Genomic DNA, 115,343 nt, shown 5'->3' with positions numbered 1-115,343 from the left:
GGACAGGGCCCGGGTGCCGGCGGCCAGCGAGTCGGCGACCGCCTCGCGGGCGGGGCCGGGCAGACCGGACAGGTCGGGCAGACCGGCGCGGTACAGCGCGATGTGCAGTGTTCCCAGCAGGGCGATGCCCAGTGCGACGCCCAGCTCGTAGGACATCTCGGAGACCGCCGAGGCGGCTCCGGCCCGGATCGCCATGACGCCGTCGACCTCACCGTCCAGCGTGAGGCAGGTCACGTCAGCCCCCTGAGCGGCGCGACGACGCGTCGCCCGACGCATGGTCAGGCGGTCGGTCGCCCGACAGGTTGCCCGACGGGCCGCCCGACGGGTCGTCAGGCGGCGAGGGCGGCGTAGCGGCCGGCGCGCTCCAGCAGGCCGTCGTGCCGGCCGGACTCGACGATCCGCCCGTGGTCGAGCACGGCGATCTGGTCCGCGTCCCGGACGGTGGAGAGCCGGTGCGCGATGGTGATGGTGGTGCGGCCCCGGGCCACCTCGTCGAACGCCCGCTGCACCGCACGCTCGGTCTCGGTGTCCAGCGCGCTCGTGGCCTCGTCGAGGATCAGGATGCGCGGGTCGCGCAGCAGCGTACGGGCGATGGCGAGGCGCTGCTTCTCACCGCCGGAGAAGCGGTGGCCCCGCGAGCCGACGACCGTGTCGTACCCGTCGGGCAGCCCGGCGATCAGGTCGTGGATCTGGGCGGCACGGGCGGCGGCCTCGATCTCGGCGTCGGTGGCGTCCGGGCGGGCGTAACGCAGGTTCTCCCGCACCGTGGTGTGCAGCAGGTAGGTCTCCTGGCTGACCACGCCGACGATCGCCGACAGGTCGGCCAGGCGCAGGTCACGCAGGTCGACGCCGTCGATCGTGATCCGGCCGCTCGTCGGGTCGTACAGCCGGCTCACCAGCGCGGCCAGGGTGCTCTTGCCGGAGCCGGTCTCGCCGACCAGGGCCAGGCCGGTGCCGGCGGGCACGTCGAGGGTGATCCCGGCGACGGCGGCGGTGTCGCTGCCCGGGTAGTGGAAGGTGACGTCGTGCAGGCGCAGGTCGCCCCGGATCCGGCGGGGGTCGACGTCGACCGGCTCGGCGGGGTCGTCCACCTCGACCGGCAGGTCCAGGTACTCGAAGATCCGGGCGAACAGCGCCAGCGAGGCGGTCACCGAGACACCCACGTTGAGCAGGCCCATCAGCGGCCGGAACAGCCCGCCCTGCAACGCGGTGAAGGCGACCAGGGTGCCGATGCTGAGCGTGCCGGCGGTGCCGGGCAGGCCGGCGCTGAGGTAGATGACCGCCGGGATGGCGGCGAACACGACGCTCATCGTGGCCATCCGCCAGCGTCCGGCGAGTTCGGAGCGCAGCTCCAGGTCGACCAGTCGGGCCGACGAGGCGGCGAAGCGCGCGGCCAGGGTGGGGCCGGTGCCGAGGGTCTTGGCCAGGTGTACGCCGCTGACCGACAGCCCCTCCTCGACGGTGACGTTCAGGTCGGCGAGTTCGCGCTGGCGGCGCGCGGTGATCTCGCGGCGCAGGTGGGCGACGCGGCGGGTCAGCCAGATGGCCGGCGGCAGCACGACGAGGGAGACCAGGGAGAGCCGCCAGGAGAGCGCGACCATGGCCGCACCGGTGGCGACCACGGTGGTCAGGTTGGACGCGATCGAGGTGGCGGTCGAGGTGACCACGCTCTGCATGCCGCCGATGTCGTTGGTGATGCGGGACTGCACCTCGCCGGTACGGGTGCGGGTGAAGAACGCCAGCGACTGCCGTTGCAGGTGGGTGAAGACGTCGGTGCGCAGACGGTGCATGACCTGCTGCCCGACGCGGGTGGAGACCCAGGTCTGCGCCACGCCCAGCACGGAGGTCACGGCGGCGACCACGACCATGCCGGCCACCAGCCAGGCCAGCAGCGGCAGGTCCCGCTCGGGCAGGGCCCGGTCGATCACGGCGCGAAGCAGGAAGGGCGAGGCCATGGCGAGCACCGAGGACACCACGATGATCGCGGTGACCGTGGCGAGCGCGCCCCGGTGCCGGGCGAACAGCCCGCCGATGCGCCGCAGCGACACCTGGCGGGCCTGGGTCTTCTCGTCGGCGCTCACCGTGCGGGGGCCGCGGTCGCGGCCGGAGGGGTGGGGTTCCAAGGGGTACGTCCTTTCCGCGGACAATGCTGAGGTTACCTCATCATGAGGGAACAACAGCTCCTGCTGCTACCGTATTCCGGTGACCGGAGACACGGACGGGCCCGAGGACAGCCTCGCCGAGGCGTTCTGGGCGGTGACCCGGCGACTGCGCCACCGCACCCGGGAGGCGCTCGCGCCCTGGGACGTCACGCCCGCCCAGTCCCGGGCACTCGGCGTGCTGACCCGCCACGGCGCGCTGCGGCTCAGCACGCTCGCCGAACACCTGCGCATCGCCCCGCGCTCGGCCACCGAGGTGGTGGACGACCTGGAGGCACGCGGGCTGGCACAGCGCCGACCCGACCCGTCGGACCGGCGCGCCACCCTGGTCGCGCCGACCGAGGAGGGTACGCGCGTCGGCGCCGCCATCCACGCCGCCCGCCACGCCGCCGCCGAGGACCTTTTCGGGCTCCTCCCACCGGCCGACCGGGAGCACCTCACCCGCATCCTGCGTACGCTGCGCGACTGATCGGCCCCGGAAGCCGCACGCCACCCGACGCCCCGAACAGGATCGATGCATAGACGTATTTACATGTGTTAGGTACCTCAGGTATGAAGGCGAGAAGCACGTCTCGGTGCTGGTTCCTGAGGAGGAGCGACGATGAAACCCACTCTGCGCCGCCTACGAACGGCGACGGTCGCGCTCGCCGCCTGCACGCTCGGGCTGAGCCTGATGTCGGCACCCGCCGGGGCGTACTCGGGGCAGCCCGTCACGCCGCACTCCGAGCGGGCCCCCGAATCGGACCAGTTCTCGGCCGAGGGCGTCACCACCGTCGGTGAACTCCGCACCGTCGACGGCGCGCTCTCCTACGCCCGCGACGGCCGGTCCCAGATCATCCGGCACCCCGGCGCGTCGTACGTCAAGGTGCACTTCAGCTCGCTGCGACTGGCTGACGGCGACTACGTGACCGTGGCGAGCCCGGACGGCCGGGAGAGCTACCGGTACGACCGCCACCTGAACCGGGCGACCGGCTCGGACTACACCACCGAGGGTCAGCCGGGCTTCTGGGCGATGTCGGTGGAGGGCGACACCGCCGTGGTGACGCTGCACAGCAGCCGCGCCGCCCGGGGCAGCGCCGCGACCATCGACCGGTTCTGGCGCGGCTACGACCACGCGGAGATCAAGCAGTACAACCTCTCCACGCAGTCCGTGTGCAGCACCGACGCCCGCCGCGACGTGGTCTGCTACCAGAGCAGCCACCCCACCGAGTACGCCCGGGGCCGGGCGGTGGCCCGTCTGCTGATCAGCGGCGGCGGGATGTGCACCACGTGGCGGGTCGGCAACACCAACCGCATGCTGACCAACAAGCACTGCTTCTCGACGCAGGCCGCCGTCAGCGGCAGTGAGATGCAGTTCAACTACCAGTGCGCCACCTGCGGTGGCAACAACCCCGGCGCTGGCACCAAGGTCAGCGGCGCAACCCTCTACAAGGTGAGCCGTGGCGGCTCCGGCGAGCTGGACTACGCCCTCTACTCGGTGAACAACTTCACCAGCATCCAGACGTTCGGCACGCTGTACCTGGCGACGACCGCCACCACGACCGGCACCCGGATGTACATCCCCGGGCACGGTGACGGCAGCCCCAAGCGGCTGTCCATCTTCGAGGACACCCAGAACGGCGCGACCTGCACCGTCAAGAACGCCAACTACAACACCTGGAACATCAGCTACAGCTGTGACACCTCCGGCGGCAACTCCGGCTCGCCGGTGCTGAACGGCAGCCACCGGGTGGTCGCCCTGCACCACCTCGGCGGCTGCCCGTCGAACCAGGGTGCGAAGGCGCACCTGATCTACAACGAGATCGCCAGCCTGATCGACAACAACGGCTGACGACGTCCGTCGACAAAGGCCGTCGGGGCGTCCATGGCGCCCCGACGGCCCGTCGGCACCGCAGCAGGACTACCGGGCGTCCGGATCGACCGGGCCGACTATCTCCGCAGTGCGCTGGCGCGGCACTGCTCCAAGGAGCAGATCCGCGTCGCGATCGACGAGAGCCCGGCGGCAGCGGGCATCCCCCTCGACCTGCTCGACCGGTTGGCAGACGATTCCATCAGGTACGAAGCCGCCAAGGCGAGCGCGCTCTCCGCAGCCGCCGGGATACCCGGCTTCATGTTCATGCCCGCCACCGTGCCCGCCGACCTGGCCCAGTATCTCGGCCACATGCTGCGCATCGCGCAAAAGCTCGCCTACCTCTACAGCTGGCCGGATCTGCTCTCCGGCGACGCCGACGATCTCGACGATGCGACCAAGGGGGTGCTCACCCTCTTCGTCGGCGTGATGTTCGGTGCCCAATCGGCGAACACCGCCGTGGGACAGATCGCCGGCATGCTCTCGAAGCAAGCTCTCAAAAAGCTACCGCGACAGGCACTCACCAAGGGCGTCATCTACCCCGTGGTGAAGAAGGTCGCCGGCTACCTCGGCACCAAGATGACCACGCAGACCTTCGCGAAGGCGGTCTCCAAGGTCATCCCCGTGGTCGGGGCCGTGGTGTCGGGCGGGATCACCCTCGCCACCTTCCTGCCCATGGCCAAGACGCTGAAGAATCACCTCTCCGGCCTGGAACTGACCAGTTCCCAGGATCGAGTCGTCGACACACAGGTCGTAGATGTCGATTCTCCTGATTCCCCGCCGCCGACGACATCGAGCAGCAGCAGGGATTGAACGGGCTTCAGCAGTCCCGGTTCGTCGACCCTCTCCAGGGTGCTCGACACGACATATTTCAGGAAATAGCCAGCAGGCAGGTCGTCCGACCTGGCTCACGTCCTGCTCGTGCTGTCGCCCGCAGCTTGCGACCGTCGCGCGGGACGGGGCCGCGGTGCTCGCGCACCGCGACCCCGTCGGACGAGTCGGAACGTAACCGGTCAGGGTCAGAGGAGCAGGTAACCGATCACGTGCTCGTAGATCTGGCCCTCGCAGTTGCTGGCGGGCGAGTCGAAGTGGTCGCCGGTGCTCATCCGGCACCGGTGGACCGCCCGGTGCGGCTCCGCCGGCGGCGACGCGTACACGTAGCCGATGATGCCGGCGTTGGCCTGGCCCTCGCAGTTCGAGGCACCGGAGGTCATGTGGTCCCAGCCGCTGACGACGCACTGGTAGATCGGCTTCGTACCGGCGACGGGGGTGGTGTGCAGCTTTCCGATGGCGTTTTCGTTGACGTAGCCGCTGATCGAGACGCTGGTGCTGCTGACATGGTCACGGCCGTTCCAGTGCCGGTAGAGGGTGGCCGTACCGGGCGTGACGGTGCCGGAGGGGACGTGGAGCAGCAGGTTCGGCGAGCCCGTACCCGGGTTGGTGATCTTGTTCGGGGTGCCGTTGCTGGTGAGGGTGCCGGCGACCTGGGCCGGGCTCAGGCCCGGGTTGGCACCGAGCACCAGGGCGGCGGCGCCGGCCACGTGCGGGGCGGCCATCGAGGTGCCGCTGATGGTGTTGGTCGCGGTGTCGCCGGTGTGCCAGGCCGAGGTGATGTCCTGGCCGGGGGCGAAGATGTCGGTGCATGTGCCCCAGTTGGAGAACGACGCGCGCGCGTCGGTGCTGGTGCTGGCGTTGACCGTGATCGCCTCGGGCACCCGGGCCGGGGTGAAGTTGCAGGCGTCGCTGTTGTTGTTGCCCGAGGCGAGCGCGTAGACGACCCCGTCGGCGATCGAGTTGCGGACCGCGTTCTCCAGGGTGGCGTTGCTACCGGAGCCGCCGAGACTCATGTTCGCCACCGCCGGTACCCCGGTGGTGTGGTGGGCGGTCACCCAGTCCACCCCGGCGGTCACCCCCGCCCAACTGCCCGAACCCGTGCAGCCGAGCACCTTGACCGCGATCAGTGACACTTCCTTGGCGACACCGTACGCCGCGCCGCCGATGGTGCCCGCCACGTGCGTACCGTGGCCGTTGCAGTCGGAGTTGTTGCCGTCGCCGGTGGTGTTGGTGCCCCAGGACGCCCGGACACCGAAGTCCGTGTGCGAGGTCCGGATGCCCGTGTCGATCACGTACGCCCGCACGTTGCCCGCCGTGTTCGGGTACGTGTAGCTGCTGTTCAGCGGCAGGTTCGGCTGGTCGATCCGGTCGAGCCCCCACGACGGCGGGCTCGGCTGGGTCGCGGTGATCCGCGCCTCGGCGTTCTGCTCGACGTACGCCACCTCGGGCTGGGCCGCGAGCCGGCGGGCGTCGGTCGGGCTCATCGTGCCGGCGAACCCGCGCACCGCGTGCGAGTAGGTGTACTCCACCCGCACGTCGAACTGTGCAGCCATCTGACGTGTCATGGCCTGCGTGTCGGCCGCCCTGCTCTCCTTGAGTACCACGATGTAGCTGTTCGGGATGGCGTCCGGGTTGCCGGCACCGAGAATCGGCCCCTCCGCCGCCGCCACCGGGGACGCGGTCGCCGAGAGGAACAGGGCGGCCATACCGGCTGTCGCGACCGAACCGACCAAACGCCGTCGCCAAGCTGCGCCGACATCCTTCATGGTGATCCCTTCCGTGCTGACGCTGCGTGTGGGAGACCGTGGAGAACGCAGATCATGATCTGCCGCGCCAGGATATCGACGCCCCCAACCGCCGGTCAATTGACAACCTTCGCTGAATCTTGCCCATCTCGACAACCACCCGATCAAGCGCCCCACCCGCCCCGGAGCAACGAGCGACCACCCTTCCAGCCTGACCACTCCCCTACACATACGCCCCTAGGCCGCATTCGCCCCATCACCGGCAGACTTGTCATACTGCCGCCTCGCCGCCGGGTCCACCACCACCGACCGGCGACACGTACGCCCCACGGGCGAACGCACAGCGATTACATTCGATACGCGCAAATAATGCGCGTGGGAATTGCACCCTAATAGCGATTATCGAACGCTTCCGGTAGGGTCCACTGCGTAAACGCTATTGGGTGGACGCGGCCTGACAACTCTTTCCAGGGGCGACAGAACCACGTTTCACCGATGGCGGCGCGATGTAACAGAAAGCAACACGGAAAGGGGTGGCGGATGGCCGACGACATGGGATCGACCGTCCCTAGACGGCAGCTCGGGCGGGCTCTGAAGGAGCTACGCGTCGAAGCCCAGATGACCTTGGACGCGGTAGCGGAAGCGCTGCACTGTAGCCGGCAGAAGATGTGGCGTATCGAGTCCGGCCTCGGTTCGGTCCGCCCACTCGACGTCCGCTTCATGTGCGAGCTGTACGGGGCCACCCGCGAACTCTCCGACGCCCTCACCAACCTCGCCGCCGAAACCAAGGCCAAAGGCTGGTGGCACTCCTACGGCAACGCCATCCCCGACTGGTTCGAGCTGTACGTCAGCCTCGAACAGGCCGCCTCCCGCCTACGCGGCTACGACGAGTCTTTGATCAACGGGCTGCTACAGACACCTGCCTACGTACGAGGCGTGTTCCAACATCGCGACGATGTGACCGAGGAGAAGTTGGAGCAGTACATCCAGGTGCGACTGCAACGACAGGGGATCCTGACGCGGCGGCTCCCCAAAGCGCCGGAGGTAGAACTCTTCCTCGCAGAGTCTGTCCTGCTCAAGCGCATCGGCGACGCCGCCACGATGGCCGAGCAGTTGTCGCACCTCCTGGAGGTCGCCGAGATACCGAAGCTCTCGATCCGCGTGCTACCCCTCATGGCAGGCGCGCACTATGGCGCACTGGCAGGAACGTTCATGATGCTCGACTTCCCGCCAGGTAACCGATCCACACCGCAACCGCCGGTGATCTACTGCGAGTCCTTGACGGGAGCCCTATACCTCGATCGTCCCGAAGAGGTAGGCGCGTACGAGCGGGTTTGGTCGAGCCTCGACGCGTTAGCACTCGGCGCGGGAGAATCCAAGCATCTGATCAACAAAACCCTTGGGGAGGTTCACGGTGCCTGATCTGACGATGGCCCGCTGGCGCAAGAGCAGCTACAGCGGCGACAACGGTGGAGCATGCGTGGAGGTAGCAACCAACCTGCCCGGCGTTGTCGCCGTACGCGATAGCAAAGACCGGGCCAGCGGGGTCCTCATGTTCTCCACCCGCACGTGGTCAGTCTTCACTCGGACACTTCGGTAGTTCTTTGTGGCGCGGCCCCCAGCCCAGTTGGCCCTGGGGGCCGATGTCTACAGGCATTCATTTTCGGGGCTCGTCGTCCCGCGGCGCAGCGGCTAGCCGGCGTTCTCGAAGGGGTCACGCCCGATCAGGTCCAGGCATGCCGCAGCCACGTCGACCCTCCCGTCCCTCGCCACGCCCTCCGTGGCGTGCGCGAACAGGGGAACCAACGCCGCCAGTTCCGTCAACGTCAACACCGCCACCTGGACCCGGCCGTCGGGGGCGGTGAACTCCAGCCCGGCGAGCTGCGCGGACGGCACAAGTCCCACCCTGAACGGCCCGACCTCCCAGGAAGGCCCGACCACCGGCGGGTCCACTTTCGGAGGTGGTACGTCCGACCGGATGGGTTCCCGACCGGTGATCCCCCGGATCACGTCGCCGAGGGGGACCTGCTCCCCGGGGTGGGCGGCTTCGTACTCCTGCAAGGCACGAACGACCCGGCCCACCTCGTCCGCGCCGAGCCGAAACGACCAGCCCTGTCCTCCGGCTGTCGGCCTGTTGTCAGCCATGGCGGCACGGTATGGAGACCACGGGTCGACACTATCGCCGATCTGACCGCACGTACCCGTATCCGCACTGTTGGTACCCGCCAACCGCTGGCCGGGTGCTCGTGATCGGTAACTCCTCCGCGCGTCGCCCCGCCCTGCGACCGTCGCCGCCGGTCTGGTCACGGGCTTCTGGCGACCGGGAGCCGCGCACGCGAGGGTCCCGAAGGTCCGCGGCTAGATGCCGGTCCCTCCCTGGTGTCACGCCGACGAGCGCCGGACAAGTCGAGCGCCAGCCACTCTCCGTCACGGTCGGTGACGCCTCGGGATGCAGGGGCGCGGCGGAAACACCCTTGCCTCTGGCGCCCATCAGCACTGCGGGCCGGACATGAGCCTCCCGGTCCGACCCGGACGATGCCAAGAGGACCGAAGCAGGGTTTCGGGTCGATGAACTCCCTGCACAAACGCGGATTAGCGACCGCCCGTCACCGCCGCCGTCGAGGCGCGCGCCGCCATCCCGCCACCGGGGAGGCTGCGGCGGCAACCCCTTGACAGGGCACCCGCCGCCCCAGCAAGATTCGAGAAACATAATCGTTAATACGTATTAGCAAGCCAGTCCGAGTCGTCCGCGGGCACCACGTGCCCGGCAGGTAACTCACGGAGTGTCACGCTTAGCTCTGCCAGTCATCGGCATCGCGGCAGCCGTGGTCCGACGACGAATCATGTCCGTGTCTCCCTCGTCGACGCCCGCCCCCGTGCCGCCCGTCCCGGTACCGCCCGGCGTCCGATCCCACCCCCGAAAGGAAGACTGATGACGAGAACATTCCTCGTACCGCGCCGCCGCGCCGCCGCCGCGGCGGCCGGCGCCGGGCTACTGGTCACCGCTCTCACCGCCGCCCCGCCGGCCGCCGCCGACCCCGCCTTCGCCTTCGCCTTCCCGCAGTTCAGCTACGTCGGCAACGCCTTCGACAAGAGCACCCTCGACTACAACCCGACCAACGAGTTCATCTTCCCGAGCATCATCCGGGCCGCCGACTACTTCCCGAACCCCCTCGGCACCTACTACCTGTACTACGCCCCCCACGAGCGCCCGGGCGGAATCGCCCTGGCCTACGCCGACTCGATCAACGGCCCCTGGACCGAGTACGCCGCCAACCCGCTGATCAGCAACACCTGGCTACCGCACTACTCGACGGTCAGCCACGTCTCCTCGCCGCACGCGATCTGGATCGAGGGCGAGCGGAAGCTCTTCCTCTACTTCCACGGCGAGAACTCCATCACCCGGTACGCCACCTCCGACGACGGCATCCACTTCAGCTACGGCGGCACCGCGATCAGCCGGGACGCCACCACCGGTGGCGAGACGTCCTACGCCCGGGTCTTCGAACAGTCGGTGCCCCGACTGGGCACGCGCTACCTGATGCTGTTCATGGACAACCCCACGGCGGCGCTGCCCGGACCCACCGGACCCGTGTCACGCCGGATCCGCTGGGCGGTGTCCCAGGACGCGAGGACGTGGACGATCCAGCCGGATCCGATCGTGACACCCCGGGGCATCCAGGGCCCCAACGCCTCGGGCCCGTTCTTCCTGCGCTGGGAGAACCGCAACCTGGTGATCTTCCACGCGGCCGACGGCAACATGCACGCCGTCGACGTCGGTGAGAACTTCGACCAGGAGACGCACCTCGGCCTGGTGCACGACTCGATGACCGGTGCGCCGGACCTGGGCCGCTCGGCCGCACCCACCTTCTACTTCGACGGTCAGACCATGCACATGTACTACGAGGCGGGCGGGCGGCTCACCGCGACGATCGGCCACGCGGTGGCCAACCTGGCCGAACCGCCGCCCACCCGTACGGTGGACTGCGTGGTGGACCGACCGGTGCTCTGGCCCCCGAACCACCGCATGGTCGATGTCACCGTGACGGCGGATCTGCCCGACGGCGTGCTCGGCCCGAACGCGCTCACCCTGACCGGGGTCACCGGCGGTGCAACCGAGGACGTCGAGGGCTTCGTCGACGGAACGCCGGACTTCAGCGGGCGCTTCCGCGCAAGTCGCCCCGGCGACGGCGGCGACCGGGTCTACCGCCTGACCTACGCCGGCCACGACGAGATCGGTCGTCCGCTCGGCTGCACCGTCACGGTCACCGTTCCCCACGACCAGAGCGCCGGCTGACCCGGCGGTCGCACCACAGGGCCCGGTCCTGGCACCTCCGTCCACGGGGTACCAGGGCGGGGCCTGCCCCTCCCGCGACGTGATGGTCAGGCGCGGAGCCGCCGGCCGGGTCCACAGTGGGACTACGATGCGAATGTGGCTCACGTTGTTCGGGTCCGGAGGCCATAATCACCTTCTCGTCACCGTGGCCGTGCTGCTGGCACTTGGCGGGGGCGTGGCCTGGGGCGTCGGCGACACGCTCGGGTTGAGTCACACCCCTGCCGCCGTGCCGCGCGAGGACGCCACCGCCGCGCCGCCACTGGTGGCCGCCCCGCCACCTCCGTTGACGTCCCTCGTCGTGCCCGACGCGCCGCGCACCAGGAAGGCCGCGACCGCCGTCGCCGACGCGCTCGTCTCCCGTGGCCGGCCCCGCCCGGTCGTCACCCCGGCCGCGCGCCCCGTCACGACGGCGACTGCCGTGGGTGCGCCACCCGACGCCGGACCGGCCACGGGCCGACGGCAGGCCGGCGCGGCTGGCACCCCGGGCTCGGCCCTGTCGGGGGTGACCACCCTCCGGGCGGGCGTGCTCGCCACTCTCGGCGGGACGGCGGAGTCGTACCGGCTCGGCGTGCGCGGGACCGAACTGGCCGTCGAGGGCAGCGACGTCGTGGGCACCGCCGCCGGGTTGTACCGGCTCGCCGACCGGATCCGCTCCGGTGCCGAGGTGCTCCCCGCCGCCGACGCGGGCCGGCTGGTCACGCCCCGGCTCGGCCTGCGGCTGACCGACGCGGGCTCGGTGGGCCGCGAGCCCGACCCGGCCGCCTTCGCCGCGGGCGACGACTACAACCTGAACACCGACGTGGTCGGGCCGGCGCTGCTGCCCAGGGCTCCGTGGGTGGACGCCGGGGCGGTGGCCCGCATCGACGCGCAGTTCCGGCAGTTCGTCGACCACTCGGTGGCGCAGGGCTACAACGGGATCGTCGTGCCCGGCTTCCTGGAGTACGTCACCTTCGCCGACGTCGGCGACGGGCACGCGGTCTACCCGCCCGGTGACCCGCACGTCGACCGCGCGGCGGCGATGGTGGCCGCGTTCGGCCCGGTCCTCCGGTACGCCGAGGAGATGGGTGTGCGGGTCTTCCTGCTCACCGACATGCTCGCGGTGTCGCCTCCGCTGGAGGCGTACCTGACCAGGACCGTCGGTGGTCTCGACGTGACCGACCCCCGGCTGTGGGCGGTCTACCAGGCCGGGCTGGCCGAGCTGTTCGGGAAGATGCCGTTCGTCGACGGCCTCATGGTCCGCGTCGGCGAGGGCGGCGAGGTGTACGCCGCCGACGGCTGGGACTACTCGTCGCGGCTCGCGGTCACCACGGAGGCGTCCGTACGCGCGATGCTGCGGGCGCTGTTGGACACCGCCGGCCGGGCCGGCAAGGAGGTCGTCTTCCGCACCTGGACGGTCGGCGTCGGCGCCGTCGGTGACCTGCACACCAACCCCGAGTCGTACGAGCGTGTGCTGGGCGGGTTCCACGACCCGCACCTGATCGTCTCCACCAAGTACACCCTCGGCGACTTCTACAGTCACCTGCCGCTGAACACCACGCTGCGCTCCGGTGGGCACCGCCGCATCGTGGAGTTCCAGGCCCGGCGCGAGTTCGAGGGGTTCGGCTCGCTGCCCAACGACCTCGGCCCGCTGCACCGGCAGGCGCTACGCGAGTTCCTCGCCGCCAACCCGAGGGTCGAGGGTGTCTGGAACTGGACCCAGGACGGCGGCCCGCTGCGCGCCGGGCCCATGTCGCTGCACCTGCGTGCCGGGTTCTGGCAGCTGTACGACCTGAACACGTACGCCGTCGCCCGGTTGGCCTGGGACCCGGACGCCGACCCGGCGCAGGTCACCGCGGACTGGGCGTACCGCACGTTCTCCGCCGACCCGGCCACCGTCGCCGCGATCGGGCAGGCCATGGCGCTGTCCCGGCAGGCGGTCACCAGTGGCCTCTACATCGGGCCGTACGCCGACAGGTCGGTGCGGGCGCTCGGGCTGGAGCCACCGCCGATGATGTGGATCTTCGAGTGGGACATCCCGACCGGCGACTCCGCCGCGCTCGGCAGCGTCTACGCGGTGACCGGTGGTCGCGTCGACGTGGCGATCGACGAGGGTGGGCAGGCCGTCGCACTGGCCCGACGCATGCGCGACCTGGTCACCGCGACCGACCCGGCGACGTGGCGGGACGCCGGGTTACGCGAGCACTTCACCAGGACGCTCGACTATCAGGTCAACCTGTTCGAGACCCTGGGCGCCTACCGGACCATGGTGCTGCGGCACACGCAGTGGCTGGACACCGGCTCCCCGGCCGCCTACCACGGTTGGCGGCTGGCCGGGGCGGCGTACGCCGACGCACGCGACGTGCACCGGCAGCGCTACGGCGCCGACCTGGACCTGCCCGCGTACAACTTCACCGCCGCCGACCTCGGGGCGCGGCGCGCGGACCGGGACCCGGCGATGGCCTGGGCGGCCCGGGTGCTGCTCGGGTCGATCCTGCTGGTGGTCCTGCTCGGCCTGCGCGGGCACGGGTTCGGCGGTGCCGCCGCGCGGGGGCTGCTGCTCGGCGCGGTCCGCCCGTGGCGGGTCGCCGCACTGCCGGTGCCCGAGTCCCGGGTGGACCGGTTGCTGGTGTGGTTGGTCCCGGCTGCGGTGCTGGTGGGGAGCCGCCTCGTCTTCACCTGGTTCGCCGCCCCGGCGCACCTGCTGGTCACCCTCGGCGGGTGGGCGCTGTTCGCCCTCGTCGTACGCCTCGTGGTCGGCCGGCGGGACCCGTTCCACCTGTGGGCCGTGGTCGGCGGTGTCGCGCTGCTGCGCAGCGTGCTGCTGCTGGTGGCGCTCGCCGGGCGCGGACCGGGACGGTACTGGTTCGCCTTCTGGACCGAGCCGACCCCGCGCGCGGTGTACGTCACCGTCGCGTTCGCGGCGTTCTGCTGGCTGTTCGTGGCCACCGCCCTGGTCCTGCGGGACCGGTACGGTCTGCGACGCCGAGGCGCTGTCGGACTGACCCTGACCGCGGCGGGCGTCCCGCTCGTCGTGCTGTCCGGCCTGGTCGCGGTGGTCGGCCTGGAGCGCGCGCTGACGGTCTGGAACGACCAGCTGGCGCTGCTGCCCTGGGGCCTGTCCCGCATCCTCGGCATCACCGTCCACCTGGGCATCCCCGCCGGCCTCCCCGGGTACGCCGCCGGTGCCGGCACCGCCTTCGCCGCGGTCGGCCTGCTCCTGTCCCTGGGTCGTCGCCGGCCGGCCGCCTGACCGCCTCCGGTACGGCACAGGGTCCATGATCGCGAAACCAGCACGCCCTGGTCGCCGCCCTCGAGGCTCGTCGACCGGCTGTCCTCGTCGGCCAGCGGTCCCGGCTGCCCCTGAGTCACAGTTCCCCGGACGACCCCGTCGTTGCCGTGCCCGGACCTGTCGAGCACCGTCCCCCCGGAGTCGTCGAGCCGCCAGTAACCGACGGCGCCGTCGGCTCGCACCAGGTCCGAGTAGGTCCCGGAAGTCGGCCGGGCCACCGTCACGGTCGTGGTGAACGCCCTGGGCTCCCCGTCGTCCGGGCGGGCGGTCGTGGTGATCCGGTAGTCACCGGGCGCCGCGTCAGCCGGGACCGAGACGCGGGTGCGGACCTCCTGCCATGCGAGCCCGTTCCTGGCGATACGGGCGAACGGGGTCTGCCCGGACCCGGATCCGTCGCGCCGTCCAGCCGGTAGCCCGCAGGCAGCCGTAGGTGCAGCTTGACCCGCTGGAGTTCGGGCCACCCCGCCGCAGCGGGTGGTGGCGTGGTCGTGGCTTCGATCGTGCCCCGGTGAGCTGGTGGTTCAAGTCGGTGAAGATGCCTTCCCTGCTCCAGGCGGCGAAGTAGCCGTAGACCGTCGAGTGGGGCGGGAAGTCGTGGGGCAGGTAGCGCCGGGCGATGCCGGTGCGGTTGACCTACAGGATGGCGTCGAGGATGTCGCGTAGGTCGTGGGTGGGGGTGCGGCCGCCGACGCCGGCGTCGGCGCAGGCCTGTCGCCAGGCGGTCAGGCGGGTGCGATCAGGGCCTACCGGGCGTCGGACAGGTCGGAGGAGTAGGCGCGCCGCGCGGTCATGTGGTAGGCGTACGGCGTCTGAGGCGCGGCTCGACGGACACCATGTCCGTCGATGTCGGGCGAGGGCGAACCAGACACGATCGCGGGACGAGATGCGCTGATTCCGCGCGGGGGCGAGCCGGACCGAATGCATCCACTACCGGTCAGGTCGGGCATCTCGCACTACCGCTGCCGAGACGTGAATCGGCCGCTACTGACGCGAAGGCGAAGTAGACGTCCGGTCAGGACCTTGACCCGTTCCGTGTGGTGGAGGGAGCGACGGTGCCGCCTCCCGCCAATATGTCGCGACCAATCGCCGGTTGATCAGGCCGCCGGACAGCGCGGCTACCGCGTCCAGGGTGTAGCGGCGGCCGTCGGGGGTGGTCTTACCCCGCAGTCCCTGTACCCAGGCTTTCACCCAAGCGGCCATCCCCGACCCCAGCCTCCCGGGTTTGTGGGGGTCCAGGGAGACCAGGTCGGGGAGGTCCAGCGTCTCCAGGTATTCGCGGAGGGTCGCGGGCCCATCCTCACCGGGCCGCCAACGAACCACATGATCCGGCGGCGGCGGCGCCACCTCCTGCCAATATGTCCCGACCGTTTGCTGGTTGATCAGGTTGCCGGACAGTGCGGCTACCGCTTCCTGGGTGTAAAGGTGGCCGTCGGGGGTGGTCTTACCCTGCAGTCCCTGTACCCAGGCTTTCACCCAAGCGGCCATCCCCGGCCCCAGCCTCCCCTTTTCGTCGGGTTCCAGGGACACCCGGTCGGGGAGTTCCACCGTCTCCAGGTATTCGCGGAGGGTCGCGGGCCCATCCTCACCGGGCCGCCAACGAACCACATGATCCGGCGGCGGCGGCGCCACCTCCTGCCAATATGTCCCGACCGTTTGCTGGTTGATCAGGTTGCCGGACAGTGCGGCTACCGCTTCCTCGGTGTAAGGGTGGCCGTCGGGGGTGGTCTTACCCCGCAGTCCCCGCACCCAGGCTTTCACCCAAGCGGCCATCCCCGACCCCAGCCTCCCCTTTTCGTCGGGTTCCAGGGACACCCGGTCGGGGAGTTCCACCGTCTCCAGGTATTCGCGAAGGGTCGCGGGCCCATCCGCACCGGGCCGCCAACGAACCACATGATCCAGCGGCGGTGGCAGCGGCGGCGGTGGCGCCACCTTCCGCCAGTATTTCCCGACCGTGCTCTTGTTGATCAGGTTGCCGGACAGTGTGACTACCGCTTCCTCGGTGTAGGGGTGGCCGTCGGGGGTGGTCTTACCCTGCAGTCCCCGCGCCCAGGCTTTCACCCAAGCGGCCATCCCCGACCCCGGCCTCCCCTTTCTGTCGGGTTCCAGGGACACCCGGTCGGGGAGTTCCACCGTCTCCAGGTATTCGCGAAGGGTCGCGGGCCCATCCGCACCGGGCCGCCAACGAACCACATGATCCGGCGGCGGAGGCGCCTCCTGCCAATATCTCCCGACCGTTCGCCGGTTGATCAGGCCGCCGGACAGTGCGGCTACCGCTGCCTCGGTGTAGCGGCGGCCGTCGGGGCTGGTCTTACCCTGCAGTCCCTGTACCCAGGCTTTCACCCAAGCGGCCATCCCCGACCCCAGCCTTCCGAGTTTGTCGGGGTTTAGGGACACCAGGTCGGGGAGGTCCAGCGTCTCCAGGTATGCGCGGAGGGTCGCGGGCCCATCCGCACCGGGCCGCCAACGAACCACATGATCCGGCGGCGGCGGCGCCACATTTGACCAATATCTCGAGACCGTGCTCTGGTCGATCAGGTTGCCGGACAGTGCGACTACCGCATCCAGGGTGTAGGGGTGGCCGTCGGGGGTGGTCTTACCCCGCAGTCCCTGTACCCAGGCTTTCACCCAAGCGGCCATCCCCGACCCCAGCTTCCCCTGTTTGTCGGGGTCCAGGGACACCCGGTCGGGGAGTTCCACCGTCTCCAGGTATGCGCGGAGGGTGGCGGGCCCATCCTCACCGGGCCGCCAATGAACCACATGATCCGGTGGCGCCGGTAGCGGTACCGCGGTTGTGGATGTGGGTGGGGGTGGGGGTGGTGAGGGCTGCGGGGTCACCGGTCGGGCCGCAGGGGCCGGCATGGACGCCGCCGGCGTCTGCAGAGCTGCCGGGCCGGGCATGACCTGAGTGTCGGAGAGGTCCAGGGCAACCGTCCTGAAATACCCGGATCCGACAACATGGTCACCGTGGAATCCCGACCCGGCAGAGGTCACCGCGATGGTCACTTCATACACCTGCGACATCAGACGTAGCAGCGCCCCCTCAAGGTGAGGAACGGACGTCCCACGCGTGTCCAGGGCCTGCCGCAGCATCGCCACATCCGCCGTGGACAGACCATTCTCCTCCACGAAGCCGGTTCTGCCCACGACGTGGTCGAACTCCACCTGCAGACGATGACGCACATTCTCAGCTCCTGGCGCCAATGTCCGCTCACCCGCTGCGGACCCCAGCCCCAGCACACCGGCGAACCGCGTGAACAACCGGTCCCAGTCGTCCGACCACGACAACCCGGCCGGCCCGGACGGCAACAGGACAGCAGCGGAAACAGCGGCGTTGTAGTGGTTGTAGAGGGCGGGATTCGCCGGGTCGCCAGCGACGTAATACAAGCTGACCCCCCGGCCGTCCAACGGCCCGAACACCGCCACCGGGCTCACCCCCCACCCGGTGCGCTGCAACACCGTGATCCGACTACCCGTGGCATGAGCCAACAACGGCAGCAGGAACTCCCCACCCGGCCCACCCCACCGACGACCCCAATCAGCCACCGTCTCCACGACCTCGGCGAACTCGTCCGCCTCCAACGGCCCATCAGACGTAAGCAACACATGCACCAGATAGTCACGCGCCCGCTCCGGCGCCAACAACGCCACCTGAAAACCCCGACCACGCCCATTGACAAAATCCAACTGCTCCTGCGGCACCTCCGTCACCGGACCCGGATCCCACCCCAACCCGACCAACTCCGCACGCGCCTCCTCATACCGCTGCCCGACCCGCCCCACATCCAGAAACCCAGCCTCAGTCACCACACCACCCCCCAACACCCCCTGACCACCCAGACGTTCCACCAACCGCGCCACCACCTGCCCATCACTGAGCCCCCGCACCTGCCGCCACGGCTCCCCCTGCGGCAGAAACGCCCGCCGCATCACCACATCCGCCGGCAACCCCCCGACCCGAGCACCCAGATACGACAGGACAAGCCCCTGCAACAACCCATCCACCCGGCCCAACTCAGACCCGACCGGCACCACACCACCCAACCGCCCCACACCGACACGCACCCCACCAGGATCAGACAGCCACGCATACAGATCCGCCGGCAACACCCCCGCCCCCGCCAACACGTCCCGCACCCACACCGGATCAGCCGCCACCAACGCCGACAACACACAAAACCCATCAGCCGGCACCGGAAACTCCCACCCGGCCTGGGCAACCCCACCCACACCGGCCAGAACCCCCTCCCGCGCAACCCCCACCGGCGCCGGGTCTCCCACCACCGACGCCACCCACGCACCATCCTCATCAAGCGTCGGCACAGCCAATCGATCCAGATCCAGATCCAGATCCGGATCCGGATCCTGGTCCAGGTCCAGGTCCAGGTCCAGGTCCAGGTCCAGGTCCAGGTCCAGGTCCAGGTCCAGGTCCAGGTCCAGGTCCAGGTCCGGGCCCAGATCCGGGCCCAGATCCGGGCCCAGATCCGGGCCCAGGTCCGGCAGCCCCGGATCCTCCACGACTGCCGGGTCAAGAAGCGTCGGGTCAAGGAGTTCCGGGTCGAGGAGTTCCGGGTCGCGTTGAGACCGGTCGTGGTCCCCCGCGTCCCGCTGGTGCGGGACCGCCACGGTCGCGGTGTCCTCCACTGCTGAGGACGCCCACGGACCATCCAGCCCGGGAACTCCCATCAACGGAGACTCGGCCTGTCCGGTGTCCCGCGCCGGCTCCAACCCGCCGTCGAGTTGCAGTGTGCCCAGATCCACCCCCTCCAGATCCCAGGGGACGACACCCGGGAACGCCTGGACACCAAACTCCAGACCAGGACCAGACGAGCCGTCCTCGCCCACCGAACCGGACCTCGGGGAGTCAACCGGGTCGGCAACGGTGGTGTCAGCCCGCATCGCGTGCGGCGACGAACCATCCAGCCCGGGCACCTCCGACAGCGGGAACAGAGAATCGACCTGATCGGTGCCGTCCGGTGGCGTCCACCCCAAGCCCGGCGGCGATCCCGACAGATCCACCCCTGCCAGGCCTAGACCCACGCCCGGACCCAGGTCCGGCAACCCCGGATCCTCCACGACTGCCGGGTCAAGAAGCATCGGGTCAAGGAGTTCCGGGTCAAGGAGTTCCGGGTCGCGTTGAGACCGGTCGTGGTCTCCCGCGTCCCGCTGGTGCGGGACCGCCACGGTCGCGGTGTCCTCCACTGCTGAGGACGCCCACGGACCATCCAGCCCGGGAACTCCCATCAACGGAGACTCGGCCTGTCCGGTGTCCCGCGCCGGCTCCAACCCGCCGTCGAGTTGCAGTGTGCCCAGATCCACCCCCTCCAGATCCCAGGGGACGACACCCGGGAACGCCTGGACACCAAACTCCAGACCAGGACCAGACGAGCCGTCCTCGCCCACCGAACCGGACCTCGGGGAGTCAACCGGGTCGGCAACGGTGGTGTCAGCCCGCATCGCGTGCGGCGACGAACCATCCAGCCCGGGCACCTCCGACAGCGGGAACAGAGAATCGACCTGATCGGTGCCGTCCGGTGGCGTCCACCCCAAGCCCGGCGGCGATCCCGACAGATCCACCCCTGCCAGGCCTAGACCCACGCCCGGGCCCAGGTCCGGCAACCCCGGATCCTCCACGACCGCCGGGTCAAGAAGCGTCGGGTCAAGGAGTTCCGGGTCGAGGATTTCCGGGTCGAGGATTTCCGTGTCGCGTTGAGACGGGTCATGCCCATCCTCGCCGGGCCGCCACGTGGCCACGTGATCCGGCGGCGGGGGCAGCGGCGGCGCCGGCTCCCGCCAATATCTCCAGACCGATGTCTGGTTGGTCAGGTTGCCGGACAGTGTGACTACCGCAGCCTGGGTGTAGGGGTGGCCGTCGGGGGTGGTCTCATCCTGTAGTCCCTGCACCCAGGCTTTCACCCAAGCGACCATCCCCTGCCCCAATTTCCCGTTTTTGTCGGTGTTTAGGGACACCCCCTCGGGGAGTTCCACCGTCTCCAGGTATGCGCGGAGGGTCGCCGGCCCATCCTCACCGGGCCGCCAAGTGGACACGTGATCCGGCGGTGGGGGCAGCGGCGGCGCCACCTCCCGCCAATATCTCCCGACCGTTCGCCGGTTGATCAAGTTGCCGGACAGTGCGGCTACCTCATCCTGGGTGTAGGGGTGGCCGTCGGGGGTGGTCTCACCCCGCAGTCCCTGTGCCCAGGCTTTCACCCAACCGGCCATCCCCGACCCCAGATACCCCTTCTTGTCGGTGTCCAGGGACACCCCGTCAGGGAGTTCCACCGTCTCCAGGTATGCACGGAGGGTCACGGGCCCATCCTCACCGGGCCGCCAAGTGGACACGTGATCCGGCGGCGGGGGCAGCGGCGGCGCCGCCTCCCGCCAATAATTCCCGACCGATCCCTGGGTGGTCAGGTTGCCGGACAGTGCGGCTACCGCGTCCTGGGTGTAGGGGTGGCCGTCGGGGGTGGTCTCACCCCGCAGTCCCTGTGCCCAGGCTTTCACCCAAGCGGCCATCCCCGGCCCCAGCTTCCCCTGTTTGCCGGTGTTCAGGGACACCCGGTCGGGGAGTTCCACCGTCTCCAGGTATGCGCGGAGGGTCACGGGCCCATCCTCACCGGGCCGCCAGCGAACCACATGATCCGGCGGCGGGGGCAGCGGCGCCGCCACCCGCCAATATGTCCCGACCGTTTGCTGGTTGATCAGATTGCCGGACAGTGCGGCTACCTCATCCTGGGTGTAGGGGTGGCCGTCGGGGGTGGTCTTACCCCGCAGTCCCTGTGCCCAGGCTTTCACCCAAGCGGCCATCCCCGGCCCCAGCCTTCCGAGTTGGTCGCGGTCCAGGGACACCCCCTCGGGGAGTTCCACCGTCTCCAGGTATGCCCGGAGGGTCACGGGCCCACCCTCACCGGGCCGCCAACGAACCACATGACCCGGCGGCGGGGGCAGCGGCGCCGCCACCTCCCGCCAATAATTCCCGACCGTTTGCTGGTTGATCAGGTTGCCGGACAGTGTGACTACCGCGTCCAGGGTGTAGGGGTGGCCGTCGGGGGTGGTCTCACCCCGCAGTCCCTGTACCCAGGCTTTCACCCAAGCGGCCATCCCCGACCCCAGCCTCCCCTTTTTGCCGGTGTCCAAGGACACCCCCTCGGGGAGTTCCACCGTCTCCAGGTATGCCCGGAGGGTCACGGGCCCACCCTCACCGGGCCGCCAACGAACCACATGACCCGGCGGCGGGGGCAGCGGCGCCGCCACCTCCCGCCAATATCTCAAGACCGATACCTGGTTGATCAGGTCGCCGGACAGTGCGGCTACCGCAGCCAGGGTGTAGGGGTGGCCGTCGGGGGTGGTCTTACCCTGCAGTCCCTGTGCCCAGGCTTTCACCCAAGCGGCCATCCCCGGCCCCAGCCTCCCCTTTTTGTCGGGGTCCAGGGACACCCGGTCGGGGAGTTTCAGCGTCTCCAGGTATGCGCGGAGGGTCACGGGCCCACCCTCACCGGGCCGCCAACGAACCACATGACCCGGCGGCGGGGGCAGCGGCGCCGCCACCTCCCGCCAATAATTCCCGACCGTTTGCTGGTTGGTCAGGTTGCCGGACAGTGTGGCTACCGCGTCCTGGGTGTAGGGGTGGCCGTCGGGGGTGGTCTTACCCCGCAGTCCCTGTGCCCAGGCTTTCACCCAAGCGGCCATCCCCGACCCCAACCTCCCCTTTTTGTCGGGGTCCAGGGACACCCCGTCGGGGAGTTCCACCGTCTCCAGGTATGCGCGGAGGGTCGCGGGCCCATCCTCACCGGGCCGCCAATGAACCACATGATCCGGCGGCTCCGGTAGCGGGGCAACCCCACCCACACCAGCCGCAACCCCCTCCCGCGCAACCCCCACCGGCGCCGGGTCCCCCACCACCGACGACACCCACGCACCATCCTCATCAAGCGACGGCACACCCAATCGACCCAGATCCGGGTCCGGGTCCAGATCCGGGCCCAGGTCCGGCATCCCGGGTACTTCCGTCAGCGGGGACTCGGCCTGTCCGGTGTCCCGCGCCGGCTCCCACCCGCCGTCGAGCTGTGGTGTGCCCAGATCCATCCCCTCCAGATCCGAGGGGACGACATCCGGGAAAGCCTGGACACCAAACGCCAGACCAGGACCAGACGAGCCGTCCTCGCCCACCGGACCGGACCTCGGGGAGTCGACCGGGCCGGCAACGGTGGTGTCAGCCCGCATCGCGTGCGACGGGCCGCGTGGCGTGCTGGTCGAGGCGAGCAGGAACCCACCGACATCGGTACCGGCCGCGGTGACCGGCCGCCGGTGCCCGCCGGTCCGGCCGAGGAGACCGCTGATCGTGGTGGGCCGCCCGTCCCCATCGAACACCGCCACCCGGGTACCGGATACGAACAGATGCCGCAGCCACGGATCACGTACCGGATCCTCCGGCTCGGGCCGGTCCACCGCCCCGGGCACCAGAGGATCCCGCACCCGGATCCTCGCCGGCCCGGAACCCCGCGGCTGGCTGGAAAGAGCGAACACATGCTGCGGTTCGTTCGGTGGCGCGACCCTGACCACGACCATCGACCCCGGCACCGCCCGCAACCCCGCCAGCACATCCTCTCCCGCAACCCCGCCCGGCTGAGCGACACGCTCCGGTACCGCATCGAGGATCTCCATCAGCTGCGACCAACCCATAGTCGGCGCGAGCCGCCCATCCGCTCCCATGACCCGGTCGTCGAACACCACCCGGTTACCCAGCCGCCCGTACTCGGCCCGGAACACATCGAACGTCGCCGCCACACACCACCACCCGTCACCGCCGCCGGGACGCACCTGCTCCGCGATAGCCCAGTCACCGCCCCGCCGCCCGGACTCGACCATCCCCACGGCCAGCCCAGTCGCCGTTACGGCCGGCCCAGTCGCCGTTACAGCCGGCTCACCGCGTCCGCCAGGCTCACCACCGATCGGGTCGTCCCACAAGGACACGCCACTGAACGAATCCGTGTCACTGACTTCGCCCTTGACGGGGTCACGGCTGATCGGCTCGTCCGACGAGGAGAGGTCACTGACCGTCATGGTGTCGTGGAAACTGCTGTCGCGGCTGAACATGTCCTCACTGGAGACGGACATGTCACTGACTGACATCCGGTCGCTGGCGTTGTCGTGGATCGGCGTGCCGTCGGTGCGGGGGGCCGCGCCGACCGGCACCGGACTGCGGCCCCCGGCCGCATCCGGCGTGCCCGGAGTTCCCGGCGCGTCCGACGTGCTGGGGATCGCCGGCACGCTGGGCATGGCCGGCACCCCGGGCATGGCCGGCACCCCGGGCATGGCCGGCACCCCGGGCATGGCCGGGGTGCCGGGGGTGGCGGTGGCCTGGGCGAGTACCTGGTGGTATCCGTCGACCCAGTCCTGTCGGAAGGATCCGGCGAGGGTGTCGTGGTTGGCCGGCTCGACGCCGTACTCCTTCGCCAGGGCGGTGAACTGGGATTCCGCCAGGCTGGTCGCTGCTGCGGTGTGCTGCTCCGGGGTCACCGGCACCGTCGGCACGTCGGTGCGCCCGTGTGCCGGGGTGTCCGTGCCGGCTGGGGTGGCCTCCGGTGCGGTGGTGTCGGGGATGACCGCGGCCGTGAAGCGGGCGGGTAGGTCGGTGACCACCTGGCGGACCACGTCCGCCACGGCGTTGACCTGCGCGGCGTCCGGACCGGCCACCGCAGCCGACGGCACGGCCGACGGCACGGCCGACGGCACGGCCGACGGCACGGCCGACGGCATGGTGAGTGGTGCGGTGGGTAGTGGGTTGGTGCCGAGGATCGCGTCGAGGCTCCGGTCCACGTGGGTCCGCACGTCACGCGCGACCGCGGCGCGCACGGCGTCCGACGGCACCGCCGCCGCCCCGGCGGCCCCCGGCACGCCCGCGCCACCCGGCACGCCCGGGGTCCCCGGCGTACCGACGACCGCCGGCAGGGCAGCACCGCCCGGCACGCCAGCACCGCCCGGCAGGCCAGGGGCCCCCGGCACCTGAACGGCCCCGGGCAGGACCAGTCCGCCTTGCAGGGTGACGGGCGTCGGTGTGGCGGTGGTGAGGTACTGGTCGATGTGGTGCTGGGCGGCCAGATGCACGGCCGAGCGCAACGCCTGCCGGTCGAACTCCGCCGGCAACGCGGCGACGACCTGCTCCGGCCGTACCACCGCCGGGATCTGCCCGCCCGCCGGGATCTGCCCCGCGAGGGCTTCGGTGATGCGGGCGACGGCCTGGTCCCGGACCCCGAACAGGTACCGCTCGGTGAGCGCGGTGGCGGGTAGGCCGATCCGGAACAGGAAAGCGGGAACGGTCGGGTCGTTCTGCCGAGCGTCGGCCCACTCGGTGAAGACCTGCTCGACCGGCACGGGAAGCGCGGCCAGGAACTGCCGCGCCTGCCCCGTCCCGGCCAGGAGCCCACCGTAGTGGTCCACCAGTTCCCGCTGGAACCGCTGCCACTGCTCCACCACCGGCGCGCCGGCGACCGCTACCCACTCCGGCACGGGCACCACCGGCACCGTCGGCACCGTCGGCACCGAGAAGTTCGGCACAGACCACGACGGAACCGGCAGGTCCGGCGCCGACCACGACGGCGCGGACATGGTCGGTGCCGACCACTCCGGCACAGGCACCACCGGCACCGGCGGCACCGAGAAGTTCGGCACGGACCACGACGGCACCGGCAGGTCCGGCGTCGACCACGACGGCGCGGACATGGTCGGTGCCGACCACTCCGGTACCGGTGCCGGTGCTGACAGCGCCGGTGCCGGCACCGGCGGGACAGGCACCGGGGCCTGCCCCCCGGAGCCCGCACCCGCCGGATCGTCGACCTCCGGCTGATACGTGGACGGTGCCGGATTGACCGGAGCGACCGGCCTGCCGTCGGCGGTGAAACCGGTGCCACCGGGCATGTTCCACCGGGGCCGGGTCGGATTGAACCCCAAACCGACAGCCACGCGACGCGCAGCGGCCCCGGCCCCGGACGCGCCCAGCTCACCCGTCCCCGACAACGCCCCGGAAATCACGGCCATACCGAGACCGCCGGGGTCGTAGGTCCCGTCGACCATGTAGCTGGCGGCGATATCGCCGACCACCTCCAGGCCGACCTCCGACACCGGCACCATCCACAAACGGGTCAACAGGTCACGCGTGGTATCCGACACCCCGAACTTCGCCAGACCACCACCCACGACCCCCGCGAACCGGCCCAACGCCGGCCCGGCCGCCGTGGTCACACCCGCCACCGCCAACCCGTACAACGCCTGCTTACCGACCTGCGCCCAGTCGACCCCCGGCACCAGACCATCAGCCATCATGCTGATCTGCGCCAACAACGACGACCCCGGCATGAACAACATCTGAATCGCCGTGCTACTCGCCGCCGCCCGCACCATCGACGACCGCAGGATCGTCTGGATGATCGTCCGAACCTTCACGATGTGCGCCGCCGCCTCCACCGGCAGGAAGAACGCCATCGCGAACGCGACCGCCAACTCCGTCATCATGAAGATGAACATGACCAGCGCCTGACGATCCGTCAGCTCCATCTGGTTCAGGAAGCCCCGCATCGCCTGAGCCACGCCGACCTTCACGTCGGCGACCCCGTCCAACAACTCCACGAACGGAGCCGTCTGCGCCACGAACCGGTCGAAGACCTCACCCTCTCCCGCCGCCCCAACCACCTTGATCACCTGGGCCAGCTCCGGAACCAACACGGTCCGCAACCGCTCCGCCAACACCTCCAACGCGTTCAGGTCATACGCCAACACCGGCAGATTCGACCGGTGCAACCGCATCCCGGTGAACGCCTCCAACGCCCGCTTCGACGACTCACTGAGCCCAACGGAAGGAACCGCGGCCTCAGCCACCGCCAACGCCCCCTCCCCACCCCCACCAGGGGCACTCAATGCGAATCACCCAGCGGCGCAGACCACCGCCCCAGCCCTCGGCCATCTCGCCTCCGCGGATCAACCCCGCGTGCCACCACTCATGTCCGCAACCAGCTCGGCACCGGTGGCCTCGGCGTTCACCCCGACACAGCGAACCGGGTCCGCCTCCTCGCCCTGAAATCCACAGCCGCACGCATCTCCACCAACAGCTCCTCGTCGGTCAGCCCGATCATCCCCGTCACCCCGCTCTGTTGCCTCACGACTGAATCGCGGCAGTGGGTTCACCACCCCGACCGCACGTAGAAACCAATGGCCAAGGGTCCGCCCGAGGCCGGGACGGCAGAGTGACCTGCGGTGACCGCTCGGGCAGCAGCCGGCCACTGACGCAGCCGGCCTCGCCGTCGAGGTTGGCTGCCCCGTCCGACAAGATCACGAAGTGTCACCGCCGACATCGTCGGAGTTCGCTGATCCGGTTGCGGCGCCCACCCCGGTGGGTAGGTCAGACGCGTGAGAGCTTTCATGTTCGGGTTGGTGGCCTCCAGCGCGTTGGTGTTCGGTGCGTTGGCCGGCGTCTGGGTGCGTCTTCCGAAGAAGTGGCTGGCGGTGCTGCTCGCGTTCGCCTCGGGAGCACTGATCACCGCGTTGGCGTTCGAGTTGTTCGAGGATGCCTACGAGCAGGGCGGCATCTGGCGCGCGGCGGTGGGTCTGGTGGTGGGCGCGGCCGTGTTCACCGTGCTCAGCGCCGGGCTGGACCGGGTGGCGCAGGGCAGCCGGAAAGAGGCCCACGGCAGTGAGAAACTCGATCCGGACGCCGCTGCCCGCGATCGTGCCGCGTCGGCCGCCTCGACCACCGGAGCGGCGGGACTCGCGCTGCTGGCGGCGGTCACTCTCGACGGTGTGCCGGAGAACGTCGCGCTCGGGGTGTCTCTCGGTGAGGGCACCGGTGGGCTGGCGCTGCTGGCCGCGATCTTCGTGTCGAACTTCCCGGAGGCGCTGGTCGGCAGCGCGTCGATGCGCGCCCAGGGCCGGTCCCGGCGGTTCGTGTTGGGCACCTGGAGTGCGTGCGCCGCGGTACTCGTCCTGGCGGTGGTGCTGGGCGCCGGGCCGTTGTCGAGCGCCGCGCCGGAGACCATCTCACTACCGCTGGCGTTCGCCGCGGGCGCGGTGTTGGCGTCACTGGCGGACACCCTGATGCCCGAGGCGTACGAGAAGGGCGGGCCGCTGGTCGCGCTGAGTACCACCGCCGGATTCGTGCTCTCCTTCGTCCTCGCCACGTTGTGACCGGTGCGGGCGAGGTCGCCACGGTGCTGGTGGTCTTCGGGCGCGGTGTCCGGTGTGAACAGGGGCGCTACCTGTTGACGGCGGCCAGCATCGCCCGGGTCGAGGCCGCGGTCGGCTACGTCACGACACACACGTCCTCCTATCGGTGGTCGGCCCGGCAGGACCAGCCGCCACGCGTCGTCTTCACCGGAGGGTGGGCCGAAGCGTGCGACCGGGCGGAGCCCCCGCCAGCGGGTAGCCGCGAGGCGGACCTGATGGTGCGCCACGCCCGTCTGGCTGGTCTCGACGGTACGCCGACCTGCGGGCGGAGTCCCGTTCCCGCAGCACGCTCGAGAACCTCGTACAGGTTGCCGAGGACGGGCTACTACCCGACCACGTCCTGGATGCCTCGCATCCCCTGGGCATCGTGTCGCATGTCTGGCACCTGCCACGGAATCAGACTCCTCGCTGCCCGGGTGCCCGGGCTTCGGGGCGCGGCGCTGCTCGACGTGCCGGCGTTCGGTGGTGAACCGGAGAGGGGTGGGTCCGAGCGGCTGCTCCGGGTCGCGGCGCGGCTGACGCTGATGGGTGCGCGTACCAGCGCCGACCTGCTGCGCCGGGAGGAGCAGGCGATCACCCGGCTGCGCCGGGTGGAACGAGCGCTGCGTCGGCCCGGGACAGCCGGATCCGCACGGTGACAGTGCTCAGGTGGTCGCCGGCGACGGTCATCGCATGACCGGACGCCGAGCGGGGTATCGGTCGCGGTAGTCGTCGCCCGGCACCAGCCACCGCGCCGGACGACCCGACCACGTCGACGAGGTGCCGATGCCCAACGAGTCCTGCTCCCCCGGTCCGTGCGGCCCCGGCGGTCCCACCGCCCCGGGCGAGGCCCGGGTCGTCGTCCTGCTGCCCGTCTACCAGCCGGGTCGAGCACTGCTCGAACTGATCGACGATCTTCGCCTGACGGCGCCGGACGTCGATGTGGTCGTGATCGACGACGGCAGCGACGAACCGTCGGCCGATCGGGTGCTGCACGCTGCGCGGGACCGGGGATGCACCCTGCTTCGGCTCAGACGTAACCGTGGCAAGGGTATGGCCCTGCGGGTCGGCTTCCGGTACGCCGCCGCGCACCATCCGGGACAGCACGTTGGCCTGCGCTGACGCCGACGGGCAGCACCACGCCGCCGACATCGCCAGGGTGGCGGCCCGCACGAGCGAGACCGGACACCTCACGCTGGGCGTACGCCGTTTCGACGCGGGGACGCCGCTGCGCAGCAGGGCCGGCAACGCACTGACCCGTGTCCTGTTCGCCCTGGTCACCGGTCGTCCGGTGCGGGACACGCAGACCGGGCTCCGCGCGTACCCGTACGCGCTGCTCGATTGGCTGCGGCGGGTTCCCGGCGACGGCTTCGACTTCGACTTCGAGATGAACGTCCTGCTGTTCGCGACGCGCGACCGTCACGCGATCGAGCAGACGCGCGTCGCCACCCGCTACCTGGGGGACAACGAGTCGTCCCACTTCGGGGTGGTCACCGACTCGGCCCAGGTGTACTGGCCCCTGCTGCGTTTCGGCCTGGCGTCCCTGCTCGGCACCCACTGACCGGCCACCGGCCCGCCGACTCCGTCACGGCTCATCCCAGGAACCGACGAGCCCCGGTCGATCACGGGTGGATCGACCGGGGCCCGTCGGTTGGAGCAGGGTCAGACGAGGTCGAACCGGTCGAGTTCCATGACCTTGGTCCAGGCCGCGACGAAGTCCGTCACGAACTTGTCGCGCGCGTCCTGGCTGGCGTAGACCTCCGCGAGGGCCCGCAGCTGGGAGTTGGAACCGAAGATGAGGTCGACCGCGGTGGCGGTCCACTTCACCTCGTCGGTGGCCAGATCCCGGATCTCGTACACGTGCTCGTCGGACTCCGACGCCTTCCACCGGGTGCCCGGGGAGAGCAGGTTGACGAAGAACTCGTTGGTGAGCACGCCGGGCCGGTCGGTGAGGACGCCGTGCCGGGTGCCGCCGACGTTGGCCCCGAGGGAGCGCAGGCCGCCGACGAGGACGGTCATCTCGGGCGCGGTCAGGTTGAGCATGTAGGCCCGGTCGACGAGCAGTACCTCCGGCTGCGTCTTCTCGCCGGGGCGCAGGTAGTTGCGGAACCCGTCGGCGCGCGGCTCGAGGACCCGGAAGGACTCGACGTCGGTCTGCTCCTGGGTGGCGTCGGTACGGCCCGGACGGAACGGCACGGTCACCTCGACGCCGGCGTCACGCGCCGCCTTCTCGACGGCGGCCGAGCCGGCCAGCACGATCAGGTCCGCGAGGGAGATCTTCGCGCCGCCGGCGTCGTTAGACTCCCGCTGGATGCCCTCGAGGGTCTCCAGCACCGTCGCGAGCTGCTCGGGCTGGTTGACCTCCCAGCCGCGCTGCGGCTCGAGCCGGATCCGCGCGCCGTTGGCCCCGCCGCGCTTGTCGGTGGACCGGAAGCTGGCGGCCGAGGCCCAGGCGGTGGAGACCAGCTGGGCGGTGGTCAGGCCGGACTCCAGGACCTTCGCCTTGAGGGCGGCGACGTCGGCGTCACCCACCAGCTCGTGGTCGACCGCCGGCACCGGGTCCTGCCACAGCTGCGCCTCGGGGACCCACGGCCCGAGGAACCGGTCGACCGGACCCATGTCGCGGTGCAGCAGCTTGTACCACGCCTTGGCGAAGGCCAGCGCGAACTCGTCGGGGTTCTCCAGGAAACGGCGCGAGATCTTCTCGTACGCCGGGTCGACGCGCAGCGACAGGTCGGTCGTGAGCATCGTCGGCTTGTGCTTCTTCGACGGGTCGTGGGCGTCCGGGATGATGGCCTCGGCGTCCTTGGCGATCCACTGCTTCGCGCCGCCGGGGCTCGTGGTGAGCTCCCACTCGTAGCCGAAGAGGATCTCGAAGAACCGGTTGCTCCACTGCGTCGGCTTGTCGGTCCAGGTCACCTCGAGACCGCTGGTGATCGTGTCCCCGCCCTTACCGCTGCCGTGGGTGCTCAACCAGCCCAGGCCCTGCGCCTCCAGCGGGGCGGCCTCGGGCTCGGGGCCCACGTGGTCGTCGGCCACGCCGGCGCCGTGGGTCTTGCCGAAGGTGTGACCGCCGGCGATGAGGGCGACGGTCTCCTCGTCGTTCATCGCCATCCGGGCGAAGGTCTCCCGGATGAAGTGCGCCGCCGCGGCCGGGTCGGCGTTGCCGCGGGGGCCCTCCGGGTTGACGTAGATGAGACCCATCTCGGTCGCCCCGACGCCGGGCGCCATCTCCTTCTCGGAGGCGTAGCGCTCGTCGCCGAGCCAGGTGTCCTCCGGGCCCCAGAAGATCTCCTCGGGCTCCCAGACGTCCTCCCGGCCGAAGGCGAAGCCGAAGGTCTTGAAGCCCATCGACTCCAGGGCGACGTTGCCGGCCAGCACGAGCAGGTCGGCCCAGGAGATCTTCTGGCCGTACTTCTGCTTGACCGGCCAGAGCAGCCGGCGGGCCTTGTCCAGGTTCGCGTTGTCCGGCCAGCTGTTGAGCGGGGCGAACCGCTGGCCACCGTCGCCGGCACCGCCGCGACCGTCCTCGATGCGGTAGGTGCCCGCGGCGTGCCAGCTCATCCGGATCATCAGGCCGCCGTAGTGGCCGAAGTCGGCCGGCCACCAGTCCTGCGAGGTGGTGAGGACCTGGACGATGTCCTGTTTGAGGGCCTCGACGTCGAGCTTGGCGAACTCCTTGGCGTAGCTGAAGTTCTCCCCCAGCGGGTTGCCCTTCGACGAGTGGGCATGCAACACCGAGAGGTCGAGCTGGTTGGGCCACCAGTCCCGGTTGGTACGCGGACGACCGCCGGTCTTCGGGGTCGGCGAGTCGATCGCCGGGTTCTCGCTCTCGCTGCCGTGCGCGGTCACCGAGTCGTGCGCGACCGGGCAGCCGGCCGCTGCCTTCTCGTCCACGCCCTGCGCGCTGGCGGGGGCGTTGTCCTGGGTGTCGCTCATCTGCTTCCTTCCGACTGGCGGATCACTGGGAGGTGCGTTCGGTCGCACAGTCGGGGCAGGTGCCCCAGTAGACGACCTCCGCCTCGTCGACCGTGAAGCCGTGGTCGTCGGAGGCGGTGAGACAGGGGGCATGGCCGACGGCGCAGTCGACGTCGGCGATCGCGCCGCAGAAGCGGCACACGACGTGGTGGTGGTTGTCCCCCACCCGGGACTCGTACCGGGCCGTCGCACCGGCCGGCTGGATGCGCCGCACCAGACCGGCGTCGGTGAGCGCCCGCAACACGTCGTACACCGCTTGGTGGGAGACGGTGGGCTGGTCCGCCCGGACCAGCGCGATCACCGTGTCGGTGTCGACGTGCGGATGGTCGCGCAGCGCGGCGAGCACCGCCAACCGCGGTCGGGTCACGCGCAACGAGACCGCCCGAAGCTGGGTCTCGAAGTCGGGCGTCATGTGTTGAACATAGCCCAGTTTTGGAATGAATCAAGTTTTGTTTCGACTCGGACCCGCACGCGGACCAGAGCGGTCACCCGGCGCCGGACAGCTCCATCGCGACGTCGAGCTCGCGCTGCTTCGCCGGGGAAAGGCCGCCGATCCGCTCGCCGAGGTGCTCCCGGCCGAGAAACCGCATCCCGGCGCAGAAGGTCCTTCCGTCCATGGGCAGCGCCACCCGCACGACACCCTCCTCGGCGAGGCCCTCCTGCGTCCGCGCGAACCCCTGCCCCGCCGCGTTCCACACGCCCCTGCCCCGCCGCGTTCCACACGCCCCTGCCCCGCCGCGTTCCACACGCCGAACCCACTCCCGGCCCTCCCCGGCGTCACGTCTTGGCCGGGCTCGCCCTGGTGGAGCAGTTGGCCGCCGCGTTCAGCTCCGCTCGAAGACCAGCGTCGCGCCGATCCAGGTCTGCGTGACGGTCAGGGCGGCCAGATCCGTCGGCTCGGTCTCCAACGGGTCCGCGGACAGGAGGACGAAATCGGCGAACTTACCCACCTCGATCGAACCGATCCGGTCCTCCCAGCCGATCGAGAACGCCGACCACTCGGTGTACATCCGCAGCGCCTCCTCGATCGTGACCGCCTCCTGGGCGGCCAGCACGTCACCGTCGTTGGTGCGCCGGGTGACGGCGGCCTGCATAGCCGGGAAGGGGTCGTGCTGGTCGGCGGTGATGCCGATCGCATCGGAGTTGCCCGGGATCGGCAGGCCGTGGTCGATCAGCGTCCGGAACGGCATCACCGTCCCGATCCGGTCGGTGCCCAGGTGCGCGACGTATCCGGCCGCGGTCGTCATGATGAAGGCCGGCTGCGGAACGGGGACGACCCCGGAGGCGGCCAGCCGCTTGATCCGTTCGTCGGTCATGAACATGTTTCCCGCGTGCTCGATCCGGTGCCGGGCGACGCCGTGGCGCTCGGGCGGCAGTGCCAACGCGCCGTCGAGAGCCTGGTCCAGGGCACGGTCGCCGATCGCGTGCATGGCGATCTGGAGGCCCGCCTCGTCGGCGGTGGCGATCAGCGCGGCGACCTCCTTGTCGGGGAACGCCAGCTCACCGCGGTAGCCGGGCTGGCCGGGGTAGTCCCCGTGCAGGGCGGCCGCCCCCGCGGTGAGCCCGCCGTCGAGGAAGACCTTGAAACCGACCATCGCGAGGTGGTCCGGGTCGAGGGCGTCGATGCGGTCCCTGGTACGGCCGGTGCGTACGTCCTCGGCCGACAGCACCGCCTCCAGCTTCGGGTACAGCGCGGCGCGCAGCACCAGCTCACCGTCGGCAGCGAGCGCGGCGATCGCTTCCAGCCCCTCGCGGTGCAGGGGGATGTCGCCGACGGTGGTGACGCCGACGGCGAGATACCGTTCCTGCACCCGCCGGATCGCCGCCGCGAGTTCCTCGACCGTCGGTTGCGGGCCGCCGAGCGGCTCGAACATGTCGTAGGTGCGGCCGGTGGCGACGCCGGTGTCCGGGTCACGCTCGATCCGGCCGCCGGGCGCGTTCGGGGTGTCGTCGTCGACACCCAGCAGCTCCAGGGCCAGGGAGTTGAAGACGTTGATGTGGTAGCTCGCCCGGTACATCACCGGGTGGGTGGTGCTGACCCGGTCCAGGTCGTGGCGGTCGGGATAGCGCCCCTCGGCGAGCTTGAGATTCTGGTAGTGCTGCCCCTGACCGAGGATCCACTCGCCGGCGGGCGTGGAGCCGGCGCGCTCCGCGAGCACGGAGACGATCTCCTCGACGCTCGACACCCGGGACGAGCGGCAGTCGGCGGCCAGCTCCCAGGCATAGGCGAGCAGCTCCAGGTGGGAGTGGCAGTCCACCAGTCCGGGGATCACCACCGCACCGGCCAGGTCGACGACCCGCGCCCCTGCGGCCCCCGCGAGAATCTCCTCTGTCCTCCCGACCGCCGCGATCCGGCCGTCCTCGGCGCGGAAGGCCTCCGCGACGGTTCCCGCCTGGTCCATCGTGCGGACCCGACCGCCGACGAAGCACACTGTCTCTGTTGGCACTGCTCTACCTCTTTCCGGGCATGGTTGTCGAGCCTCCGTCGTGGTGGGGCGACGGTGGCGGATCAGGGGGCTGCGTCAGCGGACGGCGGGCATTTGCACGGTCTTGGTCTCCAGGTACTCCTCGACGCCGAGCCGCCCGCGCTCCCGTCCGAGGCCACTGCTGCGCATACCGCCGAACGGCAGAGCCGGCTCGCTGACCAGCGGAGCGTTGACGCCGACCGAGCCCGCCTTGAGCTTCCGGGCCACCGCGGTCGCGGCGGCCTGGTCACCGCCGAACACGTACGCCGCGAGGCCGTACTCGGTGGCGTTGGCCAACCGGACGGCTTCGTCGACGTCGGCGCAGCGGATGACGCTGAGCACCGGACCGAAGAACTCCTCGCCGAGTACGGCGGGCTGGCTCTTCCCCTCGGCGGTCAGCAGCGTCGGCGCCAGGAACGCGCTCGCCTCGTTCTCGGCGGTCCGGGCACCGCCCGTGACGAGCGTCGCGCCGCCCGCCACGGCCTCGGCCACCTGCGCCTCGATCCGTCCCACCGCCGCGTGGTCGATGAGCGGGCCCATCGTGGTCGCCGGGTCGCGCGGGTCGCCGAGGACGATCTGGTCGACCGCCGCGGTGAGTTCGGCGACCAGGTCGCCGGCCGCCGACTCGACGACGTACACCCGGTTGGCGGCCATGCACGCCTGCCCGGAGTTGAGGAACCGGGCCCGGACCAGGTCACGCGCGGTCCGCACGACGTCCGCGTCGGGCAGCACCACCGCGGCGGCGTTGCCGCCCAGCTCCAGCAGGACCCGCTTGATCGACGACGCGGCCTTGCGCATGACGAGTTCGCCCACCCGGCGCGACCCGGTGAGGCTGACACACGCGACCTCGGGGGCGTCCAGCAGGGCGTCGCTGACCCGCTGCGGATCACCGGCCACGACGACGTTCAGCACACCGGCGGGGAGACCCGCCTCCTCGAAACAACGGGCGATGGCCAGCGCGGTGAGCGGCGTCTGCGGGGCCGGTTTGAGCACGACCGTACAACCGGCCGCGAGGGCGGCGCCGACCTTGCAGGCCACCATGAAGGCCGGGAAGTTCCACGGCGTGATCGCCAGGACCACCCCGATCGGCTCGTGCAGCACGAGGGCGTCGCGGCCGGGCGCGACGTCGGACCAGGCTTCGCCGGGCAGACGCAGCGTCTCGTGGCTGAACCACTCGAAGAAGCGGACCGTGTTGCGGGCCTCGCCGATCCCCTCCTGCAACGGCTTGCCGGTCTCCGCGCTGATCAGCTCGGCGATCGCCTCGACCCGTTCCCCGAGCAGGTCGGTCGCCCGGCTGAGCACCTCGAAACGCTGCCAGCCGGTCGCCGACGACCACCCGTCGAGGGCGGCCGACGCCGCCGCGACCGCTGCACTGGCCTGGTCGGCGTCGGCGTCGGCGACCGCGCAGATCGTGGCCCCGGTGGCCGGGTCGTGGACGTCGAACGTGTCCGGGGAAATCACCCAGGCGCCGTCGATCCACGAGCCCGGACGGTCGCCCACGAGCCGGGCGACCAGGTCGGCCGGGCGGCTGCTCATCGCGCGTCCCCGGCGCCGCAGCAGGCGGCGTACTCGGCCTCGTCGACCTCGCCGGTCCACTCGACGTCGCCGAAGTGGAGCACCAGCTGGACCAGCTGGGCGGACGCGGTGGCGCCGTGCCAGTGCTCGACCCCGGGCTCGGTCCAGACGACGTCGCCCGGACGCATCACCACCACCTCGCCGCCGCGCTCCTGGATCCAGCCCTCACCGGAGACGGTGTAGAGCATCTGGCCGCCCGGGTGCCGGTGCCAGTGCGTGCGGGAGCCGGGCGCGAAGAACATGTTGAGGGCGCGCGTCCCACCCTCGGCCAGGACGATGTCCGACCAGACCTGTCCGGTCGTGGTCGCCGACCGCATGGCCGACACCCGGTCCGCGGGAATGCCTCGTCCGATGATCATCGTGCTCCTCCGGTTGCTGGGGTCGGGTCAGTCGGTGGTACGGCGGAGGTCGGCCAGCAGGCGGTTGCTCGCGTTGTAGCCGGTGACGCCGCTCATGAAGTTGCCCGGCCAGTTACCGACGCCGGTCAGGTAGAGCCCCTCGACCGGGGTCCGGTAGTCGGCGCAGCCCGGGATCGGGCGGGAGTCGAAGATGTGTCCGGGCACGATGTCGCCGTGTGCGCCGTTGCCCTCGACGAGGGCGAACTCGCGTTCGAGGTCCAGGGGCGAGTAGACGTGGACGCCGGCCAGGATCGCGGACAGGTTCGGGATGTGCTGCTCCAACGTGTCGACCACGGCCTTGCCCAGGTCGTCGCGCTGCTCGTCCCAGGTGCCCTCGGCCAGGTGGTACGGGACCCCGCGGACGCTGATGCTCACGAAGTGGCATCCCGGCGGGGTCAGCGAGGGGTCGTGCGCCGAGTCGATCATCGCGGTGACGGTCGGCCGCTTGCTCCAGCGCCCGAGCACCGCCTCGTTGTAGGCGTTCTGGAGCACGTCGATGCTGGCCGCGATCCGGAAGTTGGTGCCGAGGAAGAGACGGTTCTCCTCCTCGTTGCGCGCGGCGGCGAACCGTGGGGTCCCGTCGAGCGCGAGGTGGACCTTGGCGGAGGTGCCCTTCATGCTGACCGACGTGGCCAGGTCGTACAGGTCCGCTCCGATGTCCTCGGGTCCGACCAGTTGGGTCAGGGTCAGCTTCGGGTTCGCGTTGGAGACGACCCGGGGGGCGCGGAACTCACGCCCGTCGCGCAGGGCGACGCCGACGACCCGCTGGTCCTGGCAGAGGATGCGCTCGACCTGCATGCCGGTGAGGATCGTCGCGCCGTGGGCGCGGGCGGACTCCGCCATCGCGCCGGTCACGGCGCCGATGCCGCCCAGCGGCGCGGCGTTGCGCATCATCAACTCGTTGTCGTCGTGGCTGCCGACGCTGCGGAGCGACTCCTCCCAGAGCGGTCGCTGGAGCAGCAGGTAGCCGCTGCCGGGCGTCCTCGGGCCGACGAAGTTGGTGGCGACCGCGGTGCCGGCGAAGAACGCCTGTAGTTGCGGCGACGAGAGCCGCTCCTCGAGGATGTCCGCGACCGGGCCGAACATGATCGACTCGAAGTCGCGGCGCTGGCGCGGGGTGGTGAAGCGCGCGGCGACCTCGGCGAACGACGGCGGCGGGTCGTAGAAGGAGACCTTCATCTGCCGGGCCACCGAGGCGTACAGCTCGATGACCGAGGCGTAACCGGCGAGGTCCGCGTCCCCGTGCGCGAACTGCGCCATGGCCGCCCGGCGCTTGGCCCGGTCCGGCCACGCCGGCAGGGCCCGGCCGTCCTCGAAGAGGGTGAGGGATCCGAGCGACGGATGGGCGAAGCGGAGCCCGTGCTTCTCCAGTTCGAGTTCCCGGGCGATACGCGGGTCGAGGCTGTGACTCGCGTTGGCCACGCTGCTCCCCCGGTACCCCGGGAAGATCTCCTCCGTGACGCAGGTGCCCCCCACGACGTCCCGGCGCTCCAGGGCGAGCACCCTCAGCCCGGCCCGCGCCAGGTATCCGGTGGCGACCAGGCCGCTGTGCCCGGTCCCGACGACGATCACGTCGTACGCCTGCTCCATCCGCTTCCTCCCGTTCGGTCGCCGTTGGCGGGTCAGCCGAGCGGGCTGATACGTCGAGCCGAGATGCGCCAGCCCGCGTCGGTGCGGGTCACCGTGTCGCGGTAGATCGCGGCGGTGACCTCCCCTCCCGCCCGCAGGGCGAGCGCCTTGCTGTCGCATTCGGCGGTGTCGTCGCCGACGCCGTTCACCACCACGTTCGTGATGTGGTGACTGACCGCGGGCGTCGCGATCGCCTTGAACGCCGCGATCACGGCATCGAGCCCGCTGGCGGTGAGACGACCCGGGTTGTCGAAGGAGATCTCGGGCGCGAACACCTCCCCGAGCCGGCCGTACTCCCGGGTGTCGAGGAGGTAGGCGACCCGGTTGAGGACTTCCTCGATCGCTCGGGCATCGGCCGGATTCACGGGTTGGTTGATCACTGGACTCCTTCAGATATTCCGTACAGTGGAAGTCTGACTTCCGTACCATAGGATGCCCTCGAATCGGAACCCGGTCAAGCGCCACTGCGGCATCCGCGCGGACGGTCGGCAGACGACCCCGAAGGAGATCTCGAATGACGATGCGTGAGCAGACCCGTGTCGACCGGACCTGGGTCGACGAGGCGGTCCGCCGCGTCGAGGCCGACGCCAACCGCAGCTCCGACACCCACCTGCTGACGTTCGACCTGCCCGGTCGGCACGACGTCGACGTCTACCTGAAGGACGAGTCCTCACACCCCACCGGGAGCCTCAAGCACCGGCTCGCCCGCTCACTCTTTTTGTACGCGCTGTGCAACGGCTGGATCGGCCCGACCACGACGGTGGTCGAGGCCTCCAGCGGCTCGACCGCGGTCTCCGAGGCCTACTTCGCCCGCCTGCTGAACCTGCCGTTCATCGCCGTCGTCCCGGCCACGACCAGTCCCGCCAAGCTCGAACTCATCGAGTGGCACGGCGGTCGCTGCCAGATGGTCAATCACCCGGGGCAGGTGTACGACGAGGCCCGGCGGCTCGCCGCCGAGCTCGACGGCCACTATCTCGACCAGTTCACCTACGCCGAGCGGGCCACCGACTGGCGCGGCAACAACAACATCGCCGAGTCTATCTTCGCGCAGATGTCCGGCGAGGCGCGACCGGTGCCGACCTGGATCGTCGCCAGCGCCGGGACCGGCGGAACGGCGGCGACCATCGGGCGCTACCTGCGCTACCGGCGGCACCCCACGCGACTGCTGGTACCGGATCCCGAGAACTCGGTCTTCCTCGACGCCTGGCGCCTCGGCGACCGCGGACTGCGGTCGGCCAGCGGCTCCCGGATCGAGGGGATCGGCCGCCCCCGGGTCGAGCCGTCCTTCGTGCCAGAGGTGATCGACGAGATGGTCCGGGTGCCGGACGCGGCGTCGGTCGCGGCGATGCTCTGGGCCTCGCGCCGCCTGGGCCGCCGGGTCGGACCCTCGACCGGGACCAGCATGTGGGCGACCCTCCAGCTCGTCGCCGAACTGCAACGCGACGGCGAGCGGGGCAGCGTGGTGAGCCTGATCTGCGACGGCGGCGAGCGGTACGCCTCGACGTACTACGACCCGTCCTGGCGCGCGGAACACGGTATCGACGTGACGCCGTACGCCGCCGCCCTGGACGAGTACGAGCGTTCGGGGTCCCTCGCCAGCGTCGTCACAGAAAAGCCCAGCTACAGCTCTTGACAGCCCACCGCCCGGCCCACCAGCATCTGCAATGGAAGTCACACTTCCATTCTGCGGAAGCCCAACCCGAGGTGGTTCACCCAGTCAACCGGCCGCTCCAACAAGAAGGAACCGCTATGCGAACTTATCTCGACGTCACCGGGGGTCGACGTCGCGCCGGTGCCCTGCTGGCCGCGGTCGTCGTGGCCCTGGGCAGCCTAACGGCCTGCTCCGGTGGCGACGACGCCGGCGAGAAGGGGTCGATCACGTACGCCGGCTTCGGCGGTACCTACGAGGAGGCCGTCAAGGCCGCGCTCTTCGACCCGTACTCGAAGGACACCGGCGTCAAGGTCCTCTACGACAGCAGCGGCTCCGACGTCGCCAAGCTGGTGCAGATGTCCAAGTCCGGCTCGATGAACCTCGACCTGATCGACGCCGAGGACTCCTCGCTCGCCCAGTTCATGGCCGCCGACATCCTCCAGCCGATCGACACCAAGGGCCTGGAGGGCTTCGCCGACCCGAGCGCGGTCACCGGGTACTCGGTGCCGTGGTACACGTTCTCGCGCAACCTGTTCTGGAACAAGGACGAGGTGCCCGGTGGCGTCGACTCCTGGGCCGACCTGTTCGACACGAAGGGCATCCCGGGCAAGCGCGGCATGGTGGGGCTGCCCTGGGGGATCCTGGAGGGCGCCCTGATCGCCGACGGCGTCCCGGTCGACCAGCTCTACCCGCTCGACCTGGACCGCGCCTTCCGCAAGCTCGACACCATCCGCGGCAACACCGTCTTCTTCCCGTCCAACGGCGACCTGCAGAACGCCATCTCACAGGGCGAGATCGCGCTGGGCTACGGGAACCTCGCGCGGATCAAGAGCATCGCCGCCAGCGGCGCGGTGCCGCTGGACTACACCTGGGACGGCGCTGTCCTCTCCGTTCAGCAGCTCGTCATTCCCAAGGGAGCGCCGGACCAGCCGGACGCCTTCGAGGCGATCAAGTACTCGTTGAAGCCCGAGGTCCAGAAGGCGATCATGGACAAGCTCGGTTACACGCCGTCGCTGAAGTCGGTGCTCGACGGCCTCGACGCCAAGGCACGGGCCGACCTTCCCGGCACCGAGGAGACCGCCAGCGACGAGACCTTCCGCATCGACGTGGACTGGTGGGCGAAGAACGGCGCGGACGTACTCAAGCGCTGGCAGGACTGGCAGAACAGGTGACCAACACTCCGACACTGCCAGACGCGGATCGTGCTGGGCCGGCCTCCCGCACCACGGGGGGCCGGCGCCACCGGCGGCGCGGCTGGGATGTGAGCGCGGTTCCGGCAGCCGTGGTCGTGGCCCTGGTCTTCGTGCTTCCGGTCGCGATCCTCTGCCTGCGCAGCGTGACGGAGCCGACCTTCGGCCTGGAGAACTTCACCCGGCTCCTCGGGCACTCCGGCTACCGCGACAGCATCGTACGGACGATCCTGATCTCCGCGGCCTCGACGTTGCTGGCGCTGGTCTTCGGCTACCCGATCGCGTACCAGATGGTGCACGGCGGCAAGTGGCTGCGCACCTTCCTGACGGTGGCGATCATGGCGCCGTACCTGACCTCGATCCTGCTGCGGTCGTTCTCCTGGCTGGTGATCCTCGGCCGCCAGGGCCCGGTCAACAAACTGCTGGCGCAGGTCGGGCTGGAGCCGGTCGCGATGGTCTTCACCCCGATCGCGGTCGTCGTCAGCCTCTCCCACTACCTGCTTCCCCTGATGATCCTGCCCCTGGCCGCCACGATGCGCTCGCTCGGCGACTCGCGGACACGCGCCGCGACCAGCCTGGGCGCCGGGCCGGCCCAGGCGTTCGTCCGGGTCTACCTGCCGTTGACCAAGCCCGGCATCCAGGCGGGATCGGTCCTCTGCTTCGTCTACGGCATCGGCGCCTTCGTGATCCCCGCGCTCCTCGGCGGCTCCCAGGGCAGCATGCTCGGCACGCTGATCCACAGTGCGATCAAGCAGAGCGGCGACTACGGCCTCGCCTCGGCCGCCGCTCTCGTGCTCGGCGCCCTGGTCCTGGCCATCGTCCTGGGCTTCCAACGGCTGACCGGCATGTCGACGACCGAACTCGCGGGGCGATCCGGCACCGTGGCCACCCGCTCCCCCCGCACCGGGCGCCGGGGCGGACGCGGCCTCAAGCTCGCGGGCCGCGCCGCCGGCGCACTCGACCGCCTCGGGGTCACCCGCAGCCGCAGGCTGCCGAAGATCCTGGCCGCCACCCTCGGCGCCCTGGTGCTGGCGCCGCAGTTCATCGTCGTCCCGATCTCGTTCGCCTCCACCAAGGCGCTGGTGTTCCCGCCGGTCGGCTACTCGACCCAGTGGTACGCGGAGTTCTTCACCGCGAGCTGGCTCGATCCGCTCGCGGTGAGCCTCCGGATCGCGTTCTTCGTGACCATCATCGCCGGAGTGCTCGGGACGCTCGCCGCGATGGGCGTCGTTCGGGGAACCGCCCACCGGTGGGGAGCGCTGACCTCGACGCTGATGATGCTCCCGCTGCTGTTCCCGACGGTGGTCGCCGCTGCCGGCTTCTACGTGGAGTTCGAGCGGCTCGGGCTCGTCGACACCGAGCTGGGGATCGTCCTGGCCCACGTGACGCTGGCTCTGCCGTTCGTGTTCAGCGTGGTCAGCGCGGGGCTCCGCTCGCTCAGTCCGGTCTACGAGAGGGCCGCCTCCAGCCTGGGTGCGAGCCGGGCGGTCCAGCTACGCCGGATCGTGCTCCCGCTGATCGCCCCGTCCATCGCGACCGCCAGCCTCTTCGCGTTCCTGACCTCGTTCGACGAGTCGACGGTCGCGATCTTCCTCTCCGGCGTGCACGTCAAGACCCTCCCCAAGCGGATCTTCGAAGCGCTCTCCCTGGAGACCAACCCGACCGTGGCGGTGATCTCCGTCTTCGTCATGGCATGCGCCGCTGTCGTCTGGCTCGGCTATGTGCTGTTCCGCCGCCTCACCCAGATCTGGAGGAGCAACCCATGACCCGCAGCCAGGGCGCGATCCACTTCGACACCGTCCGCAAGGAGTACGGCGACCACGTCGCCGTCGACGACCTCACCCTCACGATCGAGCCTGGTGAGTTCTTCACCGTGCTCGGCCCGTCGGGTTCGGGGAAGACCACGACCCTGATGATGCTCGCCGGCTTCACCGAGCCGACCTCGGGAGCCATCCGGGTCGACGGCGTCGACATCGCGCACGTGCCGAGCGACAAGCGCAACATCGGTGTCGTCTTCCAGGACTACGCGCTCTTCCCGCACATGTCGGTCCGCGACAACCTCGCGTTCCCGCTGGACATGCGCAAGGAGTCGCGCGCGGTCATCGCCGAGCGGGTGGACCGGGCGCTCACGCTCGTCGACATGACCGCTGCGGCGGACCGGCTGCCCGACCAGCTCTCCGGTGGCCAGAAACAACGGATCGCGGTGGCGCGGGCCATCGTGTTCGATCCGGCGTTCCTGCTCATGGACGAGCCGCTGGGCGCCCTCGACCGCAAGCTGCGGCAGCGTCTCCAGGTCGAGCTGCGGCAGCTCCAGCAGGCGTTGAAGGTGACGATGGTCTACGTCACCCACGACCAGGAGGAGGCGATGTCGATGTCCGATCGCGTCGCCCTGATGAACCACGGCCGGATCGAGCAGATGGGAACGCCACGGGAGCTGTACGAGCAGCCCCGGTCCGCCTTCGTCGCGGACTTCCTCGGCACCAACAACATGCTCGCCGTCCGTCCCGAGGCCCCGGGACGGCTGAGCGTCGAGAACGGCGGACTGCTGGCACTCGACGACGGCCGGATCATGCCCGCCGACGCGTCCGTGGCCGCGGTACGTCCGGAGCGGATCGCGCTGACGGACGTCACCGCTGCCCCACCGGCCGGGTTCAGCCACTGCACCGGGAAGGTCACGCACCGTCTGTACCTCGGCTCGCACACGATGTACACCGTCCACTCTGAGACACTCGGCCCGGTGCGGGTGCAGATGCAGCACGATGACGGCGAGCATCCCTACCGCACCGGCGAAACGGTCGGCATGATCTGGCGGACACGTGATGTGAACGTCTTCGGCTCGACGGCCGAACGATGAAGGAGGACGCGGTGACCGAGCTGGAATGCGAGCCCACGGAGCAACGTGGAGTCAGGTCGGTCATCCGGGCGCTCAACCTGCTCTCCGCGGCCGCTCGCGGAAGCCGGACACTCACCGAGCTCGCCGGCGAGGCCGGGGTCAGCCTGAGCACCGCATCGCGGCTCCTGGCGACCCTGAAGATGGCGGACTTCCTCCAGCAGGACGAGGACGGCCAGTTCGTTCCCGGGCCCGAACTGACCGCGCTCCTGTACGCCGGCGACCAGTGGTCGGGGATCCGCAAGCTCGCCGGAGAGGCCGCCGCGAGCCTCCGCGACGAGCTCGACGAGACCGTGGCGTTCTTCGTCCGCGCCGGGAACGACCGGGTCTGCATCGAGTCGGCGGAGTCCGCCAGGCTCGTGCGGAGGGTCTGTCACCCCGGTGAGCGCGGGCCGGTCTACCTGGGTGCCGCCGGCAAGGCCCTCATCGCCTTCAGCAACGCCGAGCACGGTTACCTCGGCCTGCCGCCCGGCACCGACGAGTTCAAGACCGAGTCCGGGGCCGTGCGCACCCTGGCCGACCTCCGGGCCGAATGCGCCGCCATCCGAGAACGTGGCATGGGCTACAGCGGTCGCGAGTCGACCGAGGAGTCGTGGGCGGTCGCCGCCCCGGTCTTCCGGGGCGACCTCCTTCTCGGCGTCCTGGCCGTGGTCGTCCCGATGACCCGGTCGGACGAGCAGTACATCGCGAAGGTCCAGGTGGCTCTGCGGCGAGCCGCGACGGCCGCCAGCCGCTGAAGGTCCCACCGACCGAGTCGCCGGAACCGGTGCGACTCTGCCCGCCCGACACACCCCGAGGAGTTCAGTCGCCCATGCCCGGACGCGCTCTGCCCGGCCCCGACCAGCGTGGCCTCTTCATCGACGGTGGTTGGCGCGAGGCGGAGGGGGGAGCCACCTTCCCCGTGCGCGACCCGGCCGACGGGTCCGTCCTCGCCTCGGTCGCGGACGGCTCGGTCCGGGACGCGGTCGACGCCCTCGACGCCGCTGTCGCCGCCCAGGCGGGCTGGGCGGCCAGTGCCCCACGTGACCGTGGGGAGATCCTGCGCAGGGCGTTCGAGCTGATCCGGGCCAGGACGGACGAGCTGGCCGAGCTGATGAGCCTGGAGATGGGCAAGACGGTCACCGAGGCCAGAGGCGAGGTCGCCTACGGCAACGAGTTCCTCCGGTGGTTCTCCGAAGAGGCGGTGCGCATCCACGGCCGGTGGATGCACGCCCCCGATGGCGCCAGCCGCCTGCTCACCGTCCGCAAACCGGTCGGCCCGTGTCTCCTCATCACGCCGTGGAACTTTCCGATGGCGATGGGGACGCGCAAGATCGGTCCGGCGATCGCCGCCGGCTGCACGATGGTGGTCAAACCGGCCGAGCTCACGCCGCTCACGATGCTGGCGTTGGCGGCCATCTTCGACGAGGCCGGGCTGCCACCGGGCGTCCTGAACGTCGTGCCGACCTCTCGTGCCGCGGCGATGAGCGAGGCGCTGATGGCGGACCCACGACTGCGCAAGGTGTCCTTCACCGGATCGACCCCGGTGGGACGGCAGCTCGTCCGCCAGTCGGCCGGCCAGTTGCAGCGGCTGAGCATGGAGCTCGGCGGCAACGCTCCCTTCCTCGTCTTCGCCGACGCCGACGTCGACGCCGCCGTCGACGGCGCGATGCTCGCCAAGATGCGCAACATGGGCGAGGCGTGCACGGCCGCGAACCGCTTCCTGGTCCACACGGACGTCGCCCGGGAGTTCGCCGAGAAGCTGGCCGACCGGATGGGCCGGCTGGTCGTCGGTCGTGGTCAGGACCCGGGTGTCGACGTCGGCCCGCTGATCGACGAGCGCGCCGTCGACGCCGTCCACCGGCTCGTCACCGACGCCGTCCGGGACGGGGCCCGCCTCGTGGTCGGTGGCTCCGCTCCCGAGGGGCCGGGCTGTTTCTACCACCCCACTGTGCTGCTCGACGTTGCGCAGGAGTCGGAGATCAACCGCCAGGAGATCTTCGGCCCCGTCGCCCCGGTCAGCGTCTTCACCACCGAGGAGGAGGCGGTCCGCCGTGCCAACACCACCGAGTACGGCCTCGCCGCCTATGTCTTCACCCGTGACCTCGCCCGGACGGTGCGGCTGGCGGAGCTGCTCGAGTACGGCATGGTCGGCGTCAACACCGGACTGATCTCGAACCCGGCCGCACCGTTCGGTGGGCTGAAGGCCTCGGGATTCGGCCGTGAGGGCGGCTTCGAGGGAATCGAGGAGTACCTGGAGACCACCTATGTGGCGCTGCCAGCCCCCTGACAGCTCGGTCAGCTTCCGATCGGTGCTCATACTGAGGCGGTGACAGCCGACTCCGACCCGCGACGATCTCCGCTCCTGCCCGCCCTGGCCGGGTCCCGAGCCGTGCTCGTCGGCCGGGACATCCCGGAGCCCGACGCCGACCGCGGCTTCGGCGACGGCTACGAGTCGGCGGTGGCGGCGATTGGGGCGTTGGCGCGCACCCTCGCCTCCCGGGACACCGGCACGCCGTTCCTCGGGACGCACATCGAACAGCTCGTGCGCGGGGAGTCCCCCGACGCGGTGATCGACGCCGTGCGGCGGGCCGCTGCGGCGGCGACGGACGTCCTGTTGTTCTCCTACGCCGCGACCGGCCAGGAACACGGGGAGGCCCCGGATGGCGGGGAGCAGTGGGCCGGGTATCCGGGCGGCCGGCGGTCGGTGTTGGCGAGGGTCGCCGACGTCATGCGGGACAGTGGGGCCACGCGCCTCGTCGTCCTGCTGGACTGCGGTGATGCGGTAACCGCCGCACCGCACTTCATCCAGCCGCCCCCACCGGCCCGTCCCCGGCACCGCGCGCCCCTGTCCCTGCTGGGCGCCAGCAGGGGGCTGCTGTTCGGCAGCGAGATCGACCCGTTCACGAGCACGCTGACCAGAGCGCTACAGGCAGGGGTCAACGGCGGTCCGGAGACCCTGGACCTCGTGACGCTCCGCGACGCGGTGGAGGCCGAGTTCACCGAACTGCGGTACCGGGTCGAGAACGAGTACGTTCCGGGAGCGAAGCAGCTGCTCCTCCACGGCGGCCACGAGGTGGCACTCGGCATCAACCGCGCCTATCCACCCGACCCGGCGTACCCACCGCGCTATCGTGGCGCCTTCTTCGCCCACCCCGACGCCGTGCGGGAAGTTGAAGGCTACTGACCCGGTGACACCTCCCGGGAGGTGACGTCATCGGCCACCGACAACACATGGCGAGCACCCGGTGGACAACCGAAGAGCAGCGCCCCGATCACCGACACCCCAGCGCGTGTCTCGCCACTCCTGATGAGATACCACCGCGCCGCAATCCCACGACTCAATACCCAGCAGCTTTGGGAATCCCATTGATGTACATTGCCAGCCAGTCACGCCGGCGGTGAATACGAGCCGGAGCACGAACGGCGAGCGAATAGCAGACACGACCGACACCAGCTCCCGCAGTTTCGCAAGACACCAGGAGGCCGTAGTCACCACCGGAGTTGGGGGAACGCCCCTGGTAGAGCAACTGCAGGTGGCAGGGATCGACGGTCATGGTCTGGTCGGCGTTACTGCGAATCAGCTCGCCGTGGCTGATGTCGTTGGTCCAGGTGGCGCCACTGTTGGCCTTGCCGGCGAAGGGACTGCTCTCGGTCGCGGCCTGCGGCGTCCACGAACCGTTCAGGTTGGTGGCCGTGAACGACCGGAAGTAGCGACCCTGCGCGCCGATCGCCTCGACGAGCATGAGGTACCGGTTCTGGCCCTGGAGCTTGTAGACCTGAACCGCTTCGAACAGGTTGTTCGTCATGTCGCTCAGGATCACCGTCGACGACGAGCCGAAGTTGCCCGGGAAGTTCCCGATCGGCATGCTGGCCCGGCACCTGCGTGTAGTTGGCCTTGTTGAGCCTGGGCCCCGCCGGCCGCCGCCGGCCGGCGACCGGCGGCGGCGGACCATGCGAAGGCCGGCCCACCCCGGCCGATCAGCGCTACCTTGGCACTCCCGCGGCCGACCGGTCAGCGGTGTACCAATCCAGGATCTGCTCCCCTGTGCAGAACACCGCCTCCTCGTGACCTCGGATGTGGTCAAGCGCAAGGTCGAGGTATTTCGTGCGATGAGGTGCTCCCATGATGTACGGGTGCACGACCAGCGCCATGACGCGCGCCGAGTCGTCCGCCCGTGCATCGGCGAGGATCTGGTCGAACTGGTCGACGGCCCGGCGGCGGTACTCGTCAGCGGTGTGGTGCTGGATGAGCATCATCGCCACGTCGTTGCACTCCTGGGTGTACGGCACGCTGACGATCCGGTCCCCGCGGGTGCTGAGTTGGGTCGGCTGGTCGTCCAGCACCCAGTCGCACACGTACTCGAACCCCTCCTCGACCAGCAGGTCCGGGGTCTCCCAGGTCTCGGTGAGGCCGGGGCCGAGCCATCCGCGCGGCCTGCGTCCGGTCGCCGCCGTGATCGCGTCGCGGGTCCGCTGGATGTCAAGCCGTTCGTCGGGCACCTTCTGCATGTTCTTCTGGGTGTAGCCGTGTCCGATGAACTCCCATTGCCGTTTGATCGCCGCCTCAGTGATCTGCGGGTAGGCGCCGATCGCCGACCCGTTGATGGCGAGCGCAGCGGGTATCGCGTGCCGGTCGATGATGCGGAGCACGCGCCAGAACCCGACGCGATTGCCGTACTCGTGCCAGGCCCAGTTCGGGACGTCCGGGGACGGCACGCCGCCCGCCGGCGGAGTGAGAACCGTCCGCGGCATCGGTTCGGTCGGCGACCACTCCTCGACGTTGACGATCAACCAGACGGCGACGCGCGCTCCCGCTGCGAGGTGCAGCGCCGGGCGGCCCTCGATGGGGTCGTAGTCGATGCGCTCCGTGGGTTTCACAGCTCCGCCTCTCCATGGTTGACGATGGTGACGGACAGGGGCTCCAGACCGTCGATGTCGACCCGGATCTCGTCTCCGGGCACGACCGCGCCCACCCCTGCCGGCGTCCCGGTGTAGATCAGGTCTCCGGGCATGAGCCGGTAATCGGCAGACAGGTGGGAAATGATCTCCGCGACATCCCAGATCATCAGCGCAATCCGGGTGCGTTGACGGACCTGGTGGTTGACCGTCAGCTGCAGCGTCGCCTCGGCCATGTCACCGGCGCGCTCGCGGGGGGTGATCGATCCGCACGGCGCGGAAGCGTCGAAGGCCTTTCCCGCCTCCCAGGAGATCTGCCGCTCGCGGCAGTCGCGCTGTCTGTCGCGCCGAGTCAGGTCGATCCCGGCGGCGTATCCGAAGACCAGGTCGAGCGCGCGCTCGGCGGGGACGTCCACCCCCTCCGCGCCGACCGCGACGACGAGTTCTCCCTCGAATTCGAAGCTGGCGGTCCGCGGTGGATAGGGCACACGCGCGCCCTCTGCGACGACCGCGTCCGTTGGCTTCTGGAAGAAGAACGGGTCATCGCGCTCGTCGCCCTCCTGCATCTCCTGGACGTGGGCGACGTAGTTGCGACCCACGCAGTAGATACGTCGCACCGGGAATCGCTCGGCAGAGCCGACGATCGGCACAGACACGGTCGGTTGGGTGAACAGCAGCGTCATCGGATCTCCGATTCGGTGGGTACGGCGGTGCTGAACAGGGACGGACGCAGCAACAGGGCCAGCAGCGCCCCGGCCAGGGAGAAGCCGGCGATCTGCACGAGCCCAGCGCCGACCCAGTCGACGGCGCCCACGATGCGGCTGAACACGTAGCCCGCGATGCCCGCTGCGACATAGATGCAGGTGATAAAGAGCCCCGAGGCGTGCCCCACGATGTCGGGATGCACCGACTTCACCAGCAGACTGGCGAGAACGACATACACACCGCTGCTGGCGAAGAGGCCGAACAGGAAGGAGAACGCCGCGTGCCACCCCGGCGTCGGGGGACCGAGGAACAGGGCGGAGGCGGCCGCGGCCGTCAGCAGGCTCACCAGACCCAGGCAGGCGCGGGGATCGAGCCGGTCGGTGAGAAGGCCCCCCAGCGGCGACGCGAACGCGGCCAGACCCGCCAGACCCACCGCGAGCCCTGCCTGACCGGGGGTGAAGCCGAGATTCTCGCGCAGGTAGGTCGGGTACAGGCCGATGTAGGCGAAGTCAGCCAGCCCGAACAGCACGGTGATGACGGCCAGAAGCAACGGGTTCCAGCTCACCAGCGATCGCACACCACCGACGTACCGGGACTGGGTGGGTGCACCGCCGGCCGCCTCGGTGAACCGGCGCGGCACGAAGATCATGACGGCGACGGCCAGGACCAGGCCGAGCGCCCCGAAGACGATCATCGGCGAACGCCAGGTGCCGTGCTCCACCAGCAGGGCGGCCGCCGCGGTTGGGCCCACGACCGAGCCGGTAGCGAACGCCATGTTCACCGCGCCGATCGCCAGCCCGCGGTGCCGCGGGAACGCTCCGGCCGCCACGGTGATGATCGCGGCCAACTGAAGCGCCTCCCCGACGCCGGAGAGCACCCGCCAGACCAGCATGTCGGCGAAGCCGGCGCTGGCGATCGTCATGATCGTCGCCACCGAGAAGGCCACGGTGCCGACGACGATCAGGGGCTTGCGACCGAATCTCGCGAGCGCGATCCCGGCGGGGATGCCTGTGATCCCCATGCCGAGCGCGAACACCGTGGCCTGAAGACCGGACTGGTCCAGGCTGAACCCATACTCGGATCTGACCTCGGGGAGCAGCATCGGGAAGACCATGCGGTCCATCGCGTTGACCGAGTAGGCCAGGAGGAGCAACGCGAACATCGCGATGGCTGGCCTGGTCGCGCCTCGCCCCGGTGTGGTGTCGGTCGGTACAACGTTGGTAGTCATCTGGTCACCACCCAAGTCGTCGTTGAACTGAAAGGGGGAAGGTGGGTAGGGGGACGAGTCAGTCCCAGTCGCCGGCCACGCGCGCACGCTCGACCAGAGCGTTTCGGCGGGCGTCGGCGCCGGCGACCGCGGCGCGAGCCGACGGCTGGGTGAGCCGGCCGTTCTCAAAGAGGACCCGACCGTCGACCACGACAGCGACGATGTCGGTGGCGCGGCCCTGGCGGACGAGCGCCTCGATGACGTCGCCCGTGGGAAGCAGGTTGGAAGCGGCCGCGTCGAGCAGCAGCAGGTCGGCTCGCTTCCCCTCGGTGATGGATCCCGTCACGTCGCCGAGCCCGAGATCCTTGGCGCCGTCGATGGTCGCCATCTGTAGGAGCCGGCGTGGGGTGACGGCCGCCGGTCCGCACCGGGCGGTCTCGACGGCCTCCACAGCGCGGAGCGTGGTGAAAACGTCAGGTGCGGTCGGCATCGCCAGGGTGTCCGTCGACAACGAGACCGGCACCCCTGCCTCGATCATCTCGCTGACCAGTGGGAAACCCATCGTGCGCAGCTCAGTGATCGGGCTGAGGGACACACTGGTCCCGGTGGCCGCCAAGGCTGCGATGTCCGCCGCCGAGGCATGCACGGCATGCACGATCTGCATGTCCGGCCCCAGCAGCCCCTCGTCGGCGAGCCGGGTGAGACCGCACGAACGGCATCCCTCCTCCCGCAGGCAGCGGTCGCAGTGCATCGTGATCGGCAGGCCCAGCTCGCGCGCGGTCGCCCACTCGCGCCGGTAGACCTCCGCAGGCGTCCGGTACGGCCCGCGTAGCGCCACCCCGACATCCAGCAGGCCGTCCAGCCGCTCCGCCGGCCAACGGCCGGCGAACCGGCGGACGTCGTCGAGGTCCATCGGCTCGTCCGCGGGCGTGGAGTCCCGCGGACCGTAGGAGAACCTGCCACGGACGCCGGCATCGAGTTGCGCCCGGACGTTCACATCAGCGTCATCGGCGGACCGGACGTTGTGATCCCAGTTGTGCACCGTGGTGATGCCGGCGGTCACCGCCTCGGCGAGCGCGAAACGCGCCGCCCAGTAGAAGTCGTCGAGTTCGTGGTGAGGGCCGAGACCACGCTTCACAGAGAAGTAGTCGCGACCTGGTGCGTCGCCGACGGTACCGCGGAGCAGGCTGTTCCACAGGTGCCAGTGGGTATCGACGAAACCGGGCAGCACGATGAGACCTCTCCCGTCGAGCACCCTGGTGCCCGGCCCCGCGGACCCCGCAGGCGGTTCGGTCGACACGGCGGTGATCACGCCGGACTCCACCGTCACGGTGGCGTCCTCCAGCTCTCCCAACCGGGGGTCCATCGTCACCGCGGTGACACCGGTCAGGACCAAGTCCTGTCGTGCGGGCAGATCGGCGTCAGGAAACATGCCGGCTAACCTCCAGAGCGATGGCGACGCCCCCACCCCACACGGCGACCGTCCAGCGGAGCGCGGCCGGCGGGATACGTCGGGCGGCCAGCACACCGAGCCGACCGCCGACCAGTCCCGTCGCAGCCAGCAGCACCGCCGGACCCCAGGCCACGGAGGTGAGAGACACGAAGGCAATTGCAGAGACCGAACCGACGACCAGCGACAGGACGCCCTTGAGCGCATTGAGCCGCTGCGTCGAATCATTGAGGAACATCCCGAGGGTAGCCAACATCACGATGCCCAGACCGGCGGCGAAGAACCCGCCGTAGAACGCCACGGCGAGCTGAGATGACAGCAGGGCGGGCCGGTGCGATCCACCGCCACCACGCCGCGCCACCCAGGAGAGGACGCGAGGCTGCACGGCCAGCATCACGGCGGAGGCGAGCACCAGCCCAGGTACCACGGCCCGGAAGACGTCGGCGCTGACCACCAGCAGGGTCAGCGCCCCGCCAGCCGCGCCGACCACGCTCACCAAACCGAGTCGTACGATCCGTCGCCCCTGGCCGGTCAGCTCCGCCGCGTACCCGATCGAGCCACCGAGATACCCGGGCACCGCCGCCACCGCGCTGGTGACGTTCGCGGTGACGGGTGCGACCCCCATTGCCAGCAGGGCGGGGAAGGAGATCATCGACCCGCCGCCGGCCACGGCGTTCACCGCGCCCGCCAGCAAGCCGCCCGCCGCCAGACCGATGAACTGCCACGAGCCGCTCACCGGACGGCCGACCTCGTGTCGTCGGTGCCGAGCGCCACGAACCTCGTTGCCATGCCCACCCACCTCCCCTGCCAGAAGGACAAGGTATGTAGTGTATGCAGTGCATGTCAATCCTCCCGACGCTCGAATCGCATGCAAGGTATGCTCTGTCTGTGGGAACGCGCGGGACCGAGTCAAGCAGCGCGCAGGCCGTGTACGTCACGCTGCGCAGACGCTTCGCCGATGGAGACCTGGCCCCGGCCGAACGGCTCACGGAGACCGCCCTGGCGCAGGCACTCGGAGTCAGCCGCACACCCGTCCGGGAGGCGCTCGGCCGACTACAGGCGGACGGTCTGGTCGTACCGACGGCGCGCGGTGTGGTGGTGGCGACGCTGAGCAGCGACGAGATCGAGCAGATCTACGAGCTGCGGGCAGTCCTCGAAGGCCTGGCGGCGGCGCAGACGGCGCGCAGGCAGGCGGCCGGACTGATCGCCCCCGCGGAGATCCGCGGCATCCAGGACGCTGCCGACGAGGTCGAACAGGCGGTGAGCGAGGGCGACGCGAAGCGTTCCGCCCGAGCCAATCTGGCATTCCACCGGGCCTTCGGGCACTCCCCGAGCAACCCGTTTCTCGAGGACGCCCTGCACCGGGTGTGGGACAGGATCGCGGTGTCGACCGTCTCCAACCTGCAGGACCGCGCCTGGGCGAAGACCGTGATCACCCAGCACCAGGAGATTTGTCAGGCCATCGTGAATGGTGACGAGAACGCTGCCCGGCGCGCCGCCGAGGAGCACATCCACGCAGCCTTGCAGACCTACCGCGCCGTGCACTGACTGAGGGGTCGATCCCATCGAGGAGCGGGGCCAGTGTCCGCGTCTGTCCTACCGTCGACACTGGCTTGGGTGAGCCGGCACCTGGAGGTCGGTGAGCGAATCGTCAGGACCGAGACGCTGCTCGGCGGCATCACCGCCCGGATGCGGATGTTGACCGTCGACAGGCCGGACGGCAGCACCCGGGGCCTGGTGCTGCGAAGCTTCGTCGACCCGTTCCATCTGAGGCACGCCGAGGACTGGCTGAACCGGGAGGCCGACGCCCTGTCCCTGCTCACGCGGACCAGCGTGCCGGCTCCTGAACTGGTGGCGGTCGATCCGACCGCCACGCATTGCGAGTATCCGTCGCTCCTGATGACGCATCTGGCAGGCCGGACCATCCTCCACGACGAGGGCGTGGAGACGCGCGTTCTCCTGTTGGCCCGTCAGCTCGTGGCGATCCACGCGGTGCGACCCACCGAGCGGCCCCGAAAGTAACGCGACGTTGACGACCGCCGACACCGTCGTGACTCCGGTGGTCGCCGACACGGGGGCTTGGGCCGCAGCGATCGACGTGATCCGCAAGCCCGCGCCGCCCTATGAAGGGCGATTCCTGCACCGGGACTTTCAACCCGGCAACGTGCTGTTCGACCTGCGGTCCCCCGGGCCGGCAGGTGCCCGGATCACCGGGGTCGTCGACTGGGCGGGGACATCCTGGGGCCCGGTGGATCTCGATGTGGCGCACTGCGCCACCAATCTCGCGCTGTTGCACGGCCCGGCCTGGGGCCGGCGGTTCGCGCAGGCGTACGAGGAGGCCGGCGGAGTGCTGGCCGCCGCCGCGAGCGAACGGCTGTACTGGCAGGTGCGGGACGCGCTGGCGTGCTCAGAGGAGGTGCGGTCGGTGGCGCAGCCATGGCGCGAGGCGGGCAGGGCAGACCTGACGACGCGAGTCGTGGAGGAGCGGCTGGACGCCTATGTCTCCGCCCTGATGGATGGTCCGGCAGCGGCCACGTCGTGATCGGAAACGGTTGGCGGGCCGCTGATCGCGGCCCGCCAACCCGGACACGTGCTGTCAGTGCTTGACTATTTGCTGCCGCCGGCCCGGAAGGCCACCCAGGCATCACTCATCCGGTCCGCCTGGCCCGGGGTGAACATGTCCATGCAGGAGTCCTGCGTGTAGTCCATGAAGTTGTGGATCGGGTCCAGACCGGGGGCGGTGCAGCTGTCCGCGCCCTGCGGGCAGTTGAACTGCGGCGCCGCCTCCCGGGGAGTGTCGGCGACGTAGTCACCGGAGGCGGCGCAGCCGTGCGCGAAGGTGTGCTCCAGCATCAGCCAGTGCCCGACCTCGTGGGTCAGCGTGTCGCCGAGGGCGTACTTGCCCGCCGTTCCGCCCGGCATCGACTCGTCGAGCATCACGACGCCGTCGATGTAGTCCCGGCCGTTGTTGTAACCCTTCGGGAAGTACGCCCAGCCGAGGAGCCCGTCGCCGATGTTGGCCGCGTACACGTTCAGGGTGCGGGAATCGCCGGTGTGCAGCGCCTGCTTCATGTCCCGCTCGTTCTTGCCCGGCACGACCGTGTACCAGTCGCTGTTCACCGTCCAGGTGGTGTCGACGAGCGAGAACCGGAACGGCGTGTCGGAGGCGTCCGTCGCGGTGCGGCCCGCGAACGAGTCGTTGAGCACCGTCATCTGCGCCGCGATCAGGGTCTTCCACCTCTCCGTCTCGGCGGCGCTGAAGGCGTGGTCGGAGATCATGTGGAAGACCGTGGGCACGGTGACGCTGCCGTTGGCCAGGCGCGGCGAGTCCTTGATCACGCCGTAGGCGTTCGCCTCGTTCTTGGAGTACAACTCCGGCTCGTGCACGGTGGCGCCCTCGCGCACCCGCGCCGCGCTGTGCACATCGGCGCCCGGCTCACACGCCGCGGCACCCGGGGAGGCGGTCCCGGGCGCTGCCGTGTTCACCGCTCCGGAGGCGCCGCCGGCAGCCAGGAACGTCGACGCGGTAGCGATCAGGACTGCCAGTTGGAAGGTGGATTTTCTGCGCATAGTTGCCCTTTCACGCGCGGGAGATGGGGGGTTCACGGAGCAGGACGACCGAGGGCCGCCGCGGGGAAGACCACCGCCATCGTCGTCCCGGTATGAAAACACGCCGTCGACGTCGACAACAGGCCCAAAGAGACGACCTCCGACATCGCTGCGGCCGCGACAGGTGTCGATTAGGCTGCCCCTCGCGCTGCGCAGGTGGGTGATGTCGGGGCGTCGACTGCGATCCTGGTGGTGCCGCTCGGACGCGTCGCGACACCATGGGGTCATGGACGCGGTCAGCACCGACGATGTCCCCCCGGCGGAGCGGTTCGCCTACTGGCGCGAGGTGATCTCGAAGCTCGCCGTTCCCTGTGACCTGCACTGCGACCCGCACGTGGAGAACGAGTTCTGGGCGCATGCCGGATTCAGCTCGTTCGGTCCCGTGCGGGCGGCCCTGGCAACCGTGATGCCACACTCGCTCCACCGCACGCCGAGACGCATCCGCCAGGCCGACCCCGAGGTGTTCGAGGTCGTCTGCACCGTGCGCGGCGGCGGTACGGTGACCCAGGACGGCCGGAGCGCGGACGTGGGTGGCGGGGACCTGGTTCTCCTCGATCCCTCGCGTCCCTACCGCATCGAGCCCGCGCCGCACATTCGGCTGAGCCGGGTCCTGCTTCTCCACACGCCGCGCTCGCTCCTGCCGATCCCCCCGGCGGACATGCGGAGCCTGACCGCGGTGCGCATCCCGGGTGACCAGGGCGTCGGTGCGCTGACGTCACAGTTCCTCCTGCATCTGGCCCAACGCATGCCCGAGCTCGGACCCTCGGATGTCCGCCGGCTGTCCACCCTCACCGTCGAGGTGCTCGGCACGGCGCTCGCCCACGCGCTGGAGTGCGAGAGCGTGGTGCCGCCCCGCACCCGGCAGCGCGCACTGATGGCCCAGATCAAATCCTTCATCCGGCACCACCTGGGTGACGCGCGGCTCACCCCGGACGCGATCGCCTCAGCCCACCACATCTCGTTGCGCTATCTGCACAAGTTGTTCCAGCAGGACGGGCAGACTGTCGCCGGCTACGTCCGAGAGCTCCGCCTGGAGCGGTGTCGGCGCGACCTCACCGACCCCCGCCTGGACGTCCGCCCGATCCGGGCGATCGCGGCCCGGTGGGGGTTCAGCAGCCCCGCGCACTTCAGCCAGGCATTCCGCAGCGCCTACGGCCTCTCCCCGCGCCAGTTCCGCCGCCAGACCACACGAGTGCACGCAGACTGAACAACTGTGCACGCAGCCGTAAGGACATCTCGCACGACGGGCTGCATCCTCTTGGTGGCGGACGGTGACGCGCCCCGCGCACTGCCGATCTGCCGGCACCCGCACGCCACGTCCCGAGAGGAACGGAATCGAAAATGTCACAACCCCGGAGAAGCCCCTCCCCTGGGCGCACCGATCGAACCTCACGGTCACGCCCCCGAATGCTGACCGTTGCCGCCGCATTGACCGCGCTCGTCTCAGTGTTCGCCATGGCCGCCCCGGCGGCGCAGGCCACGGAAAACACCCGCGAGGGGACGACGAGCAGGGACGACGTCCACGCGATGGCCTGGACACCGGTGATCAGCCCGTTCTACACCGACCGCGAGAAGCGTTTCCCCCACGTGGACACGGACGGCCGAAACCTCCTCATCGACCTCTGCCCGAGTGGCCGTCTGTGTGTTGCGGCCGGCGAGGGCAACGGTCTGCACACCGTCTACTACCTCTACTACTGCACCGAACGCTCGCTCACCAACTTCATCGGCGACGGTTCTGCCAAGAACGCCCAGACCGGCAGCGCCAGAGCACTCCTGCTCAACCAGAACCGGGTCATCCAGGTAGCCCTCGACCCGGACCCCGATCCGGTACGGATCGACTGGGATCCCACTTATTACATTGACCCCTGCTGACGCGACAACAACCGCCGCACACCGGGATCGAGGTACCGGAAGCCGGGAGGAGACCCGACCCGTCCACCGGACCGGAGCGGGGCCGACGCGCCCGGGGTAGCGGTGGCGGGCCCACCACCGGGGGTGACCTGCGGCCGGACAAGGGTCCTCGGCGGGGCGGGTCGCCCCCGACGGCGGGGCGGCGTGTGGGATGGGTCGGCCGTACAGTGTGCCCACCCCTAACGAGGAGAGTGCCGTGACGCAGCCACCGGCGCCCCGACCGTCCCCCGAGGACTCCGGCGGCGGCACCATGCCGCCGTACCTACTGGCCATGCTGGCGAACGCGGAAGTCCCCGGTGCCATTCCCTGGCCGGAGGGCCAGCCCGCGTGGGCGATCCCGGTCGACCTTCCGCCCGGCACCCGCGGGTACGCCGTGTTCATCCCCCTGGTGCCGGTGGCCGCGTCGGGCGCGGCTGCCGCGACGGTGTCCACGGCTCCAGCCGAGGCGGCGGGTCCACTGTCGACGTCGACGGTGGACCCGCCCTCCCGCCGCTGCTCCGGCGAGCGGGCCCGGGCCAGCCGCCAGTGGGTTCTCGGCAGCGTCGGCCCCGGCGGCACCGGTCGCCGCGCTCCTTGGTGCCCCGGCGCCCGCGGGCACCCGGGCGACCACCGCGTCCGGCCCTGGCTGCCCTCCGCCGCCCGCCACGGCACCCACCACCTCCGGCAGCACGCCGCCCGCTCGGACGTTCGGTCCTCCGGTGCACCTCGTCGCCGTCGGCGGCCGGCCGGGTGTTCCGACGTACCCGGGGTTGGCCGGTGGCTTCTACCGGCCGAAGCCGCCCGGACCGTCGTTCCTCCAGCGGTACTGGCCCGGACCGAAGCCGGCCCGTGGGCGGGCGGTGCCTGCCGCCGTCGGTGTCGGCGCGCTCGGGCTGGCGTTCTTCGTGCCGCTGAGCCGCACCGGGATCGGGTGGTTCCTCGGCTGGCTGGCGGTGACCGTGGCGGTGGTGTTCGCGGTCCGGCGGGCGGTGGCCGAGCTGCCGCGCAGCGAGCGGTGGGTTCGGGCCGGCTGGGCGGGGGCGGCGTTGGCGCTGCTGGCGGTGCCGGCGTTCCGCAACGCCTGGTGGCTGGTGACGTTCTGCGTCCTGGTCGCGCTGGGCTGCGCGGCGCTCGGCGTGGTCGGGGGTCGGCGCATCCGGTCGATCCTGTTCAGTCTGGTGGCCGCGCCGACCGCGGCGTTCCGGGGACTGCCCTGGGTACGCGCCCACTTCCGGTCCCCGGCCGACCCGGGGTTGCTCCGTCGCGTGGTCGGCTCGGCCACGGCCACCATCGCCGCGCTTGTCGTCTTCGGCACCCTGCTCGCCTCCGCCGACAGCGCGTTCTCGGTGCTGCTCGGTGCGATCGTGCCCGAGGTCGGCGTCGGTACGGTGCTCCGCTGGGTCTTCCTCGCCACGGTGGGCGCGCTCTGCGTGGTGGCCGCCGTGTGGACCCTCTCCGCGCCACCGGACCTGTCGGCGGTGGACCGCCCGACCCGCCGCAGCCTCGGCATGACGGAGTGGGCTCCGGCCATCAGCGCGCTGACCCTGCTGTTCGGCGGTTTCGTCGCGGTGCAGTTCACCGTGCTGTTCGGTGGCGAGCGGCACGTACTGCGTACTGCGGGTCTCGACTACGCCGAGTACGCCCGCAGCGGCTTCTGGCAGCTCCTGGCGGTCACCCTGCTGACGTTGGCGGTACTCGGCGGCGTGGGTCGCTGGGCGCGACGGGAGAGCAGGGCCGAGCGGATCGTGCTGCGTGTCCTGCTCGGTGCGCTGAGCGCCCTCAGCGTCGTGATCGTGATCTCGGCGCTGTCCCGGATGTACACGTACCAGAAGGTCTACAGCTTCACCGGCGAGCGACTGTTCGTGATGGCGTTCGAGCTGCTCCTCGGCAGCGTCTTCCTGATGATCCTCGCCGCCGGGCTACGGCTGCGGGGCGCCTGGATCCCGCGCGGGACGGTGGCGCTCGCCGTGGCGATGCTGCTCGGCCTGGCGGTGCTCAACCCGGAGGGGTACGCCGCCGGCCGCAACATCGACCGGTACCGGGAGACCGGCAAGATCGACGCCTGGTATCTGCGGGCGTTGTCGGCCGACGCGACCCCCGCCCTGGCCGGCCTGCCCGACCCGGTACGCCGCTGCACGCTGAGCTGGATCGCCGAGGACCTCGACGAGCCGGACCCCTGGTACACCTGGAACCTGGGCCGGCTCCGCGCCCGGCAGGCCCTGGACCGGGCCGGTCCGGACGCGGTCGGCGGCCCGACCGACTGCCGGGCGGCCGACCAGTACGACCTGCCGAGGAACCGCCAGCCCCGCTGATCGGCCGGCGGCAGGAGCGGCGGTCGTCGGTCGACGTGCACTGCCCCGTCCACCGGTGCCCGGTGGACGGGGCGCGTAATGTCGCCGGAACAACTCCACGAATCTTGCCCGGTCGTCTTCTTCCATGCCTCTTCTGTTTCCGCATCTGCGATCCGGGTTACAGCCTGGCTTGGAGCCCGCGAGGGCGGGTCTTAACCGACCCGACGACCCGGTGCGCCCACGGCGCCCAGTCGTCGAAGCCCAGGAACCGGCCCAGCCGACCGAGCTGCGTCAGCGGGTCGTCGACGAGGTCCTCGTACGTCATCGTCAACAGCTCGCGCGGCCCGGCGTCGGCGATGGCCTGCTCGGCCTCGTTGGCGAGGAACGCGCACAGGACCAGGTAGTGCCCGATGTCCCCGCCGCGTTCGCGTAGCGTCCGGGCCGTCAGCTGGCCGGGCAGGTAACGCTTCATCTCCTCCGGCACCGGCTGGTCGGCGTCGAGCTCGAACGGGTCGAGCCCGTACCGGCGGAACGCGTTCATGCGAAGCTCGAGGAGCTGGAAGTAGGAGTGGTGCCTCATCGACTCGGCGGTGTCCGCCCAGCTACGGGTCAGATAGACGATCTTCGCGGTCGGAAAGTGCTTCAGCAGTGACAGGGCGAAGTGGCTGGAGCCACCGGAACGCTCGACCCAGCGCCGCCGGTTGTGGAGCGAGGTGAGCAACTCCAGGAACATCCGATGGTGCTGCGCCACCGGTTGGGTGGGAAACCCGGGCACCCGTTCTGCGAGTGTGTCGTACAGGTGGTCCGGATCGGACGAGATCTTCGGCAGCGTGGTCGCCAGAACCCGCGGCAGCTCCCCGAGATTGCCGGCCCACCGGCCATTCTCGGGGTAGCGCACCTCGGGCGGCGGGAGTCCGATCCGGAAGAGGGCGGAGAGTGCCGGGTTGGGCTCGCTCACCCTCGACCAGTACTCGGCACCGCTGAGCCTCTCCCTGTCCTCGATCCAGGACCCCATCGGCACGAAGAACTCCTGGACCGACAGCGTGTCGCGCTGCTCGGCGATCAGGTCGGACAGCAACGTCGACCCACACCGCCCGGTGCTGATGATGATCGCCTGGTCAGGGCTCGATGCGTCCATCGACAACCTCCTGAGTGATGCGGGTCAGTGCAGGGTGACGGGTGAGGGCGGCTGGTCGGGACCGTCACGTCCGGCTGCGGCGTCGGCGGGGCCGGGGTGGAGGCCACAGTCCTGGCGCAGCCAGGACAGGACGATGTCGCGGACGGTGTCCGGCTGGTCGATGAGGATGGAGTGCCGCTGGCCGGGCACGGTGACGATCCGCGCGTGTGGCAGCAGCCGCTCGACGTCGGGGGCCAGCTCGACCACGGCCGAGGATCCGCCGTACACCCACAGCCCCGGGCACCGGACCGCGGCTATCCGCTCCTCGGCCGGTAGCCGGCTGGCCGGCAGGTCGCGCGTGAGGCTCGTGGCGACGAGCACCTCGCGAGCCGTCCTGGCCCGGCGGCTGGCCCGCTCTCCGCGTTCGACGCTGATCCTGGCGAGCACGTGCTCGTCCGTCAGCTGTGCGGCGGCGGCGGCGAGCCGCTTGGCCACCCGCCCGAACCAGGCCGCGGTGGGCGGGGAGGACTCGACGGCGGCGATCGCGGCGACCTGCTCAGGGTGACGTGCCGCGTAGCCGAACGCGATCGTGCCGCCGAAGGAGTTGCCCAGCAGGTGGACCGGACCGGTGACGTCGAGCACGGTCAGCAGCGCCGCCAGGTCGTCGACGAAGTGGTCCAGCGTGTAGCCCGCCGGCGGCCGCTCGCTCTTTCCGTGCCCACGCAGGTCGTACATGATCACGCGGAGGCCAGCGGCGGCGAGCGGGTGGGCCATGCTGAGATACCAGCTCGCCAGGTTGTCCGTGGCCAGGCCGTGGATCAGCACGGCGGTGGGGCCACCGCCGGGTACGCCGGGCGCCGCTTCGGGCGGCCGGAGCTGCTCCACGTGGACGGCGAGTCCGTTGGCCCGGAGGACGCTCATGCGGACCGGCCCGCCGGGCCGAGGCCGGCGTCCGCATGGCCGGCGTCCGCGTCCGCCCCGTCGAGCGCGGTGGCTATGTGTGCGACGAGGTGGCCGACCCGCAGTTGTCGAATGGAGTCCAGGTCCAGTTTGGCCACGAACTGGGCGAAGTTGACCACGTTGCCGTACCGCGCCTGGAGGCGGCCGGCGAGGGAGATGACGTCGATGCTCTCCATCTCCAGGTCGTCCTGGAACCTGGTCGCCATGGTGATCTCACCGTCGACTCCGGCGTCGTCGCGGATCGCGTGCACCATCGCGGCGACCTCGGCGAGGATGGTGGCCTGGTCTACGGACATGTGATGTCCCCTCTCGTGATCGCGCTACGGGCGGCCGGTCCGGTGGGCAGGCTCCGGTCCCCACGTCCAGCCGACGACGTACCGCCTCGGGGGCAGGCCCTCGGGGTTGGACACCTCGCGATGGGCAACCTGGTAGATGCGGTCACCGACCTCGACGGTCAGCGCGGCCGGGGTGGCGGCCACCACCGTGAACCGTCGTGGGTCGCCGGCCAGGCCGGTGCCCTCCGCCTTGGCGACGGCCTCCCTGGCGGCCGAGAAGCGGGCGAACCACAGCTGCCTGTCCTCGCCGCTGGCCGGCATCGATTCGAACAGCCGTCGTTCTGGTTCCGACAGTGCGGACGAGACCGCGTCCTCCGGAGGCTCGGTGATCTCGACAGCGTCGATGCCGACACCCGGCGCGCCGGGCAGCGCCTCCGGCACGCGGGGTCCGGCGATCGCCACCCCGATCTCGGCGACGTGGGCGAGTGAGACGTCCCAGGCGCCGAAGCCCCGGCCGGGGCGCGGGCGCACCCGGGGCCGGCCGTTCGGATCGTTCGTGATGGTCAACTCGATCGGGTAGACATCGGTGTGGCCGCTTTCCCACAGCGGGAACCGGACGGCGTCGATAGCCGCGATCCGGCCGAGCAGCCACTGCTTGCGCGCCTTGGGCGGCTGCCGCTCGTAGTCGGTATAGCCCCGGTTGCCGAGGATGCCGCGCGCGGTCATGCCCCGGGTGACCAGGTCGGGCCAGCAGTCGAAGGCCAAGGTCCAGCCCTCGGGCTGCCGCAGCGACATCGGGTGGCGCTCCGGGAAACGTTCCTCCGGCAGGGTGGGGTGGCTCTTGAACCGTCGCTCGATGCAGCCGTCGAGCTGCGCCCATACCCGGCCGTCGACGGCGAGTTGAATGTCGAAGACGTGCTGCGCGTCGTCGGTCGAGCGCGCGCGGGCGATGCACTCGAGCGCCGTACCGGGCGCCGGCGGCGGACCGAAGAACCGTGCGTGTCCGATTCCCACCGGCAGCGCCGAGAACGGTTGCGTCGTGACGATCCAGTTGGCCACCAGTTGGAAGGTGCTGTCGAGCAGCCCACCGGGCGGAGACGGGGCGGTCACCACGCCACGGATGTGCATGTCGCCGACGGCGTGCACCGTGGTCACGCCGCGGAACAGGGGGCCGTGGAACACGAACCGTTCGGCGTACATCTCCTCGGCGCTGATCCGTGGCGGCTGTTCCGTGGCGGGATCGTGGCGCCAGAACGCCGGACGGTCGTGCGGATAGGCCGGGGCCACCTCGACTGTCGAGCGGGCGTAGTTACCGAAGGTCACCGAGAGGTGGCCGGGACCGGTGGGCTTGACAGTGATCTCAACGTCCTGTGGCGGCGCGGCGATGCACCAGAGGTTGAACCGGGCGCTGCGCACGCCGACGACCCGCATGCCGGGTGCCGCCTGCCGGGCGGCCTCCATCATGTGGTGCAGGGCGGTGGTGCCCGGCACCACGGGCCAGCGATCCTCCGGTTCGGGCCAGTCCTCGGGCTGTACGAAGAAGCAGTGGTCGCGCAGGTACGGCATCGTGTCGAGGGCGACCCGCAGCACCGTACGGTGGACGCGCGGCGGGACCGGCGGCGGGTGCCCGCCACCGCCGTCGACGACCACACCGTCCGTGGGGTCGCTCAGCAACGAGGCGAGTTCCGCGGCGACGCTGGAGCGTCCGGCGAGGTCGTGCAGCCTGTCCAGGGTCGGGGATCTCGGCGGACCGACCGGGGCGTGCGGGGTCGCGACCGCCGGTGTCACCACCGCGGCCTTCGTGCCCTGCGTTGCCACGGCGGTCGTCGCGTCCCGGGCAACCGACCCGGACCCACCGCCTGCGCCGTTCGTGGCGCTCGTGCGCTCGGTGCCGTCCGCGTCACCCGCCGAGTGGTCGGCGGACACGGAGACGCCGAGCAGCTTGTCGGCTCCCTCGCCGAAGCGCACCAGCGCGCCGCCGAGGTCGAGCCGCATGACCGGGCCACGGCGGGCGGGATGGGCGGCCGGCGCGGCAGCTCGGGCACGGCCCTTGGCCGTCGTGTCGAGGACGGACAGGTCCGGTGCGGCGCCCTCCACCCACAGCGCCGTGGCGACGCGGCGCAGTTGGTTCAGCCCGCCGCGATGCGCGACGTTGACCGGCATCGCGAGGTGGTCGCGGCCACGCAGGTTGTCGGCGATGACCGAGGCGAGCTGCCCGGCGCCGACCTGAAGGAAGACCCGGATGCCCGCGTCGTGCATGGCCGCGATGGTCTGCCGGAACCAGACCGGTTCGAGCATGTGTCGTGCGGAGATCTCCAGCACGCGGGCCGGCTCGGTGGGCAACGGCGCCCGGAGGGTGGTGGACCAGACGGGCACCCGCGCGGACCGCACCTGCCAGCGGGGCAGGGCCGCGCCGATGGACTCCAGCCCGGAGGCGAACACCGGGGTGTGGAAGGCGGCGCGGAACGGCAGCTTCTGGCACAGGATCGCGTCGCCGCGTAGTGCCTCGACGAGGCGGTCGATCTCGTTCTCGGGCCCGTTGACGATGCACTGGGCCGGCGCGTTGTCGTGGGTGAGGACCACCCCCGGATAGCGGGCGAGCCGCGCGGTGATCTGTTGCGCGGCCCCGCCGACGACGGCGAACACGCGGCCGGGCGTCTCCACGGCCGTCGAGTTGAAGATGGCGAGGAACTCGTCCACCGATGACGGCCTGATCAGTCCGGTGGTGGCCGCGGCGGTCCACTCGCCGATGCTGTAACCGGCGACCGCGTGTGGGGCGATCCCGACACGGTGCAGGGCGGCGTCGAGCAGCTTGCCGACCTCGATCACGCCGGCGCCGTGCCGACCGAGGTCGTCGGTGGACCACTGCCGGTCGGGCAGGCCGAAGTGCGCCGCGACGTCCGCGGTGCGTGGGCTGAACTCCGTCTCCAGCCCGGGAAACACGAAGGCCAGCTGGCCGGGGGAATCGCCGGCGAGCAGCGGGGCGGGGCTGAACCAGATGTCCCGGGCGCCGTGCCAGGGCTGCCCCTTGGCGACGGCGCGCCGGGCGGTGGCGAGGCGCTTGGTGTCGGGGTCGACGACACCGAGCCGGCAGCGCTCGTCCGCCTGGCCCCGAGCGCCAGCGGGACCGGCCGGTCGGGCCCGGGCAAGGCCGAGGGCGCGGACGGCGTGGTCGTCGGTGTCGAGCAGGCGGGCCAGTGCGGCCGGGTCGGGGGCGGCCAGCCACAGCACCTCGTCGGGCTGTTCGACGGTGACCGCCGCCGTGGTGTCGACGGCCGCGGGCGCCGACACGGTGCGGGACACCAGCCCGGTCGTGCCCGTACCACCCCGACGGGAGGCGAAGGCCTCCGGCGCCTCCTCCAGGATGACGTGGGCGTTGATGCCGCCGAAGCCGAAGGCGTTGACGGCGGCGCGGCGGGGTCCGTCGCTCTCCCACGGCTGAGCGCCGCTGATCGGCGCGAACCGGGTGTGCGCCAGCTCCGGTCGGGGGGTGTCACAGTGCAGCGTCGGCAGGAGCACGCCGTGGTAGACGGCCAGGGCCGCCTTGATCAGGGCTGCGCTGCCGGCCGCCGGCATGGTGTGACCGATCATCGACTTCACCGAGCCGATCACCGGTCGTGGCCCGCCCCGGTGCGGACCGAACACCTCGGCGATGGTGGCGAGCTCGACGACGTCGCCCGTCGGCGTCGCGGTGCCATGTGCCTCCAGCAGGCCCAGCGCGTCCGGGGCGGTCGGATCCAGACCCGCCGCGGCCCAGGCCTGCCGGACGGCCAACACCTGCCCTTCGCTGACCGGGTTGACCATGCTCGCGGCGCGCCCGTCGCTGGACCCCCCGCTCCCCCGGATCACCGCGTAGATCCGATCGCCGTCGCGCACCGCGTCGGCCGTCCGCTTGAGTACGACGATCCCGGTGCCCTCGCCGATGAGCAGCCCGTCCGCCGCGCTGTCGAACGGCCGGATCTCGCCCCGCCGGGACAACGCGCCGAGCTGGCTGAATATCGACCAGAAACCGATGTCGTGCACGTGGTGCACGCCGCCGGCGAGGACCGCGTCGAGCCGGCCGCTGGTCAGCTCGCTGATCGCCTGGTCCACCGCGATCAGCGACGAAGCGCAGGCGGCATCCAACGTGTACGCCGGACCACGCAGGTTGAGCCGGTTGGCCACCCGGGAGGCGACCAGGTTCGGCACGAGTCCGATCGTTCCCTCCGGCCGGTGCTCGCCGAGCTGCTCGTCGAACCTCGCCCGCACGGCCTCCAACCGGCTCTCCGGCAGGTCCGGGATCAGCTCCCGGAGCAGGTTGATCGTCTGGCTGGTCATCCGCACGCGCAGGGCGTACCGGGCCGCGGCGGGGCTGATGCTGCCACCCCGACCGAGGATCACACCGACGCGGTCAGCGGCGGGTAGCCGGTCGCCACCACCGGCGTCGTCGATGGCCGCCGCCGCCACCTGTAGCGCGATGAGCTGATCCGGCTCGATGTCGGCGACGGACGCCGGCATGATGCCGAACCTCAGCGGATCGAAGGTGGCGAACTCGTCAACGAAGCCGCCCCGGCGGCAGTACACCCGGTCCGGGCGGTGCGCCTGCGCCGGGTCGTAGAACTCCGGATCCCACCGGTGCGGCGGCACCTGGATGATCGCGTCGAAACCCTCGACCAGGTTGCGCCAGTAACCGTCGAGGTCACCCGCGCCGGGCAGCACCGCGGCCATCCCCACGATCGCGATCTGGTCGCTGGACATTCCCATCACCAGCCCGACGCGGTGTACACGACGGAGGTGGCCGCCGGATCGCCCCAGGCCAACTCGCCCAGCAGGCTCAGCGCGCCTTCCTCGGGGTCGATCAGCCGGACGCCGCGTCGGGCGTACGCCCGGCTCAGCTCCGCGCTGACCATGCCGCCGTGACCTTCGACCGGCGCCCACGGTCCCCAGTGGACGGTCAGGCAGCGGTTGCCGGTACGGGCCTTCCAGCGGGCACCAACCGCCTCCAGGGCGTCGTTGGCCGCCGCATAGTCGCTCTGCCCGCGGCTGCCGTACGCCGCCGCGATGCTGCCGAACAGCACCACGAACCTCGGCGGGTAGCGCAGGCCCTCCAGCGGGCCCAGCACCGCCTGGGCACCGGCCACCTTGGTGTCGAAGACGCGGGTGAACGACTGCGGATCCTTGTCGGCGATCAGCTTGTCCTCGATCACCCCGGCGGCGTACACCAGCCCGTCGATGCGACCGTACTCGCCGTGGATTGCGGTGATGAGCTGCCTGGTCGCCTGCGCGTCACGGACGTCGAGGTTGTGGTAGCGCACCCGGGCGCCCCGCTCACCCAGTTCCCGCAGGGTGGCCTCGACCTCCCGGCCTGCCAGGATCGCCTGGGCCGTGCGGGCGATCGTCGCTGGGGAGCCGGCCCCCTGTCCGGCGAGCGCCGCCCGCAACGCCACCGCGTCGGTGGCCGCCACCAACACCGGATCCTGTGGGCCCTCCGGCAGCGGGGTGCGGCCGGCCAGCTCGATGCGGCACCCGGCAGCCGTCGCCAGAGCCCGTGCGAACCAGGAGGTGATGCCCCGCGCGCCGCCCACCAGCACCACCACCGAGTCACGGTCCAGACCGATCGCCCGGGCCTCGGCCACGCCGTCGCCGGCCGGACCGGCACCGCCAGCCGCCAGCGCCCCGAGGCTCGCCGGCACCAGGTCGTGCGCACGCCGCCCGCCACCGCCACGGTGCACCACCACCGCATCGTCCTTGAGCAGCAACTCGTCGATGATCTGCTGGGCGAGCCCCTGCGCGGGTTCCGTACCGTCGACGATGACCACCCGCGCCGTGGTCGACGGATACTCCCGAGCGATGGTGCGGAACAGGCCACCCAGCCCGTCCGTGCCCGCGCCGGCGCTCCGGTCGGCGACCGCGAACACCCAGCGCGGCCCGCTCGCCAGGCCCTGTCTGATCAACCCGAACGCGCCGGGCAGCAGCGGCGCCCGGCCACCGGCCAGACCGTCGAGCAGGACCAGTGCGTCCACGCCGTCGACGGTGCCGGGATCGGCTGCCGTGCCGGCGCGTACGGTCGCCCCGTGTCGGCGCAGCAGCTCCACCACCTGGTCGGCCACCGTTGAAGAGCCCGTGACCAGGAACGTGGCACCCGCGAGCACGCTCTCCGGTTGCATCGGCGCGTCCGCGACCGACACCAGCGTGGGAAGCATCCGCGTGGGCGCGACACCCGGCAGCCCATCACCGTCCACCGGCGCCGCGCCACCCGCAGCCGGCACCGTCTGCGGCACCCGTGGCAGGTGCCCGGCGGGGACCGTGGCGAGCAGCGCCGGGCGCGGCTGCGCCGGTATCGTGGGCGACGCCGCAGCTGGCGCCGGCCCGGTGGGGGGGCCCGGAGACGATGCGGGGACCGTGTCCGCCACGGCGTCGGTCACCCGGGTGGTGAGCAGGTCGAGCATCGCGCGCACGGTCCGCGCTTTGATCATCTCCTCCAGCTCCGACTCGTCGCCCTCGCCGGACATCCCGAGCCGGGCGGCGACCTCGCCGGCGATCTCCGCCCGCTTGATCGAGTCGATACTGAGGTCCGCTTCCAGATCGAGGTCGAGTTCGATCAGGTCGACCGGGTAACCGGTCCGCTCGCTGAGCACCGTCAGCACCACGTCCTGGAGGTCCACACCGCCCGGTGTCGCGGCGGGGACGGCGGGCGGCGCCGGCGTGCCGACGGGAGAGACCGGCACGCCGGTGGGTGCGGGGAGAGCGGACGCGGACGCGGCACTGTCTGCCCGCGTGGCGGGGACAGCGGGGGTGGTGCCGGCGGCTGGCACGTGGGTGGCAACGGCGTCATTCGCCACCGAGGACGTCCCCGCAGCGCTGATCCGGGTGGCGAGCAGGTCGAGCATCGCGCGCACGGTCCGCGCTTTGATCATCTCCTCCAGCTCCGACTCGTCGCCCTCGCCGGACATCCCGAGCCGGGCGGCGACCTCGCCGGCGATCTCCGCCCGCTTGATCGAGTCGATACTGAGGTCCGCTTCCAGATCGAGGTCGAGTTCGATCAGGTCGACCGGGTAACCGGTCCGCTCGCTGAGCACCGTCAGCACCACGTCCTGGAGGGCGGGACCGGGTGGCTCCGCCACGACGGTGGCGACCGGCGTGGCGACTGCCGCGCCGTTGGCGCTGGTGGTGTCTCCGCCGGGCTCGGGTGGCGTGAACACCGCCATGGCGGCCGGCATCGGCGGGAGCGGTGTCGGTGGGCTGGTCCTGGCCGGCGGAACCGGAGCCCGCAGCCCGGTCGGCGCAGGTGCTGGCGAGATCGGTACGACGACCTCCGTTCCTCCCGGAGCGCCGCTCGGCGGTGCGGCAGAATCATGGCCGGGAGGGTTCGCCCCGGCCGCCACCGGCGCCGGTGGACCCGCCACGGCGTCAACTGGATCGACCGGTGAGCCGGTGGGGCGCTGTGTCTCGGGTGGCCGTGGGGCGGGGGGTCCACCGTTGGTGTCGTGACCGAGGTAGGCGAGCAGCACGTCACGCTGGGAGGCGATCATCTCCCGGTTGGTCCGGAGGAACTCGGCGAGCAGGTCGTCGGAATGTTCCCGCCCGGGACGCTCACCGCGACCGCTGACGGTGCGTTCGGTTGCTGCGGTCATGGACAACTCCTTCATACGTTGTGGGGGCGTCATGCCGCCAGGAAGGCGGTTGCCGCCGCGGTCGCGGACAAGTTGCCCGTCCACCCGCCAGAAGGGGCGGCTGTCGGCTGCGGTCGGAGTGGCCTCGACGGTGTCGCGGCCGTGCAGCAGCCAGCCGGTCTGTACGGGTACCCCGGCGCACGCCAGCTGCGCCACGGCGATGAGGAAGTCACGGAGCCCTTCGCCGGTGCGCCGGTCGCAGGCGACGGCGAGGTGCGGCCGGTCGGCGAGGATGGTCTGGACGAGACGGGTGAGTACCTGCCCGGGGCCGGCCTCGACGAAGGTGCGGGTGCCTGCGGCGTACATGGCTTCGATCTGCTCGACGAAGCGCACGGGGGCGCCGATCTGGGCGGCGAGTTCGTCCCGCACCCCGTCGGCGTGGGCGGGGTAGGCGGCGGCGGTGCGGTTGGACCAGACCGGGATATCCGGTGGTCCGACCGGTCGGGCGGCGAGCACCTGCGCGAAGCGATCCACGGCGGCGGCGACGAGCGGGCTGTGGAAGGCGCGGGCGACGTCGAGTCGGCGTGCCGTCAGGCCGGCGGCCTTCAGCGCGGTGACCGCCGCCCGCACCGCGGGCGTGGGGCCGGAGATCACCTGCTCGGTGGGGGCGTTCCGGTTGGCCAGGACGACCTGGTCGGCGAGGCCGGCACCGGCCAGGATCTGCGCGAGGCGTTCGGCGGTGACGCCGACCGCCGCCATGGTGCCCGGATCGTCGTCGGTGGCACCGAGGATCGCCTCGGTGCGTTGCCGGCTGAGCTCCAGCAGGGTCGGCGGGTCGTAGGCACCGGCGGCGCACAGCGCGACGAGTTCGCCGTAGCTGTGCCCGGCAGCGACGTCGGGGCGGATGTTGAGCCGGCGTAGCAGGTGGTCCACGGCGAGTCCGCCGATGCCGAGCACGGGCTGGGCCATCCGGACGATCCGCTGCTGCTGGGCGCGTTCCGTGGCGGGGTCGAACGCGGTCGGTGGGAACAGCACGTCCGCACATTCCTCGCCGAGTTCGAGGTACCGGTGCAGGTCGGGGAAGGTGACGAACAGTTCGGCCAGGGCGCCGGGGTACTGGCTGCCCTGCCCGGGGAACAGGAACGCCACCTTCCCGCCGGCAGTGCCCGTGGCCTGCGGTGGCGGCTGGACGAGTCCCTGCCCGGGGTCGTGCTCGCCGGCGAGCGCGCGGTGCAGCAGCCGGTCGAGTTCGGTGGTGTCGCGGGCGACGATCGCGACCTGGACGGGGCCGGAGCGCAGATCGGCCTGTGCCGCCGCAGTGGCGGCCAGGTCGCGCAGTCGCCATGGCCGGCCGTACCGGTCGGTGGTCGACAGTGCGGTGGCCAGCTGCCGCACCGCCCGGTGCGCTGCCGAGCGGTCGGGGCCGCGGAAGCAGAACAGCTCCGCCGACCACTCCTGGCGGGCGTGGCGTGGTTCGGGCGTGTGTGGGTACGCGGCGAGCACCACGTGGTAGTTGGTGCCGCCGAAGCCGAACGCGCTGAGCCCGGCGATCCGCTCAGCGACCGGGGCGCTCCACGGGCGGGCCTGCGTGTAGAAGGCGAACGGGCTGTGCTGCGGGTCCCACACCGGGTTGGGCCGGGTCAGGTTGATGGTCGGCGGTCTGACCCCGGTGTACAACGCGAGTGCCGTCTTGATCAGACCCGCGAGCCCGGCCGCGCACTTGGTGTGGCCGATCTGCGACTTGACCGAGCCGAGCGCACAACTGCCCGGCTGCGCACCCGACTCGGCGAACAGCCGCGTCAGGGTCTCCAACTCGGTACGGTCCCCGACCATGGTGCCGGTGCCGTGCGCCTCGATCAGCCCGACCTGGCGCGGCGAGACACGGCCACGCGCGTACGCCCGGTCGAGCGCCCGACGCTGCCCCTCGGCACGCGGCGCGGTCAGGCCCAGGGCCCGCCCGTCGCTGGAGCTGCCGACCCCCTTGATGACCGCGTAGATCCGGTCACCGTCGCGCTCGGCCTCGGCGAGCCGCTTGAGCACGACACACGCGACGCCCTCGCCGAGGGCGATGCCGTCGCCGGTGCTGTCGAACGCGCGGGACCGGCCGGTGGGCGACAGCGCGTGCGCCGAGCTGAACATCAGATAGTCGTTGATGCCGTTGTGCAGGTCAGCGCCGCCACAGATCATCAGCTCACTGGTGCCTGCGGCCAGTTCCTTGCACGCGGCGTCCAGGGCCGCGAGTGACGAGGCGCAGGCCGCGTCGACGGTGAAGTTGGGTCCTCCCAGGTCCAGACGGTTCGCCACCCGCCCGGTGATCACGTTGGCCAACACGCCGGGGAACGAGTCCTCGGTGATCACGGGCAGCTGGTCCTCCAGCTCCGCCGGTACCTCCCCGAGATAGGTCGGCAGCATCATGCGGAGCGTCTGCGCATGCGCCATGTCGCTACCCACCTCGGCGCCGAACACCACCCCGGTACGGGAGTGGTCGACGCCCGACGCATACCCCGCGTCGCGCAGAGCCTGGCTCGCGACCTCCAGGGCCAGCAGCTGAGTCGGGTCGATGCTGGCCAACGCCGCCGGTGGGATGCCGTACCCGATCGCGTCGAACGGCACCGGCGCGATGAACCCGCCCCACTTCGAGACGCTGAGCCGTCCGGTCTGGCTCCGGTCCACCTCCGACGCGTAATAGGTGTCCACCGGCCATCGTTGGGCGGGCACCTCGGTGACCGCGTCGCGGCCACTGAGGATCGTCTGCCAGAAGCTCGACAGGTCGGGTGACTCCGGAAAGACGCAGGCCATGCCCACTATGGCGACGTCCAGCGGCGGCACCGACGCCCGGTCGGCCGCCTCGCCGTCCGGCCCGAGCGTCGCCGCCAGTGCCGCGATCCGCTCGGCGTGGAGGCGCTGTGCGCCCGTGGTGACCTCGTCGTGCAGGGCGGCCACGGTGGTTCGCGCGTCGCGCAGCACGGCGACCTGGCCCGCCATGAACAGTCCCTCGGCGTGCTGCCCCGCCTCGTCGACCGCGACCAGGTCGCCTCCCTCGCGCCGTCTGCCCTTGCTGGCGATCCGCAGCCGGCCGACGTTGAGCACCTCCAGCGACTCCCACACCTGCCGGCCAGCCGCCCCCGCCGCCAGCAACTCCTGCCGCACGCGGTGGAAGTCGTCGACGTACGGGCTGTGCAGGCAGCGCGTCACGTGTCCGGGTGCCGTCTCCAGCACCGCCGTACGTGTCGCCGCGATCGCCTGCTGCTGGAACAGCGGCTGGATCGCCCCACACTCGACCGCCTCCCGGGTGAACAGGTACGCGGTGCCCATCAGCACGCCCACCTGCACACCGCGACGCGCCAGCGGCCCCGCGAACGCCGCCACCATCGCGGCCGAACGCGCGTCGTGGATGCCGCCGGCGAACAACACCTGCACCTGCGCGGCGGTCCCGGCCGGCGCGCCATCGAGGAACTCCTCCAACGCCAGCGCCTGCGCCTCCCACAACGAGAAGCTCGTCCGCGGCCCCACATGCCCACCGCACTCGGCGCCCTCGAACACGAACCGCCGCGCTCCGGCGCGCAGGAACTGGCGCAACAACCCCGGCGACGGCACATGCAGCAGCACGTTGATGCCGTCGGCTTCCAGGGCCTTGGCCTGTGCGGGCCGGCCGCCCGCGATGATCACCACCGGCGGCCGTGCCTCCCGCACCGCCGCGAGCTGCGCCGCCCGCACCTCTTCGGGGGCGAAGCCGAGGATGCCCACTCCCCACGGTCTGTCGCCCAGCGTCTGGACGGCCTCCCGCAGCATCCACCGGGACTGCTCGCCGCTGGCGAGCGCGAGAGCGACGAACGGCAACGCGCCGTCGCCGGCCACCGCCGCCGCGAACCCCGCCACGTCGCTGACCCGCGTCATCGGACCCTGCGCCACCGGGATCCGTACACCCCACGCCCGCGCCAGCGGTGCACCCGGTGCCAGCAACCCACCCGCCGCGGCGTCCTCGACCGCGTCCGTGATCGCCGCGCGGATGCCGCGCACCGCGGCAGTCGTGCTCCGCCAACGCCGCCGGAACACCGCGGCCAACCAGCCGTCCTCGCCCACCGGCAGCAACGGGCCGACGCCGTCCGGTCGGCCGTCGCGGCGCACCCCCCGCACGCCGTCACGCAGCACCGTCTCCGAGCCGTCCATCCGCCCGATCACGGCCCGCACGTCCTCCGGCAGATCCGACTCCGGCATCAGCGCCAACTGGCTGTCCACCACCACCCCAGCCGCCCCGCCCACCACACACGCGGCGGCGGTGCGCGGCCCGATCCCGCCGGCCACCCACACCGGCAGGTCCAGCGCCTCGTCGGCGGTCAACTGCTGCACCAGGACGAACGAACTCAGCTCACCAACCCGTCCGCCCGCCTCCGAGCCGCGCGCGATCAGCCCGTACGCACCGCTCGCCGCCGCCGCCTGCGCCTCCGTACGACTGGTCACCTCCACCAGCACCCGATAACGCTCCGACGACGTCCTCAGCGGCCACGAACCGTCCGCCGGCAGGACGACGAAACCCACCCGGCCCTTCGCGGCGCGCTCCACATCGGTAACGGTCGCGGCGCAGCCCGCCGGCACCCGCACCCCGATCGGCCCGGCCGACCTCGCCGCCGCCTGCTCCAGCGCGCGCAGCGTCGGGCGGTCACCCCGGGCCAGATCGAACACACCGAGCCCACCACCCGCGCCGGCGGCGGCGACCAGCTGCGGACTGGGCTCCACCGCACCACATGGATTGATCACGATCACCAAACTGCGACTGGCGGGTGCGGTATTCATCGATCTCCCGTCGGTTGGGGCAGGCGCGCCGGCACTCTCAGCCCGTCCGCTGCGCCGGTGGGTTCCGTCGCAGCCACCACCGTGACAATCGAGGTAGCGGTGCGTCGGGCCCGTCGTCCGTGTGTCACCGCAGCGATGTTCGGCCACCCCACGTCACCGCCGCGTCACGACCCGAGCACGCAAAGTGCCTCACCTTCCGGCTCACTCCAGACCCGTTCGCGGTGGCCGTGCCAGCTACGCCACCGCGGGGCCTTCATTCGAAATAGGTAGTTCTCTAGCGTTCTGTACGGTTCGTTTGTTTTTGTCTGATAAAACCGAGTTCGAGCTCACATTCACGTCGACCTGGAGGCATCGAGGAAATCGAAGTTGGTCTGGTGCCCGTCCAGCGGGTTCCATTCCCGTCACCCGCCCACACCCGAAATCCTGGCAACAACCGCTCGACGCATCGCCACCCGACGAAAGGACCTCTATGGACAGGGCCCAGATCCTTGCCCGGTCTCTGCTTCCCGCCGCCATCATGGCGACCCTGCCGCTGCTCGTCACCGTGCCGGCGGCCGCCCAGCACCGCCTCAGTACGGATCCGGTCGGACGCACACGCGAGTTCGCGGATCAGCCACCCCTGGCGGACGTGCCGGCGGCACCGGCGCCCCCCGGACCGGAACTGCTGGCCAAAGCCACACCGGACGAGTGCTTCGCCGGCATCGGCGAGCCGTATCCGCCCGGACCGCCGTGCAGAGTCGGCGTACCGAAGGTGAACCAGTCGTACGTGTGGGGCCTGACCAAGTCGGGCGACCAGCTCTGGTTCGGGACGGCTCCCAACGTCCACTGCCTCACCCTGGGGAAGGGCCTCAAGCAGACGAAGCCGGTCCAGAACGACGACTACGTGTGCGAGTACGGCGAGAGTCAGCTGCGAAAGCTCAACCCGTTCCTGCCGGCGGGAGGGGGAGACTGGCGGCCACCGGACGTGTTCCTCTACGACACGCGGACGCGGCAGCTCACCGACAAGGGGGGCGACATCGGCAGGGCGTCCCCGATGGACAGGATGCGGCGGAACTCGACGATCGGGATCCGCGCCGCCGGCTCCCACCAGGGTGTCGTACTGCTCGGGGGACCGGCTCTCGGCGGCATCAACCTCTTCGCCTTCGACAGCGAGTCGGGCCGGTACCTCGGATCGACGACCCTCTCCGAATACGGCAACATCCGGAACTTCGTGGTCGCCGACGGTGTCCTCTACGCCGGTGTGGGCGTAGGGCTCGACGGTCTGGGCGGGGGTGCGGTGCTGCGCTGGACCGGCAGCAAGGACGATCCGTTCCGGTTCGGGGTGGTCGGTGATCTGCCGGGACAGGTCGCGGACATCACCGCGCACCAGGGACGGATCGCCCTCATCACCTGGCCCAGCGCTGGCACCCAGGGCCGGGTCCCCGGCGTGTGGCTGAGCCCGCCTCTCGCGGACGGAGAGCCGGGACTCACCCCCGCCGACGCCGACGGCTGGAGCCGGCTGTGGGACGCGGGCCAGTACGAGCCGGACCCCGTCGTGGCCGAGACGTACGGCCTGGGCGGGCTCGCCTCGTACGGCGGTCACCTCTACTGGGGGACGATGCACGTGCCGCTGAAGGCCACGCAGGCGCACGCCAGGCGCTACACGCCGGCGGGTGGCAAGCCGGATCCCGTCGCGGTGCCGAACACGCAGCGCACGGCGAGCCTCTTCCGGGCCGGCGGCTTCGATCCCGACTGTGAATGTGAGGACAACACGTCGGTCGAGCTTCTCTACGGCCAGTCGAAGCTGCCGGCATTCGATCCGGCGGCGAACGACGGGGCGGGCGAGTGGCGGCTGACCCCGACCGGGTACACGCCCAGGTTCGGCGCGGCGGGATTCGGCAACGGCTACAACAACTACATCTGGAAGATGGTGGTGGCCGGAGGCTCGCTGTACGTCGGCACCATGGACTGGAGCTACCTGGGCAGGGAATCTGGTGGCGGGATCACCGCCGCGCTCGGCACCGCCGACGCCTCGTCGTACGGCGCCGACCTGTGGGCGTTCGACAACCCGAACCAACCTGCCAGGCCGGTGGACACCACCGGACTCGGCAACTATCTCAACTACGGCATCCGCACCATGGTCGCCGACGATTCGAGCATCTACCTCGGCATGGCGAACCCCATGAATCTGCGGACCGACGAGCAGGATGATGTCCCGGAGGGCGGTTGGGAGCTGATCCGGCTACCCGTCGCCGCCCTCGACCCCTCCACTGCCGGGACGGGGCGTCCGTTCCCGCCCGGAGGTGACGCCAGCGAGGCAGCGGCGACCGGCGGAAAGTGACGAGCCCGTTCGGGCGCGGGCCGGTCGGTGTTCTGCACCGACCGGCCCGCGCCGCTGAGGACGGGCACCGCGAGGGGAGAGTTCATGAATCGGCGAACCACGAGGACGGCGACCGTCACACGTACCGCGTCAGCGGTGGTGGTGGCGGTCGGAGTCGTCCTCACCGTGCTGATCGGCTGCGACGTGACGCGTCCGCCGCGGCGGGAGGCCGCCGTACCGACCGCACCACCCGGGTCCACACCGACCGCGGCCGGCCCCCGGAGCCCGGTTGCCGGTGGATCGTCCGCCCACCGGATCACGGTGGCCGGCAGGGAACGCACGTTCCGGCTGTACCGGCCGGCCAAGCTGTCGCCGTCTGCGCCGGCACCGTTGGTGGTGATGCTGCACGGCGCCCTTGGCAACGGTCGCCAGGCGGAGATGGCGTACGGGTGGAACGCCGCGGCGGAACGTGAGGGGTTCGTGGTCGCGTACCCGGATGGCCTCCAGCGATCCTGGGCGGTGAGCGCCCACTGCTGCGGGCAGCCGGCCCACGACGGCGTCGACGACGTGGCGTTCGTCGTCGCCACGGTGGCCGACATCTCCGCCAGGCTGTCGATCGATCCGAACCGGACCTATGCCGCCGGGATATCCAACGGCGGGATGCTCGCCTACCGGCTGGCCTGCGAGACCACCACCTTCGCCGCGATCGGGGTGGTGGCGGGAACGCTGCTCGGGCCATGCCCGTCGCCGGCACCGATCTCCCTGGTCCACATCCATGGCACCGCCGACGACGTGGTCCCGTACGACGGTCGGCCAGGGAAGCTGGACAACGGCGGGGCCGGGCGGCGCCCGGTGAAGATCGACGGCGGACCTGTCGCCGACCAGGTCGACCGGTGGCGGAAGGTCGCGCGATGTGCCGCTCCGCAGGCGCGTACCGCTGGAGCCGTCACCACGTCGGCCGCCCGCTGTCCGGACGGGCGCGACGTCGAGCTGATCACCATCGCCGACGCGGGGCACCAGTGGCCGGGCGCGTCGCCGGCGATGGTGGAACGCCTGCTCGGGATGGACCCGCCGTCATCGGCGCTGGCGGCTACCGAAACGATCTGGCGCTTCTTCGCGGCTCACCCGCGCAACAGCTGAACTCCCTGCCTCGACCGGTACCCGGGACACGGCCTCGATGCCCCTGCGAATCGGTGTCCGAGGGGGACACGAACTACTCCCCCACCACCGATCACAATCGGCGCGACTCTGAAACTCACGCGAATCTAACTTCCATGTTAGATCCTCCCAGCCGGGGACTCCTCGGTCGCCTGGCTCGGTATGACTTGCTCCCCCTGCCGTAGGGATGTTCGGGAGTGTTGTCGCCGGGTCGGGTCGGAACCTGTCAAGTCAAGTGAGACGTTTTCGTGGTCAGGTGTTCTGTAGTTCGGTGGGTTGAGTTGCTGGTTTGTTGATCCACACGGTGGTCGGTAGGGCTGGTGGTCGGGGTCGGCGGGTGAAGCGGTCGGGGTGGGCCCGCCAGGCGGCGTCGAGGGTGGCCTGCCGCTGGTCGTGCACGTCGCTGGCGGTGTCGTAGTGCACGGAGGCGGGGGTGTGCAGGCCGATCCCGGCGTGGTGGTTGAGTCGGCCTGGAGCGCGGTGCTGGTGTTGCCACCAGCCCGTCTCTCCAGGCCGCTCGCCGAACCCGCCGTGCGCCTCTCAACGCAACGGGCTCTCGGGAGGCCGACGCCCTGTCCCTGCTCACGCGGACCAGCGTGCCGGCTCCTGAACTGGTGGCGGTCGATCCGACCGCCACGCATTGCGAGTATCCGTCGCTCCTGATGACGCATCTGGCAGGCCGGACCATCCTCCACGACGAGGGCGTGGAGACGCGCGTTCTCCTGTTGGCCCGTCAGCTCGTGGCGATCCACGCGGTGCGACCCACCGAGCGGCCCCGAAAGTACTGTGCTCCGGGGTCACGACGGCACGTCGAGACGGGTGCCGAGGGCGGCGAGGGCGGCGCGCACCCCGGCGGGGATCGCGTACTCGGGTTACGGGGCGAAGTACGGCGTGTGGTTCGACGGCATGTCGCCGGGTTCCCGGCCGGGACGGTAGGCACCGAACATCCAGAAGACGAGCGGCACGCCGATCGCGTCGGCGAGCCAACCCACGTCCTCGCTGCCGGTCGCCCGCAGATCGCGCGCGACGTTGTCCGGCCCGAAGACGGCATCGAGGACCGCCGCCACCTCCCCGGCCTGCTCCGGCGCGTTGAAGCACCGGGGGAAACGGCTGATCTCCTCGATGTTCGGCTCGGGCGCGCCGCTCGCGCTCGCCTCGGCGACGATCATGCGCCGGACGGCGGAGAGTACGGTCTCCCGCGCCCGTGCATCCGGCGTGCGGATGTTGAGCGAGAGGATCGCCTCGTCCGGAATGACGTTCTCCTTGGTACCGGCATGGAAGGTGCCGACGGTGAGCACGACCGGAGACCCGGGTTCCACCCGCCGGGAGACGACGGTCTGCAGGCGGGTGACGAGGTGGGCACCGAGCACGATCGGGTCGATGGACTCGTGCGGACGGGCCCCGTGTGCGCCGCGTCCGCGCAGTCGCACACGCCACGAGTCGCCGAGGTTCATGACGTTCCCGACGCCGATCCGCACCCGGTCGCTCGGCAGGGACGTCACGTGCTGCGCCAGCACCGCCTCGGGACGCGGGGCCTTCTCCCACAGCCCGTCGTCGACCATGGCCGCCGCCCCCACGGCCGTCTCCTCCGCCGACCAGGTCCATGGCCGGTCCGAAGCGGTCGCCGAACAGCGGCTCGTCCCGCCGGGAGCCTTCGCGCGCGGGCGGCGCGGACCGGGTGAACGCGCCCGTGAGCAGCCCGTTCGCGGGAGGTGAGTAGGCGTGCAGGGACAGCCCCGTCGACGCGCACAGCGGCAGGATGTCGTCGCGCACCTCGCGGGCGAGGAGGCTGTACCTGCGCTGGCTCAAGCATCTGCCGGCGGGCCGCGCAGCACCACCGGGCCGAAGACGTCCTGCAGCGCCGTCCGCGTCATCTTGCACCGTGATGCGAACCGATCACCGAATTGGAGTGGGCTCGCTCACGTGGAGATCCAACAACGCGACCACCTCGGCGGAGCCCCTCGAAAGTACGAGCATGCCGTCTGAGCTGCCCGGATAGGGCGTCCGGCAGGCACAAATCCTGCCGAGCCCCAGGCTGCTGGTGCTTCGCTCATCGCCGGCCCTCCTCGCGGCATCGCTTGCTGACACCCCGTCAAATATCCTAGCTTCCAGATGGGGATTGTGGGTTACTGAGCGGCCGGGCGACGGCCGGCATGGCTGATTCGCGCCGGGTATCTCCGATCCCGGGGCGGGAGGGGGCGTTGGCGATGGCGGAGGCCGCGGTTCCTTCCGTGGGGCTCAGTGAGGCGTCGAAGCAGGCCCTGGAGGCGTTCACCGGGATGCGGTTGCACCGGTCGAATCTGCTGCGGTTGGCGTATGACCTGAACGCGTTGGAGGTGTTGGCGGATCGGGTGCGGACCGTGTTGGTTCCGGAGCTGGCCCAGGTGATCAAGGTGGTTGGGGCGGCGGGAGAGGGCGAGGTCTTCGACCGGTTCGTGGCGCAGACGGCCCCGTTCGTGGAGTTGTTGGACGGGGTCGCCGACGTGAAGGTCAACCTGGCTCAGGCGATGCGGGGCTTCCTGAACCAGATGGAGCTGACGGATCGTCAGGCGCTGGTCATGTTCATCTTCATGATGACGGAGTTGGCGGTCGCGTTCGCGATGGCGTTCTTCCTGCCGGTGGAGGCGGCGGCGCACATCGTGAAGACCCGGACGATCATCCAGACGATCCTGCGGTCGTCGATGGTGCGGGCGGCGGCGAGCAGCACGGCGATTCAGATGTTGTTCATGCCGGGGTCGTCGTTGTTGGCGCAGATCAGCATGCTGGCTGATGGTCTGGTGCCGGGGGTCGACTGGGCGCAGGTCGGTAAGCAGGCGTTGTACGGGTTGGCGGTGGCGGGTGTGACCACGGCGGCCGGGCCGGCGTTGGGCCGGTTCGCGGGGGTCGTGGGTGGTGGTCTGGCGAAGTTCGGGGTGTCGGATACCACGCGTGACCTGTTGACCCGTTTGTGGATGGTGCCGGTGTCGGAGGTCGGCCTGGAGGTGGTCGGCGATATCGCCGCCAGCTACATGGTCGACGGGACCTACGACCCCGGCGGTCTCGGTATGGCCGTGATTTCCGGGGCGTTGTCGGGGTCGGGTGAGCTGGGCGCGTCCGGGGCCGGGGCCGCTGCGCGTCGCGTGGCTGTCGGTTTGGGGTTCAATCCGACCCGGCCCCGGTGGAACATGCCCGCCGGTCCCGGTTTCACCGCCGACGGCAGGCCGGTCGCGCCGGTGCCGCCGCCCAGCCCGGTCACTGCGGACCCGTCCGCCTATCAGCCGGAGGTCGGCGATCCGGCGGGTGCGGGCTCCAGCGGTCAGGCCCCGGTGCCCGTCCCGCCGGTGCCGGCACCGGCGCTGTCACCACCGGCACCGTCGCTGTCGCCACCGGCACCTGCGGCGCCTGAACCGATGCCCGTGCCGTCGTGGTCGGCGCCGGACCTGCCCGCGCCGTCGTGGTCGGCCCCGGACCTGCCCGCGCCGTCGTGGCCGGCCCCGGACCTGCCCGCGCCGTCGTGGCCGGCCCCGGACCTGCCCGCGCCGTCGTGGCCGGCCCCGGACCTGCCCGCGCCGGCTGCGCCGACGGTGCCGGTGGTACCGGTGCCGGAGTGGGTCGCGGTCGCTGGTGCGCCGGTGGTGGAGCAGTGGCAGCGGTTCCAGCGGGAACTGGTGGACCACTACGGTGGGCTCCTGGCCGGGACGGGGCAGGCGCGGCAGTTCCTGGCCGCGCTTCCCGTGCCGGTCGAGCAGGTCTTCACCGAGTGGGCCGACGCTCGGCAGAACGACCCGACCGTTCCCGCTTTCCTGTTCCGGATCGGCCTACCCGCCACCGCGCTCACCGAGCAGTACCTGTTCGGGGTCCGGGACCAGGCCGTCGCCCGCATCACCGAAGCCCTCGCGGGGCAGATCCCGGCGGGCGGGCAGATCCCGGCGGTGGTACGGCCGGAGCAGGTCGTCGCCGCGTTGCCGGCGGAGTTCGACCGGCAGGCGTTGCGCTCGGCCGTGCATCTGGCCGCCCAGCACCACATCGACCAGTACCTCACCACCGCCACACCGACGCCCGTCACCCTGCAAGGCGGACTGGTCCTGCCCGGGGCCGTTCAGGTGCCGGGGGCCCCTGGCCTGCCGGGCGGTGCTGGCGTGCCGGGCGGTGCTGCCCTGCCGGCGGTCGTCGGTACGCCGGGGACCCCGGGCGTGCCGGGTGGCGCGGGCGTGCCGGGGGCCGCCGGGGCGGCGGCGGTGCCGTCGGACGCCGTGCGCGCCGCGGTCGCGCGTGACGTGCGGACCCACGTGGACCGGAGCCTCGACGCGATCCTCGGCACCAACCCACTACCCACCGCACCACTCACCATGCCGTCCACCGTGCCGTCGGCCGTGCCGTCGGCCGTGCCGTCGGCCGTGCCGTCGGCTGCGGTGGCCGGTCCGGACGCCGCGCAGGTCAACGCCGTGGCGGACGTGGTCCGCCAGGTGGTCACCGACCTACCCGCCCGCTTCACGGCCGCGGTCATCCCCGACACCACCCCACCGGAGGCCACCCCAGCCGGCACGGACACCCCGGCACACGGGCGCACCGACGTGCCGACGGTGCCGGTGACCCCGGAGCAGCACACCGCAGCAGCGACCAGCCTGGCGGAATCCCAGTTCACCGCCCTGGCGAAGGAGTACGGCGTCGAGCCGGCCAACCACGACACCCTCGCCGGATCCTTCCGACAGGACTGGGTCGACGGATACCACCAGGTACTCGCCCAGGCCACCGCCACCCCCGGCACGCCGGCCATGCCCGGGACGTCAACCACGTCCAGCACGCCGGGTGTGCCGGCCACGTCCGCCACGCCGGGCGCGCCGGGCACGCCGGATGCGGCCGGCGTCCACGGTACGGTGCCGGGTGGTGTCGTCCCCCGCACCGACGGCACGCCGGACCACCACGACGCCAGCGACCAGACGTCGGTCACTGAACTCTCCGTCCCCAGCGACGGCATCTTCAGCCGCGACAGCAGCTTCAACGACACCATGACGGTCAGTGACCTCTCCTCGCAGGACGATCTGGCCAACCGCGACGAGATCATGACGGTCAGCGATCTCTCCTCGATGGACGAGCCGATCAGCCGCGACCCGGTCAAACGCGACGTCATCGACGGGGATTCGGTCAGTGGCGTCTCGTCCCTCGACGAGTCGGACAATGGTGAGGCGGCCAAGCGCGAATTCAGGGACACGGACCCGTTCAGGGACGCCTCCTCGCGGGACGGGTTGATCAGCGGCGGCCCGGTCGGGCGCGATGTCGGCGGCAGGGATTCGTTCAGCAACGTGTCCTCGCTGGACGAGCCGGTCGGTGGCGACCCGGGCGGACGCCGCGAGCCGGCCAACACGGCACCGGAGCCGGCGGTCGCGGCAACCGGGCAGCCCGTCGCGGCAATGGGGCAGCCCGTCGAGGCGGCCGAGTCCGCGCGGCGGGTCGCCGACTGGATCGAGCAGACCCCGGTGGGCCCCGACAACAGCCGCGACCCGTGGTGGTGGTGCGTGCAGGCCACCCTCGACGCCTACACCACCGCCTACGGACGGCCCGGCAACCGGGCGGTCCTCGACGACCGGAACATGGGACCCGACGGCCGACTCGCACCCACCACGACCTGGCGGCAACTCCTGGACATCCTCGACGCGACACCCGAGCGCGTCGCCCACCCCGACGGAGTCACCCCGGAGGACGTGCTCGCCGCGCTGCGGGCGGCACCGGGCTCGATGGTCGTGGTCAGGGCCGCACCACCCAACGAGCCACAACACGTCTTCGCCCTCCACAGCCAGCCACAACCATCCGGACCACCGACGATCAAGGTGCGCGACGGCCTGGTGCCCGGCGCCGAGGACCGACCCGAACCGACCGACCCGCTACGCGACCCCTGGCTCCGGCACCTGTTCGCCTCGAGCACCCGGCTCGCCGCGTTCGACAGCACCGGGCGACCCACCACGATCGCCGACATCCTTCCCGACCCCACCACCGCGCACCCGCAGCCGACCACCACGACCAGCATCGACCCCAACGCCATCCTGCTCGCCTCCACCACCCCGCCACGCGGCCCATCCCAAGCCATGCGGACCGACACCAGCCCCACCGACCCCAGCGACCCGGCCGACTCCCCCAGGCAGCCATCCGACCCAGCGGAGAACGACGACCCGTCTGGCCCTGATCCGGCGTTTCCTGACCGGGGTGTGCGGAGTCCGAATCTGGCCGGCGTGGACGGGACGCCGGTTCGGAACAGGCCAGAGGTCGAACGGCTGAACCAGGAACTGCCCGGCATCCGAAACACGGCCGATACCGTCGAAAGGGACCTCCTCGAAGCGCGGGACGAACTGTCCTCGGCGCTGGACGCCCTGGCGGAACAGGCCGATCCCCACGCGGCCATGCCCCCGGTACCCGCACCGCAGGCACCTTCCACCGGTGACGAAGCGCAGGCGGCGGAGCGGATTGGGCAGGAGGACGCGGCGCGGGAGGCTGCCGAGCAGCTCACGGCCCAGCGGGCCGGCGAGCGGGAGGTGGCCCGCACGGTACTGGACCGCAAGGAAGACCCGCAGGAGCAGACCGGTCAGCAGGCTCCGGCACTGGCCTCCGGTGGTGTGCGCACGGAGCACCCCCAGTGGGTGGTTGACGATCTGGTGCGACAGGAGACGGAGTCACCACTGAAAGCTGCGCGGCCGATCGAACCGCAGCCTGTCGTCCCGCAGATCGACACGTCCGCACAGGTGCCAGCACCCGACCCTGCGCCCGGGGGCATGACCGAGGCGGTACGGCGATACGGGTCACAGCTGGACGGGACGCAGGGACTCGAGCACGTCACGCCTGTGCCGGAGAGCGTTGTCGAGTGGCTGCGTGAGCACGTGAAGGCGGCGGCGGGCGCTCGGGGAACGCAAGCCGCCTTCGGCACTCGGCTCGATCGGCGGCTTACCGCGACGTACCTGTCGGCGGAGTGGCCACGGGTGCGTAGCGAATCGGGACTACCGCTGTCGATTTCCGCCGATGGCGGGCAACAGATCTGGCTGCGGGTGGTGCTACGCGACGCGACAGCCGCGGATCCCGGTATCGAGCAACTACGCGACGGCCCGCCGGTCTCGTTCCAGCGCTGGGCGTGCGGCGGATGGGAGGTGGCCGAGACCGCGACCGCCTCCGATCTTCGATCTATGAATCTCCCTCTCTCGTACTCGCACCGATGGCCGATCGAGAACCACGGTCAGTTGCGGCGGGCGGTGCTGACGGTGCAGCCCAGTGTCACGTACAACCAGATGTCGACCTCGGTGACCGTCACCGGCGGAGTGCAGGCGCTGACGATACTGCGCAGTCGTGAGCATTCCTGGCCGTACACGTATCGGATGCATTGGCAGATCCGCGTGGGTGACGATGTGAGCCGCCCGTGGAGCGGCCTGACCCCGCCAGCCGAACGGCTGACGGTGTGGTTTCCGAAGCATGTCGTGGAGATCCCACCCGCGAACACGGAGCAGCTCCGGCCGGCGCGGCTGGACACACTGCGCAACGACGTGCCCTTGTTCGGGGTGCAGTCGGTGCCGAACGCCGACCGGATCCTCAGCGACGTCATGGCGTCGTTCCGGCCGCACCTCAGGGCGTTGTCGGAGGCGTCGAGACGTGGCCTGCAGGAGTTCTTCGGCGAATACAGCCTGCGCGCCAACATCCCGTTGATGTGGGCGGGAAGCCATCCTTCGCCGCTGTTGTTCAGAGAAGACGGTTCGGTGATCGGCTACCTGCGGGTGCGGGCGAGCCTGCACGCGCGGGAAGTCGCCGGCCCCGCGACGCGGGATGCCGTGCTGGAGTCGCACGTGCTGCGAATCCTGCGTGTCGAAGGCTCCACCGAGGTCACCAACGCCGTCGGCGTCGACGGCTCCGTGAGCTTCGGCATGTCGACTGTGCCCGCCGATCCTGTCACGGGGATCGAGCCGACCGGTGGAACTGTCCGGGGGCAACTCGGTGCGCGGCATCAGGTATCGCACACGCTGAGGTCAGGCGGTGGCGCGCGTACCTCGCACTCGTTACGGACGAGATCGCCGCTCATTCCGCAAACCGTCGATGTCATCTTCGCGGTGGAACTCGTCCAGGCGGACGGTGCTGCGGTCCGCCCCGATCCGTCGACCCCCCTGGGGTGGTCCGGCGCGCCGCACCGGGCGATTCTGCGCGTGCCGTCGGCGGACACCGTCACGAAGCCGACCACGCCGCGTCACCTCCCGCCGGAGATCGCGCAGATGCGTTCGCTCGGCGTCTCCACCACACCGCTGCGGGTCACGGGTGCCGAGCCGCTGTTCGCGTCGGCCGAGACCTGGCTGAGAGAGCAGGGCTTCCTGCCACCGGCCGGCGACCCGTCCCTGACGGACAAACTGACTGACGAGGCGACCCGGATCCAGCGCTTGGAAAACGTTCGCAAACTTGATCTGGCACGGTCCGGTGTGGGGCTGCGCGGCGCCGTGGACGAAATGATCGAGGGCGGTTATCTGATCGTGTTCGAACTGCCGGTCAGCGGTGAGATCCACCGGGTCGAACTACGCCTGTCCGCGGAGCGCCGCTTCACCGACGAGCCCGAGGGAGGAGCCAGCCACCATCTGTTCCTGCCCGACATCCAGACGAGGAACTGGACCGGTTCGAATCGTCCAGCCAGCGAGCAGCGATCCCGGTCTCCGTTCGGGTGGAACGCAGGCGTTGTGGGTTCGTACTCCAATCCACTCGATCGCAACGATGACGACAGGCCGCTGCAGAGCATCTCCGGCGGAGCCAACCGCGCCTCCCACCCTGCCACGATCACGGAAAGCAGCATCGGCTTCGGTCAGGAGCTGTACGCGCTCAGCCCGAGCGCCGACGGGTCGCACACCTTCGAGGTGCCGGTGGTGCTACGAATGGAGATGTCGTGGAGCTACGGTCATACGCCCGAGCCGAGCAGCGTCGACGGGACGTTCGCGTTGGCGGTGCCCACATACCGCACTCTCGCACGCCCGGTGGAGATCAGTCCGTACCAGATGCCCGCACCTCGTGCGGTCACCGACCAGGATCGAGCCAGCCTGAACCAACCGGGCGGTGATGCGGTCTACCGGAACGGAGTGCTGCGCCTGCCGGAGTTGGCGCTTGTGGACCGGGTGGAGGGCAGCCAACCGATCCGTGCGGTGGTCCGCGACCTCATCGGGGCCGTACGCCGCACCGCTGCGGCTGCAGAACAGTCCGCCGCTTCGAGCACTGCCATGCCCAGCACCCTCGCGGTGGACGATGCGGCCTTGCCGCCGCAGGTCGCGGGTGACATCGAGATGCAGACTACGGAGTCGCCGCCGGACTCCGCCGAGACCGACTCCGGTCAGGCGCGCACGCGTCCTGGACCGGCGCGGGAGGATCGACTGCCAGCCATGCCCGGCGCCTTCCCTCCGGACGAGGCGACCGGGCCGGTGGAGGCGCGGGAGAACGAGCCGGTCGCCGACGACCAGACGGCCGCGCCTTCGGGCCATGCAGGTCGTGCGCCGCTGTGGTTCGGCGGAATGGTGGCGGGTGCATGGACGTGGGCGAAGCGACGGGTTTTCGGGGAGTCGTTGAGCCTTCCGGAGAGCATGGGCCAGGAGGTGGCACACGCTGCGGTGTCGCCCCACCATCTGGCAGCCAACGCCCTGCAGGTCTTCAACAACCAGTACGCGTCCGAGAACATCGGCGAGCACGGCATGGTGTGGGGTACCGACGTATCGGTGACGGTCGAGGGCTATCTCATCGACGTCGAGGCCCTGCCCCCGCCAGGAACCATCGACATGGAAAGCTGGCTGCAGTCCTCTGACGGGTCGTCGCAGTCGGCAGAGAGTAGCGTCCGGTACGAAGTGCCGACGACATTGACCGGCACCTACGGCAGTGACACGCAGTTCGTTCCGTCAGGGACGTACACCTACGGCACCGTCGAGGACGCCCGCACGACGTTCAGCGACAACACGACGGCGTTCCGGGTGACGACCGAGAACGACGTCTCGATGTTCCGCTTCAAGGCCAAGGCGATCTACATCATCACCGTAACGAAAGGCAGCCGCAACGTGGTGGCCGGGACCCTTTCCGGCAGCCCGTTCTTCGAGAAACAGCTCGCGGTGGAACTGCCCGAGGCCGTGGAGTTCCTCCTCACCGAGAACGACCTGTTCACCAATCCGGAGTTGCGGCGAATCCCCGGGCTCCCGCAGGCCGGCCCCGAGAGCCCTGCCGAACCCGCCGACCGGATGCTTCCCCACTGGTTCGTTCGTAGCGGCGGGGAGCTCGGCTTCGGCGTGGCCACCGCAGTGATACCTCGGGGTTCGCGTTCGCAGTTCCGCGACGGTATCCGTGCCCTCGTCGAGGCGCAGGCGCCGGGGGTGACCCGTCCCGGCCATTCGGCCTACCTGCCTGGCGCCTTGTCGCGGATCGCCGACCACAGCGCCCCGCTCGCTCTGCGCACACTCATCAACGCTGGCCCCGCGGGCCGCGCATCCTTCCACTTCGTGCACCGGTCGTGGCTCGGGCCACGACTGGTGGAGGTGGAGCTCAGTGCCAAGCCCGCACAGACTGCCGCCCAGCTCGCGGGACTGCGCGGCCGGAGAACCTCCGCCACCGCAGGGCTGGACACCGTCCTGGCCCACTCGTCCGGTGAAGGCGGATCCCTGCGGATCGCCGGCGCGAGCAGACAAAGCGTCACCCGCGCCACCGGCAACAAGCTGGCCTTCTCGCCGGTGGCCAAGCAGGAAGACCACCAGTCGCAATCGCCCCTCGCGATCGCGACACAGCACAGCCGTACGAACGCCGCGTCGTCGCTACGGGAGTACCGCACCTGGCAACGGACCCGCTCCACCACCCAGTTCGACCGGGTCCCCTACACGCTCGGCGTGACCGTACGATCGATGCCGTTGAACGACGCACTCATCGTCGCCGTGGGCCGGGCCGCGATCGACGGGCTCCTCGTCGTGGGTCGGCTGGTCCGGCTGGCCTGGCGGGGCCTGCCGAGGGTGAGCGCGGTCGGCGAGTCGTCCCGGACCTTCCCGGCCCTGGTCACGTTGCGTTTCGGCGAGGCAGAGACACCTCAGGACCCGCCCGCCGAAGAGGGGCGTGTCCAGCCGGCGATGTTCACGTCCGACCCGACACTTGTCGTACTTTCCACCGACGCGGTCGCCGTCGACATGGAGGTCCCGGCGGCCGTTCGTGCACGGATGACCGGTGCGCCGTGGCGGCCTAGCCGAGCGTTCTCCGTGTACGACTTCGATGCCGTGGCACAACTCGCCGAAGCGATCCGGACCGTCGACCCCTCCCTTGCCGGCAACGATCAGTTGCACAATTCCCGCTCCACGGAGGGGATCTTTGTCCGGCTGGCCCAGCTTGCCCGCTCAGGCAGGGTCACCATGTTGGAGCCGGCCGCGGTGGGCCGACTGCTGGGCCGCGCCGGCGCCCCGGGTGTGTCGCTCCAGTTCTCGCTGTACGCGACAGAGCCCACGAGCACCAGTCGGAACGTGGCCATCGACGCCGTCTACGCCAACACCGACACCTTCACCACGACCGTCAACTCGTCAGTGACCCCGACGTTCGGATTCAGCCACACCAGCCCGTTCACTCGTGACGGCAACAACTACGGCGGACCCACGGTGCCGCTCGGCGGGGTCGAGGCGGCTCAGGATCAGAGCGCGGGCGGCTACGGGCAGCGGCGCGAGATCATCCGGTTCGGTACCCCCCTCGAATCGGCTGACGGTGACGGCACGCCGGGACATCAGCTCACCGCGGTCGCCGTGATCCGGGTTGCCGGACCTGACGGGATCCGTTGGGTCGTCGGCAACATCGAGATACGCACCACGGAAGCCCCGCCCGCTGGGCATCCGGCGAGGCGGTAGCCCCTGACCCGCCTGGCGTCCGGGCCGTCTACCGGACGGACGGTCGGCGGCGGGGCCCGCGTCCGAGCGAGGCCGGACAGGGGGTCCCGTCGCGTGTGGTCGCCGGGTTCCGGTCCGTCGGGGGCCGCCACCGTCTGGTCAGCAGGCCGTGTCACGGGGCGAGCGGCGGCGACCAGGGGCCGACCACGCGACGGAGCAACCCCGGGTCGGCCGGGGACCGGAAGTGGGCGCGTACCCAGGGCAGTCCCCGGAACGCCGCGGTCGGCGCGGCCACCAGACTGAACAGGATCGACCGGATGCGCCGACCCCCGACCACGCCGAGCGCCGCGCAGCCCAGCGCGACCAGGACGCAGAACGTCACCAGCCACCAGGCGTTGCGGAACGCCGGCACCGCCAGCAGCGCCAACGCCGCCCCCGCCCAGCCGGCCCGAACCCACCGCTCGCTGCGCGGCAGCTCGGCCACCGCCCGCCGGACCGCGAACACCACCGCCACGGTCACCGCCAGCCAGCCGAGGAACCACCCGATCCCGGTGCGGCTCAGCGGCACGAAGAACGCCAGCCCGAGCGCGCCGACACCGACGGCGGCAGGCACCGCCCGCCCACGGGCCGGCTTCGGTCCGGGCCAGTACCGCTGGAGGAACGACGGTCCGGGCGGCTTCGGCCGGTAGAAGCCACCGGCCAACCCCGGGTACGTCGGAACACCCGGCCGGCCGCCGACGGCGACGAGGTGCACCGGAGGACCGAACGTCCGAGCGGGCGGCGTGCTGCCGGAGGTGGTGGGTGCCGTGGCGGGCGGCGGAGGGCCGCCAGGGCCGGACGCGGTGGCCGCCCGGGTGCCCGCGGGCGCCGGGGCACCAAGGAGCGCGGCGACCGGTGCCGCCGGGGCCGACGCTGCCGAGGATCCGCCGGACGCGCTCGCCGGAGCACCGGCGGGTGGCGTGTCCACCGTCGACGTCGGCCCTGGCCGCGCCGCGCCGGCCGGGGCCGGGCCCGACGCGGTCGTACCCGCTGTCGGCGGTGTGGTGCTGGCGGCCGGAGTGGCGGCCGGACCGCTCGTGGTGGGCTTCGGCACCGGCGGCCCGCTCGTGGTCGCCCCGGCGGCGGCCGAGGGGTCCGTGGTCACCGGCCCGGAGCCGGCCACCGGCACCAGGGGGATGAACACGGCGTACCCGCGGGTGCCGGGCGGAAGGTCGACCGGGATCGCCCACGCGGGCTGGCCCTCCGGCCAGGGAACGGCACCGGGGACTTCCGCGTTCGCCAGCATGGCCAGTAGGTACGGCGGCATGGTGCCGCCGCCGGAGTCCTCGGGGGACGGTCGGGGCGCCGGTGGCTGCGTCACGGCACTCTCCTCGTTAGGGGTGGGGCACACTGTACGGCCCGCCCCACCCGCCCATCGCCCCACCGTCGGGGAGCCGACCACCCGATGGTGGCCAGCTCACGGCCGGTCCTCAGAACGGGGCGTCCACCGACAGGCGGCGCACCTGCGTCAGGTACGGGTCCAACTCCCCCACCTCGAACCGGCAGGTGCCGATGACGTGCCAGAACTGACCGCCTGGATCACCGTCCAGCTTGTACCGCCCGTCCGGGCTGACCGCGGCCCAGCCGTCGGGCAGGCCGATCAGGGTGGTGCGCAACTGGGCGTGCTCCGGGTCCGCGACGTCCCACAGTCGGACGGTGCCGTCGTCACCGGCGCTGGCGAGCAGGCTGCTGTCCGGGCTGAACGCCACCGACCAGACCCGCCGGGTGTGCGCGGCGAGGGTACCGTGCAGCCGGCCGGTGCCCGGATCCCACAGCCGGATGATCAGGTCGTCGCCGGCGGTGGCGAGCAGCGCGCCGTTCGGGCTGAACGCACAGGACCAGAGCCGGCCGGTGTGCTCGGTGAGCACCGTGCGTCGCTCACCGGTGAGCGCGTCCCACACCACGGCGGTGCCGTCGTTGCTGGCGCTGGCGAGCAGGGTGCCCTCGCTGTTGAAGCACACCGCGTACACCCGGTCGGTGTGCTGCTCCAGGGTACGGCGACAGGTCGCGGTGGCCGCGTCCCAGAGCCGGACGAGCTGGTCGTCGCAGCCGGTGGCGATGGTCTCGCCGTCCGGGCTGAACGCCACCGCCCGGACCCGGCCGCGGTGCGGGGCGAGGGTGGCGAAGTGCCGGCCGGTACGCCGGTACCACAGTCGGACCGTGTCGTCGTCGTTTGCGGTGGCCATCGCGTCGCCGTCCGGGCTGAACGCAGCCGCCCAGACATGGTCGGTGTCCACGTTCAGTTCGCGTTCGTCGACCCCGGTGTCGGTGTTCCACAGGTGCACCCCGCCGTCGCCGCTCGGTGCGGCGACCAACGGTTCACCCGGGCAGAACACGGCGGAGAGCAGCCGGTCGGCCGGACTGGCGAGCTGCCGGACCAGCCGCCCGGTGCGCGGCTCCCACAGCCGTACCACGCCGTCGTTGCCGCAGGCGGCCAGCACCTCGCCGTCGTCCCGGAAGGACAGCGAGGTGACCCGCCGCCCGTGTCCACGCAGGGTGTGCTGAAGCTGCCCGGTCCGCGCGTCCCAGAGCCGGGTGGTGCCGTCGTTGCTGCTGGTCGCCACCTGGTTCTGGTCCGGCCGCCAGACCACCGGCCAGACCGAGCCGCGGTGCCGGGTCAGCTCGTGCCGGAGCTGGCCGTCCGCGGTGCCCCAGAGCTGGATCGCGCCGTCACTGGCGGCCGTGGCGAGCACGGTGCCGTCGGCGTTGAACCGGACGCTGTAGATCGCCCCGCGCTGCCGGCCCAGCACCCGGACCGGGCGGCCGGTCTCCACGTCCCACAGTCGTAGCGCGCCATGGGTGTCGCCGGTGGCCATCAACCCGCCGTCGGGGTGCACGTCGAGGGCGTACACGTCGGCCTCGTGGCCGCGCGGCTGGCGCAGCAGATCCCCGTCGGTGGCCCGGCGGATCCACACCCGGCCGTGCTGGCCGACGGCGACCAGCAACCGGCCGTCCGGGGTGTGCACCACCCGGTAGACCACCTCCGGTTCCCGCACCTCGAAGACGAGGTCACCCGAGGCGATGTCCCAGCCCCGGACCACGCCGGCGCTGTCCACCACCACGACCCGCCGGCCGTCCGGGCTGAACGAGGTGCCCCAGATGGGCGCGGCGTGCCCCGGCCAGACCTGGCGCAGCCGGGCGGTGCGGGTGTCGTAGAGCCGGACCACGCCGGCCGCGTCGCCCACCACCAGCCGGCCCCGCGCGCCATCGGTGAGCAGCGGCCACACCCAGCCGGCGAAGACGTCCTCGATCACGTGCCGCACGTCCCCGTGGTCGGCGTCCCACAGCCGTACGGTGAGGTCGGCAGCGCCGGTGACCAGGTGGTGCGCGGCGGCGTCGAAGCGGACCGCGTACACCCGGCCCCGGTGCCCCTGGAGGGTCCGCACCGGCAGGCCGGTGGCCGTGTCGCAGATCAGCACACCCCCGTCGTCGCTGCCCACGGCGAGTACCGCGCCGTCCGGGCTGTACGCCGCCGGCACCGGCAGCCGGCCAACCTCGAAGCCGTACGAGACGCCGACGGCGGGCGGCGCCAGGCCCGGTGTCACCGGACGGCCCGGGGCGACCACCGCGCCACGCAGCTCCGGCGCGCGCAGCAGCGCCGCGTCGGCGTTCACGTCGATCAGCGCGGCCCGGCGCCAGCTGCTGCCGGCGACCCGCGCGTCGCGCAGGTCGGTCCGGAACAGTCGGGCCCCGGCCAGTTCGGCCTCGCGCAGGTCGGCCCCGGCGAGGCGGGCCTGGTCCAGGCGGGCGCCGCGTAACCGGGCGTGTGCCAGCCGGGCCCCGGTCAGGTTGGTGGCGACCAGGCGGGTGTCGGTCAGGTCCGCACCGGTCAGATCCGCCTCGGCCAGTTCCCGGTGCGACAGGTCCTCACCACGCAGCACCGCGCCACGCAGGTCGGCCCGGTCCGGCAGCCGCAGCCGGGCGCTGAGCCGCAAGGCGTTGGCCCGGACCGTCTCGCCGGCCGTCTCGTCGCCGAGTACCTGCGCCGTCCAGGCGGTGCAGCGGGCCGGGTCGGCGAGGTCGCCGAGGAACTCCACGGCCAGCGCCGAGAGCGGGCGCGTCGCCAGGGCCGACGGCTCCTCACCCTGGTTGAGCTGCGCGGCGATCCCCGCGGCTACCAGCCACTCCATCACGGAGGCGTGGATGAAGCCGAACAGGCCGTCGTCGGTGCGGACCAGTAGGCTGCCCGCACCCACCGCGTGCGTCGCCTGCGGTCCGGAGAGCCGGGACTCCGCCAGCCCGGCCAGCTGCCCGGCGGTCTCGGCCAGCTCGGCCAGGCGCAGGTGCGACTCCCCGCTCTCCCAGAGCTGGAACGCCAACCGGCTCACCGCCTGCCACAGCTCGGGGCGGCGCAGGCTGACCGGTACGCCCGGCACCCCCTGGGTACGCCGCTCCTCGAAGTCCAGCCAGGACTCCAGGATCTCCCGGTAGAGCGCGGCCGCGCTGAACGTGCCGCCCGCACCGGACACGGCGGCCAGCCGTCCCTCGTCGAGGTTGGCGATGAAGCCCAGCATGCGCGGGTTGCGGGAGAGGCCGAGCAGGTCCTTGACCCCGCCGAGCAGGTCCATCCGCTCCCGGGCGGCCCGCTCGTCACCGCCGTAGCGGTGCCGCAGGAACGCCTCGATCTGCCCGGGGGTGAAGTCCTCGATGGCCAGCACCCGCCGGTGCGGCAGCATGCCCACCCGCTCGCCGAGGGCGGTGAGCACCTGCGAGTTGGTCTTGAAGTGCTGGGTGCGGCTGCTCACCACGATCTTGGCGTTGCCCTCGGCCGCCTGGAGCAACGTCTCCAGGTGGTCCGCCGCCCGGTCGTAGGTGACCCGGGCCACCAACTCGTCGAAGCCGTCGAAGAGCAGCACGATCCGCCCCTGCCGGAGCATGTAGCGGAACGCCTTGAGGTCGATCACCTGCTCGCCGTGGTTGGCCAGGTGCGCGGCGACCAGCCCGTCGACCGAGTGTGCCTTGTCCAGCGCACGCAGCTCCACCAGGATCGGGATCAGGTCGGGGGCGGCGGTCGGCAGCCGGCGGGCCACCTCGCGCAACGCGAACGTCTTGCCCCGGCCGAAGTCGCCGAGCACCAGCACGAACCGGCCGTCCGTCGCGGAGGCCAGCCCGAGCAGCTCGTCCACCACGTCCTCGCGGACCTGCTGGTCGGCGCCGACCAGGTGGCGGTAGCGCTGCGGCACGTACTGGCCGGGCGGGTAGAGCCGGTCGGCCTGTAGCCGGGCGGTCTGCGTGGCGACGTACTCGCGCAGGTCGAGCAGCCCTTGGAACTCGGTCAGGTGCAGCACCCGTACGCCGCGCCGCTGCGCCTGGTCGGCCAGCCCACGCGGGACCCGGTCGCCGTCGTAGACCAGCTCGGACGGGATGTCCGGGTCGGTGGCGTGCACCCGCCGGGCGAAGTGGTCGAGGTCGGGGGCGGTCGGGGTGCCGACGTACGCCCCGACCCGCTGCTGCCGGACCACCCCGTCGGCGCGGTAGGTGACGAACAGGTGTGGCGGTTCGGCCGGCACCCGGCGGACCAGCACCCGGTCGTGCCGCGCCTCGCAGACCTCGGCCAGCCGGTCGAGCAGTCGGTCCAGCGGCGCCGCCGGGACCACGGCCGGCGGGGTGGCCGGCGCGTCCTGGGTGGGCCCCTCGACGGCGGTGGGCTGCCGCGGGTCGGGCACCTGGGCCGGCCCGGCAGCCCCGAACGTCGCCTCCGTCCGCGGCCAGCTCACCACCGTCGGCTCGCCCACCTCGTGCCGGTCGTCGCGGCCGAGCACCCAGCGGGTCATCCCGTCGGCGGCGAGCCGGAGCACCTGCGCCCGGCCGTCACGGGACGCGGTGGCCAGCGGCACCACCGGGTCGACCCGGGCGCCGGTCGGCGCGGCGTCGGAGAACAGCAGGTTGAGCATCGGCCCGAGCAGGCGGTTGAACGATCCCCGGTCGCGCAGCGTCACCCCGTCCGGGACCGCCACCTCGTCGGCGTACGGGGTGCGCGGGCCGGGCACGTGCGCCATCGCGCCCAGCCGCAGCCAGCCGGACTGCTGGTAGTGACGCAACCGCTGGGCGAACCAGGTGGACTGGGCCTCACCGACGAAGCCGTACCGGTCCTCCTCGCGGTGGGTGACGGCGACGGTGGAGTTCAACCCGGCCACCACCACCCGCAGGTCCGGCACCGGGAACAGCGTCCAGGGTTGCTCGCTGTCGAAGATCCGGTACTCGAGACCCTGGTAGAGGTCGTCGAAGAGCCGCGCGTAGTGCCGCCACTTCGGCCAGTACGGCGGCTGCGGGTCGACGTCGTCCGCCTCGCAGGTGGCGAAGTACGCGCGGCTCGCGGCCATGGTCACGTCGCGCGGGCCGGGCACCACGACCAGACGGTGCGGCTCCAACCCGAGCAGCACCCGCAGCCCGGTGAGGAAACTCAGCGCGTCGGAGAACTCGCGGGGGCTGCCGGACTCGGTCAGGTTGCCCGCCACCACCAGCAGGTCGGGTCGGGGAACGCCGTCGTTCATCAGCAGGGTGAGGTCACCCATCAGGTGTTCCTGGAGCTCTCCGGGGGTGACCGGGGCGCCCGGCTCGATCACGCCCCGACCGAACCGTGGTCCGGCCACCTGGAGCACGGTCAGCGCCGTCCGCGCGGTCGGCACGGCCACCGAGGCGGGCGGGAACGGTGGCGGGTTGATCGGCGTACGGCGGGACCGGCGCGGCGCGGGCGGACCGACGACGGGCGCGGAGAGCACCCCGGTCGGGTCGGCGGGATGGTGCGGGAAGGCAGGTTGCCGGGCGGGCTTCGCGCGACCGTCGAGCGCTTCCCGGATCCGGTCCAGCACCCGGGAACGTGCCTGCGCGGGGTCGGTGACCCCGACCAGGTCGACGTACGTGATGGTGGCGAGCAGGCCGTCGATCGGACAGTCCTCCACCCGGACGGTGACCAGCTTGTTGCCGGTGCCGTCCGGGTCGGCGCGCAGCGCCGCCTGCCACTCGAGCTTGCCGTACGTGGAGTGCAGGTAGCGTTCGGACAGGACGGCCACCACGACCGCGGCCTCCCGGACCCCCCGGTCCATGAAGTCGATGAAGTTGGTGCCGGCCACGAAGTCCCACGCCTGGAGCATGGTGCGGTAGCCGGCGGCCTCGAACTCCCACGCCAGCCAGGTCGCCCAGCGTTCGTCGGCGGGCGAGTAGCTGATGAAGAAGTCGATCGGGCGGTCGGACCGGGTCGGTTGCGTGCCTACAGCCACCTGGCCATTATGGCCACCCACCGTCAACGCGTCGCCCCCCTGGGAGGTCGACCCGTCGCGTCCGGCCCGCTCGGGCGAGAGGCCGTGTGCGAGGATCGTGCCTTGTGGAGACCACCGGCGAGCCACCGTCGGCCGCACCGGACCGATCCCGCTGGGACCGGCTGCACGTACTCGACTGGGTCGCGATCGGGCTGCTCGCCGGCGGCGTCCTCTGCGTTCTCACCGGTCTCCTCCCCGGCGCGGACGCCGAGGCCACCGTACGCCGGATCCTGCCGATCCTGGCCTTCCTCGGCACCGTGGTGGTGCTGGCCGAGCTGACCGCGGTGGCCGGGGTCTTCGACGCGCTCGCCGCCCGGATGGCGATCACCGCCCGGGGCAACTTCGGCGCGCTGTTCTGGCTCTGCGTCGGGTTCGCCTCGGTGACCACGATCGCGCTCAACCTGGACACCACCGCCGTCCTGCTCACCCCGGTGATGATCGCCCTGGCCCGCAAGCTGGGCGTGCCGCCGATCCCGCTGGCGATGACCACGGTCTGGCTGGCCAACACGGCGAGCCTGCTGCTGCCCGTGTCCAACCTGACCAACATCCTGGCCAGCGACCGGATCGGGCTGGCCCCGGTGCCGTGGGCGGCCCGGATGTGGTGGCCGCAACTGGTCGCCATCGCGATCACCATGCTGCTGCTCTGGTGGTGGTACTGGCGGCCGGCGCGGGCCGGCGCCGACCCGTTCGTGCCACCGCCGCCGCACGTGCCGCCCGACCCCGTGCTCTATCGCACCGCGCTCGTGGCCTGCCTGCTCTTCGTCGCCGGGATCCTCGCCGGGGTCGAGATCGGGATCGTCTCCGGGGTGGCCGCCGCGATCCTGGTCGCCGGGTTCGCGGTCCGCGCCCGGGGCAGCCTGAGACTCCAGCTGGTCCCCTGGCGGCTGCTGGTCTTCGTCATCGGGCTGTTCCTGGTGGTGCAGACCATCGGCCGGCACGGGCTGGACACCGTGATGGGCACGTTGATCGGCAGCGACCCGGGAACCGAGGGCGCACTGCGGGCCGGCGCCGTCGGCGCGCTCTTCGCCAACGCGGTCAACAACCTGCCCGCGTACGTGGCCGGGGAGGCGGTCATCGCCCCCGACCACCACACCCAACTGCTGGCCCTGCTGGTGGGCACCAACGTCGGCCCGCTCGCCACCCCGTGGGCGTCGCTGGCCACGCTGATCTGGTACGAGCGCTGCCGGGCCGCCGGGGTCACGGTCCCGTTGGGCCGCTTCCTGGCCACCAGCGCGGTCCTCGCCGCCCTGTGCACCGTCGCCACCGTCACCGCCCTGCTGGTCGCCCCGTCAGCCTGACCGGCCGGTGTCGCACCGAGGCGACGCCCAGCACGGGGCCCGTCCACCGTTGCCGTTCACCAGCCGACGGTGGCCAGGCTGATCGGCGTGAGGTGGCGGACCTGCGGCTCGATCCACTGTGCCACGGTGACCAGCTTGACCAGCCGGTCGATCGTCTCCGGCGGGCCGGCGACGAAGCTGCGCCGGTCAGCCGGGCACCCGTACCGGTCGTCGAAGCAACCACCGTCGAGGGCCCGGACCACCATGCCGGCCTCGGCGGCCACCAGCATCCCGGCCGGCAGGTCGACCGCCTCCGGGCGGTAGCCGACGATGCCGTCGATGTCGCCACGGGCCAGCATCACCCAGGACAGCAGGGGCGCCCACAGTTGCAGCACACGCCGCGCGGTGGAGTCGAGCACCACCTTGAGGGCACGGGCGGTGCTGTCGTCCCGGCGTACCTCGTGTCCCTGGGTCCAGGCCAGCACCGGCGCGGCCGGCACCGGCCGGTGCGGCGTACGCAGCGGCTGGCCGGCCAGGCCGTCCACGTGCACGAGAGCGCCCTGGCCACGGACGGCCGACCAGGTCCGGCCGGCGACCGGGTCGTGCACCACCCCGAGCACCGGCGAGCCCCGGTCGCAGAGCGCGATCCCGACCACGTACGTGGGCAGCCCGATCGCCACGTTGTTGGTGCCGTCGAGCGGGTCGACCAGCCACGCCCAGGAGTCGCCGGCGGCGTACTCGCCGCCCTCCTCGGCGATCACGCCATGCTCCGGCCAGCGGGCCCGGATCCGGTCGACGATCAGCCGTTCGGCGGCCAGGTCCAGGTCGGTGACCAGGTCACCGGAGTCGTTCTTGGCCCGGGCGCGCATGTCGCCCCGGGCGCCCCGGCGCAACAGCCGCCCGGCGGCCTGGGCGGTTTCCACCGCGAACCGGTGCGCGTCCCGCAGGTCCGGCCCGCGTCTGCTCGGCTCCACGTCCCTGCCTCCTCCAGCCCTCAGCCCCGTGCCACCAGTCGAGCGATCTCCCGCGCCGTCCGGGCGGTCTCCGCCGCGTCGCAGCGATCACGGCGTACCCGGTGGCTGCGCCCGTCCACCGCGCCGAGGCTCAGGTCGCACAAGCCGGGCGTGGCCCGCCCCAGCACCACGGTCACCGCCGGCTGCCCCGGGTCCACGTCGGAGGTGTGGAAGCCACCGGCGCGCAGCGCGTACGAGTTGCCGGCGGAGTGCGTCTCCACGGTGGCGGGCGCCGCCGTCACCAGCCGGTCGGTGGCCGCCATCTCGTCGACGTCGCCCCGGCTGTGCACCTCGTACACCCGCCAGGCGGGGTCGGCGGGCACCTCGGTCACCTCGATCAACTCGTTGCGGATCCGCCCGTGCAGCACGTGGCTGAGCAGGTCCCAGCTGTGCGAGTGCATGGTGGACGTGGTCGGCCGGACGGCCGGGGGCTCGGCCGGCCAGGCGTGCACGCAGATCCCGTCGGCGCCGGTGCGGTTCACCGGCAGGCAGGTGAAGCCGAGCGGGTGCCGTACGGCCCGCAACGGCCGGCGCCGCTCGGCGACGTCGTCGAGGACGTCCAGCACCCAGTCACGGAGCAGCTCCGGCCGGGTGCCCCGGTCGATCTCACGTTCGAGGTCGGCGTAGCTCATCATGCGTACGGGTTCCTCGCCTGGATGGCCCGGCTCACGATGTCGGCGATCTCGCGGTCACCGAAGGACCGGGGTAGTGGCAGCCCGAGCGCGCTGAACAGCCGGCGGACCTGCTCCACCGAGGGCTCGTCGTCGAGGCTGACCTGGCCGGCAGCCTCGATGGGCACCCGTCGGCTCTGCTCACGGCTGTACTGCAACTCGATGTTGTAGCGGTTGTAGTAGAGCTCCCTGCGGTCGATCCTCAGCGCCGGGGTCTGCGGATTCTCCTGTGTGATGATGACGCAGCTCGAGGAGAGGTCGTAGCGGAAGGTGGTCATCTGCGCGGAGACCCGGACGTCGATGGTGAGCAGCCCGGAGCGCTGCCGGTGCCAGCAGGCGGCCAGCACGGTCGCGTAGGACTCCTTGCGGGTGCGGTCGACGGTCCACCGCTCGCCCGGCGCGTCCGGGGGGAGGCTGCGCCGGAACCGTGCGTACCGCTCGCAGACCTCCTCGTCGGTCGGGTCGATGATCTCGATGGCGAAGTGCAGGGTGGCGTTACGCTGGCGGGCGTGTTCCAGGCACTCCGGCAGGGTGACCGCCCGGGTGTAGGTGCCGGTGCCGCCCTTGAAGTTCCACCGATCGGTGTGCCGGCGGGCCTCGGCCAGGGCCTGCCCGACCTCGCTGCCGTGCAGGACCCGGACCATGGAGACGCTGTCGATCGCCTCCCGGGCCCGGTTCAGCGCCCCCTCCGGTCCGGTGATCTCCTGCATCTGCGGCACCAGCTCGGCGAGCCGGTCGCGGGTGTCCCGGACCGCCTGCCGCACCTCGCGCTCGGCGGTCTCCCGGCGCAGCCGGTCGCGCAGCACCGCCTGGGCGAGCACACCGAGGATGAGCAGGGTGGCGCTGTTCACCACGTCCTGGCTGACGCCGTTGTTGAGCCCGAGGATCGCGACGATCAGGGCCAGGAGCAGCCCGATGAACGCGTCGAGATTCTTGACGACCCAGGTGAAGAGGCCGGCCATGACGTCCCCCGGTCGACGACGGAACCTCCATGATAACCCTTTGTCAATATGGTGATCACGCGTTGTTCCGCAGCCCCGTGTCCTGGCGCGACGGTGGGTCGCCCAGCCGCCGGGCGGCGCAGATCAGCGACCCGCCGAGCCCCGGCGCGACCCGGGCGAGCAGCCGGGAGGTCACCCAGCGCCCGCCGGGCAGCCGCCACCCGACGTGGTTCGACCGTAGCGCCAGCGGCGCGAACCCGGCCCGGCGCAGCACCCGCCGCAGCAGTGACGCGGTGAACGGCCGGATGTGCAGCCAGAGGTACGGGTGCAGCGGATCCACCTGGCGCGGCGCGCGGCCGGCGAGGAACGCCAGCCGGTCCTGGACGGTCGCCAGGTTCGGGGTGGTGAGCACCAGCAGCCCGCCCGGGGCGAGGACCCGGTGACACTCCCGCAGCAGCGCCACCGGGTCGTAGACGTGCTCGATCAGCTCACCGGTCAGCAGCCCGGCGAAGCTGCCGGTACGAAACGGCAGGCCACGGGTGGCGTCCAGACAGACCGGCAGCGCCCGACCGGCGGTGGCCCGGCGGGCCGCGTCCAGCGCGGCCTCGGCCATGTCCGCCACCACGAGCGGCACGGGCAGTTCCGTCGGGTCGACCAGGCTGCACGGTCCGCTGCCCAGCTCCAGCACCGGCCCCGCGCCGAGGACCCCGTCGACCATCAGCCGGGCCGCGACCGCCCGGCGGACCCGGTGGTACGGGTCGTCGACGTACCCGTTGACCTGCGCGCCGTCGTGGTAGCTACGCCGGTTGGCACGCCGGCCGTGCGCCTGCGCGCTGCCCGACGAGGCCCCGGTCGGTGGCTCGGCCATCGCACCCTCCACTGCGGGCACCGCCTCCGGCGACGGCGACCGTATCCAGCCTCGCACCATCCGACGGCGACCGGTGTGCCCGCCGCGACGCCCCCCGCTCCTGCCGGCGCGACCGCCGGGCGCCGACCGAGGCGCACACCGCGTGTCGGCTTCTGTGCTGGTGGTGATGCTCCGACGCGCGACACCATGGAGCCATGGACGTGGTCAGCACCGACGAGGTCCCCCCGGCGGAACGGTTCACCTACTGGCGCGAGGTGATCTCGAAGCTCTCCGTGCCCTATGACCTGCGCTGCGACCCACGTGTGGCGAACCGGTTCTGGGCGCATGCCGGCTTCAGCTCGTTCGGCCCGGTACGGGTGGCCCTGGCGACCGTGATGCCGCACTCGCTCCACCGCACGCCCAAGCTCATCCGCCAGGCCGATCCGGAGGTGTTCGAGGTCGTCTGCACCATCCGCGGCGGCGGCACGGTGACACAGGACGGCCGAAGCGCGGACGTGGGCGGCGGGGACCTGGTTCTCCTCGACCCCTCGCGTCCGTACCGCATCGAGCCCGCACCGCACATTCCGCGCAGCCGCGTCCTGCTCCTGCACACCCCGCGCTCGCTCCTGCTGCTCCCCCGGAAGGACATGCGGAGACTGACCGCGGTGCGCATCCCGGGTGATCAGGGCGTCGGCGCGCTGACGTCGCAGTTCCTCCTGCACCTCGCGGAGCGCATGCCCGAGCTGGGTCCCTCGGACGCCCTGCGGCTGTCCACCCTCACCCTCGAGGTGCTCGGCACCGCGCTCGCCCACGCGCTGGAAACCGAGCACGTGCTGCCGCCCCCCACACGGCAGCGCGCACTGACGGCGCAGATCAGGGCCTTCATCCGGACCCACCTGGGTGACACGCGGCTCACTCCGGACGCGATCGCCTCCGCGCACCACGTCTCTCTGCGCTACCTGCACAAGCTGTTCCGGCAGGACGGGCGGACCGTCGCCGGCTACATCCGCGAGCAACGTCTGGAGCAGTGCCGGCGCGACCTCGGCGACCCCCGCCTGTGTGCCCGCTCCATCCAGGCGATCGCGGCCCGGTGGGGGTTCACCAGCCCCGCGCACTTCAGCCAGGCGTTCCGCAGCGCCTACGGCCTCTCCCCGCGCCAGTTCCGCCAGCAGACCATGAGAGTGCACGCAGACTGAACGACTGTGCGCGCAGCCGTAAGGACATCCCGCGTCAGGGCGTCCATCCTCGGGAGAGCGAGCCTATAGTCAGGGCGGAACTGGACAGCGCGACCGACCGCCGGACTACAACTGGCGACGGTCGTTCCACCCTCCACAGATAGGGCCTGGTCATGACCATCTCTGCTGTCCGTCCCGTCCGCTCGACGGACAGCCTCATCGACGCCCCGACGATCCCCGGTCAGCGTCCGGCCGTCGAGCAGTTCTCCCCGCTGAACCTGGCGTACCGCTCCCGGAGCACGTCCCTGGCCGTCGAGCTGGGCCGCCGGGCGTGGGACCTGATCCGCACCAGCCCGGCCCCGCTGAGCGACGCGCAGCTCGCCGCCCGCCTCGACGCCACCGCCGACGAGGTCAACGACGCCGTCTCCGCGTTCCTGGCCACTCAGCCCGCCCCGCCGTCGTCCGACGTGCTCGACCTGGGCCGCCGGGTGGAGACGCTGATGAACACCACCGATCTGACCGCCGACGAGATTGCCGCCCGGGTGGGCCGTCCCGCCGATGAGGCGTTCGACGCCCTGCTGGACCTGATCTGCTGGCAGGAGGGCGCGCTGAACCTGGTGCGCGGGTGGGAGCGCAAGCCGGCCCCGTCCGTCGACTGGTTCGGCCGTCCGGTCACCGCTGTCTGCTCGGTGGCGTGGTGCGACGGCCAGTGCGTGTGCGGCGGCCCGGCCGAGCTGGGGCACTCCCGGAAGCTGTTCGAGGACCAGGTGCGCGACGGCTGCCACATCGGCCAGTACCGCCGGTTGATGGCGATGATCCAGCAGACGGAGTCTCCGGAGCTGCCGGGCGGGTTCGACGACACGACCGTCTACGTGACGACCGGCGACACGGACGCGTACGGCGTCGACCTGGACCTCGACGAGGCGGAGGCGTTCGCCCTGTCGATCCTGGCCGGTGTCCGGGCGGCCCGTGCCCGCACCACCGGGCAGTCCGCGCCGGCCGGCACCGCCTACCGGGTGGACGTGTTCACCGCCGACGACGTCCTCATGACGTCCCGCACCGTCACCGCGGCCGACGACCGGTCCGCCGAGGTGGCCGCGCGCCGGCTCGTCGACGAGCTGGGCGGCGCGGTCATGGCGGCGGTGTTCACCGCCAGCTTGGTCTACGTCGGCACCGTCACCGCCTGACGGGTACGCGCTCACCGCGTACCCCTGCCCGGTGGGGGTGTCATCAGTAGTGACACCCCCACCCCGGGCTCCCCTCTCCCCCTTGTTCTCCACCCCTCGCGTGAGGAGGTGCCCGTCGTGGGTGCCCGAATCGACCGCCTGGTGAAGCGGACGGTGCTGATCTGCGCCGTTCTGGCCGGGCTCGCTTTCCACCACAACCACGTGACGTACCCGTGCGGCGACCAGCTCGGCGCCGGCGGCATGTGCGTCCCGATCTCCCAGGAGTGGACCCGATGAACGACACGACCACCGACCCGCGCCGGAAGGCGTTCGACCTGGCCGCCGCCGGCATCGCCGCCGGCTTGCCCGTCCCGCTGTACGTGCGGGTCGCCGCTCACGACGGGCCGCTGCCCGCTGGCCTCACCCTCCAGTGCGGCGACGACGACACCGACACCGTCGACCGGTGGGCGGCCTGGCTCGGCCTGCCCCGCCCCGCCCTCGTCGACCGCCCGCTGGACGGCAGCGGCGGCCGGTGGTTCCAGCCGTACCAGTCGGCGGGATGGAACCACCCGGTGACCGGGGGGCACACGCGGGTCGTCTCCTACTGCGACGTGCCGGCCCCGGCCGACGCCGAGCGGCCGGCGGTGACCCGATGAACAACAACCCGACGATGGGCGCCGCGGGTGCCCCGCTGGACCTTGGCGACGGGCTCACCGTTGACCTGATGGAGAAGACTCCCGGACGGCCGGTGGTTCTGGTCGAGCAGTGGCCCCAGCAGTCCGACCCGGCGCCGGCGGACCCCGACGTGGCGCTGATCCTGTCGCCGTACCGGGCGGCGGTCCTGGGCGGCACCCTGACGCACCTGGACGCGTTGACCCGGGCGGCCCGCCTGGAGCGGGCGGTGATGGACATGGCGGCCCGGTACGGCCTGTCGTGCATGGACCAGGGCCTGTCCGACCCGGGCACGCCGGAGTGCGACCGGGCGGACCGGGCGGCGGCCCGCCAGTTCCGGGCCCTGTCGCGGCTGACGATGGCGCTGCGTGCGGTGGCCGTCGAGGTGGCGGGGGGTGCGGCATGAACCCGCTTCTGTTGATCCTGCTCGGCGGCCCGGTCGCCATCGGCGGTCCGGTGGCCGTGGCGGTGGCCCTGTGCGAGCGGCACGCCAACCAGTCCGCCGCCGCGATCCGCGAGCACTTCGGCCTCGAGGTCGTCGACCAGGTCGACGAGGGCGTACACGGTGTGGACACCCCCACCGCGCCCCGACCGGTGAAGGTGGTGGCCCGGTGACCGCCCCGACGATCAACGGCACCCGCTACCCGCAGCCGGTGGAGGACCTGCTGCCGGCAGCCCGGAAGCTGGCCGACGAGCTGGGCGACGTGCCGTCGCGGAACCGGCTGATGCGGGAATTCCGGATCGGTGCGCCGAAGGCCGACGAGCTACGTACCCGGCTCATCGAGGAGAAGGCCCAGGAGATCGGCACCCAGGAGTACGAGGAGCACCTGCGCCGCCGGCTGGCCGAGAAGTTCGACTACACGCCGCCGGACGAGCGGCCCGCCGAGCGGGAGCCGCTGCCGCACCTTCCCGGGCTCGACGGCCTGGAGATGGTGCGCGCGGCCGTCGACCTGGCCGACCGGCGGGGAGCGACGCCAACCGCCGAGCAGCTCGCGGAGGCGTTCGGCATCGACGTCGACCGCGCGGGCCTGTTGGCCAGCCTGGCGGAGGTGGCCCGCCAGCGTCGCGCCGCTGGTCTCCCGGTCGACCTCGGCGAGTCGACCGCCGAGGAGCCGCCGGTGGACCCGTGGGACTACGCGGAGCCGATCGGCCCGGAGTCGCCCGCGGAGTACCACGAGCGGGCGCGGGAGGACATCCACGGGAGGCTGGAGGAGGCCAAGCAGGCGGGCCGGCTGACCGGGTTCGGCATCCACCCGGACCGCCCCGGACCGACCGGGGCGGACCCGACCGGCGACGTACCCGGGTACGCCCCGGTGGGCGAGCCGGGTACGGACGCGGTCGACATCCCCCTCGACGACGACGCCCCGGCCACCCCGCAGCCGCCGCAGACCGCCGTCCAGACCGCCCCGGACACCCGGGTACGTATCGACACCGACCACGCTCCGGAGGTCACCGAAACGGAATCCGCCGCTGAGCCGATCGAGCAGGTGGAGACGGTCGGACACCCGGGTACGAAGATCACGAGCCGGACCGCTCGGCCGCTCCCGGTGTGGCCGGTGTGGCTGCTGATGCTGCCCGCGTTCGTCGCGGTGTGGGCCGGGTGGGTGGAGCTGGGCAAGCTCACCGGGTTCGGCCCGGTGGACCTGCTGCCCGGGTTCACCCGGGACAATGGCGAACCGCTGGCCACCCTGGACACGGCGATCACCCTGCCGATCGGCATGGAAACCTACGCCGGGTACGCCCTGTACGTGTGGCTGTCCGGGCGGACCACCGGCCGCGCCAAGCGGTTCGCCATGACGTCCGCGCTGATCGCGCTCACCCTGGGCGGCGGCGCGCAAATCACCTACCACCTGCTCACCAGGCCGGACACCGGTGCCGCCCCGTGGCAGATCACCACCGTCGTCGCCTGCCTGCCCGTGGTGGTGCTCGGCATGGGTGCCGCCTTGGGCCACCTCGTCCGTGAGGAGACCCGATGAGCGCCGTCAGCAGCCAGCACATGCACGGACACTGCGACACCTGCGGCCGGTGCGCCCAGGACGACGGCGCGTCCGGATCCCGGATCCGGTCGGTCGCCGACCGGCAGCTCCGCCGCGCCGGGTGGACCGCCGCCGGCAACCAGGTCGGCTGCCCCGACCACCCCGTCACCACCGACCAGAGCTGACCGTCCTCCGTGGCCACCGGCACCCATCACTGCCGGTGGCACGCGGAGCCGGCCAGAGCCGGACCGATACGAAAGGAGATGGCCATGGCCATCACGAGCTGCGAGAGGTGCGGAACCACGAAGTTCCGCAGCGTGTCCACCGACGCGACGGGCACCCTGGCCACCTGCAAGGACGGGCACCTGTCGTTCGACGGCTCCACCGCCACCGGCGGGGACATCAACATCGGCAGCGTCAACGTCAAGGGCGGCGCGTCCGCCATCGGCCACGGCGCGGTCGCCATCTGCCACACCGACGGCCGGAAGAAGGGGCGCCGCTGATGGCGCACCGGTGCGGACGCTGCGGCTGCATGCACTCCCAGTCTGGCGGCATCCCCGGCCGCGGCTGCCTGTCGTGCGGGTGCGCGTGCGCCCCCCTCGACGGCGGTAAGACGTGCCGCTGCTGCAAGGCCAGCGACAAGTAGCACATCGCGCGGGGCCCGGCCAGCCGGCACAGCTACGGCCGGGCCCCGCATCCCCAGCAACGAGGAGCAACCATCATGACCCAGCAGATCCCCCAGCAGCGCGACGACCGGGAGACGGTGGCGATCGAGGCCACCCGGGAAGGCGGTCCCGTTGACCCGCCCGTCACCTCGACGACGTTCGCGGACATCACCAGCCGCCGCGACGTGCGGCCCATCCTGCCGGCGGCGTTGCGGTCCCGCGCCGGGTGGGTCGGCCTGGTCGTCGACACCGCCCGCCTGGCCGTGCACGCGTCCGGGTTCCACGCCGTCCGCCTGCCGCTGTACGCCGGCCGGGCCGCCATGTACGCCCCGCGCGGTCTGTGGCGGGCCCTATACCTGCCCGTGCGGTGGGCCAGCGCCGAGGAAGGGAACTGGCACCTTCGGCAGCAGGCCGCCAACCGCAACGACCCGCAAACCTGGTTGGCCCTCGACGAGCGGCGCATGCGGCACAGCTCGTGGCGGTGGCCGGTCGTGATCACCCTCGCCTTCGCGGTCGCAGTGTCCGGCGTGACGTTCGCGTACTTCGCGCCCGGCGGGCGGTGGGTGATCGTCGGCGCGCTGTTCCTACTCGCCGGATGGATGGGACGGCCCGCCGACAAGCCGATCGTCGACCGGGTCACGTTGGGCGGGACGTACGTGCGGCTCACCGCCGACCTGACCCGCGCCGCCCTCGTCGCGTGTGGGGCCGGCATCAAGGACCCCGCCGCGGTGACGTTCCCCCGCGAGATTGCCCGCGACCCCGCCGGACGTGGCCACGTGGCCGTGATCTCGCTGCCGGCCGGGGTGGTGGCCACCGACGTCATCGACCGCCGTGACCGGCTCGCCGCCGGGTTCCGGCTTCCCGTCGACCAGGTGTGGCCCGACCCGGTGCGCGGCGAGCACCCCGGCATGCTGGAAATCTACGTGTCCGACAAGCCGGTCAGCGCGATGCGGCAACCGCCGTGGCCGCTGCTGGAGGAGGGCACCACCGACTACTTCGAGCCGTTCCCCTACGGGGCCGACGTGCGGCTCCGCCCCGTCACCTGGTCACTGGCCGAACGGAACAGCCTGTTCGGTGGGGTGCCCGGCTCCGGCAAGTCCCTCGCCGCCCGCAACGTGCTGCTGGGTGCGGTGCTCGATCCGCTGGTCATCCCCGTCATCAGCGAGCTCAAAGGCTCCGGTGACTACGACTGCTTCGAACAGCTGTGCCCGCCCGGCATGTACGTGTGCGGCGCAGACGAACGGTCCATCGCCCGCACGTTGGACATCATCGAATGGCTGTACGGGCTGTGCGAGGAACGCGGCCCCCTGGTCGCCAAGTACGCCCGCGCCGGCATGAACAGCGTGAAGAAGGTCAACCGGGCCATGGCCGAACATGACGAACGGCTCCGCCCGGTGGTGGCGATGTTCGACGAGGTACAGGAGTTCATGTCGTCGAAGCACGGCATCAAGGGGCCGGGTGCGCCGATGCTGCTGTCCACCATCAAACGGGCCCGCGCCCTCGGCATTCACGTCATCGTCGCCACCCAACGCTTCGACAAGGACTCCTTGCCGAAAGCGATTTCCAGCCTGATCACCAACCGGGCCGCCCTCGCGGTCCCGGCGCAGCCGGAAACGGACATGATCCTCGGCACGTCGGCGTACCGCACCGGGGCCCGGCCGACGGCGTTCGTGCCCGGTGAGGACTCCGGTTGGATGGTCCGCGCCGGGTTCACCGCCGGCTACGAAACCGTCCGCGCCGCGCTCGTCGACGACGACCAGGCCGCCGCCGTCTGCGCTCGTGCCCTGGCGCTGCGCTCCGGTGTCCGCCCCGAGCCGGGTCCGGTCCGCGTGCACGCCCGGAACCTGCTCGACGACGTCCGTCGGGTGTGGGACGGCAGTGAGCCGGCCCTGTGGTCGGAGCTGATCGTGCCGCGGCTACGGCACCTCGACCCCGAGGTGTACGGGGACCTGACCGTCGAGATTTTCGGCGCTCGGATGGCCGCCGCCGGGGTGCCCACCGCCGACATCGGACGCCGCATCGACGGCAAGGCCACCACCCGCAAGGGCGTCCGCCTGGCGGCCCTCGACGCCCGGATCAAGGCCGCCGAACTCGAATCGCGCTAGCACCCGGCAGGGGCTAGCGATAGCCCCACCGCTAGCCCCGCTGGCCAGCGGAAACGCGGCTAGCCCCACCAACCCACCAACCCCCGAAACCCGCCCCAGGAGGGCACATGCAGGCCACGTTGACCGCTATCGCAATCGGCACCCTCGCCGCCCTCGGCTACGCCGTGTCGTGCGCCGTGTGGCCGTTCGCCCGCTGCTGGGTGTGCGACGGCAAAGCCCACCACACCCCGAAGGGCAACACCCGGATCTCCCGCCCCTGCCGCTGGTGCAAGGCCACCGGCCGGCGGTTGCGGCTCGGCCGCCGCGTCTGGAACCGCATCAGGGTCGCCCACCACAACGGCACCCGCTGACTCACAGACGCAGCGAACGGCCCGCCAGGGACGATCCTGGCGGGCCGTTGTTGTGGCAGGGCTACGGATGCCGCTCCGCGCTCTCGTGATCGGTCCACCGCGACCACTCGGGGCGGAACGTCTCGACGTAGCTGCGGCCTGTCTCGGCGCACCAGCGGCGGCGGGCGTGCAGGTGCCGGCGGAACGCCCGGATGTGCCGCCACGACGGCCACGACTCACCCGCGTGATGCGGCGGCTGCTGCTCCGACTCGTCCGCCCAGTCGGCGTACCGGAACCGCACCAGCGTCGGCGGCGGCCCGTCGCCCAGCGGAACGGGCCGCTCACGCCGCCGCATCGACGCCCCAGCGGGCCCGGTGCGCGTCACGGCGGGCGAACAGCACGTCGAGCACCCGGTAGCCGTTCTGCGCGCACCACGCCCGGGTGTCGGCCGCCGGCACGCCCTGGGCGAGCAGCCACGCCGGCATCACCGGCCGTTCGCCGTCACCGCGGCGCCTCACGCCACACCCCGAATGCCGTACGCGCCCCGGGCGGCACCACGACGCTGTGGACGCCGCAGGTGCGCCGGCTGGTCGCCTTCCTCACCCGCCGGCAGACGCAGCGACGCCGACAGCCGCGACAGAGCGATCCGCATCTGCCGGGCCTCCACGATCGCCGGGTGCACCCGCTGAGTCAGGCCCGGACCGGGAACCATCGTCCCCTCGGCGGCGACGATCGCCGCCAGGTCGTCGAGCAGGTCGACGGTACGGACCATCTCCCGCAGCAACGCCACCTCGTGTTGCTCCAGCTCGTACACGTCGAGCACCGACCGCCACAGCCTCAGCCCTGACTCCCGGGTGCCAGGGGGCGGCAGGGCGATGTCACCCTCAGTGGTTTGGTTACTGTCTGTTACTGCCACGAGCAGACTCCAATCGGACTCTCGTTCGATTCAGACCACAGCCGCACCCGAAAGCCTGGCCCCGGGGGTCCGGAGGCCGACTGGTCTTGCGTGTCGACCCCATCCCCCTCACCGTGCGTCACCAGGGGGATGGTGACGCACGGTGAGGTTCGGCGCTGGTCGGTTCATCGCGCGCGATGGAATTGACCCGCTCACCGACCATCGATCCACTGACCTGCGCAAGCGTTGACGCAGCAGCGGTGACGTTGACGCCGGGCATGGGGGTCAGCGGCCGTTCACCGGGCGCGTCCGGTGCGTGCGTCGCGCCGGGCCTTGGCCTGCTGCACCCAGCTCGTGTCGTACCGCGCGGGCGCGGGGACGTCGGGGGCGTCGGCGGTGAGGATCTCGCGCCCGCGGCGGGTGTCCTCGAGGTCCTGCACGGCCGAGAAGTAGCGCAGGGCCTCGGCCTTGGTGCGCCCGGAACGCGGGTCCTGCACGTCCTGGAGGGCGGCGTGGTACCGCTGGGCCTCGGCCCGCGCCTCCTCCTCCTGCCTACGCGCCCGGGTGTCCTCGAGGTCCTGCACGGCCGAGTAGTACGACAGCGCCTCGGCCTTGGTGCGGCCGACCGCGGCACCGCCGGTGCGCCACACCTCGGCCGGGTTCACGACCGCGCCCTGCTGCTCGGCCAGCAGCATCGCCGCGCGGATGGCCTGTTCCTCGGCGGTGCCGGCGACGGCACGGCGCCGCTGGTTGTCGGCGGCGAGTTCTCGCAGGTAGTCGCGGTTGTCGGCGTCGCACCGGGCGCGCAGGGCCGGGGACATGCGGTCGTAGCTGGCACCCCAACCGCCGGGGGTGGTGATGGTGTCCATGTCTTCTCCTTGTGCCGCATCGTGTTCGGCGGGTGGCCCGGTGCGGCTCCGGGCTTCCGCCACCTTCGTGACCGTCACGGCACGAAGTCGTCTGAGAGGGCGCCCGTTCACCGGCGGGGCCCTTTGCCCCGGCCGCGTCCACGTCGACCGCGTGGGCGGGCCCTTCCCGTACCCCTCGGCCGGTCCTGTTCGGCCGTCTGCGTGGCGCTGAGCGGGCCGGGGTCGGCGGTGATCGGCTTGCAGTCGCCGCACACGCCGTACTGGTAGACGAGCGGACCGAGCTGCACCATGCCCGGGTGGATGCCGTCGCCGTGCTCGACGCCGGCGCACACCCTTCCGCAGGCGTCGCAGGTGCGGTCCCGGTCGCTGCCGCGAGGCAGGGCGGTCAGGTAGGTGCAGGCGTGGCAGACGATGAGGCCGGGTTTCCACGCGGCGGCCACCACCGGGCGCGGCCGGTGCGGGTCGGGTTGGTGCCGGCACGTCGACGCCCGGCCGCCGATCCATGCGGTGACGGTGTCGAGCAGCGGCAGGCGCAGCCATCCGGGCACGTCAGCGGCGTCGAGGCCGCAAGCGTTGCTCTCCCCGAACACAGTCCGCGCGGTGTCGGTCATCAGCCGGTGGGCGTCGACGCTGGCCGCGTCGACCTGGTCGACGACGTGTACCGGGGCGTGGGCCCGAAGGTACGCGGCCAACTCGGCGTAGCGGGGGTGCAGCATCAGCGCTTCGAGGGCCAGGGCGGGGTTCACCGGGCCAGCCCTTCGCCGAGGGACTGGCCGGGCTGCCACGCGGTGAGTGCCTCGGCCCACGCCTCCGCACCTACGGCGGCGGGGCCGAGGGCGGCGACAAGGTGAAGCAGCGGGTAGGCGAGGCGGGCCACGTTGGTGGAGGCGAGCACAGCGGCGGCGCCCCGGTGGTCCCCGCGGTGCATGGCGGCGAGGCAGGCGATGACGTCGGCGTTCGCGTCGTCGAAGTCGAGCAGCGCCGGATCGATGTCGGCCGGGGCCTGGTGGGAGGGGGTGAACGGTTCGTTCACCCTGGGGTGGGCGGTGCCGGCCTGGGTGAGCTGCCGGAGGTTCCACGCGGCGTCGTCGTCGGTGGGCCCGTAGGCGAACCGCCGGTCGGGATCGAACGGGAGCGCCTGGGGGCCGTCGGGGGTGTCGATGACGGGGGTGAGGTGGCCCCATCCCTCGCCGGGGTTGCCCCAGCCGACGACGGGCCAGGTGATGAGGGTGCCGCTGTCGGGGGTGGTGTAGGCGATGTGCTGGGCGCCGTGGTCGTCGTTGGGCTGGTAGGTGGTCATCGGGTTGCCTCGCAGTTCTGGTAGTGGGCGGCGGCGTCGTACGGCCAGCCGCAGTCGGGGCAGGCGGGCGGTTCCTCGGGCCACAGCGGGACCGACCCCGCCTCGCGCTCGATCGATGCCCGCTGATTTGGCAAGGGTGGCAAGGCAGAGTCTGGTGAACTCTCGCGCGTATAGGAATCTCTGTTCACCGGAACTTGCCTTGCCACCCTTGCCACCGGGTCGCCGTCGCCGCTTTCGTCCAGGTCAGCGGCTCGATCCGTCTCGGTGGCGAACCGAATGCCCAACCACGCCGTGTAGCGGGCTGGTATCGCTGCGCTGTTGAGGTTGAACGTCTCCGTGGGACGGCGTGAGAGCCCTGTCCGGTCCCGCATCTGCCGCTTCTCGACGCGGTGTTTGGCCAACTCGTCGTGCTCTCCGAAGCGGCTGGTGAACATCTTGTCCGCCCATGCGCGGTGGCCCCGGGCGGTCAACCACTCGTTGAAGTCGGCCAGCAGCTCTGTGGAGATGACGTGGCTGTCGCGGTCGGCCACCAGGCGATCGTCGACGTAGGCCAGCACCAGGTCGGATTCGGCCCGCCACGCGCGGGTTGCCTCCACGACCCGCGGCGGCTGCTCCGGCATCACCCGCCCCGCCTGATACCAGCGGTGGGCACCCTCGACCATCCATGCGAGGGCAGCCTCACGGGCCTGCTCGCTGGCCATCAGCCGCTCACGCAACGTCGGGTCGCCGAGCCGGTCGTCGGGCCCGGTGAGGTCCGCCTCGCGCTTGACGAAGCGGTACGGGAACCGGACCAGCGCCAGCCGCCGCCACGTCCCGTGGTCGGTTTCTTCCACCACCGGCCGGTAGTTCGTCGACAGGAACAGGCTGTGCGTGGCCGTGAACGTGACCGAGTCCTGCCGGATGTACCTGGCCTCGATCTCCGGCGTGCCGACGACCTTCTTGAGCCGGCCGACGGACAGCCGCCGCGCCTCGGGCGTCTCCTCGACCAGCGCCAGCCGTGCGCCACGCAGCTCCATCAGTTCGGTCGGGTGCGCCCCCGCGTCGGCCAGCAGCACCCGGTCGGACACGAGCACGTAGTAGCTGCCAAGGACCTTGCTCGCGGTTCCGAGGACGGTGGTCTTGCCGTTCTCCCCGCCGCCCTGGTTGACGACCAGCACGTCGTCGGGCGTCATGTGGCCGGTGATGCCCTGCCCGACGCGCACCTGGTACCAGTCGCGCACGTCGCCAGGGATGGCCTGTAGCGCGGTCGTCCAGTCGGGGTGCACGGCGTTGGGCCGGTAGGCGACGGCGGTCATCTTCGTGAGCAGCAGTGCCGGGTCGTGCGGCATGAGCTGCTTGGTGCGGAGGTTGACCACACCCGAGGGCGTGTTGAGCAGGTCGGGGTGCTGATCGAAGCTGGCCGCGTCCTGGAGGAGAATGCCCTTGGCCAGTGAGGCGATGGCACCGATGCGGCCCCGGCCGAGCAGCCCGGATAGCATCTTGCGCCGCTCGCCGGCGGCTCCGGCCTGCACTTCGCGGCTGAACAGGTCGAGCACGTACTGCCGGACGACCTCGACGACGGCGGCTTCGTTGCTGCGCCTCCACACCTGGCCGTCCCACTCCATCCAGCCGAGGGCGGCGGTCCAGCAGAACCGGTCGCCGAGCACTCCGGTGCTGATGGTTTCGGCCATCCGCGCGTCAGAAAGGTCGTCGGCGGCCCCGCCGGTTGCCGGCCGCTCGGCGCCCGTGGCCGTGTTGCGACCGGGCTTGCCCCACGACCGGGCGACCTCGGCGGCGACCCGGCCGACGTACTTGCTGTGCCGCTCGCACCAGGGCGTGAGGACGGTGACGGCCTGGCCCTGGGTGAGTCCGGCCTCGGCGAGCTCCCGCACGATCCGGTGGAACCGTTCCGACCGGTCCCCGGGGTCCGCGTCGAGCAGCTCGGCGACCCGGCGCGGCAGCGGGCCGGCGAGGGGTTCGGCGGCGACGGCCGACAGCGGCGGCGCGGCCTTCACGGTGAGCGCGTCGGCCAGCCACCCGGGCAGCTCGGCGAACGGCGCGGCCGGGTCCTCGGGGGCGTAGACCGCGCCGGACTGGTGGACGCTGCCGGGCCCGACGACGTAGCCGCCCACCCCGCGTACGTCCACCCCGGCGGGCAGTGCACCGCGGGCGGTGCCGAGCTTGCTGCCTCGGGGGGCCCGGAAGTACAGGTGCCGGCCCCCGCCCGCCCGGCCGGTGGCCACGGTGAAGGTGCGGGGGATCGTGTGGCCGTGCTCGTCGGCGTACCGCTGGAACGCGCCGGGTGTGTCTTCGTCGATGACGAGCAGGTGCGAGGCGCGGCAGTCGATGCCGTAGTTGCGGAGGGTGCCGGCGAAGTGCGCGGCGATGTCGACGACCTTCGCGGTGGACTCGATCGACCACTTCCCCACGGCCGGGTGCTTGCCCCGTTTGGTGCAGGCGTCGGGGTCGTGGTCGGGCGTGCGCACTCCGACGCACTTGGGCAGTTCGGGGTGGTCGACGGGGAAGATGTAGCAACCTCGGTCGACCATGGCCAACGCAGCGTCGAGGGTCGTACCCCCGTCGTAGGTCTCGTCAACCTGTTCGCCGGCCGCCTCGTTCACCGCGAGGCGGCCGTTTTGCGTGATGCTCATGCGGCGGCCGCTCCCTGCTCGCGGGCGGCCGGCGCGGTCCGCTGCCGGGGCGCCGGGCGGTCGGCGACCGGTCGGAGGATGGTGGCGAGCCGGGACCGCTGCCCTTCGCTGAGCGGCGGAGCGGCGTCGACCAGGCGGCGGATGTAGTCGGCGTGCGGGTGGTCAGGCAGCATCGACGGTCACCGCCTCGCCCATCTGCCGGGCCAGGTACTCGTCGGCGGCCTTGACGGGGATGCGCCTCAGCGCGCCGATCTTCACTGACCGGAGTTCGCCGGAGTCCATCAGCTTGTAGATGGTGCTCTTGCCGCACCGGAAGAG

The 115,343-nt window shown here is 71.3% G+C and carries 80 protein-coding genes and 3 pseudogenes (2 of these 83 running past the window's edge); 41 read left to right on the top strand and 42 right to left on the bottom strand.

The annotated features are described in order from the left end of the window. Both GA0074694_RS20990 and GA0074694_RS20985 read right to left on the bottom strand, forming a co-directional pair. Positions 1 to 234, bottom strand: partial view of a hypothetical protein gene (locus GA0074694_RS20990; protein WP_091461033.1) — the 5' portion only. The gene continues 159 nt to the left of window position 1, outside the view; only the first 234 of its 393 coding nucleotides appear in the window; the start codon lies at positions 232 to 234; its stop codon lies beyond the left edge, outside the window. 95 nt (positions 235 to 329) lie between these two features. Continuing rightward, the gene (locus GA0074694_RS20985; protein WP_091461031.1) at positions 330 to 2,123 is read right to left on the bottom strand and encodes an ABC transporter ATP-binding protein; all 1,794 of its coding nucleotides are present in this window, start codon (positions 2,121 to 2,123) and stop codon (positions 330 to 332) included. 79 nt (positions 2,124 to 2,202) lie between these two features. On the opposite strand from GA0074694_RS20985, the gene GA0074694_RS20980 reads away from it, so the two are divergent. The 3 genes from GA0074694_RS20980 (at position 2,203) to GA0074694_RS20970 (ending at position 4,821) form a co-directional block, all read left to right on the top strand. After that, positions 2,203 to 2,628 (top strand): MarR family winged helix-turn-helix transcriptional regulator, encoded by a 426-nt coding sequence (locus GA0074694_RS20980; protein ID WP_091461028.1) that lies wholly within the window; start codon positions 2,203 to 2,205, stop codon positions 2,626 to 2,628. 132 nt (positions 2,629 to 2,760) lie between these two features. After that, positions 2,761 to 3,990, top strand: coding sequence for a trypsin-like serine peptidase (locus tag GA0074694_RS20975; protein ID WP_091461026.1), 1,230 nt, complete (start codon positions 2,761 to 2,763; stop codon positions 3,988 to 3,990). A 33-nt stretch (positions 3,991 to 4,023) separates the two neighbouring features. Then, positions 4,024 to 4,821 (top strand): hypothetical protein, encoded by a 798-nt coding sequence (locus GA0074694_RS20970; RefSeq protein WP_091461023.1) that lies wholly within the window; start codon positions 4,024 to 4,026, stop codon positions 4,819 to 4,821. A gap of 206 nt (positions 4,822 to 5,027) precedes the next feature. Here the strand turns inward: GA0074694_RS20970 and GA0074694_RS20965 are convergent, their stop codons facing one another. Then, on the bottom strand, positions 5,028 to 6,548 hold the full coding sequence (locus GA0074694_RS20965) for a S8 family peptidase (RefSeq protein ID WP_091463525.1): 1,521 nt from the start codon (positions 6,546 to 6,548) through the stop codon (positions 5,028 to 5,030). A 579-nt stretch (positions 6,549 to 7,127) separates the two neighbouring features. Here GA0074694_RS20965 and GA0074694_RS20960 point away from each other — a divergent pair. Continuing rightward, entirely contained in the window at positions 7,128 to 8,009 is an 882-nt protein-coding gene (locus GA0074694_RS20960) for a helix-turn-helix domain-containing protein (protein WP_091461021.1), read from the top strand. 7 nt (positions 8,010 to 8,016) lie between these two features. Further along, positions 8,017 to 8,187, top strand: a complete 171-nt coding sequence (locus tag GA0074694_RS20955; protein WP_091463521.1) for a DUF397 domain-containing protein — start codon at positions 8,017 to 8,019, stop codon at positions 8,185 to 8,187. A 92-nt stretch (positions 8,188 to 8,279) separates the two neighbouring features. Here GA0074694_RS20955 and GA0074694_RS20950 read toward each other — a convergent pair whose 3' ends face one another. Then, a complete protein-coding gene (locus tag GA0074694_RS20950; RefSeq protein ID WP_141714225.1) occupies positions 8,280 to 8,732 on the bottom strand; it encodes a hypothetical protein in 453 nt (150 codons plus the stop codon). A gap of 787 nt (positions 8,733 to 9,519) precedes the next feature. Here GA0074694_RS20950 and GA0074694_RS20945 point away from each other — a divergent pair. The 3 genes from GA0074694_RS20945 to GA0074694_RS34285 all read left to right on the top strand — a co-directional run bounded on the left by GA0074694_RS20945 (position 9,520) and on the right by GA0074694_RS34285 (position 14,756). After that, the gene (locus GA0074694_RS20945; RefSeq protein ID WP_091461017.1) at positions 9,520 to 10,884 is read left to right on the top strand and encodes a glycoside hydrolase family protein; all 1,365 of its coding nucleotides are present in this window, start codon (positions 9,520 to 9,522) and stop codon (positions 10,882 to 10,884) included. Between the two features lie 184 nt (positions 10,885 to 11,068). Further along, positions 11,069 to 14,152: a hypothetical protein gene (locus GA0074694_RS20940; protein WP_218105759.1), complete on the top strand. Its 3,084-nt coding sequence runs from the start codon at positions 11,069 to 11,071 to the stop codon at positions 14,150 to 14,152. A gap of 469 nt (positions 14,153 to 14,621) precedes the next feature. Continuing rightward, positions 14,622 to 14,756, top strand: a complete 135-nt coding sequence (locus tag GA0074694_RS34285) for a hypothetical protein (protein ID WP_281190182.1) — start codon at positions 14,622 to 14,624, stop codon at positions 14,754 to 14,756. Positions 14,757 to 15,172: 416 nt separating this feature from the next. Here the strand turns inward: GA0074694_RS34285 and GA0074694_RS20930 are convergent, their stop codons facing one another. Next, the gene (locus GA0074694_RS20930; protein WP_176738048.1) at positions 15,173 to 26,068 is read right to left on the bottom strand and encodes a hypothetical protein; all 10,896 of its coding nucleotides are present in this window, start codon (positions 26,066 to 26,068) and stop codon (positions 15,173 to 15,175) included. Between the two features lie 522 nt (positions 26,069 to 26,590). Between GA0074694_RS20930 and GA0074694_RS20925 the strand changes: the two genes are divergently transcribed. The 4 genes from GA0074694_RS20925 to GA0074694_RS20910 all read left to right on the top strand — a co-directional run bounded on the left by GA0074694_RS20925 (position 26,591) and on the right by GA0074694_RS20910 (position 28,943). Further along, a complete protein-coding gene (locus GA0074694_RS20925) occupies positions 26,591 to 27,364 on the top strand; it encodes a ZIP family metal transporter (protein WP_218105758.1) in 774 nt (257 codons plus the stop codon). 455 nt (positions 27,365 to 27,819) lie between these two features. Next, positions 27,820 to 28,041, top strand: coding sequence for a hypothetical protein (locus tag GA0074694_RS33085; RefSeq protein WP_245714827.1), 222 nt, complete (start codon positions 27,820 to 27,822; stop codon positions 28,039 to 28,041). Between the two features lie 127 nt (positions 28,042 to 28,168). Then, complete coding sequence (locus tag GA0074694_RS20915; protein ID WP_091461008.1) at positions 28,169 to 28,504, top strand: glycosyltransferase; 336 nt, start codon at positions 28,169 to 28,171, stop codon at positions 28,502 to 28,504. After that, entirely contained in the window at positions 28,491 to 28,943 is a 453-nt protein-coding gene (locus GA0074694_RS20910; protein WP_091461006.1) for a glycosyltransferase family protein, read from the top strand. Before GA0074694_RS20915 ends, GA0074694_RS20910 begins: the two co-directional genes overlap by 14 nt. A gap of 101 nt (positions 28,944 to 29,044) precedes the next feature. Here GA0074694_RS20910 and katG read toward each other — a convergent pair whose 3' ends face one another. From katG to GA0074694_RS20870, 8 genes are all read right to left on the bottom strand, one after another. Further along, positions 29,045 to 31,321: a catalase/peroxidase HPI gene (gene katG, locus GA0074694_RS20905; protein ID WP_091461004.1), complete on the bottom strand. Its 2,277-nt coding sequence runs from the start codon at positions 31,319 to 31,321 to the stop codon at positions 29,045 to 29,047. A gap of 22 nt (positions 31,322 to 31,343) precedes the next feature. Next, complete coding sequence (locus GA0074694_RS20900; RefSeq protein ID WP_091461002.1) at positions 31,344 to 31,772, bottom strand: Fur family transcriptional regulator; 429 nt, start codon at positions 31,770 to 31,772, stop codon at positions 31,344 to 31,346. A gap of 73 nt (positions 31,773 to 31,845) precedes the next feature. Further along, positions 31,846 to 32,058: a hypothetical protein gene (locus tag GA0074694_RS20895; protein WP_091460999.1), complete on the bottom strand. Its 213-nt coding sequence runs from the start codon at positions 32,056 to 32,058 to the stop codon at positions 31,846 to 31,848. Between the two features lie 126 nt (positions 32,059 to 32,184). After that, positions 32,185 to 33,762 (bottom strand): amidohydrolase, encoded by a 1,578-nt coding sequence (locus GA0074694_RS20890; RefSeq protein ID WP_141714224.1) that lies wholly within the window; start codon positions 33,760 to 33,762, stop codon positions 32,185 to 32,187. 120 nt (positions 33,763 to 33,882) lie between these two features. Continuing rightward, complete coding sequence (locus tag GA0074694_RS20885; RefSeq protein WP_091460993.1) at positions 33,883 to 35,361, bottom strand: aldehyde dehydrogenase family protein; 1,479 nt, start codon at positions 35,359 to 35,361, stop codon at positions 33,883 to 33,885. Then, positions 35,358 to 35,759: a cupin domain-containing protein gene (locus tag GA0074694_RS20880; RefSeq protein ID WP_088983501.1), complete on the bottom strand. Its 402-nt coding sequence runs from the start codon at positions 35,757 to 35,759 to the stop codon at positions 35,358 to 35,360. Before GA0074694_RS20880 ends, GA0074694_RS20885 begins: the two co-directional genes overlap by 4 nt. 27 nt (positions 35,760 to 35,786) lie before the next feature. After that, positions 35,787 to 37,388, bottom strand: a complete 1,602-nt coding sequence (locus tag GA0074694_RS20875) for a phytoene desaturase family protein (RefSeq protein ID WP_091460991.1) — start codon at positions 37,386 to 37,388, stop codon at positions 35,787 to 35,789. Between the two features lie 32 nt (positions 37,389 to 37,420). After that, positions 37,421 to 37,807 (bottom strand): nuclear transport factor 2 family protein, encoded by a 387-nt coding sequence (locus tag GA0074694_RS20870; RefSeq protein WP_091460989.1) that lies wholly within the window; start codon positions 37,805 to 37,807, stop codon positions 37,421 to 37,423. A 134-nt stretch (positions 37,808 to 37,941) separates the two neighbouring features. Between GA0074694_RS20870 and GA0074694_RS20865 the strand changes: the two genes are divergently transcribed. The 7 genes from GA0074694_RS20865 (at position 37,942) to GA0074694_RS20835 (ending at position 46,324) form a co-directional block, all read left to right on the top strand. Continuing rightward, a complete protein-coding gene (locus tag GA0074694_RS20865) occupies positions 37,942 to 39,060 on the top strand; it encodes a PLP-dependent cysteine synthase family protein (RefSeq protein WP_425413627.1) in 1,119 nt (372 codons plus the stop codon). A 116-nt stretch (positions 39,061 to 39,176) separates the two neighbouring features. Next, complete coding sequence (locus GA0074694_RS20860) at positions 39,177 to 40,250, top strand: ABC transporter substrate-binding protein (protein WP_091460986.1); 1,074 nt, start codon at positions 39,177 to 39,179, stop codon at positions 40,248 to 40,250. An 89-nt stretch (positions 40,251 to 40,339) separates the two neighbouring features. Then, entirely contained in the window at positions 40,340 to 42,034 is a 1,695-nt protein-coding gene (locus tag GA0074694_RS20855) for an ABC transporter permease subunit (RefSeq protein WP_141714223.1), read from the top strand. Next, complete coding sequence (locus GA0074694_RS20850; RefSeq protein WP_091460983.1) at positions 42,031 to 43,122, top strand: ABC transporter ATP-binding protein; 1,092 nt, start codon at positions 42,031 to 42,033, stop codon at positions 43,120 to 43,122. The genes GA0074694_RS20855 and GA0074694_RS20850 overlap by 4 nt, the downstream gene beginning before the upstream one ends. A gap of 11 nt (positions 43,123 to 43,133) precedes the next feature. After that, the gene (locus tag GA0074694_RS20845) at positions 43,134 to 43,895 is read left to right on the top strand and encodes an IclR family transcriptional regulator (RefSeq protein WP_176738047.1); all 762 of its coding nucleotides are present in this window, start codon (positions 43,134 to 43,136) and stop codon (positions 43,893 to 43,895) included. A gap of 74 nt (positions 43,896 to 43,969) precedes the next feature. After that, a complete protein-coding gene (locus GA0074694_RS20840) occupies positions 43,970 to 45,427 on the top strand; it encodes an NAD-dependent succinate-semialdehyde dehydrogenase (RefSeq protein ID WP_091460978.1) in 1,458 nt (485 codons plus the stop codon). Positions 45,428 to 45,466: 39 nt separating this feature from the next. Beyond that, positions 45,467 to 46,324, top strand: coding sequence for a hypothetical protein (locus tag GA0074694_RS20835; protein WP_141714222.1), 858 nt, complete (start codon positions 45,467 to 45,469; stop codon positions 46,322 to 46,324). A 292-nt stretch (positions 46,325 to 46,616) separates the two neighbouring features. Here the strand turns inward: GA0074694_RS20835 and GA0074694_RS20830 are convergent. The 6 genes and pseudogenes from GA0074694_RS20830 to GA0074694_RS20805 all read right to left on the bottom strand — a co-directional run. After that, positions 46,617 to 47,015: pseudogene (locus GA0074694_RS20830) on the bottom strand (non-reducing end alpha-L-arabinofuranosidase family hydrolase); the annotation flags it as partial. Positions 47,016 to 47,124: 109 nt separating this feature from the next. Continuing rightward, positions 47,125 to 48,018, bottom strand: coding sequence for a polysaccharide deacetylase family protein (locus GA0074694_RS20825; RefSeq protein WP_091460973.1), 894 nt, complete (start codon positions 48,016 to 48,018; stop codon positions 47,125 to 47,127). Continuing rightward, entirely contained in the window at positions 48,015 to 48,719 is a 705-nt protein-coding gene (locus tag GA0074694_RS20820) for a fumarylacetoacetate hydrolase family protein (RefSeq protein WP_091460970.1), read from the bottom strand. Before GA0074694_RS20820 ends, GA0074694_RS20825 begins: the two co-directional genes overlap by 4 nt. Then, positions 48,716 to 49,984, bottom strand: coding sequence for an MFS transporter (locus GA0074694_RS20815; RefSeq protein WP_141714221.1), 1,269 nt, complete (start codon positions 49,982 to 49,984; stop codon positions 48,716 to 48,718). Before GA0074694_RS20815 ends, GA0074694_RS20820 begins: the two co-directional genes overlap by 4 nt. 43 nt (positions 49,985 to 50,027) lie before the next feature. Beyond that, positions 50,028 to 51,380 carry an amidohydrolase family protein gene (locus tag GA0074694_RS20810; protein ID WP_091460964.1) on the bottom strand — a complete coding sequence of 451 codons (1,353 nt, stop codon included), beginning with the start codon at positions 51,378 to 51,380 and terminating at the stop codon, positions 50,028 to 50,030. Further along, entirely contained in the window at positions 51,370 to 52,134 is a 765-nt protein-coding gene (locus tag GA0074694_RS20805; protein ID WP_091460961.1) for a sulfite exporter TauE/SafE family protein, read from the bottom strand. Before GA0074694_RS20805 ends, GA0074694_RS20810 begins: the two co-directional genes overlap by 11 nt. 191 nt (positions 52,135 to 52,325) lie before the next feature. Between GA0074694_RS20805 and GA0074694_RS20800 the strand changes: the two genes are divergently transcribed. The 3 genes from GA0074694_RS20800 (at position 52,326) to GA0074694_RS33710 (ending at position 53,940) form a co-directional block, all read left to right on the top strand. Continuing rightward, a complete protein-coding gene (locus GA0074694_RS20800) occupies positions 52,326 to 52,946 on the top strand; it encodes a GntR family transcriptional regulator (protein ID WP_176738046.1) in 621 nt (206 codons plus the stop codon). Positions 52,947 to 53,015: 69 nt separating this feature from the next. Beyond that, complete coding sequence (locus tag GA0074694_RS33715) at positions 53,016 to 53,420, top strand: phosphotransferase (protein ID WP_218105757.1); 405 nt, start codon at positions 53,016 to 53,018, stop codon at positions 53,418 to 53,420. Positions 53,421 to 53,427: 7 nt separating this feature from the next. After that, a complete protein-coding gene (locus GA0074694_RS33710; protein WP_218105756.1) occupies positions 53,428 to 53,940 on the top strand; it encodes an aminoglycoside phosphotransferase family protein in 513 nt (170 codons plus the stop codon). A gap of 65 nt (positions 53,941 to 54,005) precedes the next feature. Here GA0074694_RS33710 and GA0074694_RS20790 read toward each other — a convergent pair whose 3' ends face one another. Next, entirely contained in the window at positions 54,006 to 54,968 is a 963-nt protein-coding gene (locus GA0074694_RS20790) for a zinc metalloprotease (RefSeq protein ID WP_091460956.1), read from the bottom strand. Positions 54,969 to 55,233: 265 nt separating this feature from the next. On the opposite strand from GA0074694_RS20790, the gene GA0074694_RS20785 reads away from it, so the two are divergent. The 3 genes from GA0074694_RS20785 (at position 55,234) to GA0074694_RS20775 (ending at position 59,209) form a co-directional block, all read left to right on the top strand. Continuing rightward, positions 55,234 to 56,214, top strand: coding sequence for a helix-turn-helix domain-containing protein (locus GA0074694_RS20785; protein WP_091460953.1), 981 nt, complete (start codon positions 55,234 to 55,236; stop codon positions 56,212 to 56,214). A gap of 200 nt (positions 56,215 to 56,414) precedes the next feature. Continuing rightward, positions 56,415 to 56,879 (top strand): hypothetical protein, encoded by a 465-nt coding sequence (locus tag GA0074694_RS20780; RefSeq protein ID WP_091460950.1) that lies wholly within the window; start codon positions 56,415 to 56,417, stop codon positions 56,877 to 56,879. Between the two features lie 737 nt (positions 56,880 to 57,616). Further along, positions 57,617 to 59,209 (top strand): DUF4153 domain-containing protein, encoded by a 1,593-nt coding sequence (locus GA0074694_RS20775; RefSeq protein WP_245714826.1) that lies wholly within the window; start codon positions 57,617 to 57,619, stop codon positions 59,207 to 59,209. A 157-nt stretch (positions 59,210 to 59,366) separates the two neighbouring features. Here the strand turns inward: GA0074694_RS20775 and GA0074694_RS20770 are convergent, their stop codons facing one another. From GA0074694_RS20770 to GA0074694_RS33705, 5 genes are read right to left on the bottom strand one after another with little or no spacing between them, the layout of a single operon-like run. Further along, positions 59,367 to 60,326 (bottom strand): sulfotransferase domain-containing protein, encoded by a 960-nt coding sequence (locus tag GA0074694_RS20770; RefSeq protein ID WP_091460947.1) that lies wholly within the window; start codon positions 60,324 to 60,326, stop codon positions 59,367 to 59,369. Positions 60,327 to 60,350: 24 nt separating this feature from the next. Next, entirely contained in the window at positions 60,351 to 61,226 is an 876-nt protein-coding gene (locus GA0074694_RS20765) for an alpha/beta fold hydrolase (protein ID WP_091460944.1), read from the bottom strand. Further along, complete coding sequence (locus tag GA0074694_RS20760; RefSeq protein ID WP_091460941.1) at positions 61,223 to 61,561, bottom strand: acyl carrier protein; 339 nt, start codon at positions 61,559 to 61,561, stop codon at positions 61,223 to 61,225. The genes GA0074694_RS20765 and GA0074694_RS20760 overlap by 4 nt, the downstream gene beginning before the upstream one ends. Before the next feature lie 24 nt (positions 61,562 to 61,585). Continuing rightward, positions 61,586 to 66,277 carry a type I polyketide synthase gene (locus GA0074694_RS20755; protein WP_091460939.1) on the bottom strand — a complete coding sequence of 1,564 codons (4,692 nt, stop codon included), beginning with the start codon at positions 66,275 to 66,277 and terminating at the stop codon, positions 61,586 to 61,588. Positions 66,278 to 66,282: 5 nt separating this feature from the next. Continuing rightward, positions 66,283 to 73,869: a type I polyketide synthase gene (locus tag GA0074694_RS33705; RefSeq protein ID WP_281190171.1), complete on the bottom strand. Its 7,587-nt coding sequence runs from the start codon at positions 73,867 to 73,869 to the stop codon at positions 66,283 to 66,285. 526 nt (positions 73,870 to 74,395) lie between these two features. Here GA0074694_RS33705 and GA0074694_RS31875 point away from each other — a divergent pair. Continuing rightward, entirely contained in the window at positions 74,396 to 76,246 is a 1,851-nt protein-coding gene (locus GA0074694_RS31875; RefSeq protein ID WP_176738045.1) for a hypothetical protein, read from the top strand. Between the two features lie 84 nt (positions 76,247 to 76,330). Next, positions 76,331 to 77,365 (top strand): extracellular catalytic domain type 1 short-chain-length polyhydroxyalkanoate depolymerase, encoded by a 1,035-nt coding sequence (locus GA0074694_RS20735; protein ID WP_091460936.1) that lies wholly within the window; start codon positions 76,331 to 76,333, stop codon positions 77,363 to 77,365. A 270-nt stretch (positions 77,366 to 77,635) separates the two neighbouring features. Here GA0074694_RS20735 and GA0074694_RS31870 read toward each other — a convergent pair whose 3' ends face one another. Beyond that, on the bottom strand, positions 77,636 to 77,806 hold the full coding sequence (locus tag GA0074694_RS31870) for a hypothetical protein (protein WP_176738044.1): 171 nt from the start codon (positions 77,804 to 77,806) through the stop codon (positions 77,636 to 77,638). Between the two features lie 47 nt (positions 77,807 to 77,853). Here GA0074694_RS31870 and GA0074694_RS34280 point away from each other — a divergent pair. Continuing rightward, positions 77,854 to 78,153 (top strand): annotated as a pseudogene (locus GA0074694_RS34280) (phosphotransferase); the annotation flags it as partial. A 102-nt stretch (positions 78,154 to 78,255) separates the two neighbouring features. Here the strand turns inward: GA0074694_RS34280 and GA0074694_RS20725 are convergent. After that, positions 78,256 to 78,969, bottom strand: a pseudogene (locus GA0074694_RS20725) (peptidase dimerization domain-containing protein); the annotation flags it as partial. A gap of 645 nt (positions 78,970 to 79,614) precedes the next feature. On the opposite strand from GA0074694_RS20725, the gene GA0074694_RS20720 reads away from it, so the two are divergent. Then, positions 79,615 to 89,217: a hypothetical protein gene (locus GA0074694_RS20720; RefSeq protein ID WP_091460931.1), complete on the top strand. Its 9,603-nt coding sequence runs from the start codon at positions 79,615 to 79,617 to the stop codon at positions 89,215 to 89,217. 151 nt (positions 89,218 to 89,368) lie between these two features. Here the strand turns inward: GA0074694_RS20720 and GA0074694_RS20715 are convergent, their stop codons facing one another. Both GA0074694_RS20715 and GA0074694_RS20710 read right to left on the bottom strand, forming a co-directional pair. Further along, a complete protein-coding gene (locus tag GA0074694_RS20715) occupies positions 89,369 to 90,556 on the bottom strand; it encodes a DUF4153 domain-containing protein (protein WP_091460929.1) in 1,188 nt (395 codons plus the stop codon). A 109-nt stretch (positions 90,557 to 90,665) separates the two neighbouring features. Next, entirely contained in the window at positions 90,666 to 96,455 is a 5,790-nt protein-coding gene (locus GA0074694_RS20710; RefSeq protein ID WP_091460927.1) for a WD40 domain-containing protein, read from the bottom strand. A gap of 104 nt (positions 96,456 to 96,559) precedes the next feature. Between GA0074694_RS20710 and GA0074694_RS20705 the strand changes: the two genes are divergently transcribed. Further along, on the top strand, positions 96,560 to 97,792 hold the full coding sequence (locus GA0074694_RS20705; RefSeq protein WP_091460924.1) for an ArsB/NhaD family transporter: 1,233 nt from the start codon (positions 96,560 to 96,562) through the stop codon (positions 97,790 to 97,792). A 56-nt stretch (positions 97,793 to 97,848) separates the two neighbouring features. Here the strand turns inward: GA0074694_RS20705 and GA0074694_RS20700 are convergent, their stop codons facing one another. Genes GA0074694_RS20700 through GA0074694_RS20685 form a run of 4 tightly spaced genes read right to left on the bottom strand, consistent with a single transcriptional unit; the run spans position 97,849 to position 101,264 of the window. Continuing rightward, entirely contained in the window at positions 97,849 to 98,745 is an 897-nt protein-coding gene (locus GA0074694_RS20700) for an inositol monophosphatase family protein (RefSeq protein WP_245714825.1), read from the bottom strand. Between the two features lie 20 nt (positions 98,746 to 98,765). Further along, complete coding sequence (locus tag GA0074694_RS20695) at positions 98,766 to 99,419, bottom strand: hypothetical protein (RefSeq protein ID WP_091460920.1); 654 nt, start codon at positions 99,417 to 99,419, stop codon at positions 98,766 to 98,768. After that, complete coding sequence (locus GA0074694_RS20690) at positions 99,416 to 100,417, bottom strand: hypothetical protein (RefSeq protein WP_091460918.1); 1,002 nt, start codon at positions 100,415 to 100,417, stop codon at positions 99,416 to 99,418. The genes GA0074694_RS20695 and GA0074694_RS20690 overlap by 4 nt, the downstream gene beginning before the upstream one ends. A 55-nt stretch (positions 100,418 to 100,472) precedes the next feature. Continuing rightward, positions 100,473 to 101,264, bottom strand: coding sequence for a class I SAM-dependent methyltransferase (locus tag GA0074694_RS20685; protein WP_091460915.1), 792 nt, complete (start codon positions 101,262 to 101,264; stop codon positions 100,473 to 100,475). Between the two features lie 194 nt (positions 101,265 to 101,458). Between GA0074694_RS20685 and GA0074694_RS20680 the strand changes: the two genes are divergently transcribed. The 11 genes from GA0074694_RS20680 (at position 101,459) to GA0074694_RS20635 (ending at position 109,352) form a co-directional block, all read left to right on the top strand. After that, complete coding sequence (locus GA0074694_RS20680) at positions 101,459 to 102,439, top strand: AraC-like ligand-binding domain-containing protein (protein WP_091460912.1); 981 nt, start codon at positions 101,459 to 101,461, stop codon at positions 102,437 to 102,439. 152 nt (positions 102,440 to 102,591) lie between these two features. Then, positions 102,592 to 103,605, top strand: a complete 1,014-nt coding sequence (locus GA0074694_RS20675) for a hypothetical protein (protein ID WP_091458378.1) — start codon at positions 102,592 to 102,594, stop codon at positions 103,603 to 103,605. Between the two features lie 117 nt (positions 103,606 to 103,722). Continuing rightward, a complete protein-coding gene (locus tag GA0074694_RS31865; protein ID WP_176737907.1) occupies positions 103,723 to 103,881 on the top strand; it encodes a hypothetical protein in 159 nt (52 codons plus the stop codon). Next, positions 103,878 to 104,240 (top strand): hypothetical protein, encoded by a 363-nt coding sequence (locus GA0074694_RS20670; RefSeq protein WP_091458380.1) that lies wholly within the window; start codon positions 103,878 to 103,880, stop codon positions 104,238 to 104,240. Before GA0074694_RS31865 ends, GA0074694_RS20670 begins: the two co-directional genes overlap by 4 nt. Beyond that, positions 104,237 to 104,662, top strand: a complete 426-nt coding sequence (locus GA0074694_RS20665; RefSeq protein WP_091458381.1) for a hypothetical protein — start codon at positions 104,237 to 104,239, stop codon at positions 104,660 to 104,662. The genes GA0074694_RS20670 and GA0074694_RS20665 overlap by 4 nt, the downstream gene beginning before the upstream one ends. Next, complete coding sequence (locus tag GA0074694_RS31860; protein ID WP_091458382.1) at positions 104,659 to 104,871, top strand: hypothetical protein; 213 nt, start codon at positions 104,659 to 104,661, stop codon at positions 104,869 to 104,871. The genes GA0074694_RS20665 and GA0074694_RS31860 overlap by 4 nt, the downstream gene beginning before the upstream one ends. Continuing rightward, positions 104,868 to 106,232: an ABC transporter permease gene (locus tag GA0074694_RS34275; RefSeq protein ID WP_425413599.1), complete on the top strand. Its 1,365-nt coding sequence runs from the start codon at positions 104,868 to 104,870 to the stop codon at positions 106,230 to 106,232. The genes GA0074694_RS31860 and GA0074694_RS34275 overlap by 4 nt, the downstream gene beginning before the upstream one ends. Further along, positions 106,229 to 106,417, top strand: coding sequence for a hypothetical protein (locus GA0074694_RS20650; protein WP_091458384.1), 189 nt, complete (start codon positions 106,229 to 106,231; stop codon positions 106,415 to 106,417). The genes GA0074694_RS34275 and GA0074694_RS20650 overlap by 4 nt, the downstream gene beginning before the upstream one ends. An 84-nt stretch (positions 106,418 to 106,501) precedes the next feature. After that, a complete protein-coding gene (locus tag GA0074694_RS20645; protein WP_141714118.1) occupies positions 106,502 to 106,735 on the top strand; it encodes a hypothetical protein in 234 nt (77 codons plus the stop codon). Positions 106,736 to 106,953: 218 nt separating this feature from the next. Beyond that, positions 106,954 to 109,002 carry an FtsK/SpoIIIE domain-containing protein gene (locus GA0074694_RS20640; protein WP_091458388.1) on the top strand — a complete coding sequence of 683 codons (2,049 nt, stop codon included), beginning with the start codon at positions 106,954 to 106,956 and terminating at the stop codon, positions 109,000 to 109,002. 107 nt (positions 109,003 to 109,109) lie between these two features. Continuing rightward, complete coding sequence (locus GA0074694_RS20635) at positions 109,110 to 109,352, top strand: hypothetical protein (RefSeq protein ID WP_091458390.1); 243 nt, start codon at positions 109,110 to 109,112, stop codon at positions 109,350 to 109,352. Between the two features lie 61 nt (positions 109,353 to 109,413). Here GA0074694_RS20635 and GA0074694_RS20630 read toward each other — a convergent pair whose 3' ends face one another. From GA0074694_RS20630 to GA0074694_RS31845, 9 genes are all read right to left on the bottom strand, one after another. After that, positions 109,414 to 109,686: a hypothetical protein gene (locus GA0074694_RS20630; RefSeq protein WP_091458392.1), complete on the bottom strand. Its 273-nt coding sequence runs from the start codon at positions 109,684 to 109,686 to the stop codon at positions 109,414 to 109,416. Then, entirely contained in the window at positions 109,673 to 109,849 is a 177-nt protein-coding gene (locus GA0074694_RS31855) for a hypothetical protein (protein WP_176737908.1), read from the bottom strand. Before GA0074694_RS31855 ends, GA0074694_RS20630 begins: the two co-directional genes overlap by 14 nt. Then, positions 109,846 to 110,247, bottom strand: a complete 402-nt coding sequence (locus GA0074694_RS20625) for a hypothetical protein (RefSeq protein ID WP_218105690.1) — start codon at positions 110,245 to 110,247, stop codon at positions 109,846 to 109,848. Before GA0074694_RS20625 ends, GA0074694_RS31855 begins: the two co-directional genes overlap by 4 nt. Positions 110,248 to 110,522: 275 nt before the next feature. After that, complete coding sequence (locus GA0074694_RS20620; RefSeq protein ID WP_091458395.1) at positions 110,523 to 111,095, bottom strand: hypothetical protein; 573 nt, start codon at positions 111,093 to 111,095, stop codon at positions 110,523 to 110,525. 107 nt (positions 111,096 to 111,202) lie between these two features. Then, complete coding sequence (locus GA0074694_RS20615; protein ID WP_091460910.1) at positions 111,203 to 111,841, bottom strand: hypothetical protein; 639 nt, start codon at positions 111,839 to 111,841, stop codon at positions 111,203 to 111,205. Next, positions 111,838 to 112,395: a hypothetical protein gene (locus GA0074694_RS20610; protein ID WP_091460908.1), complete on the bottom strand. Its 558-nt coding sequence runs from the start codon at positions 112,393 to 112,395 to the stop codon at positions 111,838 to 111,840. The genes GA0074694_RS20615 and GA0074694_RS20610 overlap by 4 nt, the downstream gene beginning before the upstream one ends. After that, positions 112,392 to 115,025, bottom strand: a complete 2,634-nt coding sequence (locus GA0074694_RS20605) for a phage/plasmid primase, P4 family (RefSeq protein ID WP_091460905.1) — start codon at positions 115,023 to 115,025, stop codon at positions 112,392 to 112,394. The genes GA0074694_RS20610 and GA0074694_RS20605 overlap by 4 nt, the downstream gene beginning before the upstream one ends. Further along, positions 115,022 to 115,198 (bottom strand): hypothetical protein, encoded by a 177-nt coding sequence (locus GA0074694_RS31850; RefSeq protein ID WP_176737955.1) that lies wholly within the window; start codon positions 115,196 to 115,198, stop codon positions 115,022 to 115,024. The genes GA0074694_RS20605 and GA0074694_RS31850 overlap by 4 nt, the downstream gene beginning before the upstream one ends. Then, positions 115,188 to 115,343, bottom strand: partial view of a helix-turn-helix domain-containing protein gene (locus GA0074694_RS31845; RefSeq protein WP_176738043.1) — the 3' portion only. It continues 48 nt past the right edge of the window; the window shows 156 of its 204 coding nt (coding positions 49-204); its start codon lies beyond the right edge, outside the window; the stop codon is at positions 115,188 to 115,190. The genes GA0074694_RS31850 and GA0074694_RS31845 overlap by 11 nt, the downstream gene beginning before the upstream one ends.

The sequence above is a fragment of the Micromonospora inyonensis genome (genome assembly GCF_900091415.1).
Taxonomy (GTDB): domain Bacteria; phylum Actinomycetota; class Actinomycetes; order Mycobacteriales; family Micromonosporaceae; genus Micromonospora; species Micromonospora inyonensis.
This window is presented reverse-complemented; position numbering and strand designations above follow the sequence as displayed.

What these genes read in the sequence shown, in the direction of transcription:
- GA0074694_RS20850 (WP_091460983.1), top strand. Translation starts at nt 42,031, where the DNA reads ATGACCCGCAGCCAGGGCGCGATCCACTTCGACACCGTCCGCAAGGAG.
- GA0074694_RS31850 (WP_176737955.1), bottom strand. Translation starts at nt 115,198, where the DNA reads ATGCTGCCTGACCACCCGCACGCCGACTACATCCGCCGCCTGGTCGAC.
- GA0074694_RS20945 (WP_091461017.1), top strand. Translation starts at nt 9,520, where the DNA reads ATGACGAGAACATTCCTCGTACCGCGCCGCCGCGCCGCCGCCGCGGCG.
- GA0074694_RS20785 (WP_091460953.1), top strand. Translation starts at nt 55,234, where the DNA reads ATGGACGCGGTCAGCACCGACGATGTCCCCCCGGCGGAGCGGTTCGCC.
- GA0074694_RS20735 (WP_091460936.1), top strand. Translation starts at nt 76,331, where the DNA reads ATGAATCGGCGAACCACGAGGACGGCGACCGTCACACGTACCGCGTCA.
- GA0074694_RS20975 (WP_091461026.1), top strand. Translation starts at nt 2,761, where the DNA reads ATGAAACCCACTCTGCGCCGCCTACGAACGGCGACGGTCGCGCTCGCC.
- katG (WP_091461004.1), bottom strand. Translation starts at nt 31,321, where the DNA reads ATGAGCGACACCCAGGACAACGCCCCCGCCAGCGCGCAGGGCGTGGAC.
- GA0074694_RS20690 (WP_091460918.1), bottom strand. Translation starts at nt 100,417, where the DNA reads ATGGCCGGCCTCTTCACCTGGGTCGTCAAGAATCTCGACGCGTTCATC.
- GA0074694_RS20675 (WP_091458378.1), top strand. Translation starts at nt 102,592, where the DNA reads ATGACCATCTCTGCTGTCCGTCCCGTCCGCTCGACGGACAGCCTCATC.
- GA0074694_RS20840 (WP_091460978.1), top strand. Translation starts at nt 43,970, where the DNA reads ATGCCCGGACGCGCTCTGCCCGGCCCCGACCAGCGTGGCCTCTTCATC.
- GA0074694_RS20640 (WP_091458388.1), top strand. Translation starts at nt 106,954, where the DNA reads ATGACCCAGCAGATCCCCCAGCAGCGCGACGACCGGGAGACGGTGGCG.
- GA0074694_RS20915 (WP_091461008.1), top strand. Translation starts at nt 28,169, where the DNA reads ATGCCCAACGAGTCCTGCTCCCCCGGTCCGTGCGGCCCCGGCGGTCCC.
- GA0074694_RS20900 (WP_091461002.1), bottom strand. Translation starts at nt 31,772, where the DNA reads ATGACGCCCGACTTCGAGACCCAGCTTCGGGCGGTCTCGTTGCGCGTG.
- GA0074694_RS20665 (WP_091458381.1), top strand. Translation starts at nt 104,237, where the DNA reads ATGAACAACAACCCGACGATGGGCGCCGCGGGTGCCCCGCTGGACCTT.
- GA0074694_RS20620 (WP_091458395.1), bottom strand. Translation starts at nt 111,095, where the DNA reads ATGGACACCATCACCACCCCCGGCGGTTGGGGTGCCAGCTACGACCGC.
- GA0074694_RS20810 (WP_091460964.1), bottom strand. Translation starts at nt 51,380, where the DNA reads ATGTTTCCTGACGCCGATCTGCCCGCACGACAGGACTTGGTCCTGACC.
- GA0074694_RS20630 (WP_091458392.1), bottom strand. Translation starts at nt 109,686, where the DNA reads ATGCGGCGGCGTGAGCGGCCCGTTCCGCTGGGCGACGGGCCGCCGCCG.
- GA0074694_RS31875 (WP_176738045.1), top strand. Translation starts at nt 74,396, where the DNA reads ATGGACAGGGCCCAGATCCTTGCCCGGTCTCTGCTTCCCGCCGCCATC.
- GA0074694_RS20695 (WP_091460920.1), bottom strand. Translation starts at nt 99,419, where the DNA reads ATGATGAGCTACGCCGACCTCGAACGTGAGATCGACCGGGGCACCCGG.
- GA0074694_RS20650 (WP_091458384.1), top strand. Translation starts at nt 106,229, where the DNA reads ATGAGCGCCGTCAGCAGCCAGCACATGCACGGACACTGCGACACCTGC.
- GA0074694_RS20765 (WP_091460944.1), bottom strand. Translation starts at nt 61,226, where the DNA reads ATGAGCGTCCTCCGGGCCAACGGACTCGCCGTCCACGTGGAGCAGCTC.
- GA0074694_RS20780 (WP_091460950.1), top strand. Translation starts at nt 56,415, where the DNA reads ATGCTGACCGTTGCCGCCGCATTGACCGCGCTCGTCTCAGTGTTCGCC.
- GA0074694_RS20685 (WP_091460915.1), bottom strand. Translation starts at nt 101,264, where the DNA reads ATGGCCGAGCCACCGACCGGGGCCTCGTCGGGCAGCGCGCAGGCGCAC.
- GA0074694_RS20605 (WP_091460905.1), bottom strand. Translation starts at nt 115,025, where the DNA reads ATGAGCATCACGCAAAACGGCCGCCTCGCGGTGAACGAGGCGGCCGGC.
- GA0074694_RS20770 (WP_091460947.1), bottom strand. Translation starts at nt 60,326, where the DNA reads ATGGACGCATCGAGCCCTGACCAGGCGATCATCATCAGCACCGGGCGG.
- GA0074694_RS20965 (WP_091463525.1), bottom strand. Translation starts at nt 6,548, where the DNA reads ATGGCCGCCCTGTTCCTCTCGGCGACCGCGTCCCCGGTGGCGGCGGCG.
- GA0074694_RS20885 (WP_091460993.1), bottom strand. Translation starts at nt 35,361, where the DNA reads ATGAGCAGCCGCCCGGCCGACCTGGTCGCCCGGCTCGTGGGCGACCGT.
- GA0074694_RS20890 (WP_141714224.1), bottom strand. Translation starts at nt 33,762, where the DNA reads ATGGACCAGGCGGGAACCGTCGCGGAGGCCTTCCGCGCCGAGGACGGC.
- GA0074694_RS20755 (WP_091460939.1), bottom strand. Translation starts at nt 66,277, where the DNA reads ATGTCCAGCGACCAGATCGCGATCGTGGGGATGGCCGCGGTGCTGCCC.
- GA0074694_RS20820 (WP_091460970.1), bottom strand. Translation starts at nt 48,719, where the DNA reads ATGACGCTGCTGTTCACCCAACCGACCGTGTCTGTGCCGATCGTCGGC.
- GA0074694_RS20865 (WP_425413627.1), top strand. Translation starts at nt 37,942, where the DNA reads ATGACGATGCGTGAGCAGACCCGTGTCGACCGGACCTGGGTCGACGAG.
- GA0074694_RS20880 (WP_088983501.1), bottom strand. Translation starts at nt 35,759, where the DNA reads ATGATCATCGGACGAGGCATTCCCGCGGACCGGGTGTCGGCCATGCGG.
- GA0074694_RS20760 (WP_091460941.1), bottom strand. Translation starts at nt 61,561, where the DNA reads ATGTCCGTAGACCAGGCCACCATCCTCGCCGAGGTCGCCGCGATGGTG.
- GA0074694_RS20950 (WP_141714225.1), bottom strand. Translation starts at nt 8,732, where the DNA reads ATGGCTGACAACAGGCCGACAGCCGGAGGACAGGGCTGGTCGTTTCGG.
- GA0074694_RS20970 (WP_091461023.1), top strand. Translation starts at nt 4,024, where the DNA reads ATGGCGCCCCGACGGCCCGTCGGCACCGCAGCAGGACTACCGGGCGTC.
- GA0074694_RS20635 (WP_091458390.1), top strand. Translation starts at nt 109,110, where the DNA reads ATGCAGGCCACGTTGACCGCTATCGCAATCGGCACCCTCGCCGCCCTC.
- GA0074694_RS20610 (WP_091460908.1), bottom strand. Translation starts at nt 112,395, where the DNA reads ATGACCACCTACCAGCCCAACGACGACCACGGCGCCCAGCACATCGCC.
- GA0074694_RS20645 (WP_141714118.1), top strand. Translation starts at nt 106,502, where the DNA reads ATGGCCATCACGAGCTGCGAGAGGTGCGGAACCACGAAGTTCCGCAGC.
- GA0074694_RS20790 (WP_091460956.1), bottom strand. Translation starts at nt 54,968, where the DNA reads ATGCGCAGAAAATCCACCTTCCAACTGGCAGTCCTGATCGCTACCGCG.
- GA0074694_RS20875 (WP_091460991.1), bottom strand. Translation starts at nt 37,388, where the DNA reads ATGGAGCAGGCGTACGACGTGATCGTCGTCGGGACCGGGCACAGCGGC.
- GA0074694_RS20860 (WP_091460986.1), top strand. Translation starts at nt 39,177, where the DNA reads ATGCGAACTTATCTCGACGTCACCGGGGGTCGACGTCGCGCCGGTGCC.
- GA0074694_RS20680 (WP_091460912.1), top strand. Translation starts at nt 101,459, where the DNA reads ATGGACGTGGTCAGCACCGACGAGGTCCCCCCGGCGGAACGGTTCACC.
- GA0074694_RS31860 (WP_091458382.1), top strand. Translation starts at nt 104,659, where the DNA reads ATGAACCCGCTTCTGTTGATCCTGCTCGGCGGCCCGGTCGCCATCGGC.
- GA0074694_RS20670 (WP_091458380.1), top strand. Translation starts at nt 103,878, where the DNA reads ATGAACGACACGACCACCGACCCGCGCCGGAAGGCGTTCGACCTGGCC.
- GA0074694_RS20955 (WP_091463521.1), top strand. Translation starts at nt 8,017, where the DNA reads ATGGCCCGCTGGCGCAAGAGCAGCTACAGCGGCGACAACGGTGGAGCA.
- GA0074694_RS20960 (WP_091461021.1), top strand. Translation starts at nt 7,128, where the DNA reads ATGGCCGACGACATGGGATCGACCGTCCCTAGACGGCAGCTCGGGCGG.